Source organism: Oceanobacillus senegalensis (assembly GCF_900176885.1).
Lineage (GTDB): Bacteria > Bacillota > Bacilli > Bacillales > Amphibacillaceae > Oceanobacillus > Oceanobacillus senegalensis.
In genome coordinates, this window is the sequence record NZ_LT839648.1 from 2,824,176 (window position 1) to 2,939,518 (window position 115,343).

General features: G+C 36.9%; 100 protein-coding genes and 4 riboswitches (1 of these 104 only partly in view). Of the genes, 25 read left to right on the forward strand and 75 right to left on the reverse strand.

Annotated elements, in window-relative coordinates; genetic code table 11:
- Together CAO17_RS13680 and CAO17_RS13685 are read right to left on the reverse strand one after the other, a co-directional pair.
- Window positions 1-335, reverse strand: partial view of a maltose acetyltransferase domain-containing protein gene (locus CAO17_RS13680; protein ID WP_085993241.1) — the 5' portion only. It extends 226 nt beyond the left edge of the window; the window shows 335 of its 561 coding nt (coding positions 1-335); the start codon lies at window positions 333-335; its stop codon lies beyond the left edge, outside the window.
- Window positions 336-381: 46 nt separating this feature from the next.
- Complete coding sequence (locus CAO17_RS13685) at window positions 382-1,590, reverse strand: alanyl-tRNA editing protein (protein WP_085993242.1); 1,209 nt, start codon at window positions 1,588-1,590, stop codon at window positions 382-384.
- Between the two features lie 198 nt (window positions 1,591-1,788).
- Between CAO17_RS13685 and CAO17_RS13690 the strand changes: the two genes are divergently transcribed.
- Window positions 1,789-2,109, forward strand: coding sequence for a hypothetical protein (locus tag CAO17_RS13690; RefSeq protein ID WP_085993243.1), 321 nt, complete (start codon window positions 1,789-1,791; stop codon window positions 2,107-2,109).
- A gap of 331 nt (window positions 2,110-2,440) precedes the next feature.
- On the opposite strand, the gene CAO17_RS13695 is transcribed toward CAO17_RS13690, so the two are convergent.
- The 4 genes from CAO17_RS13695 to CAO17_RS13705 form a co-directional block, all read right to left on the reverse strand.
- Window positions 2,441-2,893, reverse strand: coding sequence for a nucleoside deaminase (locus CAO17_RS13695; protein ID WP_085993244.1), 453 nt, complete (start codon window positions 2,891-2,893; stop codon window positions 2,441-2,443).
- Between the two features lie 272 nt (window positions 2,894-3,165).
- Window positions 3,166-3,576: a Zn-ribbon domain-containing OB-fold protein gene (locus CAO17_RS13700; protein WP_085993245.1), complete on the reverse strand. Its 411-nt coding sequence runs from the start codon at window positions 3,574-3,576 to the stop codon at window positions 3,166-3,168.
- 485 nt (window positions 3,577-4,061) lie between these two features.
- A complete protein-coding gene (locus CAO17_RS21425; RefSeq protein WP_218775565.1) occupies window positions 4,062-4,232 on the reverse strand; it encodes a hypothetical protein in 171 nt (56 codons plus the stop codon).
- Window positions 4,233-4,414: 182 nt separating this feature from the next.
- Window positions 4,415-4,606 (reverse strand): hotdog family protein, encoded by a 192-nt coding sequence (locus CAO17_RS13705; RefSeq protein WP_218775566.1) that lies wholly within the window; start codon window positions 4,604-4,606, stop codon window positions 4,415-4,417.
- A 365-nt stretch (window positions 4,607-4,971) separates the two neighbouring features.
- Here CAO17_RS13705 and CAO17_RS13710 point away from each other — a divergent pair, with 365 nt between their 5' ends.
- Complete coding sequence (locus CAO17_RS13710; RefSeq protein ID WP_085993247.1) at window positions 4,972-6,102, forward strand: CAP domain-containing protein; 1,131 nt, start codon at window positions 4,972-4,974, stop codon at window positions 6,100-6,102.
- An 89-nt stretch (window positions 6,103-6,191) separates the two neighbouring features.
- Here the strand turns inward: CAO17_RS13710 and CAO17_RS13715 are convergent, their stop codons facing one another.
- Window positions 6,192-7,601: an MDR family MFS transporter gene (locus tag CAO17_RS13715; RefSeq protein ID WP_085994492.1), complete on the reverse strand. Its 1,410-nt coding sequence runs from the start codon at window positions 7,599-7,601 to the stop codon at window positions 6,192-6,194.
- Window positions 7,598-8,494 (reverse strand): TetR/AcrR family transcriptional regulator, encoded by an 897-nt coding sequence (locus CAO17_RS13720; protein WP_085993248.1) that lies wholly within the window; start codon window positions 8,492-8,494, stop codon window positions 7,598-7,600. The genes CAO17_RS13715 and CAO17_RS13720 overlap by 4 nt, the downstream gene beginning before the upstream one ends.
- A gap of 224 nt (window positions 8,495-8,718) precedes the next feature.
- Here CAO17_RS13720 and trpB point away from each other — a divergent pair, with 224 nt between their 5' ends.
- Window positions 8,719-9,888 carry a tryptophan synthase subunit beta gene (trpB, locus tag CAO17_RS13725; RefSeq protein ID WP_085993249.1) on the forward strand — a complete coding sequence of 390 codons (1,170 nt, stop codon included), beginning with the start codon at window positions 8,719-8,721 and terminating at the stop codon, window positions 9,886-9,888.
- A gap of 77 nt (window positions 9,889-9,965) precedes the next feature.
- On the opposite strand, the gene CAO17_RS13730 is transcribed toward trpB, so the two are convergent.
- Complete coding sequence (locus CAO17_RS13730) at window positions 9,966-11,087, reverse strand: DUF4145 domain-containing protein (protein WP_085993250.1); 1,122 nt, start codon at window positions 11,085-11,087, stop codon at window positions 9,966-9,968.
- A 323-nt stretch (window positions 11,088-11,410) separates the two neighbouring features.
- Here CAO17_RS13730 and CAO17_RS13735 point away from each other — a divergent pair, with 323 nt between their 5' ends.
- Window positions 11,411-11,671 (forward strand): YiaA/YiaB family inner membrane protein, encoded by a 261-nt coding sequence (locus CAO17_RS13735; protein ID WP_085993251.1) that lies wholly within the window; start codon window positions 11,411-11,413, stop codon window positions 11,669-11,671.
- A gap of 46 nt (window positions 11,672-11,717) precedes the next feature.
- On the opposite strand, the gene CAO17_RS13740 is transcribed toward CAO17_RS13735, so the two are convergent.
- Entirely contained in the window at window positions 11,718-12,008 is a 291-nt protein-coding gene (locus CAO17_RS13740; RefSeq protein ID WP_218775567.1) for a hypothetical protein, read from the reverse strand.
- A 516-nt stretch (window positions 12,009-12,524) separates the two neighbouring features.
- Between CAO17_RS13740 and CAO17_RS13745 the strand changes: the two genes are divergently transcribed.
- The 4 genes from CAO17_RS13745 (at window position 12,525) to CAO17_RS13760 (ending at window position 16,996) form a co-directional block, all read left to right on the forward strand.
- Complete coding sequence (locus tag CAO17_RS13745) at window positions 12,525-12,743, forward strand: hypothetical protein (protein WP_085993253.1); 219 nt, start codon at window positions 12,525-12,527, stop codon at window positions 12,741-12,743.
- Complete coding sequence (locus CAO17_RS13750) at window positions 12,743-14,215, forward strand: sodium:solute symporter family protein (protein WP_085993254.1); 1,473 nt, start codon at window positions 12,743-12,745, stop codon at window positions 14,213-14,215. Before CAO17_RS13745 ends, CAO17_RS13750 begins: the two co-directional genes overlap by 1 nt.
- A gap of 100 nt (window positions 14,216-14,315) precedes the next feature.
- Window positions 14,316-15,938 carry an amidohydrolase gene (locus CAO17_RS13755; protein WP_085993255.1) on the forward strand — a complete coding sequence of 541 codons (1,623 nt, stop codon included), beginning with the start codon at window positions 14,316-14,318 and terminating at the stop codon, window positions 15,936-15,938.
- Window positions 15,935-16,996 (forward strand): C45 family autoproteolytic acyltransferase/hydrolase, encoded by a 1,062-nt coding sequence (locus tag CAO17_RS13760; protein ID WP_245831850.1) that lies wholly within the window; start codon window positions 15,935-15,937, stop codon window positions 16,994-16,996. Before CAO17_RS13755 ends, CAO17_RS13760 begins: the two co-directional genes overlap by 4 nt.
- A gap of 46 nt (window positions 16,997-17,042) precedes the next feature.
- On the opposite strand, the gene CAO17_RS13765 is transcribed toward CAO17_RS13760, so the two are convergent.
- The 5 genes from CAO17_RS13765 to CAO17_RS13780 all read right to left on the reverse strand — a co-directional run bounded on the left by CAO17_RS13765 (window position 17,043) and on the right by CAO17_RS13780 (window position 22,439).
- A complete protein-coding gene (locus CAO17_RS13765) occupies window positions 17,043-17,540 on the reverse strand; it encodes a hypothetical protein (RefSeq protein WP_085993256.1) in 498 nt (165 codons plus the stop codon).
- The gene (locus CAO17_RS13770) at window positions 17,537-19,120 is read right to left on the reverse strand and encodes a sodium/proline symporter (protein WP_245831851.1); all 1,584 of its coding nucleotides are present in this window, start codon (window positions 19,118-19,120) and stop codon (window positions 17,537-17,539) included. The genes CAO17_RS13765 and CAO17_RS13770 overlap by 4 nt, the downstream gene beginning before the upstream one ends.
- 15 nt (window positions 19,121-19,135) lie before the next feature.
- Window positions 19,136-19,261 (reverse strand): hypothetical protein, encoded by a 126-nt coding sequence (locus CAO17_RS21930; protein ID WP_281252938.1) that lies wholly within the window; start codon window positions 19,259-19,261, stop codon window positions 19,136-19,138.
- Between the two features lie 165 nt (window positions 19,262-19,426).
- Window positions 19,427-20,938 (reverse strand): CoA-acylating methylmalonate-semialdehyde dehydrogenase, encoded by a 1,512-nt coding sequence (locus CAO17_RS13775; protein ID WP_085993258.1) that lies wholly within the window; start codon window positions 20,936-20,938, stop codon window positions 19,427-19,429.
- A gap of 142 nt (window positions 20,939-21,080) precedes the next feature.
- Window positions 21,081-22,439: an aspartate aminotransferase family protein gene (locus tag CAO17_RS13780; protein ID WP_085993259.1), complete on the reverse strand. Its 1,359-nt coding sequence runs from the start codon at window positions 22,437-22,439 to the stop codon at window positions 21,081-21,083.
- Between the two features lie 188 nt (window positions 22,440-22,627).
- Here CAO17_RS13780 and CAO17_RS13785 point away from each other — a divergent pair, with 188 nt between their 5' ends.
- The gene (locus tag CAO17_RS13785; RefSeq protein WP_085993260.1) at window positions 22,628-24,292 is read left to right on the forward strand and encodes a PucR family transcriptional regulator; all 1,665 of its coding nucleotides are present in this window, start codon (window positions 22,628-22,630) and stop codon (window positions 24,290-24,292) included.
- Between the two features lie 77 nt (window positions 24,293-24,369).
- On the opposite strand, the gene CAO17_RS13790 is transcribed toward CAO17_RS13785, so the two are convergent.
- The 6 genes from CAO17_RS13790 to CAO17_RS13815 form a co-directional block, all read right to left on the reverse strand.
- Window positions 24,370-25,605 carry a Zn-dependent hydrolase gene (locus tag CAO17_RS13790; protein ID WP_085993261.1) on the reverse strand — a complete coding sequence of 412 codons (1,236 nt, stop codon included), beginning with the start codon at window positions 25,603-25,605 and terminating at the stop codon, window positions 24,370-24,372.
- Between the two features lie 14 nt (window positions 25,606-25,619).
- Window positions 25,620-25,856 (reverse strand): hypothetical protein, encoded by a 237-nt coding sequence (locus CAO17_RS13795; protein ID WP_085993262.1) that lies wholly within the window; start codon window positions 25,854-25,856, stop codon window positions 25,620-25,622.
- A 69-nt stretch (window positions 25,857-25,925) separates the two neighbouring features.
- Complete coding sequence (locus tag CAO17_RS13800; RefSeq protein ID WP_085993263.1) at window positions 25,926-27,401, reverse strand: NCS1 family transporter; 1,476 nt, start codon at window positions 27,399-27,401, stop codon at window positions 25,926-25,928.
- 86 nt (window positions 27,402-27,487) lie between these two features.
- The gene (gene hydA / locus CAO17_RS13805) at window positions 27,488-28,912 is read right to left on the reverse strand and encodes a dihydropyrimidinase (RefSeq protein ID WP_085993264.1); all 1,425 of its coding nucleotides are present in this window, start codon (window positions 28,910-28,912) and stop codon (window positions 27,488-27,490) included.
- Window positions 28,913-28,970: 58 nt separating this feature from the next.
- Window positions 28,971-30,245, reverse strand: a complete 1,275-nt coding sequence (gene preA, locus CAO17_RS13810; RefSeq protein WP_085993265.1) for an NAD-dependent dihydropyrimidine dehydrogenase subunit PreA — start codon at window positions 30,243-30,245, stop codon at window positions 28,971-28,973.
- A gap of 37 nt (window positions 30,246-30,282) precedes the next feature.
- Entirely contained in the window at window positions 30,283-31,656 is a 1,374-nt protein-coding gene (locus CAO17_RS13815; protein WP_085993266.1) for an NAD(P)-dependent oxidoreductase, read from the reverse strand.
- A gap of 558 nt (window positions 31,657-32,214) precedes the next feature.
- Here CAO17_RS13815 and CAO17_RS13820 point away from each other — a divergent pair.
- Complete coding sequence (locus CAO17_RS13820) at window positions 32,215-33,015, forward strand: CAP domain-containing protein (protein ID WP_245831852.1); 801 nt, start codon at window positions 32,215-32,217, stop codon at window positions 33,013-33,015.
- A gap of 172 nt (window positions 33,016-33,187) precedes the next feature.
- On the opposite strand, the gene CAO17_RS13825 is transcribed toward CAO17_RS13820, so the two are convergent.
- The 4 genes from CAO17_RS13825 to CAO17_RS13840 form a co-directional block, all read right to left on the reverse strand.
- Complete coding sequence (locus CAO17_RS13825) at window positions 33,188-33,673, reverse strand: flavin reductase family protein (protein ID WP_085993268.1); 486 nt, start codon at window positions 33,671-33,673, stop codon at window positions 33,188-33,190.
- A gap of 722 nt (window positions 33,674-34,395) precedes the next feature.
- Window positions 34,396-35,175: a TatD family hydrolase gene (locus CAO17_RS13830; RefSeq protein ID WP_245831853.1), complete on the reverse strand. Its 780-nt coding sequence runs from the start codon at window positions 35,173-35,175 to the stop codon at window positions 34,396-34,398.
- A 448-nt stretch (window positions 35,176-35,623) separates the two neighbouring features.
- Window positions 35,624-36,724: a M24 family metallopeptidase gene (locus CAO17_RS13835; protein WP_085993270.1), complete on the reverse strand. Its 1,101-nt coding sequence runs from the start codon at window positions 36,722-36,724 to the stop codon at window positions 35,624-35,626.
- A 36-nt stretch (window positions 36,725-36,760) separates the two neighbouring features.
- Window positions 36,761-38,146: a sodium:solute symporter family protein gene (locus CAO17_RS13840; RefSeq protein ID WP_085993271.1), complete on the reverse strand. Its 1,386-nt coding sequence runs from the start codon at window positions 38,144-38,146 to the stop codon at window positions 36,761-36,763.
- 322 nt (window positions 38,147-38,468) lie between these two features.
- Here CAO17_RS13840 and CAO17_RS13845 point away from each other — a divergent pair, with 322 nt between their 5' ends.
- A complete protein-coding gene (locus tag CAO17_RS13845; protein WP_218775568.1) occupies window positions 38,469-38,819 on the forward strand; it encodes a hypothetical protein in 351 nt (116 codons plus the stop codon).
- 225 nt (window positions 38,820-39,044) lie between these two features.
- Here the strand turns inward: CAO17_RS13845 and ric are convergent, their stop codons facing one another.
- The 7 genes from ric to CAO17_RS13880 form a co-directional block, all read right to left on the reverse strand.
- The gene (ric, locus tag CAO17_RS13850; protein WP_085993273.1) at window positions 39,045-39,734 is read right to left on the reverse strand and encodes an iron-sulfur cluster repair di-iron protein; all 690 of its coding nucleotides are present in this window, start codon (window positions 39,732-39,734) and stop codon (window positions 39,045-39,047) included.
- Window positions 39,735-39,832: 98 nt separating this feature from the next.
- Window positions 39,833-40,387 carry a hypothetical protein gene (locus tag CAO17_RS13855; protein ID WP_085993274.1) on the reverse strand — a complete coding sequence of 185 codons (555 nt, stop codon included), beginning with the start codon at window positions 40,385-40,387 and terminating at the stop codon, window positions 39,833-39,835.
- Window positions 40,387-41,022: an SCO family protein gene (locus tag CAO17_RS13860; RefSeq protein ID WP_085993275.1), complete on the reverse strand. Its 636-nt coding sequence runs from the start codon at window positions 41,020-41,022 to the stop codon at window positions 40,387-40,389. The genes CAO17_RS13855 and CAO17_RS13860 overlap by 1 nt, the downstream gene beginning before the upstream one ends.
- Window positions 41,003-42,475 carry a cbb3-type cytochrome c oxidase subunit I gene (locus CAO17_RS13865; RefSeq protein ID WP_085993276.1) on the reverse strand — a complete coding sequence of 491 codons (1,473 nt, stop codon included), beginning with the start codon at window positions 42,473-42,475 and terminating at the stop codon, window positions 41,003-41,005. Before CAO17_RS13865 ends, CAO17_RS13860 begins: the two co-directional genes overlap by 20 nt.
- 17 nt (window positions 42,476-42,492) lie before the next feature.
- The gene (locus tag CAO17_RS13870) at window positions 42,493-43,017 is read right to left on the reverse strand and encodes a cupredoxin domain-containing protein (RefSeq protein WP_085993277.1); all 525 of its coding nucleotides are present in this window, start codon (window positions 43,015-43,017) and stop codon (window positions 42,493-42,495) included.
- Window positions 43,018-43,314: 297 nt separating this feature from the next.
- Window positions 43,315-43,893, reverse strand: a complete 579-nt coding sequence (locus tag CAO17_RS13875; protein ID WP_085993278.1) for a hypothetical protein — start codon at window positions 43,891-43,893, stop codon at window positions 43,315-43,317.
- A gap of 269 nt (window positions 43,894-44,162) precedes the next feature.
- Window positions 44,163-44,714, reverse strand: coding sequence for a DinB family protein (locus tag CAO17_RS13880; RefSeq protein ID WP_085993279.1), 552 nt, complete (start codon window positions 44,712-44,714; stop codon window positions 44,163-44,165).
- A 441-nt stretch (window positions 44,715-45,155) separates the two neighbouring features.
- Here CAO17_RS13880 and CAO17_RS13885 point away from each other — a divergent pair, with 441 nt between their 5' ends.
- Entirely contained in the window at window positions 45,156-46,727 is a 1,572-nt protein-coding gene (locus tag CAO17_RS13885; protein ID WP_085993280.1) for a BCCT family transporter, read from the forward strand.
- Between the two features lie 228 nt (window positions 46,728-46,955).
- Window positions 46,956-47,732: a 2-keto-4-pentenoate hydratase gene (locus CAO17_RS13890; RefSeq protein ID WP_085993281.1), complete on the forward strand. Its 777-nt coding sequence runs from the start codon at window positions 46,956-46,958 to the stop codon at window positions 47,730-47,732.
- A 247-nt stretch (window positions 47,733-47,979) separates the two neighbouring features.
- Here CAO17_RS13890 and CAO17_RS13895 read toward each other — a convergent pair whose 3' ends face one another.
- The 3 genes from CAO17_RS13895 to nadX form a co-directional block, all read right to left on the reverse strand.
- Window positions 47,980-48,735, reverse strand: coding sequence for a uracil-DNA glycosylase family protein (locus tag CAO17_RS13895; RefSeq protein ID WP_245831854.1), 756 nt, complete (start codon window positions 48,733-48,735; stop codon window positions 47,980-47,982).
- Between the two features lie 145 nt (window positions 48,736-48,880).
- Window positions 48,881-49,492, reverse strand: coding sequence for an NAD(P)H:quinone oxidoreductase (wrbA, locus tag CAO17_RS13900; RefSeq protein ID WP_085993282.1), 612 nt, complete (start codon window positions 49,490-49,492; stop codon window positions 48,881-48,883).
- A gap of 502 nt (window positions 49,493-49,994) precedes the next feature.
- Window positions 49,995-50,774, reverse strand: a complete 780-nt coding sequence (gene nadX / locus CAO17_RS13905) for an aspartate dehydrogenase (protein WP_085993283.1) — start codon at window positions 50,772-50,774, stop codon at window positions 49,995-49,997.
- A gap of 592 nt (window positions 50,775-51,366) precedes the next feature.
- Here nadX and CAO17_RS21100 point away from each other — a divergent pair.
- Window positions 51,367-51,660 carry a hypothetical protein gene (locus tag CAO17_RS21100; RefSeq protein WP_179151959.1) on the forward strand — a complete coding sequence of 98 codons (294 nt, stop codon included), beginning with the start codon at window positions 51,367-51,369 and terminating at the stop codon, window positions 51,658-51,660.
- Between the two features lie 423 nt (window positions 51,661-52,083).
- Here the strand turns inward: CAO17_RS21100 and CAO17_RS13915 are convergent, their stop codons facing one another.
- Window positions 52,084-52,719, reverse strand: coding sequence for an NAD(P)-dependent oxidoreductase (locus CAO17_RS13915; RefSeq protein ID WP_085993285.1), 636 nt, complete (start codon window positions 52,717-52,719; stop codon window positions 52,084-52,086).
- Window positions 52,720-52,975: 256 nt separating this feature from the next.
- Between CAO17_RS13915 and CAO17_RS13920 the strand changes: the two genes are divergently transcribed.
- Window positions 52,976-53,284: a winged helix-turn-helix transcriptional regulator gene (locus CAO17_RS13920; RefSeq protein ID WP_085993286.1), complete on the forward strand. Its 309-nt coding sequence runs from the start codon at window positions 52,976-52,978 to the stop codon at window positions 53,282-53,284.
- 398 nt (window positions 53,285-53,682) lie between these two features.
- On the opposite strand, the gene CAO17_RS13925 is transcribed toward CAO17_RS13920, so the two are convergent.
- Complete coding sequence (locus CAO17_RS13925) at window positions 53,683-54,672, reverse strand: tRNA dihydrouridine synthase (protein ID WP_085993287.1); 990 nt, start codon at window positions 54,670-54,672, stop codon at window positions 53,683-53,685.
- A gap of 346 nt (window positions 54,673-55,018) precedes the next feature.
- On the opposite strand from CAO17_RS13925, the gene CAO17_RS22135 reads away from it, so the two are divergent.
- A complete protein-coding gene (locus tag CAO17_RS22135) occupies window positions 55,019-55,822 on the forward strand; it encodes a cytochrome c oxidase assembly protein (protein ID WP_085993288.1) in 804 nt (267 codons plus the stop codon).
- A gap of 112 nt (window positions 55,823-55,934) precedes the next feature.
- A complete protein-coding gene (locus tag CAO17_RS13935) occupies window positions 55,935-56,186 on the forward strand; it encodes a heavy-metal-associated domain-containing protein (RefSeq protein WP_085993289.1) in 252 nt (83 codons plus the stop codon).
- Between the two features lie 215 nt (window positions 56,187-56,401).
- Here the strand turns inward: CAO17_RS13935 and rlmD are convergent, their stop codons facing one another.
- The 22 genes from rlmD to purE all read right to left on the reverse strand — a co-directional run bounded on the left by rlmD (window position 56,402) and on the right by purE (window position 85,067).
- Window positions 56,402-57,787 (reverse strand): 23S rRNA (uracil(1939)-C(5))-methyltransferase RlmD, encoded by a 1,386-nt coding sequence (gene rlmD / locus CAO17_RS13940; RefSeq protein WP_085993290.1) that lies wholly within the window; start codon window positions 57,785-57,787, stop codon window positions 56,402-56,404.
- Window positions 57,788-57,906: 119 nt separating this feature from the next.
- Complete coding sequence (locus CAO17_RS13945) at window positions 57,907-58,827, reverse strand: diacylglycerol kinase (protein WP_085993291.1); 921 nt, start codon at window positions 58,825-58,827, stop codon at window positions 57,907-57,909.
- Window positions 58,828-59,093: 266 nt separating this feature from the next.
- A complete protein-coding gene (gene gatB / locus CAO17_RS13950) occupies window positions 59,094-60,524 on the reverse strand; it encodes an Asp-tRNA(Asn)/Glu-tRNA(Gln) amidotransferase subunit GatB (RefSeq protein ID WP_085993292.1) in 1,431 nt (476 codons plus the stop codon).
- Window positions 60,524-61,993 (reverse strand): Asp-tRNA(Asn)/Glu-tRNA(Gln) amidotransferase subunit GatA, encoded by a 1,470-nt coding sequence (gene gatA / locus CAO17_RS13955; RefSeq protein ID WP_085993293.1) that lies wholly within the window; start codon window positions 61,991-61,993, stop codon window positions 60,524-60,526. Before gatA ends, gatB begins: the two co-directional genes overlap by 1 nt.
- 12 nt (window positions 61,994-62,005) lie before the next feature.
- Entirely contained in the window at window positions 62,006-62,296 is a 291-nt protein-coding gene (gatC, locus tag CAO17_RS13960; protein WP_085993294.1) for an Asp-tRNA(Asn)/Glu-tRNA(Gln) amidotransferase subunit GatC, read from the reverse strand.
- 330 nt (window positions 62,297-62,626) lie between these two features.
- On the reverse strand, window positions 62,627-62,767 hold the full coding sequence (locus tag CAO17_RS21105) for a hypothetical protein (protein WP_179151960.1): 141 nt from the start codon (window positions 62,765-62,767) through the stop codon (window positions 62,627-62,629).
- Between the two features lie 20 nt (window positions 62,768-62,787).
- On the reverse strand, window positions 62,788-64,056 hold the full coding sequence (locus tag CAO17_RS13965; RefSeq protein WP_085993295.1) for a helix-turn-helix domain-containing protein: 1,269 nt from the start codon (window positions 64,054-64,056) through the stop codon (window positions 62,788-62,790).
- Window positions 64,057-64,323: 267 nt separating this feature from the next.
- On the reverse strand, window positions 64,324-65,460 hold the full coding sequence (locus CAO17_RS13970; protein ID WP_085993296.1) for a CamS family sex pheromone protein: 1,137 nt from the start codon (window positions 65,458-65,460) through the stop codon (window positions 64,324-64,326).
- On the reverse strand, window positions 65,457-67,475 hold the full coding sequence (gene ligA / locus CAO17_RS13975) for an NAD-dependent DNA ligase LigA (RefSeq protein ID WP_085993297.1): 2,019 nt from the start codon (window positions 67,473-67,475) through the stop codon (window positions 65,457-65,459). Before ligA ends, CAO17_RS13970 begins: the two co-directional genes overlap by 4 nt.
- A gap of 15 nt (window positions 67,476-67,490) precedes the next feature.
- Window positions 67,491-69,713, reverse strand: a complete 2,223-nt coding sequence (gene pcrA / locus CAO17_RS13980; RefSeq protein ID WP_085993298.1) for a DNA helicase PcrA — start codon at window positions 69,711-69,713, stop codon at window positions 67,491-67,493.
- Between the two features lie 18 nt (window positions 69,714-69,731).
- The gene (pcrB, locus tag CAO17_RS13985; RefSeq protein WP_085993299.1) at window positions 69,732-70,415 is read right to left on the reverse strand and encodes a heptaprenylglyceryl phosphate synthase; all 684 of its coding nucleotides are present in this window, start codon (window positions 70,413-70,415) and stop codon (window positions 69,732-69,734) included.
- A gap of 177 nt (window positions 70,416-70,592) precedes the next feature.
- Complete coding sequence (locus tag CAO17_RS13990; protein ID WP_085993300.1) at window positions 70,593-70,895, reverse strand: YerC/YecD family TrpR-related protein; 303 nt, start codon at window positions 70,893-70,895, stop codon at window positions 70,593-70,595.
- Between the two features lie 100 nt (window positions 70,896-70,995).
- Entirely contained in the window at window positions 70,996-72,066 is a 1,071-nt protein-coding gene (locus tag CAO17_RS13995; RefSeq protein ID WP_085993301.1) for a DUF3048 domain-containing protein, read from the reverse strand.
- Window positions 72,067-72,717: 651 nt separating this feature from the next.
- Complete coding sequence (locus CAO17_RS14000; protein WP_085993302.1) at window positions 72,718-74,460, reverse strand: adenine deaminase C-terminal domain-containing protein; 1,743 nt, start codon at window positions 74,458-74,460, stop codon at window positions 72,718-72,720.
- A gap of 352 nt (window positions 74,461-74,812) precedes the next feature.
- Window positions 74,813-76,081, reverse strand: coding sequence for a phosphoribosylamine--glycine ligase (purD, locus tag CAO17_RS14005; RefSeq protein ID WP_085993303.1), 1,269 nt, complete (start codon window positions 76,079-76,081; stop codon window positions 74,813-74,815).
- Window positions 76,082-76,140: 59 nt separating this feature from the next.
- Entirely contained in the window at window positions 76,141-77,673 is a 1,533-nt protein-coding gene (gene purH / locus CAO17_RS14010; RefSeq protein WP_085993304.1) for a bifunctional phosphoribosylaminoimidazolecarboxamide formyltransferase/IMP cyclohydrolase, read from the reverse strand.
- 371 nt (window positions 77,674-78,044) lie between these two features.
- The gene (purN, locus tag CAO17_RS14015) at window positions 78,045-78,605 is read right to left on the reverse strand and encodes a phosphoribosylglycinamide formyltransferase (RefSeq protein ID WP_085993305.1); all 561 of its coding nucleotides are present in this window, start codon (window positions 78,603-78,605) and stop codon (window positions 78,045-78,047) included.
- On the reverse strand, window positions 78,602-79,621 hold the full coding sequence (gene purM, locus CAO17_RS14020) for a phosphoribosylformylglycinamidine cyclo-ligase (RefSeq protein WP_085993306.1): 1,020 nt from the start codon (window positions 79,619-79,621) through the stop codon (window positions 78,602-78,604). The genes purN and purM overlap by 4 nt, the downstream gene beginning before the upstream one ends.
- Window positions 79,622-79,736: 115 nt before the next feature.
- A complete protein-coding gene (gene purF / locus CAO17_RS14025) occupies window positions 79,737-81,104 on the reverse strand; it encodes an amidophosphoribosyltransferase (protein ID WP_085993307.1) in 1,368 nt (455 codons plus the stop codon).
- Window positions 81,105-81,118: 14 nt separating this feature from the next.
- The gene (gene purL, locus CAO17_RS14030) at window positions 81,119-83,341 is read right to left on the reverse strand and encodes a phosphoribosylformylglycinamidine synthase subunit PurL (RefSeq protein WP_085993308.1); all 2,223 of its coding nucleotides are present in this window, start codon (window positions 83,339-83,341) and stop codon (window positions 81,119-81,121) included.
- 114 nt (window positions 83,342-83,455) lie between these two features.
- Complete coding sequence (gene purK, locus CAO17_RS14035) at window positions 83,456-84,589, reverse strand: 5-(carboxyamino)imidazole ribonucleotide synthase (protein WP_085993309.1); 1,134 nt, start codon at window positions 84,587-84,589, stop codon at window positions 83,456-83,458.
- On the reverse strand, window positions 84,576-85,067 hold the full coding sequence (gene purE / locus CAO17_RS14040; protein WP_085993310.1) for a 5-(carboxyamino)imidazole ribonucleotide mutase: 492 nt from the start codon (window positions 85,065-85,067) through the stop codon (window positions 84,576-84,578). The genes purK and purE overlap by 14 nt, the downstream gene beginning before the upstream one ends.
- A gap of 192 nt (window positions 85,068-85,259) precedes the next feature.
- Window positions 85,260-85,359: riboswitch (purine riboswitch) on the reverse strand.
- A 405-nt stretch (window positions 85,360-85,764) separates the two neighbouring features.
- A riboswitch (cobalamin riboswitch) is annotated at window positions 85,765-85,950 on the forward strand.
- A gap of 205 nt (window positions 85,951-86,155) precedes the next feature.
- On the opposite strand from purE, the gene CAO17_RS14045 reads away from it, so the two are divergent.
- The 4 genes from CAO17_RS14045 to CAO17_RS14060 are packed head-to-tail and all read left to right on the forward strand — an operon-like array spanning window position 86,156 to window position 90,439.
- Window positions 86,156-86,638 (forward strand): acyl-CoA thioesterase, encoded by a 483-nt coding sequence (locus CAO17_RS14045; RefSeq protein WP_085993311.1) that lies wholly within the window; start codon window positions 86,156-86,158, stop codon window positions 86,636-86,638.
- A 3-nt stretch (window positions 86,639-86,641) separates the two neighbouring features.
- Complete coding sequence (locus CAO17_RS14050; protein WP_085993312.1) at window positions 86,642-88,933, forward strand: ribonucleoside-diphosphate reductase subunit alpha; 2,292 nt, start codon at window positions 86,642-86,644, stop codon at window positions 88,931-88,933.
- Window positions 88,934-88,953: 20 nt separating this feature from the next.
- Complete coding sequence (locus CAO17_RS14055; RefSeq protein ID WP_085993313.1) at window positions 88,954-89,985, forward strand: ribonucleotide-diphosphate reductase subunit beta; 1,032 nt, start codon at window positions 88,954-88,956, stop codon at window positions 89,983-89,985.
- A 10-nt stretch (window positions 89,986-89,995) separates the two neighbouring features.
- On the forward strand, window positions 89,996-90,439 hold the full coding sequence (locus CAO17_RS14060) for a flavodoxin domain-containing protein (RefSeq protein WP_085993314.1): 444 nt from the start codon (window positions 89,996-89,998) through the stop codon (window positions 90,437-90,439).
- 84 nt (window positions 90,440-90,523) lie between these two features.
- On the opposite strand, the gene CAO17_RS14065 is transcribed toward CAO17_RS14060, so the two are convergent.
- Complete coding sequence (locus CAO17_RS14065) at window positions 90,524-91,129, reverse strand: DUF2179 domain-containing protein (protein ID WP_085993315.1); 606 nt, start codon at window positions 91,127-91,129, stop codon at window positions 90,524-90,526.
- A gap of 153 nt (window positions 91,130-91,282) precedes the next feature.
- On the opposite strand from CAO17_RS14065, the gene CAO17_RS14070 reads away from it, so the two are divergent.
- Window positions 91,283-91,717 (forward strand): Hsp20/alpha crystallin family protein, encoded by a 435-nt coding sequence (locus tag CAO17_RS14070; RefSeq protein WP_085993316.1) that lies wholly within the window; start codon window positions 91,283-91,285, stop codon window positions 91,715-91,717.
- An 88-nt stretch (window positions 91,718-91,805) separates the two neighbouring features.
- Here CAO17_RS14070 and CAO17_RS14075 read toward each other — a convergent pair whose 3' ends face one another.
- Complete coding sequence (locus CAO17_RS14075; RefSeq protein ID WP_085993317.1) at window positions 91,806-92,348, reverse strand: MOSC domain-containing protein; 543 nt, start codon at window positions 92,346-92,348, stop codon at window positions 91,806-91,808.
- Window positions 92,349-92,597: 249 nt separating this feature from the next.
- Here CAO17_RS14075 and msrA point away from each other — a divergent pair, with 249 nt between their 5' ends.
- On the forward strand, window positions 92,598-93,128 hold the full coding sequence (gene msrA / locus CAO17_RS14080) for a peptide-methionine (S)-S-oxide reductase MsrA (RefSeq protein ID WP_085993318.1): 531 nt from the start codon (window positions 92,598-92,600) through the stop codon (window positions 93,126-93,128).
- A gap of 234 nt (window positions 93,129-93,362) precedes the next feature.
- On the opposite strand, the gene CAO17_RS14085 is transcribed toward msrA, so the two are convergent.
- On the reverse strand, window positions 93,363-94,070 hold the full coding sequence (locus tag CAO17_RS14085; RefSeq protein ID WP_085993319.1) for a gamma-glutamyl-gamma-aminobutyrate hydrolase family protein: 708 nt from the start codon (window positions 94,068-94,070) through the stop codon (window positions 93,363-93,365).
- A gap of 431 nt (window positions 94,071-94,501) precedes the next feature.
- Here CAO17_RS14085 and CAO17_RS14090 point away from each other — a divergent pair, with 431 nt between their 5' ends.
- Entirely contained in the window at window positions 94,502-95,671 is a 1,170-nt protein-coding gene (locus CAO17_RS14090) for an MFS transporter (RefSeq protein ID WP_085993320.1), read from the forward strand.
- 609 nt (window positions 95,672-96,280) lie between these two features.
- Here the strand turns inward: CAO17_RS14090 and CAO17_RS14095 are convergent.
- The 13 genes from CAO17_RS14095 to ablB all read right to left on the reverse strand — a co-directional run bounded on the left by CAO17_RS14095 (window position 96,281) and on the right by ablB (window position 112,781).
- Window positions 96,281-97,186: an IS3 family transposase gene (locus tag CAO17_RS14095; RefSeq protein WP_143833766.1), complete on the reverse strand. Its 906-nt coding sequence runs from the start codon at window positions 97,184-97,186 to the stop codon at window positions 96,281-96,283.
- Window positions 97,183-97,851 (reverse strand): helix-turn-helix domain-containing protein, encoded by a 669-nt coding sequence (locus tag CAO17_RS14100; RefSeq protein WP_085993322.1) that lies wholly within the window; start codon window positions 97,849-97,851, stop codon window positions 97,183-97,185. The genes CAO17_RS14095 and CAO17_RS14100 overlap by 4 nt, the downstream gene beginning before the upstream one ends.
- Before the next feature lie 170 nt (window positions 97,852-98,021).
- Complete coding sequence (locus CAO17_RS21110) at window positions 98,022-98,159, reverse strand: hypothetical protein (RefSeq protein WP_179151961.1); 138 nt, start codon at window positions 98,157-98,159, stop codon at window positions 98,022-98,024.
- 64 nt (window positions 98,160-98,223) lie between these two features.
- Complete coding sequence (locus tag CAO17_RS14105; protein WP_085993323.1) at window positions 98,224-99,195, reverse strand: methyl-accepting chemotaxis protein; 972 nt, start codon at window positions 99,193-99,195, stop codon at window positions 98,224-98,226.
- 419 nt (window positions 99,196-99,614) lie between these two features.
- Complete coding sequence (locus tag CAO17_RS14110) at window positions 99,615-100,919, reverse strand: NCS2 family permease (RefSeq protein ID WP_085993324.1); 1,305 nt, start codon at window positions 100,917-100,919, stop codon at window positions 99,615-99,617.
- A 104-nt stretch (window positions 100,920-101,023) separates the two neighbouring features.
- Window positions 101,024-101,125: riboswitch (purine riboswitch) on the reverse strand.
- A 251-nt stretch (window positions 101,126-101,376) separates the two neighbouring features.
- Window positions 101,377-102,912: a glutamine-hydrolyzing GMP synthase gene (gene guaA, locus CAO17_RS14115; protein ID WP_085993325.1), complete on the reverse strand. Its 1,536-nt coding sequence runs from the start codon at window positions 102,910-102,912 to the stop codon at window positions 101,377-101,379.
- Between the two features lie 127 nt (window positions 102,913-103,039).
- A riboswitch (purine riboswitch) is annotated at window positions 103,040-103,143 on the reverse strand.
- 58 nt (window positions 103,144-103,201) lie between these two features.
- Window positions 103,202-105,406, reverse strand: a complete 2,205-nt coding sequence (locus CAO17_RS14120; RefSeq protein WP_085994497.1) for a transglutaminase TgpA family protein — start codon at window positions 105,404-105,406, stop codon at window positions 103,202-103,204.
- A 2-nt stretch (window positions 105,407-105,408) separates the two neighbouring features.
- A complete protein-coding gene (locus CAO17_RS14125; protein WP_085993326.1) occupies window positions 105,409-106,683 on the reverse strand; it encodes a DUF58 domain-containing protein in 1,275 nt (424 codons plus the stop codon).
- 3 nt (window positions 106,684-106,686) lie between these two features.
- The gene (locus CAO17_RS14130; RefSeq protein ID WP_085993327.1) at window positions 106,687-107,643 is read right to left on the reverse strand and encodes an AAA family ATPase; all 957 of its coding nucleotides are present in this window, start codon (window positions 107,641-107,643) and stop codon (window positions 106,687-106,689) included.
- Window positions 107,644-107,879: 236 nt separating this feature from the next.
- Window positions 107,880-108,266 (reverse strand): ectoine synthase, encoded by a 387-nt coding sequence (locus CAO17_RS14135; RefSeq protein ID WP_085993328.1) that lies wholly within the window; start codon window positions 108,264-108,266, stop codon window positions 107,880-107,882.
- Window positions 108,267-108,317: 51 nt separating this feature from the next.
- Window positions 108,318-110,291, reverse strand: a complete 1,974-nt coding sequence (locus tag CAO17_RS14140) for a hypothetical protein (protein ID WP_085993329.1) — start codon at window positions 110,289-110,291, stop codon at window positions 108,318-108,320.
- An 18-nt stretch (window positions 110,292-110,309) separates the two neighbouring features.
- Complete coding sequence (locus tag CAO17_RS14145; RefSeq protein WP_085993330.1) at window positions 110,310-111,662, reverse strand: ATP-grasp domain-containing protein; 1,353 nt, start codon at window positions 111,660-111,662, stop codon at window positions 110,310-110,312.
- Between the two features lie 270 nt (window positions 111,663-111,932).
- A complete protein-coding gene (gene ablB, locus CAO17_RS14150) occupies window positions 111,933-112,781 on the reverse strand; it encodes a putative beta-lysine N-acetyltransferase (protein ID WP_085993331.1) in 849 nt (282 codons plus the stop codon).
- A gap of 490 nt (window positions 112,782-113,271) precedes the next feature.
- Between ablB and asnB the strand changes: the two genes are divergently transcribed.
- A complete protein-coding gene (asnB, locus tag CAO17_RS14155) occupies window positions 113,272-115,173 on the forward strand; it encodes an asparagine synthase (glutamine-hydrolyzing) (RefSeq protein ID WP_085993332.1) in 1,902 nt (633 codons plus the stop codon).
- The last annotated feature ends 170 nt before the right edge of the window (window positions 115,174-115,343 follow it).

A 115,343-nucleotide genomic window follows, 5' to 3' on the forward strand; every position in this document is an offset into this window, starting at 1 on the left:
GCAGTATAGATATGCACACCAGGTGCGAAAATACAATTATCACCAATTTTTATTTCACAAACGTCCAATAATACGCAATCAAAGTTTGCATAGAAATTTTCACCAACATGAATATTATAACCATAGTCACATCGAAACGTTGGTTCTATATACAACTCATCTCTTGTAGAACCGATTAACTCTTTTAAAAGATTCATTCTTTTCTCATCTTCTGTTTCCAAGGTTTGATTATATAATCTGGTCATTTTCCTAGCATATATTCTTTCTTTCACAAGCTGTGGATCTGATGCATCATATCGTTCTCCACGTAACATTTTCTCTTTTTCCGTTGCCATCGTTGTTCTCCTTACCTGAGTAATTTCGTGACTTTTACTTAACGTTTCATACGTATCCTTCTAGCATCGTCATAACTTTTTCTATAAAGTTCTCTGCAGAAATAACTTTTTCTCCTCCCCCTTGTGCCATGTTTTCCCTGCCACCACCTCTTCCATTGATGATGGTCAAGGATTGTTGAACAAACTGCCCCATATGTAAATTCCATTGCTCTCCACGGGAACCGACAAGCTGTAATTTATCATCCGTTTCATTCACAAATAACACCAAAATATCGCTGTTTTTGTCTACTAAAATCTTAGCTAACTGTTGGATGTCTAGTTTAGAACGATTGGCAAAAACCGACTGAACTATTTTCTTGTTATTAAATATTTGTGCATGTTGAATGAATTCCTTAGCTTCGTATTCTAACAACTTCATGTTCAAATCGCTAACTGTACTCTCCAATTCTTTTATCTTTTCGTGCATTTTATTGGTTGCTTCCATTATTTTTTCCTGTGGTACACTAAAGCGTTTCCTCAGTCCTTGAATAACCTTTTCTTTTTCATGAAGTTGTGCTAGTACTCTATTTCCACAAGCAAAATATACGCGGGTGTTTTTCTTTTTCCTTTCCCAATGCAGTATTTTTATCATACTTACCTGGCCCGTTGTATTAGGATGTGTCCCACCACATCCATTATAGTCAAAATCCGGAATAATGACTAAACGGATATTTTCAGAAACGGATATATCTTTTCGTAGAGGATAGTTGTCAAGTTCTTTTTCTGTAACCCATTTCGTTTCTATTGGACTATTCTGCACAATAATTTGATTGGCTATTTCCTCTACTCGATTGGCCTCCTTCTCTTTTAAATCCGCTGCCTCTATGTCTATCGAACATATCTCTTTTCCTAAATGAAAGCTCAATGTTTTATAGTCGAATTGTTCCTCAAATGCAGCTGTTAAAATGTGTTGACCAGCATGTTGTTGCATATGATCAAACCTTCTATCCCAATTAATTTCTCCAACATACTCCGTTTCCGTCAGATCCGGCTCTACCATATAATGACGAATCTCCCCATCTACTTCTTCCACATCGATTACAGGCTTATTATTTAATGTACCAGTATCATTGGGTTGTCCTCCACCTATTGGATAAAAAGCAGTTTGATCTAGTACAATATAAAAACGTCCTTTATCATCCGTACCCGATTTGTGAAGCCTTGCTTTAAATGAATATATATAAGAATCCTTATAGTATAGCTTCTTTGTTCCCATTCTTAATACTCCCCTTAATCAAATTTCTTTGTTTCACTATACCACAATAACTAATGATAGATTTCACTCGTAACACATCGTTATTTAACCTAACAAAATTTTTTCTAACATTATAATGTTGCAAATGAAATTTATGCTAGTCATTTAAAGTGTTTAATGATAAAATAACTACAAATATTATAGAGAGTAGGGTAACATATGTCCTCAGATAGAATGGTATCCTTTCCAAATGAATTTCTTGAATCCATGAACATTGAAACTACTATCTTTACCCCTCAGGATGAAAAGATAGGTATTGCAGCCCTTTCCGAAACGGAAAACGCTAACATTACTTTAAGACTATACCAACTCCTACGGTCAGACGATAATCATGTCTATAGTCCTGTTATTGAATTAGCAGCCTTTAGCTTCTCCAATCGTCAAGATATGAATGAATTTCTTAAAAAGTTACCAGACATGACTGGAATAGAAATGCTTATGCTGTTAAATCCTATAACAACGACCCCTTTTCATAACTAAATTCCCAATACTTATTAAAACAGCCTCTTTGGAAATAAATCTGTTTTCAAAGAGCTTTTCTTATTATACGGTATATTACCGTGATTCCTTTCCACCACTAGTATTAAATAACAAAATTAGCAATAGGTAAAACAGCTGCCCTTAATGGATCATTAACATTGAAAGATAATTATTCTTATTCATTTTATAATGTATATATTTTGTAAGTGCTGGTAAAAAGATAACATACGTTATAGAAATCTAATCACCAGAACGTATTTCGAATAGCACTAGTGAAGATTAAAAAATTTATGGCACAGAAAAAGAGAATAATTAGATATGACAGTACTATTTACGATTTCTTCTGCCACAGTTCCAGAGGGCTTTCTTTGCCTTCTTGCAATATCATTTGTTTCATTTTCACAGTACGTTCTTCCTTACTTTTTCTTAATTCTTCATAAATAAATTGAGATTTTCCTAGTCCTACTTGAACAGCATCCTCCACCGATTGGCAATAATACACGTGATCAATCCCAGCAAAGTACATCGCTGTTAAACACATTGGACAAGGCTCCCCACTTGCATACATCGTATAACCTGATAAATTAAGGGTTTGTAATTGCTCTTGTGCCCTGCGGATAGCTAGCATTTCAGCATGACCACTTACATCATAATTTTTATGTAATTCATTCACACCTTCCGTAATGATATCATTATCTTTTACCAATACTGCACCAAAAGGCTGTCCGCCACTTTTTACATTATCAATAGCTAACTCTACAGCTCTTTGCATGAAAAAATCCAAATGAATCATCCTCCTATTAATCATTTTTCATAATCACTCATAAGTTCCGACTTGATTAATACCCTATCTTCATGGGAATCCAATCCATTCATTTCTATCAACAACACTTCAATATAACATACAGTTTAAAAGTCTTGATTGATATTTTCAACCAAGACTTTAGATTACAGATAATAGATTGCAGAAATTTTTTATTATTTAACATCCGTTTTCGACTCTCCACTTCATGAATATCCTTATTGCCATTTCGAAACAAACAGTACTTCCTTCATTTAAACTGGACAAAACTTAGGAATAGAAATATCATTAGACCACTCTTCAAAAACAACCTCTACTCTCATTCCAGCCTTTACTTCTTCCGTTGAGCAACCGATGATGTTACTTAACATCGTTACCCCTTCATCCAATTCAATAATAGCAAGAATATATGGTTCTTCATCCTCATACGCCTTCGAAAGTGAACGACGAACAGTTGTATAACTAATCACTGACCCCATACCAGAAGCTTTTTTCCATTCTACATTATCATCCATACAATTCGTGCATATTGGACGTGGATAAAATTGATATTTATCACAAAGAGAACAATATTGAATAAATACTTCATGCTTCTTACATCCATCCCAATATGGCTTAGTATCTGCCGTAGGATGAGGGAAGAACTTTTCGGATTGATCGGACATTCTAGAAAACCTCCCTACCTATAATTAATGTTGTGTGGTTTACATAATGCCACCTTGGACATGAACCAAAGCAACATCTACTTTTGAAACCTGCTTTCACCAGCCTGTTTTCTAAGCTGAATAACTGTTTTGATTCAAAGCAAACATGGATCCTGTGAATGGAATAATAACCCACCATGCGGTAATGAGCTTTCCAGTTCAATTTCACCACTATCAACAGAATCCCCACCCTCTCCCTTCTCACAGAGACCTTAAATCCTCTAATTCAATGAGAACGAATGGTCGGTGTTAAATCCTGCAGCTAAAAAGCAAGCAAGAATTAATTACAGTTGAGGGTGTATTGAATTTACGGCTTATTACTGATCCATTGCATGTATTAGAATGTTCGTTCGATTCTAGGAGGATTTAGTGATTACTGTTATATCTGCTGAATGAGCAAAAGTCTTGGTTAGAGAATGACTTTCTCTTGAGCTTAGCAGCTAGGTTCATAATTTAACGACATCAACAGCTGTCAATGCAGGAAAACAAGCATTTGACATGGCGGAACTTAAACCTAAAGATATTGATTTCGGGCAATAATATACTTGTTTTACTTGGTCACGGGAAGGCCTACTTTGAAGACTATCTCCCATGGTAATAAGAACTGTTTCACACATTCCAGTCACTATAGCTGATGCTGTCTAATGAGGTGCAGTGAATGTCGTACCACTTCCAGCATTGACAGTTAATGTGTGATACGAGAGTTATTGTAAAAACTCTGCCCATTCTAAAGAGTAAGAGATACAGAGTAGCAAAACACACCATACTACTCTGTATTGTTTAACTTCCCCATTATGTTTTAATCAAAACGGACCGTGGCAGTTCCTGGAACAATAACATCATTCGCTTCATTTTTAATATAAACTTCTAACTTCACTTCACGATTTTCTACATCACGCTCAATGACACTTCCCCCAGACCTAAGTTTTTCACCAATGTATGCTGCCTTCCGATTGGAATACTGAAATGTGGAATCCCCCTTAGATTTCACACAGCATTGTAAGCGCATACAATATCTGATTGTTCTTAATATAACATACCTCTTGTAATTTTTGAAGTATTATTCTAAATATTTATATAATTTAATAAGCAATCTCTCATAAGAATTATGCACAACATTTTTGGAACGTTTTTAGAAAACTTGCATTCACAGGAAAGGTGCTATTTTCGCATACTTCAGATGTTACTATTACTTAACTTTGAAGCAAAATCGTGATTAGACTCTAGATACTTTCGCTTTTTGTTGCATCAAATGGTTAATTAAAAAATTCATCTACTAAGTTCCCCAACATTTGTTCATACTGGTATTACTTGCTAAAATAAATTAAATTAGAGATTGAGGCAGGAAGTGGATATATGCCAAAACTTAGAAGTATTTTCATGATGATACTTATTGCGGGTGCACTTTGGTATGTTTATGGAGAAACATATCAGCAATCTGGTACCCAAGGGGCATGGAGGGAAATTTCTAACGACATCAATGATATAAAAGAAAGTCCAAATGTCATTGCCACAACAGAAGTCATTAATCAGGAATTTCAAAAAATAGTTGATTGGGTAACGGACCATCTTTCAAAAGAAGAACAACAAGATCAACCTACTTTAGTGAAGCCTTCACTTGATAAACCAACTAATCAAACCTTTTCCGTTCATAATATTGAAATTGGAGATAATCGTTCAGACGTAGAAAAGCAAGTCGGTGAACCAGAGCGATCCACTTTGAATGAATATGGTGTAGATTGGGTAGCTTACCACCAAAACTATCATAACTTTTTCATGGTGGCATATGATTCTCATGATAAAGTTGCAGGATTATATACAAACCAAGATTTACTCACATCAAACAATAACATTACTTTCGATAGTTCGAGAGAGTCTGTTCTCTCTACACTGGGGGAACCACTAAAAGGTATTCAAAAAGGCTTTATCACTTACCAAACACAGAATAATCAAGAGCATGCAACGTTTTTAATTGATAATAATTATGTCACCATATTTTTTGATAAGCATGAGAACTACACGATGACAGCCATCCAAATCATTAATAAAGAACTGGAAGAACAAAAAGAAAAATACTTTGCCCAACCAAGTAAATTATTAATGGAAGGCTTCGAATACCAATTATTTGATTTAACAAACGCAGCAAGAGTCAATCATGAGCTACCTGTTTTGACTTGGGAGGAATCATTAAGAAAAACAGCACGTGACCATAGTGTGGATATGGCAGACAATAACTATTTCAGTCACACCAACCTAGAAGGCCTATCCCCATTTGACCGAATGAAAGAAGATGACATTGTCTTCCAATTAGCAGGAGAAAATCTTGCTGTAGGTCAAACTAGCAGCATTTTTGCTCACGAAGGTCTGATGAACTCTCAAGGCCATAGAGAGAATATATTAAAAGAGGAATTTGAATCACTCGCAGTCGGCGTTGCCTTTAATAATGACTCCCAGCCGTATTATACCGAAAATTTTATAACAAAGTAAAAAAACCTTCCAAGTAAAACTTTGGAAGGTTTTTTCAACTTGTCTTAATCGCTATGACTAATACAATCATAACTACTTATTCTACTCCATCAATTTGAATCAGCAGCTACCGGCCGCGAGTTATTTATAAACAGAGAAAGCAATAAGCCTGCAATAGCAAAAATTCCAGCAACGATAAAGGATACATTCACACCATGAACTAAACCTTGCAATCCCTCTGCAGGATTACTACTATTTGCCATCACAGTTACCATCAAAGCTGTTCCTACAGCACCAGCTACTTGACGCATCGTATTGTTCATTGCCGTTCCATGCGGGATGATATCCATCGGTAATTCATTTAATCCAGCTGTTGTAACAGGCATCATAACCATTGAAATCCCTAGCATTCTAACCGCATTTAGCACTGCAATGTAGGTAAAACTAGTTTCAGTCGTTAAAATGGAAAACATAAACGTAGTTACGACAAGAATGGTAAGCCCTATGATAGCGAGCCATTTAGCACCAAATTTATCAAACAATCTACCTGTAATAGGATTCATCAATCCCATCGTTACGGCACCCGGCAATAACGCTAATCCCGATTCTAGGGCTGTGAATCCGAGCATATCCTGCATCAATAATGGCAAGATAACCATCGATCCAATCATTGCGATAAATACAATCATCCCTAAGGTAGTAGTCAAGGTAAAAATTTTATATTTAAATACCCTAAATTCCAAAATAGGTTCCTCCAGTTTAAGTTGCCTTAAAATAAACCAAACTAGAGAAATTGTACCAATAATTAGTGACGAAACAACCGGTACACTTGCCCATCCTTGCTCTCCCCCTGCAGCACTAAATCCAAATAATAAACCACCAAATCCTAAGGTGGATAGAACAATCGATAACATATCCAGTTTTGGAAAGGTTTGTTTTGTGACGTTTATAAGAACAAAGTAAGCTAACACTATATCAATGATGACTATAGGTAAAATTATATAAAACAAGCTTCTCCACGGATAGTTCTCTACCATCCATCCGGACAATGTTGGTCCAATGGCAGGTGCAAAGGCAATAATTAGCCCAAACATCCCCATTGCCGTCCCCCGCTTATCACGAGGAAATATTAGGAATAGAATCGTTTGCATCAATGGCATAATAATACCAGCTCCAGAGGCTTGAAGGATTCTTCCCACCATTAATAAGGAAAAACCAGGTGAAATTGCACAAATGATTGTGCCAACCCCAAAAAGACTTAATGCAGTTAAAAATAAATTCCGTGTAGTGAAACGACCAATTAGAAAGGCGGTAATAGGAATCATAATCCCGTTAACAAGCATAAAAATGGACTGAACCCATTGGGCAACATTATATTCTAATTTCAAATCTGCCATAATGTTCGGCAATGCTGTTGCTAATAACGTCTGATTTAAAATTGCGACGAATGCACCAGACAATAATACGAGCATGATTGCCCATTTATTATAATCCTTCTGTTCCTTATTCATTTCACTCATTGCCAAACATCGATCCCCTTCCCATTCATCATTTCAAATCTCTTATACAAACGTTCAAAGTGTTGGATTTCATCAGTAAGTTCCTTTTCTTGTTTTAGGTAGACTAGTAACGCTTCGACTAAAAAAGATTGTTTTTCCTCTTTTTTCAATTCTAGCTTTAGTAGATAAAGTGAATCTAGTAGTTTATTTTTAGTCAAAGTATCTACAGATAGGTTTTTTATTTTTTCTTCAATTAATAGAATGCAATTTTTTATTCTTTTCTTAACATTACTTACATAAGAGGCACTTTGATTTTCAGTAAGCACTGGTTCCATGGAAGGAAGAGATTGAATAATAGAGTCAAAACTTAAAACAATGAATCTAGCTAATCTCTCAATATCTACTTGCTTACCATTTTTCTTAAGCATGACCGAGATAATATATTCCTTTAAAACTCCTTCAAACATAATAACGATATCCGTGATGAATGGTTTAATTTCATCACCATATGTCTCCAAAAAGGTATCTTTATGTAATTCGGACATAGATGACTTTAACCTTTTCATCATTTGTACTACTTGTTCATTTTTATTTGGAGGAAAATCTTTAAATAAAACTGTAAAAAATTCACGATTACTAAGACGCTGTTCCAATTCCATACTTAACTTTTTTATAAAAGCTTCCTTCTTCGTCACCCCATTAAGATGACTCATCGCATTTGCTTGCTTTATCATATTTTCATAGTGTTCTTTTAATATCTCTATTAATAAGCTTTCCTTAGATTCAAAAAAATTATAGAAAGCTCCTTTAGAAATATGAACCGTCTGAGCTATTTCCTGTACGGATGTTTGATGAAAACCCTTTTCTGAAAATAACCGTGTCCCACAGCTAATTAACTCATCTCTTCTACCCACAAATTCACCCCCAAAACCGTTTGGTCATATTTACTGACCTATGAGTCATGACACGAATACTAACTGATATAAAAACTATTGTCAAGCACCCACGCTTCCATTCTAATCTTAGTATTTTCTGGATTTTGTCGAATGTCTTCGAACTAAATAATTCCTTTTTCATACTTTTCCTTTATAATAGTTTCATATTCATTTATAAACAAAAAATAGGAGCTGAGTTTAGTATGAGTAGTATAGATAGCAAAGTTGAGAAAGGTTATTTTGGAGAGTTTGGGGGAAGTTTTGTTCCTGATGAATTAAAAGTGATTTTAGACAACATAGGAAAACAGTTTGAGAAATATAAGGATGACCCAGAGTTCATAGAGGAATTTCGTTATTATCTGAAAGAATATGTTGGTCGTGAAAATCCACTAACCTTTGCTAAAAATCTTACACAAAAAATAGGTGGAGCTAAGATTTACCTAAAGCGTGAAGATCTGAATCATACAGGAGCACATAAAATCAATAATGCCCTTGGACAAATTCTTCTAGCAAAACGCATGGGTGCAAAACGCATTATCGCAGAAACTGGTGCGGGGCAACATGGTGTTGCAACGGCGACTGCTAGTGCCATGATTGGATTACCTTGTACAATCTATATGGGTAAACTGGATACAGAAAGACAGGCTTTAAATGTATTTCGAATGCAGCTACTTGGGGCTGAAGTTGTGGCAGTTGATAAAGGACGTGGAAGATTAAAAGAAGCGGTAGATGAAGCTTTTGAAGACCTTGTTAAAAACCATGAGGATACCTTCTACCTCATTGGCTCTGCAGTTGGTCCTTATCCATATCCTGAAATGGTAAAACATTTCCAATCTATAATCAGTCTAGAATCAAAACAACAAATTTTAGAAAAGGAAGGCAAATTACCAACCGCTATTGTTGCATGTACAGGTGGTGGAAGTAATGCAATTGGTTCTTTTGCTAACTACATCGAAGACGAAGGTGTTCGCCTAATCGGTGTCGAACCATTAGAAGCTCCAACGATTTCTGAAGGGGTACCAGCTGTTTTTCATGGTTATATATCACTAACCTTATTTGACGAAAATGGTGATCCAAAACCAACCAATTCGATTGCTGCAGGTTTAGACTATCAAGGTGTCGGGCCAGAGCATAGCTACTTACACTCCATTGGCAGAGGTGAATATGTAACCGCGTCAGGCCAGGAAGCACTGGAAGCCTTACAGGAATTATCAAAAGTGGAAGGTATCATTCCTGCTTTAGAAAGTTCCCATGCTGTTGCACATTCTATGAAACTTGCAAAAGAGCTAAACAAAGATGATATTATTATCGTTAATATTTCTGGACGGGGTGACAAAGACGTGAATCAGGTTTATGACATGTTAACTAAATAAGAGAGGGCGAGCAGGAAATTAGTTCCTGCTCCTTTATAAATAAAATTCCTTGGACGTTAGAGAAGGTTTCCTAACTACTATCTTTTCCTTTGCATTCTTTTTAATTGCTCAAACAGCTTCTCCACAGTTCCGATTCCAACATTTTCATATTTTGCTAAAATAACAAGTTCCTTTGGTAATTGTCCAACAGTTTTGATTTGATCCTCATGCAATTGACGAACCAAACTTGGAATTCCCGAAAAGTTTTCGGAAATGAGTTGGACTTTAGATAAATCTTCTGTGAGAATAACATAATCAGATTTGTAAAATAAAAAAAGTTCTCCAGGTCGTTCAAGAATTATCTTTCTTCGATGTTTTTCTTCTTCTATAAACTGCTCTAATTCATAAAAAAGATTTTCATCATTCTTATCACCATAACGCTTCACATGTTTATGCATTCCTTCCAGATTCTCTGGTAATTCACTCATAATCCTTGCCTCTTGCTCAGAACCAAGTCTAATGAGAAATGTCTCTGATTTATCAAATCGCTGTGGTAAAAGAAAAGCATCACGAAGAAAATAAGGAACCTCTAATGTCATCCCTTTATATTTCAATTTTCGTATTGTTGTAAATCCAGGAGGTATCTGTGTATACAATTGGGGTTCTGCCTCATTTTCTGCAACAACCTCTTCATTTTTAACAGATTTCTCTCCTCCTTGTAAGGAAGAAACTAACAATCCTTCCAACACTTTTAATCTTTCCTGTACTTCTGTTATATCATAGGACACCGATTCTTGTGGTTTTGGATCTTGATAATCTGGAACCATTAAATCTACTGGACCATAAACTTCCACATACCACTTGACGATTTTATATACGGCTTCCCATGATAATAATGCCTCAGAATACCGGAAAGCCCGGGCATTGTGTGCTGCTTGATTCCCAAGCTTACGAACAAAATGTAGGGAATCATAAATATCTTGATCAACGATTTCTTGTTTTTGCAATAGCTCTATTTGTTCTAACAAATTACTATACCTATCCTTGGATAGCTTTTCCAGTCCAATAATATGCTGGAGAATATTTTCAACAAACACCCGAGCATGTGTTAGCATAGTCCGCGGACTTGTGAATATACTATATTCTAATTCTCTAGCAACATAAGAGAGTTCTTTTGATATTGGTTTTAAAAATTGATAAAAATAAGGTTGTGATTCCATGATGATAATTCCCCCGATATTCATGTACATATGTTATTTTAACATAGGGAACAGCAGTAAATAGACCTAAAAAGAGATTTACACATCATTCCCTGTTAAGCTATACTCTACTCCCTTTATCCCCGTCAATTCTTCCTGTACTTTGAAAACTTTTCCAGTTTTAACATCCTATTCGTATATAAATCGGAACAGATGACCACTCAAGGACATTTCTTTAACTTTTTCCCAACTACTACTTCAAAAAACTCCTAAAGTAGTTTTTTTTTCACACAAAAAAATATATTTATATAATGAAATAAAATGAATGATGGAGGGTTATCCACATGAATCGATATAGACGGAGAAATACTCCTGCATTTACTTTCCTAGCTTATTTTACATTCGCAGCTGGGGTCGCTTTATTTTTAATCGGTCTTTATAACGCTGAAATGGAATTAAATGAAAAAGGATACTATGTGGCTGTAATGCTTTTGGTGGCTGTTGGAGCAATCCTCACCCAGAAGGTAACAAGAGATAATTCAGAGGACGATGAAATAATAGCAGAAATGAAAAGAAAAGAAAAAGGAGGAAATGAGAACGATTAGATTAATATGCCACTTACACGATGGATGATAAAGCCAGTAGTACAGGCTAATCATCCATCTTAGATTTCTTTTGAAAATACCATGCTGAAAAACTTCCATACGCTGGAACGGAGATAACCATACTTATAATAACGTTTACTACATTTAAAAAAATCTGTTTTGGAATGGAAAATAAAACAATTAAAATAGCATCCAAAATGCTGTACAGGGACAATCCAATAATCGTCATTCCTATTGGGATTCCTCGGATTTTTCCAAATGTAACATATTCAAATCCTTTTAAAAATGATTTTTTATGAGTGAGAAGTAAAATAAATAATATAAATGTAATTGTCAATAAACTAATAAAGTATTGAAATATAAAAGTCCTATCGCCAATAATAAGTCCTCGAATAGATAACGTGATCATGGCAACTTCCATAATAAAACAACTTGAGATAAAAGCATAGTAAATAAAGGTCAGAATACGTACGATTTAATCCCCCCTAATAGAGACTTTCACCTTAATTCTATGTTCATTTAGGTGTAGAAATACCTACCACTTTTTAAATATTCATCGAATATTTTGATAGACATAACAGAAAATAGTATAGATCACGCATAAGAAAATTTCACCATTAAAGGTAACCTCTTTACATTATGTAAAAAAGTTAAACAACAAATCCTAACTATTTGTTTAATGTCAGTTAAAAAAAATTGAATTATAATATAAAGCAGTCTATATTTTCAGTCTATTATTGAGGAGGGTTTAATTTCAAAATCTATTACAAATAAGGACTTAACGGAGTTCCCATAGTAACACCATTTGCACTATTAGTCTTCAATAAATTACTGCAATTCAAGGAGGATCTACATGAAAGCAAAATTCAAACTTCCCAAAACAGGAAAAGGCTGGTTTAGTGTTGGACTGATTGCCTTCGTTATTATTTTAGGTAGCTGGCCAGTTGTTCACTTATTTAATCAAGAAATTATTCTATTTGGAATGCCGCTTCTTATGGTTTGGTCAATCTTTCTTATCATCATAACAACGTTTGCAATGGTACTCATTAATAGGATCGGAGGGGTTGACTGATGTATGAATATATACCATTTTTGATAACCGTTTCATATATCTTCATTGCTATCATTTTAGGTTTCTCTGCTGGTAAAGGTAAAAATATGGACAATGTGGAAGAATGGGGTGTCGGTAGCAGAAGTATGGGACCAATTATGATGTATTTATTAATTGGGGCCGGGGGTGTAAGCGCATACACATTTATGGGGTCACCTGGATGGGCCTATTCCAAAGGAGTACCCGCATTATATGTTGTTGTCTACTTAACCTATATGGCAATCCTTGCATGGTATTTCGGTCCAAAGGTTTGGGAATTGGGAAAAAAGTATAATCATGTTACCCAATCTGCTGCCATAACTGACCGATATGAAAGTAAAGCACTTGGTGGCTTAGCATCTATCGTTACCTCAATTGGAATCTTGGCTTATGCCGTGATTCAAACAACTGGTGCTGCTTATATCCTAAATGTCATGAGTTACGGATTAATCCCAACATGGGTTGGTGTATTTTTATCATTGGGTGCTATTTCCATCTATTTATATAAGAGTGGCCTGAAAGCAATTGGTGTAACAAATGCCTTTCAAGGAGCGCTAATGATGTTTGTTTCGTTCTTTGTTGGATTATGGGCAACCAAACAATTTACTGGAGGATTTTCCTTCACACCAATCTTTGAACGTGTAAGACAAGATATCCCTGAATTTTTTACCTTGCCTGGTGGATTAGGCGATATGAACGCTACTTTCTGGACAACTTCTATATTAATTTCCTTTTTTTCTATTTGGCAGACACACTGGATCCAATGGATGGGAGCGGAATCAAAAAAATCAATTAGGAGATCCGCTACCGTCCTACCTACATTTTATCTCGTTTTGATACCAATGATTGTTGTAGGGTTTATTGGAATATTTATGTACCCCAATATCAATAATCCTGATCAAGTTGCTATCCAATTAGCCGTTGATACAATGCCAGTTGTTGTTGCTGGTTTACTCGGAGCGGGAACACTAGCAGCTGCCATGTCTTCTAGTGAACCATGTGTTCATGCTACTGCATTAAGCTATAGTAAAGATGTGTTGCAGCCACTCTTTAAGTGGAATGATGAAACAGCAGGAAAATGGACAAGACGGCTTATCTTCCCAATCATGGCATTTATTATTGCTCCGATTTCCATTTTAGAACCTGCGAGCCTTGTATACATTCTATTAATTGGATATGGATTTATTGCACAAGCATTTCCAGCCATTATTGGTATTTTCTTATGGCCTCGAGCTACAAAGCATGGTGCCTTCTGGGGTCTATTCGGTGGTTTTATTGTAACGGTTATCTTTTCCTTCGTAATCCCACATCCATTTGATATACATGCTGGGATCTGGGGGTTAATTGCAAACACAATAATCTTTACTCTCGTATCACTAATGACGAAACCAGCATCAAAAGAAACGATTGAACGTTTCTTCCCAGATATGATGGACGAGCTTTATGAAAGATGAATCATCTCCCATCATTCGTATCGATGCAAAGTAAAGTTCCATTCAGCCAGGGAATATTCTCACAAAATTAATATGAATCACCTTATAGGAGGAATTTTTAATGGACAAACAATATCTTTTGATAAATGGAGAAGTAATTACGGTAAATGAGAATAATCAAATAGTGGAGGCGGTAGCCGTAAAAGGGAACAAAATTATTGCAGCTGGATCTAATGAAACCATATTAACTCTTAAAGATGCTGACAGTGAAGTCATAGATTTAAACGGTAAAACTCTTATTCCTGGTTTTATAGATTCACACATACACATTTCGATGTATGGAACAAACTGTTTATCTATTTCTTGCAAAAGTGAAAGCATCCAAACTATCGATGACTTACTAAAAAAAATCAAGGAACGGGCGAAAGAAACCCCCAAAGGTCAATGGATTAGAGCATGGGGATACAATGAAAACACCATTAAAGACAAACGTTTTCCAACGAAGGAAGAATTAGATGCGGTTACGAGTCAACATCCAATCATTATTTCGAGAACATGTGGGCATATTTCTGTTGTAAATAGTTATGCATTACGACTAGCAAACATTGATAATGATACTCCAAACCCTGAAGGCGGTAAAATTGATCGTAGTGCTAAAGGGGAAGCTACTGGATTACTTCTTGAAAATGCACACATGCAAATGTTCGCCAAAGCTGGTTTTTCAGAAGCAGAATTATCTGAAGCGCATAAAATTGCTTCTAATCACTTTGCTGGAAAAGGAATTACATCTATACACGATGCAACTGGTTACGGGCTAGATAACCTAAGATCACTACAAGCTGATACACAAAAAGGTTTAATAAAACAAAGAGTTTATGCAATGGTTGGAGCTTTGAATAATGCACAAGAAATTGTCAAACACATGGTACAAGCTGGAATTTTCACAGGATTAGGCGATACCAAGTTCAAAATTGGCCCTGTTAAACTTTTCCTTGATGGGAGCAGTAGTGGGCCGACAGTTTGGACACGAGATCCATACACTAGTGATTCGACTAATTACGGAATCCATTATTTCTCCCAGGAAGAAGTGGACGAATTATTTCTTCCTGCACATGAGAATGGATGGCAAATTACAGCCCATGCGCAAGGGGATGCTGCCGTTGATATGTTATTAAATACCATAGAAAAAGCCAATCAATTCTATCCAAGAGAGAACACAAGACACCGAATTGAACATGCTGGAATCGCTGCGCCCGATCTAATAGAACGAATGAAACAGCAAAACGTTGTACCAATTCCTAATCCGGCATTTTTATATGAATATGGGGACGGTTACGTAAAGAATTACGGCGAAAGAGCCACATATATGTATCCTATGAACGATTACAAAAAGGCTGATATCCCAGCTGCCATCGCCTCAGATTGCCCGATAACAGATTTCACTCCAATGCGTGGTATACATGCTGCTGTATCACGCCAATCAAGTACTGGTCAAGTTATTGGTGAAGATAAAACCGTATCCATTCTTGATGCCATCCGCATGTATACATGGAACGGTGCATATGCTTCTTTTGAAGAAAATATTAAAGGTAGTATTGAGCCAGGTAAATTAGCTGACTTAGTTCTACTTGATTGTTCGATTATGGATGCAGAAATTGAAAAACTGCCAGAGGTTCAAGTGGAATGGACCATGATTGATGGAGAAATCGTTTATAATCAAACAAAGGAAGGAGGGAGGGCATGACTGGATTCTTATCCAAACAGGGTACCGTTTTGAAACTTTCTGGTTCCTCCTATGAAATTGGTTTTAAACATGGAAGTATGGTAAAAGATAAAATCCTTAACAGTTTAAATACCTATAAAAAGTTATTCCGTGAAACATCAGGCATTTCCTGGCAAGAGGCATGTAATAAAGCATTATTACATGTCCCTGCCATCAAAGAGTATAATGATAATTATTTAAAGGAGATGGAAGGTCTAGCTGATGGTGCAGCTGTTCCATTTGAAGATATCCTTACTCTTAATACAAGAAGTGAGATTGCACTAGCCAATACACCTGATGGGTGTACATCCTTTGCATTAACCAATCCCAAAACCTCTAAAACTTGGTTGGCACAGAATTGGGATTGGAAAGGTGCTCAAGTGAATTCTTTAATTCACCTTGAAATTGAACAGGAAAATTTACCAACCATACAAATGATTACAGAAGCAGGTATTATTGGGAAAATTGGGTTGAATAGTGCAGGTGTTGGGGTTTGCTTGAACGCATTAGTAACCAATACATGGCAACCAAAAGTACCTATTCATTTAGGACTTAGAGCCATACTAGAGTCCCAATCATATGAAGAAGCTGTTTCTAAAGTAGAAAATAATCAAATGGCCTCTCCTGCTCACTTTTTAATTGCAGCAAGGTCAGGGGATCTAGCAAGCATGGAGGTCTCTCCTGTTCGTACTGCCGAAATTAAAGGAGCAAACGGAGTACTTACCCATACCAATCATTTATGTTCCGTAGAAATGAAGAAATCTATTAAAGAAGATATTGCACCAAACTCCTACCATCGCCTTCATACAATAAATGAAAGTATTCAGTCTTTAAATAAGGATAATGTAGATGAAAAAAATCTATTCGAAATACTTTCCAATCATGATAATTATCCAACTTCTATTTGTCGTCATGCTGGGGATGATGAAGAGGATTCGATGCTTACAGAAATGGAGACCGTGTTTAGTATCGTTATGAATTTAACCAATAATGAATTGTTCTGGATAAAAGGTAAACCATGTGAACATAAAGATTCGTAACATAGAAAGAGCCATAGTCAGAACGAACTGACTATGGCTCTATTTGTCATTCCACATTCAATGGATGATATTTACCAGATATAGAGTCAACGATTAATGTAAAGGTATCCTTATTCCCCTTATTTCCACTCACCACCCAGCATGGACGGTAAAATAGTTCATGATGTTTTAGAGCAATATTAGGTGCTGACATAACCTTGATCTTCCTAGAAATTGTACGATATAAAAATTCCTGCGCTAAATGTTTAGCTTCTTCCCCTTCTAGTTGGACAGGAAGCGGTTTTTCATCTGTTAATTGCTGCATAATGAATGCAGGCCTTTTGTCAACAAGGGCTGGAGTACCACTTATAGCATCAATTGTACAACCCACATTTCCTTTTAATGGAGAAATAGGGTTACTATTCTTAAAGTCAAATTCGTAAAACATATATGGATAATAAACTAAGTTTTTCACTGAGAAATCTACTTCTGCTTTCATTTTCCCTAACGAACGAATAATTCTTTCTTCTGTAAAAGAAACTTCCTGCGTGTTGATCTCCATCATTTACTTAACCCCATATCTGCTTGAATAAATTTAGAAATATTTTTAGCTTCTGGGCTTAGATCAAATGAAATATTTTTATTAATATTTTTCGGAATTTGTCTTGGCCCTTTTGCTTTCTCTACCATTCCTTGCATTTCTTCTGAAGGAGGTGTGCCAAACATATTACCAACTAACATCGCAACAATAGACATGATAACACCGGCTAGGAACGGGTGAATACCTGTTACTGCATCTAGTGTAGCTGTAGTCCAAATAATGTTAGTCAAAGCACCTACAATCATGCAGCTCATAACTCCAACTTTGTTTGCTTTTTTTGAGTAAACAGATGCAATATATGGCACCATGAAGCTGTTCCCCAACACACCTGAAGCAAATACAACTAGAGCAAAGATACTAGGTGGTTGATAGATTGCAACAATAATACCAACAACCCCTACCGATAAAATACATAGGCGTGATACAAGGACTACTTTTTCTTGACTGGCTTTCTTGTTAATTAATCGTTGATAAATATCCCTAGATAGTATGGTCCCTGTTTGCATCAAAATGGAGTCAGAAGTTGACATAATAGCCGCCATCAAGGCTGAAAGCAATATAGCAGCAAATATTCCAGGAAAAAATGTATAAGCTAGCATAGGGATTACCATTTCAGGATCGGATATATTCGGAAGCATAATAATTGCTGCGAAACCAAGTATATATGGTGTGAAAACAAATATTTGGTTCCACACAGCTGAAACTATTATAGCTCCCTTAACGGTCTTCGTACTCTGCATGGACATGTGACGGACCACTACATGTGGTAGACCCATGTAAGTAATAGCATAAATTAGGATAGCACCAAGCACCATCCCCCATTGTCCATAGTAAGCTAAATCTTTACCCCAAATACTTAAATATGTGGGATCAATTGCTGCTAACCCTTCATTGATACCAGATAATCCACCAATATGAAAGAGTGCCATTACGGCAATACCTGCAATACCAAGTACCATGATGATACCTTGTACAAAATCCGTCCACACAACAGCCAGATAACCACCTGTTACCGTGTAAATGATAATGACACCTACACCTAGGATTAGTGCTAGCTGATAATTAAAACCAGTTAAACTTTCCAATGCCTTCCCAGCAGCAATAAATTGTGCAAAAACATATGCTGAAAGAAAAACAATAGAAATAATGGAAGCAACGATTTTCACTGCTACGCTCTCATATCTTTTTTCCAAATACTCAATCGGAGACAAAGCGCCTAATAGCTCCGACATCCTTCTCATTCGTTTACCAAGTACAGAAAGGTTAATAATCGAACCACCGGCATCACCAATGGCATACCAAATGGCATACCAACCTTGTTGGAAAGCAAGTGCTGGTCCCCCCATAAACATGTAACCACTCATAGATGTACTCTGCATTGTTAAGGCCGTAACAGCGGGTCCTAAACTTCTACCACCAAGAATATAGTCATCAACGGAGTTATTTACTTTACGTGAAAAAGATAAACCAATGCCAAGTAAAAATAACATATAAATTATAAAAACAATCATATCCAGATTCATTTTCTCCCACCCTTTCCTCATCTATTGAATCAATCATTATTCGTTTTCCTCTTCATAGAGATCTTCTTTTCTTAGTTTAAAATACATAACAATCCCAAGTCCTAACCAAAAAAATGGCCATGGTACTAGTAACCAAAATGTTTCTGCCGGAAGGTTAAACATCAAAACCACCTCCTCCATTCTAATTTTTATAAAAAATCTTTATATCCAGCATTGTTCTTACTTATTGTTATGAAGCTTCCTTCAAGCGCATGAAAAGGCTTACATTATATGGTTATAAGGCTATTAGGATCACTTAAAAGTAGGGTCATTACCTGACCCTACTTCCTAACTACTAGGAAAATCGAAGTTTGTTTCGTTTTCTGTCTCCTCTTGATCAAACCATCTTTCAGATACTGTTTTTGTTTTCGTGAAAAATCGAGCGGTGTCTGGACCGAACATTTGCCCTTCTCCATATCTTGAACCTTTCCAGCCACCAAAGTTATGATACCCAACCGGGATAGGAATTGGAACATTCACACCAACCATACCAACTTCAATTTCTTGTGTGAATTTCCTTGCGTGACGACCACTATTTGTAAATACGGTGACACCATTACCATATTTATGATCATTAATGAGGTCGATTGCTTCATCAATAGTATCTACATTAACAATAATCCGTGCAGGTCCAAATACTTCTTCTTTATACATATTCATGTCTGAGGTAACCTGATCAAGTAGTGTTGCACCAAGATAGAATCCTTTGTTGTTTTCTACTTCAGCTTTTCTACCATCTACAACGATATTTGCTCCTTCCTCCACTGCTTGATCTATAGCTAGAAGAATACTTTGCTTTGCTTCCTCGCTGATTACGGCACCAAAGTCCACATCTTCATCATCAAACGAACCTACTTTTAATTTCTCCACTTTAACTTTTAACTTTTCTGTAAAGACTTTAGCAGTTTTTTCTCCTACCGGCATCGCAACAGATATTGCCATACAACGCTGTGAAGCTGCGCCATATGCTGCACCTATAAAAGAATCAACGGCTTTATCTATATCTGCATCCGGCATAATGACCATATGGTTTTTCCCACCACCAAATGCATTTACTCGTTTATGATACTTGGTTCCTGTCTCATAAATAATCTCCGCCACCTTTGTTGAACCGACAAAACTTATAGCATGGATGTCTTCGTGAGTAATAATGGCATCGACCGTATCTTTATCCCCATTTATCACATTCCACACACCCGAAGGCAATCCCGCTTTTTCCCAAAGCTCTGAAATATAAATTGCAGAGCATGGTACCTTCTCAGACGGTTTTAAAATCATCGCATTTCCCACGGCAACCGCCATAACACTCATTGCAAGTGGAACCATAACAGGGAAATTAAATGGAGAGATACAGGTTACAACACCCAAAGGCTGTTTCATGGAGTAGGAATTAATGTCACCACCAACATTAACAGAATGTTCTCCCTTTAAAATATGTGGTGCACCAATAGCTAAATCTACTGATTCAATGCCACGACTTATTTCCCCTTTAGCATCTGAAATGGTTTTGCCATTTTCTTTTCCAATTAATCGTGCTAATTCATCTGTATTTTCAACAAGTAGCTGTCTAAATTTATGAAGAACCTGTACTCTTTTTCCCACTGAGGTATTTTCCCATTTTTTATAAGCTTCTTTTGCTAGCTTCACCGTTTCATTTACCTCTTCTTTTGAAGCAAATGGTACAGTAGCAATTTTCTCTCCTGTTGAAGGACTATAGACAAATCCAAAACGGCTATTTGTCCCTTCCACTTTTTCACCATTGATATAATGTGGAATAGATTTGACTGATACAGTCTCCATTTAAGAGCCCCCTTTTTTCATTTAATCATTCCAACAACTATTGCCTACCTCTTAATTACACCACTTCGTTGTATATACTTATTTACGAGATTCTTCCTTATAATCAATAGACCGCATGTTTACTCCAATCGTATTTGATGTCTCATGCCATATTTTCTTTAAATACTTTACGTAAAACAGCAATCATAAAATCAATATCATCATCTGTACTAGAAAGCGGCGGACTAAGTGTAATAATATTCGTATATCCAGCCACGGTATCTCCATTTTTCCCAACTATTAATCCATTGTCTTTACAATCTGCAATTATTTTCCCTACACGTTCTTTTGATGCAGGTACTTTCGTTTCTTTATCCTCCACCATTTCAATACCCACAATTAATCCAAGTCCACGTAAATCACCTACATAATCATAGCTACGTATCTCATCCAACCCTTGTAGCAACTTATTTCCTAATTCCTCGGAACGGTCGTATAAATTTTCCTTTTCCATAATTTCAATATTTTTTAGTGCTAATGCACAAGCTGCTGGATTTCCACCAAAAGTATTGACATGTCTAAAATGACTATTTTCTTCTCCACTCTTAAATGTTTCATAGATATCTTTTCTAACAGCTGTTACTGATAATGGTAGATAAGCACTTGTTAACCCTTTAGCCATTGTGATAATATCAGGCTTCACATTAGAATGCTGATGTCCGAACGCCTGACCAGTACGACCAAAACCACAGATAACTTCATCAATAATTAATAACACACCATGTTTATGACAGATTTCTTGAACTTTCTCGACGTAAATTGGGTCTGGTATAAGAATTCCTCCACCAGTAATAACCGGTTCCATAATGACAGCAGCGATTGTTTCCTTTTGTTCCCAAATAATTGTGTCTTCAATCTCTCTTGCTTTTTGTATATTGTACTCACGAACAGACATTCCTTCTGGTTTTCGGTAATTATCTGGTGGAGCAACATGTAAAAAACCTGATGAAAGTGGTTCATATTTATATTTTCTTAAAGCCTGACCAGTAGCAGATAATGCCCCCATCGAACTACCGTGATATGCACGGTAACGGGAAATAACTTTATAACGGTTAGCATCACCATTTTGTTGATGATATTGGCGTGCCATTTTGAATGCAACCTCATTTGCATCGGAGCCACTATTCGAATAGAATATCATGTAGTCACCACCGAGCATTTCATTGAGCTTTTCTGCTAACTCAATGGCAGGCAAATGACTTTGTGTCATCGGCACATAAGCCATTTTTTTAATTTGATCATATGCGGCCTGTGCTAATTCCTCACGACCATATCCAACGTTCACACACCATAGACCCGACATACCATCTAAATAACGATTTCCATCACTATCCGTAATCCAAGAGCCTTTACCTTCTTCCATAATCATTGGTGGATTTTTTTCACTATAAGGTGAAATATGATGCCATATATTTTGACGATCCCTTTCTGTAAGTGACTGCATTTTTTTAACCGTTTCCATTAAAATCTTCCCCCTTTTAACTTAATGTCCAAATGGCGGCTACTACCTATTTAATTAATACTATTTAGATTTGACAAAATTTTAAGTATATTACATAATCTATTGTATAATGGATATATCAAGTAGTCATTTAACAAACTGTTAAATTTTTCGGGTTTACCTTTTACGATTTGAAGGGTGGGAATTAAATGGAGAAGTGGGCAATTACAATTGAAGATGTTTTATCACGTGACGTGTTTCGGAATGCCAAACTTGTTGCAGGTTTAATTGGAGTACAGCGAGAAATTAAATGGACACACATTCTGGAAGCAGGAGATATTGAGTCATTTATTAATGGTGGTGAGCTCATCCTTACAACTGGTTCTGGAATCCAATTTGACTCTCCAGAGGGGATTCCGTATATTGAAAAATTAAAAAATAAGAATGTAGCAGGCATTTGCATCGAACTTGGAACAAACATCAAAAAAATCCATCCAGATATCATTCAATATGGAAATGACCACAATTTTCCGTTAATTGTATTTAATGAAATCGTTAAATTTGTCGATATCACACAAGACCTTCACACATTAATCATTAACAATCATCATCACATGTTAAGTCAGCTTAATATATTTTCCAAAACAGTTAATGAACTTTCCTTACTCCCCAATGGCATCTTAAAAATTTTAAAAGAACTATATCTTCATATGAATATAGATATCCTTTTTATGACAGATGATACGAAAAACTACTACTATCCACCCAAAGCAAAAGATGATTGTGATTTCTTTCAAACTTTAATCGAAAAGACGAGCAGCACAAAGCAATATGGGAAATTTTTACAAGATAGTCATTATTATCTGATATTCCCTATAAAAGGACTTGGACATACCTGGGGATATTTATGCCTTAAACACAAATCAAGTGAATTAGACGAATTTTCATTCTCCCTAATTGATCGGGCTAATTTGGCTATCGCTCAAATCATGCTGCGTAACAGGACAATAGAAGAAAGGAAACAGAATCAGGAAGAAGATATTATTCGTAGACTTATCCAAGGTAAAAACTGTGATGGAACAGAAATACAAAAAGTCCTTCCTGCTCCCGCAAAGAACTTAAATTACCGCTTATTTCTAATCCAAAACCATAACTTTGAGACTAATACTAATAGAGAAGATTGGGAAGAAATCAAATTGCAACAATCCATAATTATTCGTTCCTTATTTCGAAAAGGTGGATGTATTCCTGCCATATCTATCAGTAAAGATAAGATAGTGGTTATTGCTTCCTTTTATAAGAATGATAAAGCAGAAAAGGATACGGATCGATTTCAAAAGATTTCAGAGGAAATAAAACGCATTGAAGAAAAAAATATCTTTTATGGGAATCAATGTACGATTGGAATTAGTAACCTTAAGCAGGACTACAACACTCTTGATTCAAGCTACCGAGAAGCTAAAAATGTCATTCTTATCCAATCATTTAACTTAATACAAACTTATTTTTATGAGAATATTGGAGTCTATCGCGTCCTATTAGAAATGTTGGAACATGATAGTTTACATACCTTTGTTCAGGAATACTTAGGACCAATACTCAACTATGATAAACAGACAAAAGGCGAGCTTTTACTGACACTTTCAACGTACTTACAATGCTTAGGTTCCAAAAAATTAACAGCAGAACGCCTATATATTGTACGACAGACATTATACCATCGGTTAGAAAAGATTAGTAATCTCTTAGGAGAAGATTTTATGAATCCAGTGAATAGACAAGCCATTGAATTGGCAGTAACTGCCTATCACCTTTTGGAATACAAAGAACTTCAAAAAGAAGGCACAAGCCATAGAACACTGGTTTTTAGCTGATAGAAAAGGGCATAGATAAATCATCTACGCCCTTTAAAAACTTAAAACATCGTAAAGCTTACAACTATATTCTTCAATTATTTTGCAACCAATTCCAATACCGTCTGCAATACAACATTTACTCCTTTTTCACAATCCTCCCAAGATGTTAACTCATCCTCAGAATGACTTTTTCCATTCACACTTGGTACAAAAATCATAGCAGCCGGAATATACGTTGCAATAAACTGTGCGTCATGACCAGCACCACTAGGCATTCGTTTATATGTGTAATCTAAAGAACTACAAGAATTCTCCATAGTACTAACAAGTTGATCATTAAACCAAACCGTATCACGATCCCATAGTTTGTTAGCAGTCACCGCACATTTTTCTCTACCTTCTGATTCAGTCAAACCTTGAATAATATCCTCCACCTGACGGATGGTATCCGCTTCTTTATGACGTGCTTCAATTGTGAACACAACTTTATTTGGAATAACGGTATGAATATTAGGACTAACATCCACTCTACCAATCGTGTAAACCAAATCACTATCTAATTTACTCATTTTATCTCGGATCTCGTTTATTAAATTATTTGCAGCGAACAATGCATCTTTACGCATAGACATTGGCGTTGTACCAGCATGATCGGAATCTCCAGTCACTTCAATTTCATAGCAGCACATGCCAACGACACACTCAACAACTCCAATATCAATTGATTCATTTTCTAACACTGGACCTTGTTCAATATGCAACTCAATAAATGCAGACGCATCTTGAAGTCGATTTTCTTTTTCACCTTCATAACCACTTGCCTTTAAAGCTTCTTCAAATGTTACACCTTTCGTGTCTGTGGACTTTAGCATCTGTCCTTTATCAAAGCGACCAGACATAACTCCAGAAGCCATCATAGAAGGTTCAAATCTTGCTCCTTCTTCATTTGTAATATTAGCAACAACAATAGGCACTTGTGGCTTAATATTATTATCAACCAATGTTCGAACCACTTCAAGACCTGTTATAACACCAAGAGCACCATCAAATCGTCCCCCTTTTTTAACAGAGTCCAAGTGAGATCCAATGACAACAGGAGGCTTACTATTATCTAGACCTGGCAACGTAGCATACATGCTTCCCATGTCATCCCATTTCACTGTCATTCCAAGTTCCTCACATGAAGATTTAAAGTGATTTCTTACTTGAATGTCGATATTAGATAACGCTAAGCGTGTTACTCCATTATTTTCTGTTCGTCCGAAGTCAGCAAATTCTTCTATCGTCTGTTTTAAGCGTTCCCCATTTACTACTACTTTTTGTTTTTCCATATATACTACCTCCATTAAATAAATAACTTTTTGTGCTTTTGTAATTTTCCTTTCATGACTAGTGTTGTAATATATTTCCTGCTATCTGGGTTGGTTAGTCGAATGGTACGATGGGAAGCTGACCCATCTATTTTTTCAAACTCCACTAAATCGCCTTCCAACGTCCCTTTAATATTTTTTATCCAATAATTATCCTGCATCAACTCATCAATGAGGCGCTTTTCATCGATAAATTCATCATAACTAGACATTTTCAAGCATCCCTCCTCTAAGATAAATCGTAAGGTAAATATAGGAGAACATTCCACCTCCCCCCACTACTATTTCACTGCTTCACTTGCTTCATCATCTGTTAGTTCATCAGCAATGGTCCAATCACGTCCTACCGTAATTCCCAGATACTTTTCATCATCCGGATCACTAATTTCGGCTTGTGGGTATTTATGAAAATACCAATACTTTGTTAGTACATAATAGATGGCACCTGCAATAACGAAGCCTACAATGAAGGAATAGGTCATAAAAAGGATAGCAATTATCCCACCTATCGCCCATGAGATAAAACCAGCAGTGTTGACTCCCCCATCATAACGATACTGTCCTTTTAATCTATACAAATCAGGAACATTTACCCGTCTTTTCCGTAATAAATAGTAATCAGCAAAAAGAATACCACTTATAGATGATAACACCGCACCTATAATTAATAGAACCTGTGTGAGTATCTCAAACACACTCCACGGTTGAATGACAGTACCAACAATCCCAACAACAAAAACAGAAACAGCATGTGTAAATTTTGGCCCCAATACATTGGAGAAAACAGCAGCAGCTGGTAGGACATTTGCTGCAGTGTTTGTCGACCACTGTGTTAAAACAATCATTAAAAGAAGCATGGCCAGCATCCACCCTGATGCCGTTTCTTGCAAGGCAGTGACTGGATTAGAAGTACCCGCAACAACGAATGCTGCAGCACCAATCATAATCATAAATGCTTCTGTTAACGGCATCGCTATTAAGCTTCCAACAAGTGTTGTTTTATTTCGTTTGAACCAATTTCTTTCATATTTTGGTGCCTTAAAATGACGGGATATAGTTGGAATATCGCAACCCAACGTTGCCCAAAATCCCATGTTTGCAAAAATAACAACCATAAAAGCGGTTATCGCTGCGCCACCTGTTACTGGGCTATTCACCCATGCCCATACATTATTCCCCTGTGCTGCAATTTCGGTTGTTAGTGTCTGGTAGATAATAAGAGAAAAGATAACGATAATCGGAGCTGCTAAATCGGCAAATCGTTCAATCCATTTGATTCCAGAGGCTGTATTGATTAATTGGAATAATGCAAACACGATATAACAAAGTAGCCAATTATCAAATCCTACATACATCGTGTTTAAAATTGCATTGATAGCTGTTGCACCAAAGTAGGTATTGATTCCAAACCAGAATGATGCAGCAATTGCCCTAGTTAAAGAAGGTATATGGGTACCAACTGTTCCAAAAGGTGCCCTCATATAGACTGGGAAGGCTAAGCCATGCTCTACACCTATATCACCAATAAGTGAAATGAAGAATCCAACAGCAATACAACCAACTAAAGTCGCAAGTACTACCCAAGGGAGTGAAATATTTTGTATCCCTGAAGCACCTATATCAAATGTAGCCAAAAGAATAGCCATTCCAATCCACATTGCAAAAAATCCCATTATCCCAATGGACTTATTTTCATGGTGAATCGGTAGTAAGTCTGGAGATCTTAAATAGGAACTTTTTTTCTTATTCTCCTGCAAGACTATCGACCTTCTCTCTTTTATTTTTGCTCCCCGAAAAGCTGCCCTATATAGTTTATATCAAGCAGCTACGGGGAGTTAGTAGTTTATTTACTCGATACCGTTCCTTCCTTCTTTTGTTTTATCGTATCTGAGGTGAATCTTCCTCGTTTCACAAATTTACCGGCACCAGGATTACCAACAAATTCCATATCCTTCACGACGTATTCTCCACGTGAAAGGACGGTCACTGGTTGCCCAGTTACTTTCATGCCTTCAAGCGCACTGTAGTCAACTGCACTATGATGGGTATTCACAGAAATAGTACGTTCTACATTAGGATCAAATAAAACAATATCAGCATCTGCCCCAGGAGCAATTGTCCCTTTATGCGGGAATAGACCGAATAACTTGGCAGCTTGTGTTGAAACCATATCGACAAATTGATTTAAGGAAATGCGTCCTTTTTTAACCCCTTCAGAAAATAGAACACTAAAACGATCTTCTACAAACGGACCACCATTAGGTATTTTGGTGAAGTCATCCTTTCCTAAATCCTTCTGACCATCAAAATCAAAAGAGCAATGATCCGATCCAATGGTTTGTAGTTGACCACTCTTAAGGGCATTCCAAAGAACTTCTTGATTGGATTTATCCCTTAATGGTGGAGACCATACATATTTTGCACCCTCAAAATTAGGTTGGTCCAAATAACTTTGATCAAGCACTAAATACTGTGGGCAAGTTTCACCAAACACATTAAATCCCTTGCTACGTGCATCAGCAATTTGTTCCACTGCTTCTTTACACGTCACATGTACAACATATAACTGTGAATCGGCAAGCGCTGTTAATTTTGCAGCGCGCCCCGTTGCTTCACCCTCTAGTTCAGGTGGACGAGTTAATGCATGATATATCGGTTCTGTATTCCCTTCCTTTAATGCCTCTTTCGTTAGATGTTCGATAACGTCCCCATTTTCTGCGTGAACCATAACCAATCCACCATGCTTTCTCGCAGTAGTTAAAGTCTGAAACAATGTTTCATCATCAGCCTGCAATACATTCTTATAGGCCATAAATACTTTAAAAGATGTTACTCCTTCCTCCTCGATCACCGTAGGTATTTCTTCTAAAACGCTTTCATTTGCTTCTACAATTTGTAAATGGAATCCGTAGTCAATAACTGCTCTACCTTTGGATTTCTGATGCCATTTCTCTAGAGAACTTTTCAGTGTCTTACCTTTTTCCGTTAAACAAAAATCGATAATAGTGGTTGTTCCTCCATGAGCAGCTGCAGTGGTACCGGTTTCAAAGTCATCCTTTGTCACGGTTCCACCGAAAGGCATCTCCATATGTGTATGTGGGTCAATTCCTCCTGGAAAAACAAATAGACCTGATGCATCAATTACTTCTGCATATACATCACTTAAATCCTGCCCAATTGCTTTTATTTTCCCCTCTTCAATTAAAACGTCTGCCTGATACGTATCTGTTGCTGTTACAATGGTTCCATTTTTAATAATCTTTTTCATCTATAATTCCTCCTTTGATTAAAGTAAGACTATTTCAAATAGATTCCACGCATGGAATTTATGAATTTGCCCTTTCTAACATTTGGATTGCGGATTGGCGATCATTCCAAGACATTGGTGGTTCCGTAGGTGTAAGATTAACCATGTCAATCGCTCCATCTACTGGACATACAATAGAACAAAGGTTGCAACCAACACAATCATCTTCTCTAACCTTCAAATATTCGTTGCCATTCTCATCGGTCAACATATCAATACATTGGTGAGAAGTATCTTCACAGGCAATATGGCATTTATTACAATTAATACAAACATCATTGTTAATACGAGCAACAACCTTATGATTTAAGTCTAAATCGCTCCAGTCTCCATACTTCTCAACAGATTTACCAATAATCTCACTTAGAGAGTTAATACCTTTTTCATCCAAATAATTAGATAGACCCTCTGTTAAATCATCAATAATTCGGAAACCATGATGCATGGCTGCTGTACAGATTTGCACACCACCTGCACCCATTAGCATAAATTCAACAGTATCCTGCCATGTTGAAATCCCACCAATTGCTGAAATTGGGATATTAATCTCGGGATTTCTAGCACATTCCCCAACCATGTTCAATGCAATTGGTTTAACTGCTGGACCACAATAACCACCATGAGCACCTTTTCCATTAACATTTGGTTCTGGATTCCAGGTATCTAAATCAACACCAACTAAACTATTAATCGTGTTAATCATACTAACCGCATCTGCTCCACCACGCTGTGCTGCTTTAGCTGTTTCTCGAATGTCTGTTATGTTCGGTGTTAGCTTGGTAATAACCGGCACTTCTGCGGCCTCTTTCGCATACATGGTTACCTTTTCTACTAAATCTGGATGTTGACCAACTGCAGAGCCCATCCCTCTTTCAGACATACCATGAGGACATCCAAGGTTTAATTCAAAGCCATCCACTCCAACATCCTGAACTTTTTTAACAATTTCATGCCAGTTTTCACGTTTCGGTTCAACCATTATTGAGGCAATAATAACCCGATCCGGATATAATTTTTTAGTTTCATAGATTTCTTTTAAATTGACCTCAAGGGGCCTGTCGGAAATTAATTCGATATTATTAAAACCCGCAACGCGTTGTCCGTTGAAATGATGAGCACCAAAGCGAGAAGTTACATTTAAAATTGGCTCTCCAAGTGTTTTCCACACTGCCCCTCCCCAACCTGCTTCAAACGCTCGCTGTACTTGATAGCCGGTATTTGTAGGTGGCGCGGATGCTAGCCAGTATGGGTTTGGGGATTGGATACCAGCAAAATTGATACTTATATCAGCCATTTTCATCCTCCTGTCCGTTTTCTAAATTTCTTTACAATTAAACATTATTAATAGTAGTTTCTTTTAACCGTTGATGAATGGACAATGCCGTATCTTTTCCTTGTTGAGCTGCGGAGACAACCATTGCTTCCCCAATTCCTTTACCAAAGATAACGTCACCAGCAGCATAGACTTTCGGATTAGACGTCATAAATGTCTCTTGGTCTATTTTTACAACTCCTTCATTATGTTCCAAACCAAATCCTTCAATAAGGTTCATATGCCGAGTTTGTCCAATTGCCTTTACGATAATATCAACATCCATCAAAAATTCGGATCCTTTAATTTCAACTGGTCGAGGACGTCCATCAGCACCTACTTCCTTCAGTTCCATCCTTACACATTCCATTTGTTTTACATGTCCATATTCATCACTAATAAGACGTTTCGGACTTGTTAACCATCTAAATTCGACACCATCTTGTTTAGCAAATTCGTATTCAAAATCATAAGCTGTCATTTCCGCTTCTGTTCGACGATAAATGATTTTCACATTTTGCGCACCAAGTCTTACAGATGTTGTTGCACCATCAATAGCTGTGTTTCCAGCACCAATAACTGCTACACGTTTACCGATAAATTCCTCCTCATAAAAGCCATTTTTCGTCCGCTCTACAAGGTCAATTGCATCATAAATTCCCTCGAATTCTTCCCCTTCAATACCAATCATCGGAACTTTTGACATCCCTATTGCAAGTACAACTGCATCATAATTTTCAACAAGGTCTTCTGGATAAATATCCTTTCCAACTTCCATATTTGTTTTAATTTCTACACCAAGTTGTTTTATCTGTTCAACTTCCCATAGTGAGATATCTTTCGGAAGACGGAATGGTACAATTCCGAATGTGTCGAGGCCACCTGGTTCACTTTTTGCCTCATAAATAGTAACCTCATAGCCTAATCTGGCTAGTTCTCTCGCAGATGATAAGCCCGCTGGTCCACTGCCAACTATAGCAATATGCTTCCCATTCTTTTCTCCGGATTGAAACAATACCTCTTCATTTTTAATCGCCCAATCTGTTGCATATCGTTGCAAATCTCCAATTGGGATTGGTTTGGTGGAGTTATTAAGCACACATGCTCCTTCACATAGCTCTTCTGTTGGGCAGACCCGACTACAACTAGCCCCTACAGGATTAGCTTCCATAATTGTTGTTGCGGAACCCTTCATGTTTCCAGATGCAATTTTTTTAATAAAGCCTGGAATATCAATACCTGTTGGGCATGCTGTAATACACGGTGCATCGTAACAGAAAAGGCATCGATTTGCTTCATCGAGGGCTTCTTGAACATTGAAGCTGGCTTTAGATTCATCAAAGTTACTTGCAAGTGCATCACCTGATATCAGGTTTTTTAATAAGTCACTCAATGATAAACCTCCTTATAAGTATTGTTTTTATACTTTTTCTTATAAAAGTGAGAAAAGAATTAAAACTCCAATCAAATACCTCCTACCCATATGTAAACCTAGTGTACTCTAACCACCTACTAAGTGATTGTTTACTGTTCGTTTGTCAATTCAAATAAGAAAAAGTGTTTCGACTGGTATTTAAAAATTTTACATAAAAGGAAAATCATGTATCGGGGATGAATTACTGCTTTTGAGGTGGATATAATGTGAAAGTGCCATGAAGAAATCAGGTCTACATTTAATTAATATTATAAAATTTTAAAAATTCATATTCATTGGACAAATTGTAAAATAATTCGCAATTTATGTAATCATTTTGTTAAAAGTTTACATTTGAACCAGTTTTTCGTTCTATTTTTAAAACATGTTATATCATACTATCCCCCCACACAAATCGACTTTTTCCCCCATATTTTATATTTCCCAATATATTCTCCTAAAAACTTCCCTTTAATTGGGAGCATATTTTTTCATATACGTTTTAAAATAATGTCAAATAAGAAAGGAGGTAACAGAGTGAATTCAGCAAAAAAATTCCTTTTTGGATTCTCTATGCTCATCTTGATTTTAGCGGGTTGTAATACGGACCAAGGTGCACAAAATAATGATAATCCAAATAACAACGACTTCCAAAATGTAAGTTTTGGACCTAATCACAATAACCAAAACGAAGGAACAGAAAATCTTCCAGATATCCCATTATTTGATGGAAATCCTAATGAAGGAAATATACATCAATATCAATTTCGAAAAGAATTTAGATATCAAGATGGAAATTGGGAAGAAATTCATCCTGACAATAGAAACCAAAACCGGTATCAAGTACCATCAGATACTGAACCTAATGCTGGCAATACTCCAGAAGAAGGTAACAACAATGTAGCTGAGGGTGATAACCAAACACCAGAAAATGGACAGGCAACCGTAAATGCTAGCGAGGTAGTAAAAGAGGTTGTCCGATTAACCAATGAAGAAAGAAAGAAAAATGGGTTATCCGCATTAAAGATGGATCCTGAATTGAATAATGCAGCACAGAAGAAGTCTGCTGATATGGCTAGTAATGGATACTTTAGCCATAATTCACCCACCTATGGATCACCTTTTGACATGTTAAAACAATTTGGCATTGAGTATTCTGTGGCAGCAGAAAATATCGCAGCTGGACAAGATACTGCTCAGGCAGTTGTTGACGGCTGGATGAACAGTGAAGGACATCGAAAGAACATCCTGAATAAATCTGTCACACATATTGGTGTTGGCATGGCAGAAGGCGGAGCTCAAGGACCTTACTGGACTCAGCTTTTTATTGCGAAATAAGTAGATAGTGAAAGAAATTAAATAGGAGAGCACATGGAATAGCGCTCTCCTTAAAACCCTACTTTACAATTTCGAAGTCATTCACCAGCGATTACAAACTCTGCACTGGTCGAATTATAGCTAGCGTCATCTGATATCCAAAAAAAGAAAAAACGAATCGTATGTAACAGAATTACCTCGATTCAGAATTTACATTTTCTCCTTCTAAATTACGATAACGGCCACTAGAGAAAATTAATGGTTCCCCATCTTGAACACGAATATCTGTAACCCTGCCCACAAATAAAGTATGGTCACCTTCTACGTATTCTGATTTCACTTCACAACTTACTTGAGCAAGAGCTTCCGGAATAACAGGCTTTCCATCTAGATATTGAAAGGTTAGATTGCTCGTATCCTTATCTTTTGAAGCAAACACTTTTGATACCTCTACTTGATGTTCAGCTAAGATATTTACAGTAAAACTTTCTGTTGTTTGAATTTTTTCTAATGTTTTTGAGTCCTCTTTTACAGAAATTAACACTAATTTAGGATCCAACGATACAGACATAAATGCATTCGCTGTCATTCCATGAACATAACCATTAATCTCTGTTGCAATTACTGTTACCCCTGTTGCAAATTTCCCCATTGCATCTCGAAATAGACGATCATCCATTTGATACATCCTCTCTTTGGTATTTGTTGATTATATATTATTTGTAAAGTAATCTTGAAGTCAGTTATTAAAGCTATCCTTTTTTTAAAATCAACCAGGATATTCTATTAATAAATCCAATGCTATCGAACATCCTAATGAATTACCAGCATGATTGCTTCTTAAAAGTCTGTTTTCAATGTATAACTCTTTAAACTAATTGTAAGTTTTTAATACTAACAATTCTAGATTAAAAATTAATTTTTCCAATTTTTAAGTGAATTATTATTGATTTTTATCGAAATATCCAATTTTAGACTATCTTTTACAAATTTAACTCATCTAAGGCAATATGTGAGTCGAGTATAAGTAAGATCTGAAAGTTTTGTCATGGGTTATAAAGGTCTTTTTGTATCAGTTTTTCAATTTTATCGCAGGTTAAGGGGCAGTAATACCCCCACCTCAAAAATGGGGATGAAAAACCCCCCACTGATTGAAGATTCACCTTATTTTTCCTATACGCCAATCCACTCATGGGTAGGGATAGATTATCCATGGTTTGATGAATGTATAAAAAAGCTATGCGTCCGTGACACATAGCCTTCTCATTTTCTTGTACTGTGTTAGCCAATTCACTTCATAATAGTTTTCAGAAAATATTTTCAAGGATACAGGACTAGCTTACTTTTCCGCTAAACCACCTTGAATTTATTAGTCATATCGCCTTTTATTGAGCCACCTATTTACAGCCCATAAAAATTTATAGTATTTTGATATAGTTGCTCGTATACATTTTCGACAGTGATACCTTTAATACTAGATATTTCTGAAATTGATTGGTGAATTAATTTGGGATGTGTCTTTGTATGTTGAAATGACTCTTTATACTGCCACGGACCATCTGTTTCCACCATCATCCTAGTTAAAGGATATTCCTTTACTAGCTTTTTTGTCTCCGCATCGTATAAAACATCTGGTGTAATCGATATAAAATAATTATTCTCCAGCAAGTACTCTATTTCCTTTTCATTTCCTTTAAACCAATGAAAGTGTGCTTTTTCTATCGAGTGCTTTTCCAATAATGAGCACACGATTGGTGTGTGCTCACGGATGACATGAAGAACAATTGGTTTATTATATCTTTTAGCAATGATAATAAACTCTTCTAACATTTCAATATACGGATCTAAATCCATATTTTTATTTTCTTGCATCCGAAAATACGGTAAACCAATTTCACCAACTGCAACCATTTCATCATGGAATCGTTCAATAAATAGAAAAAGTGCTTCTAATTCTTGCCCCTTTGGAAGTGGTTGTTCTGGATGAAAACCAAAAGCCGCCTTTACTCTGCTATTTTTTCGAGTTAATGATAGATTAATGATGGCAGACGCAAGATTACTAGAAACGCTAATCATATGATCGACATCAAACTTCTCCATCTCATCTATAATAATTTGTCTCTCCGCTTTCTTATAGGCATCTAAATGTACATGAGCATCGATAACATTCTTATTCAACAAATCTCCCATCTCCTTAAATTTATCTATATAGAAACAATCAATTTAAATCTTTCTAAACCATACCTCTAGCTAGTCTTAATTTCTTAATACATCTCACTATTTTTTCCTATTTTAGCATTATTCGTGTCATATGTCACTGTTTTCCGAATTTTGTCATAACCAGTATTACAGGAATTAAGAATACGGTAAACAACCTATTCATGAAATATTTGAAAGGCAGATTGCGGATGGTATACCACTACCAAAGATTTTTAACGAATGTTCCCTATCTTTAACTGGGAAAACGGTTGTAGACCGAATTATTACCGGGCTATTAAACTTATCTTAGAGTGGACCTGGTGACTTAAGTCTCTGGACCAAGATTCCTGTTTCTGTGGTTCCCTTGAAATAAGAAAAGGCTCAGTAAAAATACTGAACCTTTTCTTATTTCATTTGAAGACTACTGCAACTATTCGATGATCTGTAATTCTTTCGGGAACTTGGTTAGTGTTTCGAATCCATCTTTTGTGATGAGCACATCATCTTCTATTCGAACTCCACCAATACCTGGTAGGTAAATTCCTGGTTCAATAGTATAAATCATACCTTCTTTTAAAATGCCATCATTTAAGTGACTCATCGAAGGGAACTCGTGTACATTAATACCTAGTCCATGTCCAATTCGATGTGGGAAATAATCGCCATATCCTGCTTCTATAATGATATCTCTTGCCACCGTGTCAAGATCGCCAATACGAGCACCTGGCTTACTAGCTTCTAAAGCTGCGAGTTCCGCTTTTAGTACCGTGTTATAGATTCCTTTTTGTTTTTCTGTTACGGATTTATAGGCTACTGTTCTTGTAATGTCTGAGCAATAGCCATCAAGCACAACACCGAGATCAAATAACACCATGTCACCAGCTTTTAATTTCCGATTTCCTGGGTTGCCGTGTGGATCACCGGATTTTTCACCAAATAAAACCATGGTAGAGAACGACATTTCACGAATTCCTTTTTTCTTCAGTTCATACTCAATTTTAGCTAATACTTCCATTTCGGTAATCCCTTCTTTTAGGGCGTTAATTCCTACTTGAACACCATAGTCAGCCATTTCTGTTGCTCGTTTGATAACAGCAATTTCACTTTCATCCTTTACAACGCGCATTTCATTTAATTTATCCTCAACAGAAACGACGTTTGCTTCTGGGAACAGACGAAGGATTGCTTCGGATCGTCCAAAGGTAAGAACTTCTTTTTCAAACGAAACGGCATTTGCTTTTGCTAGCTTTCTTGATTCAATAGATGTTTGAATCAGGTCCCATGGGTTTTCATGGTCGGAATATCCGATAATTTCGTATTGCCAACCAGCATCTTTTAGTTGATTTACTTCCATCGCTGGTAGAACAAATAATGGCTGGGATTGTTTGAATACGAAGATTCCCATTAAACGCTCATGTGGATCCGTATGGAAGTTGGATAGATAGTATACATTTTCCGTTGAATTTAAAAATGCAACTTCTATATCTTTCTCGTTTAACCAAGCTGTTAACGTTTCTAAACGTTTATTCATGACTGAACACTCCAATCACACATATTATTACTGATTTTACTTTTCCTTTTGCGTTGCTAGTGATACTGCGATTAATACGATAATAGCTGCTGGAACGGAAATAACAGAACTGTTTAATTCAAATGGTGTGTTAAGCACCAGTTCCCATACTAAGGTTACGACAACCCCTGCAACCATGGAAGAAATACCACCAATTGCTGTCACGCGTTTCCAGAAGAATACCGCTAAAATTGCTGGTGTAATACCCGCACCATAAACGGTGTAAGAATACATTTGTACTTCTAATACCGTTGGGAAGTAGCTAATTAATAGATATGATATCGCACCAAGTACAACGATGAATACTTTGGTCATCACTAATTGTTTCTTATCAGATGGATTTTTATTAATATACTTTCCATATATATCATACGTCATATTTGTAGCTGCGGAAAGTAAATAGGAATTCCCTGTTGTGATAATAAAGGCCGCCGCTGCAGCTAGTAGAATACCACCTACACCAAGTGGCAAAGCAGTTGTTGTTGCCATCAATGCCATTCCAGGGTCAATATCTGGAAAGAGCGAACGAGATGCAAATGCAATAATCGAAATAGCAGGTGATATGACTAGCATCACCAATAACCAACTGAGAGCTGCGCGTTTTGAAGATTTATCCCCTTTGGATGCAGCCAGACGTTGATACATGTTTTGGTCACTTAATAATAGGAATAAAGAGGGTAAAAGGTAACCCATTAATTGAATGGTTGTTAATCCACCTGTTGCTGTCATATGAGATTCTGGGACATTGGCCACAATAGAATCCCATCCTCCTGCAACGGAAATAACGATTGGTACGGTGATAATTAAACCACCAACCATTAAAAACCCACTGATTGCATCGGTTTGCGAAACAGATCGAAGTCCACCAATCATCGCCAGGAATATAATTAATACCGCCGCAATGATTGTACCGAGTTCCACACTCATCCCCGTCGTGATATTTAATATAAAGCCAAGACCAGTCATTTGATAGGAAACGATCCCGACGTAAGCTAAGATAACAATAACACTTGCTAAATTACGAGCAGGGGTACCATATTTTTCCTCAAGGATACCTGAAATGGTGTATTTTCCAAATGCCCGGATTTTAGGGGCAATGATATAAAGAATAAAAATACCAATAATGGTTGGAATCATTAACATGAATGAAGGAAAAATACCAAAACTATAGGAGACAGATGTTTCACCACCGGAAATACTCCCACTTCCTGTCCATGTTGCTAGTAAGGTACCCATTAAAACGAGTGGACCCAAGCTTTTACCAGCTAGGACAAAATCTTGACTGTTTGATACTTTCTTTGACATGTAAATACCGATACCAATCATTAGTACGGCATAAATCCCAATAAACCAAAGTAATTGGGGATTTGATTGTAGTTCCATTTCTAATTCACTCCTGAATATTTTATTTCTACTTTTATCTCATCCCAAACATCTTGTCGCAAGAAAAAATCACGATTATTTGTGAATCAAAATATTAACTTTTAACAATGGGTTGTGAAATATTTCGTAGTTAAGCAGTCCTACAATTTTTCAGCTTTTAAAGCGTAACATGCATAAAAAATCGAATCAAACAGCCTATAGATGCGTTTTCACGTCAATGACATGATATTTTTACTTGAATAGGAACCTAATCATTCATTCGACAAAATACTACAAAATACTGAGGGATAGGTATGTTTACAATCGTCCTTCGCTTTCTCGTTTGCTGTTTAGTAAGGTGAATGGTGCGAATGTTCACCGAAGTGATTCAAGTTATATATACGGATTTCTAAGTTCTATTTCTCATATTACGGTAGAAAAGACAATGGGGAACGGTCAATTGTGTGGAACAAGATTGAAGAGGAAACACCAGCTTTTGGCAGAAAATATGTCATCGATAATGGCCGATTTGTTGAATCAAGTGGAATTGAGCGGTTCAATAGGCATGTTTCACTATTATAGCTTCAATAGAGAAAGAGAAGTGGCGTTTTATTATCCACAGTTGGAATATGATTTTTCACCAAAAGAATTAGATATTGCGACCGAATTAGATAAGAACACACTCCGAAGGTAAAACAAAGTGATCTACTTCTCGAATTTGACTTGGAAGAAATTAAAGCAGCAGGTTAAGACATAACAGCACCGATTGTTATTACAAACAAAGAAGAATATCTTGATGTTAAACCTACCAATCTTCCGAAGGTTAATTTACAGATGATTTATTAAGTTTATCGAACGTAAGAAAAGTGACCGGTTATTCATATGCCGGTCACTTTTCTCCCTTAATCTGTATAAAATTTTATAGTCGCGCAAACAACACATTATTTTCTAAGTGGATATGCTGGAATGTATCCTCTTCTAATTCCGCCAAACGTGCATAGGTGATTTGGTATGAACCACATGCATTTGCAGGAGGAACGAATCCTTCTGTGATTTCACGCATTTTCTTTAATAAATCCCCTACCTCATTATGATCTTCTTCAAGCCCACCATTTGCAACACGAATTTTTTCAAGTAGCTCTTCACTTGGTTCTTGTTCATATTGTTTAATTAATGGAAATACTTCATTATCTTCTTTGATTGTATGGTCTTCCATTTCCGTTTTAAATTTGTTATATAAGTGGTATAGCTCTTTTAGATGGGGATGGTTAACTCCATGCTTACTATAAATCTTCGTCACGAATTGTCCAAGTGCTGGAAGCTCCTCCATCAAATAAGCATGATGATGATGTCTAATATGATCAATTACTTCAGTTAATGGTTTTGCATCCCAATCCACTACCTCATGCTCTTCTTTGTTCCATTCATCATAAATAGAATTAAGCTCATTTAATATGAAGGCATCATCCAAATTCTTCTCTGCGAATGTTTCTTTTAATGGTCGTTTTCCTCCACAACAGAAATCAATTTGATGTTCTTTAAACAGATCACTTGCTTTTGGAAAAATCTTCACTATATTTGCAGGTGCATGTTCAGCTGTAAATTTCATTATTTTCCCTCCAATATTTATTCTTGAATTCATTTTAATTTATATTTAAATTACTTTCTGTGATTGAAATCACTCTTTTGGAAAAATTATTATTTGTTCTAGCTAGAATTTGAATGATCGGTAAACACAAATTGAAGCATATACAAGATCATGATCAATACAATAAAAAGTAACCCCCACCCCAGTACCTGTTGTTGAGATAGTAAATAGTTATTGCAAATTTGTATAGGGGTATCGATATAAAGCCAAGATAGTAATCCAAACATTGATAAATAATCGAGAAAAATAAAGGTTTTTCCGAATCCACGTAGCTTATACCAGCTATCTTTTAATAGAACTCCTACGATTGGTAAACTAATAAATTTTAAAAACTCTACATGAGTAAAAGTTAAAGCTTCATCTAGTGATCTTGGTAGCATCCAATAAATGGAAAGAGAAAGAACAAGAATAATCCCTGGTACACCGTTGGCATTCACCTTCTCAAAAAAGCTACGTAATCTTTTAACCTGCCTTTTACTGACCAACCATCCTACTAGAATTAGTAGTGGAAGCTGAACAAGCATGTGAACAATCATCAACGATTCCATGGCATTTCTTATAGGAAGGGTGACAAGTATAATGTACAATAAAATCCCCATCCCCACTTGTTTCATCATGACTCCTCCGATTCTTTTTCAAGTATGGATACTAGTTTTTTTGCTGCTTCATCTGTTTGAGTATAATCCAGCACATCTTGTAGCACCCCGTTTTTATCCACTAAATAAAAAGCAGAGTTATGTGTAAAATTACCATTACCATCTGGAATAACAATCACACCAAATTCTTCTAGTAAATTATCTAATTCTATTTGATTTGGAATTCTAGCCATCCTCCACGTTTCTCCATCGCTATCGAAATACGATTTATACTTGTTTAATGTAGCTGGATCATCTCGTTCTGGATCAAAACTGATGCTAAGAAATATTATCTCTTTCCCAATCCATTCATTTGGAATTTGATTGTATACCTCCGCTAAATTCATTTCCAATTCCGGACATACATCCGTACAAGAAGTATAAATGAATGTAAGCATTACATACTTCCCAGCGAACTCTGAAAAAGAATAGGTTCTGTCCTCGCTATCTTCTAAGGTGACTTTGGGAAAGATAGGCTTTTCCTGTATTAATCGATAGGTACGGGCACTTTCAGCGGTAAAAGCTCGAAATCCATCTGTACCAACATATAGAATAAATAAACCAAGTATTACACTTATGACAGTAGCAAATACATTACGCCGATTTTTTCTCATAAAAATCATCGCTTCCCGTTTTATTCTTTACACGCATATAACGAATAAAATGGATAACAAAAATAATCGAGGCAACTAGGGCTAGCCCTCCAGATGCTGCACCAAAATTAGCTGGTGCCATCCATTCAGGAAAATGAGTCGCCCATCTTCTTGGTGTACTTATAGCACCAGAAGCTAAGAATGAACCACTTATTCCTAAAAAGGCAACGGTATAAAAGATTACGCCTACTTGATCAATCCAGTTTCCCTTCTTATTGCTATCCAGGTAATACATAAAACCAAACAACATCGCGACAGCTCCTAATCCCATATACATATGGAAATGTCCAGGAACCCATTTTGTGTTATGCATGACGTGATTGACAACAATAGTGGCGTCAACTATTGCAGGGACAACCCCCAATGTCCAACCTGCCATGGATAAAAATAGTAAACTTGAAGCAACATCCCATTTGATTCCTGATTTATAGATGAGCATTAGTGCACCATAAGCTGTAATTATAAGAACAGGGAGCCCATTGGAATAAGATAATACTTGCGCCATAATTAATGTCCATTTAGGCATGACAGAGTCCATCAATAAATGATGGGTATAAATTAACAATGTGAAAATCGTAGACATATTCCAGGCAATTAAGAATCCTTTGGTTACTGTCCATTTACGTTTTGCATAACGTGGTAGAATTTCATAAACAGCGATAACAGCCATATAAATAATGGCATTAGCAAATATATGACCAAAGGCATATGTTAAGTTTTTAGCTAATAAAGGATCAAAGGTAAAGGCAGGATTTACTACATTAATCATGTTCATAATAAGTACAATTGATCCTGCTATAATAGCTGTTGTATTTACAATAACAACCATGGTACTAGCAACGACAGCTTTAGGTGGAGCTTTTTCCAACGATTTTTTACCTAAAATAACATCCCAACCTAAACCCTTCCCTAAACTTCCGTATTTCTTAATAACCGCACGTCCTGCATCAATGTAAAATAATAAAAATCCGGTACCAAGAACCAGCATTCCTCCAAGATATAAAATCGCTCCTGTTGCCCCCCAGGCATTAGCCGACAATGTTGGCAGTGGATACAAGAATGTCCACGCGCTAGCATATTCAAATGAAAATACCCCTACAATGACCATCACAACTCCGATTAAAAACAATACTAAGGTCGTGGTTGCAATTTCTCTAGATAATTCCACATGTTTCCTTAAGAAATACCACATAATTGCTGCTGCAGATATTGCAGCGGCCCCCACCATCCCTGTTCCGTGAATAGTTAAGAACTGATAGAAAGTAGCTGGTTTTACATGGATTACTCCTCCTTGCTGCATAAGCATAAGGATTCCAAAAATCATCATAGCGCCAATCACAATTCCACCAATAACTAGATAGTTAGAAACCAGTTTATTAGATTTCACTTCTTCTAACTCCATCCTACGATTCATGAATTACACCTCCACCTTTATTCCGTAACTTCAATCGTTTCAATCATTACATGATGCCCTAAGCCGCAGTACTCTAAGCAAAGAATTTCGTAAGTGCCAGGCTTTGTAAATGTAATAAATACTTTGTTGGTGTATTCTGGCATTGCTTGTGTTTGTGCAACCAATGTCATATCTTCATCATAAATACCAAATCCATGTGTAACATCTGCACTCGTCACACGAAATTCAATAGGTTCACCAACTTTAAATTTCGTATCACTTATATTCCATCCAAATTGCAATGCTTCTACATCAACAATTGTTGGATCAACACTCTCCCCATAAACAGGCTGATCGTATGGCAGTTCCCGTAAAGTATAAATCGTTACAACCAACATTAAGATAACAAGTGAAATGGCATAAAACTTTCTCACTTTGTACCACTTTTTCTTAATAGGCTCATAATCACTCCTTTCTTTTGATTGGATTACAACGAAAATAAAAACCCCAGCAATCAAAAGCATAAAAATTAAACTAACAATCCATGCCACTGTTTGAACCATTACAATTCCTCCCTAAAACTATTCTTTTTTAAAAAGTCATATCAAATCTTGTATTTACAATCATCATACAAAATTACTCCAAGAAACGGCGTGACAAAAGTCACTAAATACTAAATATTTAGATTATTTTACTTATTATAGTGAATAACATACATATAGTGAAATCTGTAAGCTACTGGCATTTCCCGGTTTTCATCTATTTTTTCCCTATTCGTGCGAAAAAAATGCTGGCCCTTTTCAAAGATTTTACTTGAAAAGGAAACCAGCATTATTATGAATTTACTCATCATTGGATGTTTAGGAGCTATGATTTTCTCGCTTCTCCAATACCCCATACTCAGTTAAGATAGTTTGCAATCTTTCTTTCATATCGTCTCTTGTCACTATACATGTTACTGGAAAGAGTCTTGTCTTCATTACTAATTCATACTGATTATTCACTTCTTTGGAATATCCATAGAATTTATGATTGACATCAATTCGAACAAATTCAAAGGATTTTATTTTTTCCCATGGAACGAAACGACTCCCACTTAAAATTCCACCTTCAACCACCGCAAACAAGTTAAGAAGGGTTTGCAAGTTAAAAAGAGGAATGAATAATAATAATTGGAAAAACCGACCAAAGTCCATTACAAATGCCCCTAACAGGAGAACAATAATAACTATTAGAAGAGAAATAGAATAAATAATCATCCCCCATTTTTGTTGTGAAAAAGACGGGAAATCGATTGTTTTCTCAGGACGGATTCGAATACTTTCTAATTCTTTCTTTGTAGGTAATATGCTTCCTTCCATCTTAATCAAAAGCAAAATAAACTGATGACAATAATAATAGACTACCGTAAACAGGAATATATCCAATAATACTTCCACATTACTCCCCCCTTCTTTTCTTATATATATATATGGATTCAGAAAAATCTCTTTTCATCTTACAATATAATCATTCAAGACAGTACAATAGACAAAGATGGCTAATAGAACGTTACCACTGGAAGCATAAATATCTCTATCGATAAAGCAATCCAAACAGTAAATATGACTGTTCCTCTCCATTAATTCTTTTAAAATTCGACAAACAAGATTAAATATGCCGTCGATATTCCCCAGGAAATGACAATTTTTAAACACTATATTTATTCTTACCTTTTATTTCCATTATATTTTTTCATTAAATCAAAATGGTGTTGTTCGTGGATGGCCAACAACTGTATGCTTTGAATAACATTTGGATAGTAGGCAATAGGATCTGGATAGCGAATTTGACCAGTAACACGCTCATCGATATTAATAACTTTCTCCTTCAACTTAGTCGTTTCAATAGTAAGTAATTCTTGTACATCTGTGAATTGATATTTCTGACTTAGATTTTTTGGTGGCATCAATAAAAATGGAGCTTTCATTGGTCTTCTCTTCATCTGATTATATTCTTCATAAATATTATGTATCTTAGTTTTATAAGGACGTGAGCTGCGAAAGTGTGCATAAGGGAGCATAATGGGAAAATAAAAAATAGAAATCCTTCTCACTAATCTTACCATTAGCATAAGATGGTAGAGGCTTTCACCAATCGACCATTTTTCAGGCAAAGGACGTTTCCACGGGGCTTCTCCCAGTTCGTCTATATATCCATAAAATACCTTCCTTTGGCTTTCTACTAATTGAAAATATGACTCTATATACTTACTTTTCATGATCAACACTCCATTAGACAAATCTTTTATAACATTATTTCTAGATTGGAGGTGTCAGAACCTCCATTTATCAAAAAAGAAATTACCGCCACCTACTAGAAATACGATTATTCTTTCCTTACTTCATCCCAATAATTAGGAAATAAAACCCTGAAAACAATCCTTAAATCTGGATTACTGAACCTTCCTTGTCAACACCTAGAACTCCTTGACAAGTTAGGGATTTTTTACAGGAACTATTTTCCCATTTTTTAACCTTTGTAGAAACTAGTTTCACCTCTTTTCTCCTTCTCTGACTAATTTTCGTACCTTCTATTTCGAATCTATTTACTAAGTATATACAGTAAGATGAAAAATGATATGGTACCAGTATTCATTTCCCGAAATTTGTCGAATTATATGGGAATTTGTTATAATTAAAATGTTATTGGAGGGTTAAATATGAATAAGGAAAGGAAAGGGAAAAACAGAGGATTAATAGACAATAAAATATTCATTCCGTCACTTCTTGTTATTATCGCTATCAGTATCCCATTTTCAATCTATGAGGCTAAATCTTTAAGTCTACTTAATGAGATATTTGATAAAATTGTAGAGACGTTTAGATGGGGTTACATATGGTATGCCATCCTATTAGTAGTCGCTGGTTTATATCTATCATTCTCTAAGTACGGGAATGTGGTATTAGGTGATCCGACGGAAAAGCCAAGATTTTCACTATTTGAATACTCTTCTATTTTAATTGCAATGGGGCTTGGATCAACCATTATGCGAACAGGTATGATTGAATGGGCAAATGTAGCTTCGGACCCCCCATTTGGAGTAGAGCCTGGAACAGCAGAGGCATTATTATGGGGAAATTCGTACAGTATGTTTATGTGGAGTTTTCAAGTGTTTGCGATTTTTGTGATGGCGGCCCCTGCTATGGGTTATATCTTACACGTACGAAAACGTCCATTTATGCGTATTTCTGAGGCCTGTCGAACTATATTCGGTGATGCGTTTACAGATGGTGTCGGTGGGAAAATTTTAGACATTATCTTTATGGTTAGCATTCTATCCGGTGCAGCTGTTACGTTAGGACTTGGAACACCAATTGTAACCTATAGTCTCTCAGAGTTATTTAATATTGAAATTACATTTGGATTAACGCTAATCGTCATTATTGTTTGGGTTGTACTTTTCACCATTAGTGCCTATTTAGGAATTGAAAGAGGGATTAAGAAATTAAGTACACTAAACATATACATAGCTGGTGGATTTGCGTTATTTATTATGTTATTCGGACCTGGAATTTTTATTTTAAACTACTTCACTGATACGGTTGGATTTCTATTTTCACATTATATTGATTTATCCTTTTATACCAATTCTCTCAGTATGGAAGGTATGTCCTATATAGAGAGTAACACGGTATTTTGGTTTGCATATAGTGCCACTTGGGCGATGCTACATAGTATCTTTGCAGCAAAGATTTCACGTGGACGAACGATTAGAGAAATGATTTTGACTTATTTGTTGGCTCCAACATTTTTATCATGGATTGCAACAGGTGTCCTTGGAGGTCTTGGCGTTCACAGATATATTACAGGTGAAGTTCCTGTGTTGGAAATTGTACAGGATGATGCAATGGCTGCTATTCCAGCCATATTAAATTCGTTACCATTATCAACGATTGCTCTCATTTTCTTTATCACCATCGCCATGATTTTCTTAGTGACAACACTTGATTCAACAACATATACCATTGCATCCTATACAGGGACGGAAAACATGAGCAAAGCCGAACCATCAAAGAACTTGAGAATTATTGTAGCTTTAGTTATCACTACCCTTGCTCTAATATTGATGAGAATAGGAGGCTTGGCACCACTAGAAGTTCTTTCTGGACTAATGGGCATACCCATTATTGTTATCCAATTCCTAACCATCTATGCCGCGAAGAAAATGATGGATGAAGATAAAGCGTGGATCTATAATGTGAGAGGAAACAAAGAGAAGCAAAATAATTAAAATAAAATCCGTTAAAAACTATTTCATTTTTTTAACCCACCAGATTAGATAAGACGGTAAACCGTGGTACCAGCCAAGGGGTTGGTACCTTTTTTAACTCGATGCCTGGCACTCCATCTGTTCACTCCTGTAAGTTGAAATTTTTAAATAATTTGGTACAATTAAAATATATGCATAAATTTAAAATCTATTTTAGCAGTTTTGTAAACGCTTAAAGGAGGAGAATGGATGAACATAAACGAAGCAATTACTTCACTTATTGATGCAGAAAAGCAACGAAAACAAATCCAACCTTTCACTGAGGTACATAAGGATATTACGGTAGATGAAGCTTACCGTATACAATTAGGTGTAATAGAACATAAGAAAAATAATGGGGATAAAGTTGTCGGTAAGAAAATTGGACTAACAAGTAAAGCTATGCAGGAAATGCTAGGTGTTGACCAACCAGATTACGGTCATCTACTAAAAAGCATGATATATGAGGAAGATTCGGTAGTTTCACTCGAACAGTTTATTCAACCAAGAGTTGAATTCGAAATTGGGTTCGTGTTAAAAGAACAATTAAAAGGGCCGGGAGTAACGGTCGAAGATGTTGTAAAAGCAACAGACTATGTTGTACCAGCAATTGAAATTATCGATAGCCGTATACGTAATTGGGAAATTGCATTTGAAGATACAGTTGCAGACAATGGTTCTTCGGTTGGAGCAATCATTGGAAAAGATTCAAAACCAATTAGTGACATTGATCTCCCTAAAGTAGAGATGTCATTATACAAGAATGATCAGTTCTTTGATTCTGCTTTTGGATCCGCTGTTATGGGAAATCCAGTTGAAGCAGTAGCATGGTTAGCAAACGCCGTTGGTGCTTACGATATCTCTCTTGACCCTGGAGAAATTATTCTGGCTGGTGCATTATCTAAAGCTGTACCAATTGAAGATGGAGATAGCTTTAAAGCTGAATTTTCAAATCTTGGAACTGTTTCAGCTACATTTAAAAAGTAAAAATTAATTTTCGAGGGTGGTTCGTCTACTTAGAATAAAGTAGATGAACCACCTTTTTAGCTTTTATAAAGTGTATCTTCAATCAATTGGGTTCTTTCATCCCCCCTGAATCAAAGAAACAAAAGCTAAGGTCGCAACGTCCATTGCAACGCCTCCTGAGACCTACGTCCTGTAGGCCCGTACGAATCGTGCTTCGTTTAGCCCCCACCTAAAATGATGTTTTTCCTCCATTTTTGATGTGGAGGTTTTACTGCCCCTTAACCTGCGATAAATTCAAATGCTGCGCCCATTCTCTAATAGTAGATGTAAGTAATTCCTTTCGCTGATGAAACTGTTTTTTTCGATGACCGTTTGCTCCAGATGGATGTGGAAACCCAAATAAATAATAGTGTTTTGAAAGTTTATCTTCTTTAAGTAACTTCTTAAAAACATCCTCTACTGTTTTTCCTAATGGGATAATAAGTGCGGATTGTTTTATTTGATTAAGCTCTTTAGGAAATACGTGAAAAGCATATTTGGATAGTAATGCGGACTGCTGGATACTGGGTCGGTGTCCATTATAATTTTTGCCTTGATAGAAAACAGGATATTTAATAATTGAGGTTGTATGAACTAATTTTCTATACTTCTCAAATAATGCGGAAGAACTATTAACATGAACTACCTCATGAACACCACATTCATCTAGCATTTGAATTAAATTCGAACGCATAGAACCAGAAAAACTGGCAGCCTTTTTCACTTCTTCTAATATCTGATCTGTGATATGTAGACAATCTAAACTCCGTAATAATTGGGCAAAAGCCATTTTCATTTGATTCCAACCAGGAGTAATTCCCACTATGACAATGATTGCCGTTTTGTTTACATACTCATTATGAGGTGCGTAATACATATGTAGTTCCTCTTCTTTGCCCATTAAAAATTCATCAACCAATAGGTCATTTCTTGTCAGGGGTTGGGAAGGGTTGAGCTTTTGTATAGCTGGTAAAAACTCTTGCAAATCTGGATACAAATTCTACACATCCTATCCACTCCAATTGTTTGAGCAGTTGTAATTGATTGTTTTTTCCATTTTGTCCACACTCCTTATGTTAAGAAAGAACTGCAGAATAGATTCTACAGTTCTCATTAATAAAGAAGAATATTTACTGATTTCCCTGCTTAACCCACTCTGCAACGGTAACGGTTCGTTTAGCTTGATGTTTCACAGCGCCTTGAACATCCTCAACCATATTCCCGTCTTGATCTACAGAGACACTTGTTCCATATGGATTTCCACCTGCTCCAAATAATACAGGATCAGTATATCCAGGTGGAGCAATAATTGCACCCCAATGCATCATGGAAGTATACAGGGCAAGCAATGTTGCTTCTTGACCACCATGTGGGTTTTGTGCGGAGGTCATAGCGCTTACTACTTTGTTAACGGTTTTTCCTGAAGCCCATAATCCTCCTTGTATATCTAAAAATTGCTTCATTTGTGATGCAATATTACCGAAACGCGTAGGTGTGCTAAATATAATAGCATCTGCCCATTCTAAATCATCGGATGTTGCTACCGGTATGTCTTTCGTTGCTTCGACAGTTGCTTTCCATGCTTCATTCCCTTGGATAATTGAATCTGGAGCTAATTCCTGCACTTTCAATACTTTAACCTCTGCACCTGCTTCTTTTGCTCCTTCTTCCGCCCATTTTGCTAATTGATAGTTTGTTCCACCCATACTGTAAAAAACAACCGCTAAATTAACATTTGACATATTTTCCAACTCCTTTGTTTTTCAAATAGTTTATCCAATAATCCGATATCTAGCATCTTCTATTAATTGTATTTTTAACCAGAACCACCGCCCATGAAATTATGTAATTTCCAATCACAGTTCTAGTTATTCCCAGGTTGGTGTGTGATTATAATATAGATTCCAAACTTTAAACCCGAGTAATTCATTCAGCTAAATATCTATTATAACTCAACCAAAAATTTTCTTATCCTTTTGAAAAACTCACCATAACTTTAAATTGATTATAATTGATGAAATGAAAAAAACTGGATATCGAAGTTTCACGAATTTGGGATTACTAATTGGATTTACGTTTTCCAAACAGTAGAAAGAATTGGATAAAAGCTCCTCGGCCAACTAAAATTTTATATACGACCACCTGAAATTAAATCTAATGTAGCAACCTCTTCATGAAATTAGATTCGTCAAATGTCCACGCTAGAACACCCATTCCATGTAATAATTCCTTGGTGAAACAGAATTACCCACCAATTATCAGTCTCCCTCTCATTCTTACTAATGTCCCCAAAATACTCATAGCAGCTAAATAGCTTGTCTTTGGATTTTCCGGTAGTGGATTATTGGTGATAGAGATGGTTGCTTCTCCAAAATCTCCTAATATGTCCACTTGATGCGCATTCTTATTTATATGTGGATCAGCCACGAGACAAACGGTTGTCTTCTCTATACCTAATCCAACTAGCGATAAGATGATAGAGACATTCATGTTTTTTGGGAACTCCTTGATTGCATCAACTGCTTTCCCCTCAAATACAACCTTCTCTTCATCAAGTTCTTCTTCTATTAGTGAACTGGCAGGTTTCCGCGTTGTTAATGTCACGCTTTTAACCGCGCCAAGTGTGTTCGCATTTTGTAATAAGTCCAAACCACCTATTGCACCAGACGGTAAATGAACGACATGCTTATAATCCGTAACAAGGTTCGTTATTTCTTTCAATAGTGCTTCGTCAGCAAGTGCACCAACACTAATTAATACTGCATCCTTTTTCTTAATGACTGATGGCAACAAAGTTTTCACTGCATTTATGTTTGCAGCCTCCACAACAATATCAATTTCTGAATCAAGAAAAGTTTCCAGGTCAGCATACAATTTCACATCAAATTTTGATTCTAACAATTGATATTTTTCCTTATCCCTTACCAAAACACTTTTTATCCGTAAACCTTCCAGTTGATTATGATTAATTTCTTCTAGTAAAAAATTAGCAATCGCCCCTGCACCAATTAAACCAATATTCATAGTTGGCCTCCTTTATAATAGTAGTAAGAACTTGTTAAGATCCATACATTATTACTCTACCTAAATAGATTAAGAGTCTTATTTTTCATAAGTGTGTTCTTGTAACCTAATCCCCAATCTTTCATGGTATAAGCCGATATTAACATAATCCATTACCATCTGATAATAGAATGGAGAATTAATCATAACTATGACCTAGTATGAAGCTTTAGCTAGCTGCTTATTTGGAATATGGGAATTGTTAACCATTATTGGATAGTTTAAAAGATATCCATAGAAAATTAGGAATGCACCTGCTTTTCTGTGGGTACGATCATTAGGTGAACCTTAACTATTTCTAACAGCTCCAAACCTGTTTGACGGTCAGTAATATATCCCCATTAATCATCTAAAGATTAACTTCCCCTAACCTACGATAAACTCCATTAACTTTAATTTTTACCTAGGATAATTTAATATGCACCCTTGACTTAGGTCAAAGGAACTTTTTAGTAGTATGATAGCCAACATCTCCTCCGCTTCTTATATCTGCCGTTTCCTCTATTGCTTCGTACAAATAAGATGTGGTAATTGGAAAGGAGGATGAGAAAAAATGACTTGCTGTTGTAAAGAACCTGAACACAAATGTCATCATCATGACCATGACGACAAGAAGAAAAAAGTGGATAAAAAGAAATGTAAAAAGGTTGTAGGTGACAAATTCTTTTTGTACTGCATAGAAGAGGACAAGAAGGAAAAAGAAAAGAAAAAGCATAAAAAGAAGAAAGATAAAAAGAAAGACAAGAAGAAAGATAAGAAAAAAGATAAGAAGAAAGATAAGAAGAAAGATAAGAAGAAAGAAAAAGTCCACCTAATCTGCAAAGTCTGCAAAGAAATCAAAAAGTAGCACAAAAAGGGTATGTCGGGTTTGTCAAGTAAAGTGTGTAAGTTTTTTACTTCAACCATCTAAACGGTATTTATTCAAACAATCTAACAATGCAAATTAAAGCACCATATAAGGTTGATGCTCAATCAGCGGGGATTTTTCATCCCCACTGATTGTTAGATGAACGAATAAGAGCTTTACTGACAGTTGACCCCAAATTAAAAAATTCCTTAAGAAAACATTACGTTTCTGTAATTAGGAAGAGTAAAATTCCCGGACACTCCTCTCTTATTCAACTTTTCTTACAATTGAGACAAAAAAAATCCCGGGTTCTTATTGAAAAAACCCAGGATATGATTGGAGTCGATTACTGCAATCAAATATGTTTCGTTTAACGAAGCATAGTAGAAACAGACACGTAGACTAACATAATTTATAATTTATCTATTTTTCACCTACAACAGTAAATCTTTCGTTTACATGTTGCGCATTCTCCACTTCATCCACCACTGCAATGGCATAGTCAGCGTAGCTAATATAACTTTCCCCTTTTGAATTTACAAGAAGATGATCTTTTCCTGACTGATATGAACCTGTTCTTTTTCCTTCTGCATCAAAAATAGCTGATGGGCTAATAAATGTCCATGTTAAGTCTTTAGTTTGGAGTAATTCTTCTAAGTTGCGTCCTTGACCTTTTCCAGTTGGTTTCACGAAATCCGGAAATTCAGGTGTATCTATTAATCTAATCGTTTTGCTTTCATCCACATAAAGGCTACCTGCTCCTCCTACTACAATTAATCTTGTATCCGTTCCTCTAAGGGCCTCAATTAACGTATGTCCAGCATCCACATGTGCTTGTTCTTCACCAAGGGGAGCTCCAAACGCATTAATAACTACATCAAATGACTTAAGATCTTCTTTTTTCAAATCAAAAATATTTTGTTCAATAACAGGAACATTCTGACCTTCTAGTTTCGAAGCACTCCTCACAATTGCAGTCACTTGATGACCTCGATTCACCGCTTCATTCATAATGAAATTTCCTGCTTTACCACTTGCTCCAATTACTGCAATATTCATTATTCCATCCCTCCACCTTTAGATTTCATTCTAATACTTTATTTTTATGGATGTACTACCTAACTCACAACTTTATCTCAGACAAACCCTCTTCTTTTGATATGGATACCAATTTCTTACATGATTACTTCTTCATTAATCAGTTACTTTATGTAACTTACTGTAACATAGTTATCTTATAATGTCGAGTACTTAAATTATTATTTATAAATTAGTAATATATTGTGGTATACTTTAAAGTAAGAGAGGTGAAGTAATGACACAACCTACTATTTGCCCAAAGTTTGAGAAAGCCGTTTCATTACTAAGTCAAAAATGGACCGCATTAGTTATATATCAATTGTTATTAGGTACACAACGTTTTAGTGAAATTCAGACTGCGATTGGTATAAGTGGGAAGGTTTTATCTGATCGTTTGAAGGATCTAGAGAGTCAAGAAATTATAAAACGCGAGGTTATCCCTAAGACGCCAGTAGTCATAAAATACTCTTTAACAGATAAAGGAAAATCCATGAAACCTATTATTAGAGATATCGAGAAATGGTCACAGCTATGGGTTAAATAAGAAACTCACCTATCCTTAAATGAATAGATAGAAAATATACAAATCAAAAAGACATAACAACAGAGACATTTCTTAGTGAAATGACCTTTGTTCATGTCTTTTTTCATTATATGGAGTAGATTTTTTGTTACCTAAAGTGAATCTTCCATCAGTAGGGATTTTCTTTCATCACACACACACTGAAATTAAGGAAAAAAGACGTCGCAACGCCTCCTGAGAACTACGTCCATGTCCTGTAGGCCCGAACGAATCGGGCTTTTTGTGGCAGTTTATACCACAAGGCTATGACACAAGGCCCTTCCTCACCTTAAATGATTCGTTTTTCCTCCATTTCCCGAGGTGGGGGTATTACTGGCCCCTTGACCTGCGATGAATAATTCGTTTCATTTAGAATATCGTTAACATTCCTGTCTACCAGTCCTAGCAACATCTCTCCATTCAAAGTTGTCGAGCAATTCACGTACTTGATCTGTAGACTCTGTACTCATCAATTCATTCCTTAATTCACTTGCTCCTCGAAAGTCACGGACATATATCTTAAAAAATCGACGGAGAGGTTTAAATGAACGCGGCTCTATTTTTGAATATTTATCAAAAAGATCAAGGTGCAATCTTAGGAGGTCAAGCATTTCCTCACTACTATGGTCTTTTGACTCTTTTTCAAAAGCAAATGGGTTTTTAAAAATCCCACGTCCTATCATGACCCCATCAACACCGTATTTATGAACGAGTTCCAAACCAGTTTGACGGTTAGGAATATCCCCATTAATTGTCAAAAGTGTATCTGGTGCTATATCATCGCGAAGTTTCTTAATCTCTGGAATCAGTTCCCAATGAGCATCCACATTACTCATTTCCTTTTTTGTTCGCAGATGAATAGAAAGATTAACAATGTCCTGTTTCAATAAATGCGCAAGCCAGTCGTGCCATTCATCTACATAAGTGTAACCAAGCCTTGTTTTCACACTTACTGGCAATCCCCCTGCTTTTGCTGCTTGTATTAGTTCTGCTGCAACTTCTGGACGACGGATTAGACCGCATCCCTTCCCTTTTGGTGCCACATTTGGTGCAGGACAGCCCATATTGATATCCACACCGCGAAATCCTTCTTTCGCCATACCTATACTCATTTGTCGAAAATATTCGGGTTTATCCCCCCATATATGTGCCACCATTGGTTGTTCATCTTCCGTAAAAGTTAATCGCCCACGCACACTATGTCTCCCCTCTGGATGACAATAACTTTCCGAGTTTGTAAACTCTGTAAAAAACACATCAGGTCTAGCTGCTTCACTCACTACATGACGAAAAATAACATTCGTCACCTCTTCCATTGGTGCTAATATAAAAAACGGTCGTGGTAAATCACGCCAAAAATTATCAGTCATATTGAATTTCCAATCCTCTCATTAATGGGATACAGGTCAAACCTTGTCCCAAAATTAAAAAGCAAAATATCTTTGCTTCTTTAATACTTATATCATGCCTAAGCATTTTTTATCAAACTATAGTAAATTTTGATTATTATACACTTTAATACTAAAAAAATTTATCAGTAGTTCGGGGGATTATAGCATTATTCTCAACTTATAGCCTACTTATTAAATGTTTAAAAAGGCATATATGTAATGGATTTTGATTATAAATAACAATTTTAAACATATAATGTACAATTCAGAGAAATTAGGGATAGATTGCAACTATGGCCTTATTAAACACTAAAAGGTGATTTCTATGTGGTATGAAGCATTTCTTTTGGGTGAACTGGTTTGGAATTTTCCATTATCCGTTTTTCTTATAGGCATTGCTTTCTTTTATTTCTACATACTTAAACATTATACAACGATAAAACTATATAGTAAGCCACCCCTTCTCTTTTTATTGGCCTTATGTATACTTTATCTTATTCTAGGCACTCCTTTATCAGCTTTCAGTCATCTTTCATTCAGTCTACATATGCTACAGATGAGTATACTTTATTTTATTATTCCCCCATTAATTCTGGCTGGAATACCTGAGCATATGTTTAAAATGATAGTAAAGATACCATTGACTAAAATAATAGGTAAACTGTTTTTAACCCCAAAGTTAGCCTTATTTTTATTTTCTTTATTATTTATGTTATACCATTTGCCTGTTACATTGAGGATTTCTTCTCAAATTCCGTTTATACAAAATGGAATTTTGTCACTATTGTTCATCCTTAGTTTTAGTTTATGGTGGCCTATTGTTTCTCCTGATACCAAGCAAAGACTCTACAAAAAACAAAAAAGACGTTATTTATTTCTAAGTGGAATTTTATTAATGCCCGCATGTTTTATATTTATATGGAATGCATGGATTGCCGAGGTACAAAACCCCTTCCTTAACCAAATTACAGCACAACTTTGCGTCCCCATTGAATCTAATTCCATGAACTTATTTCCTTCCCTATTCCGTACAAAATATGACCAAATAATGGCCGGAACTTTAATGTTGGCAATGCACAAATTGGGCATGATTCTCTCATCTTATCTAGGGAATACCGAGGAGAGATAAAATTATATATTTTGTACCTTAAAAGCCTTTTCATAAATACTACTTATTCCAAATAAAATTACTTAGATACAAGTAAAAATATAAATTGCAAATAAAGGTGGTGAATAACAATATGAATGAAACAGTTTATCTAAATGTTGTAGGAATGCACTGCCCAGATTGTCCAAAGAAAGTTGAAAGATCCATTTTAAAATTGGATGGGGTAAGTAAAGTAGAAATTGACTATGAAACCGAACATGGATTTGTAACGTTCAACAAAAAATTAACTAGCTTTACAGAAATCATTAATAGAATTAGAAAGATGGGATTTGAAGCTAAAAACATTCAACATAAAAGCCTCGAATTGAATAATATGAATAAATAACCAATCCCGATCCCAACTGCCCTCACCCATTGTGGTAGTTGGGTTTTTCCATCATCTTATTTCCATTGTTACCAAAGCTTCATTTCACTTTATCCCAACCATTACAAAAGAATCTTATTGAATTTGTACTGAGAATACACCATGTGTAATCACTAAGCCACAAACACAATAGAAAAAAGGGATAAACAAGACAAATGCGTAATCTTATTTATGTTTTAACTAGACATTTTCTTTTCCAACCAACAAACTGCCTCGATATGATTCGTCTGAGGAAACATGTCAACTGGCTGTACTTCTTTCGTTTCAAAACCACCATCTTCTAAAATTCTTAAATCCCTTGCAAGTGTTGAAGGATTACAAGATACATATACAATCCGCTTCGGCTCCATATCAATCATCGCCTGCAGGAATTCTGGATCACAACCTTTTCGTGGTGGGTCAACAACAATAACATCTGGATCAAGACCCTGTTCTTTCCATTTCGGCATGACCTTTTCCGCTACACCAACAGAAAATTCAACATTATCCATCCCATTTAAACGAGCATTATTTTTCGCATCATTGATGGCTTCCGGAACAACTTCAACACCATAAACCTTCTTAGCCTTCTGTGCTAAAAATAAAGAAATCGTTCCAATTCCGCAATAGGCATCCACAACTACATCATTTTTACCAACCTTTGCGTACTCCAGTGCCTTTTCATACAATACCTTTGTTTGATATGGATTAATCTGATAAAAAGACTGTGCAGATATGGCAAATTTGATGTCACCAATCGTATCATGAATATATTCTTCTCCCCATATCACTTTTGATTTTCGGCCTAAAATGACATTGGTTCTTTTGCCGTTGATATTATGTACAATGGATTTTACATGAGGGAAAGTTTCTGTTAACTCACGGATTAATTCTTCTTGATGTGGCAACTTTTTCGTTCTAGTCACAAGGACAATCATCGTCTCATCTGTTTCTCTACCAGTTCGAACCATGATATGACGAAGTACCCCGCGATCTGACTTCTCATCATAAGCTTCAATTCCTAACCGATTAGCAATTCTACGCACAGCATGTACGGATCGGTCATTCATTTCATCCTGAACCACGCAAGTTTCCATATCATCGATAATGTCATGGCTTCGTTTACGATAAAAGCCTGTAATTAATTCCCCATCCCGTTCTCCAACTGGAATCTGTACTTTATTACGATATCTCCATGGGTCATTCATACCAATCGTTTCATGAACAGGAACATGTTCTAAGTGAGCAATCTTCTTCATTACATTCCTTACTTGGTTTCGCTTCATCTTAAGTTGTAAATCATAACTCATATGTTGCAATTGGCAACCACCACACTGATAAAACACATTACAAGGTGGTTCCACACGGTCTTCACTTTTTACTTTAACATGAAGTAATCTTCCAAAACCAAAATTCTTATTTACCTTCACTACTTTTACTGTTGCTTCTTCTCCCGGGAGACCATAAGGAACAAATAATGGATATCCATCCACTTTCCCAACACCATTTCCTTCATGGGTGAGGTCCTCAAATTTCAATGTAACCGTTTCATTCTTTTTTACTGGTGCTGTATGCTTTGCCATTCCTTTATCTTCCTTTTCCGTACTGTATTTAGTGTTTACATCTTACCATATCTTTAACAGGAAACGCATGCCTCATACTTTTTAATACCGGCATCTTTATAGAAACAAAAAAAGACTGATTATTCCTCAGTCTCCTCTTCTTCATCTTTCCTAAATGATTCCGGTACCATGAACTCAATATGCTGCCTAAGATTAATAAATTCTCCTGGCAACAATCCACCATACTCCCCATCAATATTCAATTGCATTTTTTCTTCCGGGGTGACTGTTATACGTTTCGCTTGTTTATAAATAATATTATCATCACTTAAATGAGCACCTCTTACAGCCAAAGAAGCAACCCGGACAAATTCAGCTAGGTTCACTTTCTTCAAAATAAATAAATCAAAGTAACCATCATCCAGCTTTGCCTCAGGTGCCAATTTCTCAAAGCCCCCTACCGAATTTGAATTCGAAACAAGAAAAATCATAATATCCTCATCAATGACATTGCCATCGTATTCAATCTTAACTCGAGCAGGTTTAAGGGAGGGAAGCATTTCAATCCCTTTTACATAATAAGCCATCTGTCCGAGAACGGTTTTTAATTTGGCTGGTACGTCATATGTTAATTCCGTAAGTTTTCCTCCACCAGCGATGTTAATAAAATAATGTTCATTCACTCTACCAATGTCCAAAAAAGCAGAATGTCCTTCCACTATAATATCCGTTGCTTTTCTAATATCGCGTGGAATATGTAGGGCACGTGCAAAATCATTTGTTGTACCTGTTGGAATAATACCTAACTTTGGTCGATGATTCTGTTCTGCCAGGCCATGTATGACCTCATTTATTGTACCATCCCCACCAGCTGCCACCACTAACTCAAAGCTTCTAGAAATAGCATATCTAGCTGCAGTAGCTGCATCACCTTCTCCTGTAGTTGCATGTGCAGATGTCTCGTATCCAGCTTCCTCTAACTTTTGCAGGACATTCGGTAATTCCTTTTTAAAGGCTTCACGTCCAGATGTTGGGTTATATATAATTCGGGCTCTCTTCATTTTGATGTCCTCCCCCATTGATCCTTGATATAGGGTGTTTGTGGTTCGTTCAAAGTGTTCCTTCAAAATTAACAAGCGGTTCGAACTATAGATACTTACTTTCTATAGTGCCTATGCGATTTTTATAGCATACTTTTTTATTTATAATCTTTTCCACCTAATGTAATACTTATCCATTTCATCCTAAATCCTAATTTTACTTTAGCAAATTCTAGACTACTATCGCATATGCAATAGTAGCCTAGTTAACTTTTTATTTCAACTTATTATCTCTTATCAATTTCCTCTTTCAAAATCTTATTAACCATTGGTGGGTTTGCTTGCCCTTTCGTCGCCTTCATAATTTGACCTACTAAATAGCCAAGTGCTTTTCCTTTACCGGCCTTATAGTCTGTAATCGATTGTTCATTTTCATCTAGTACCTTGTTAACAATCTCTTTTAATTGATCTGGATCAGAAATTTGAACAAGCCCTTTTTCTTTAACAATCTTCTCTGGGTCTCCACCTTTATCCACTAGTTCAGCAAATACCTTCTTCGCAATCTTAGAGGAAATGGTTCCATCTTCTATTAGTTTAATCATTTTAGCTAAAGCTTCTGGTGTTATGGCTAAATCATGAAGTTCTTTATAATGCTTATTCATATAAGCAGATACCTCACCCATTAACCAGTTTGACGCCTGTTTCACGTCTGCTCCATGATTAACAGCTTCCTCAAAAAAGTCAGCCATCTCTTTAGAGCTAGTTATAACATTTGCATCATATTCTGATAGCCCTAATTCTTTAATGTAACGAGCTCTACGTGCATCTGGAAGTTCAGGAATTTCTGCACGAATGCGTTCTTTCCATTCTTCATCAATATAAAGTGGAATTAAGTCAGGTTCAGGGAAGTAACGATAATCATCAGAACCTTCTTTAACACGCATTAAGATTGTTTCTTTTGTTTTTTCATCATAACGGCGAGTTTCTTGCAAGATTTCCCCACCAGTTAAAAGAACTTTTTCTTGACGTTTTTCTTCAAACTCTAAACCTTTTTGTACATAATTAAAGGAATTTAAGTTCTTCAACTCTGTTTTCGTACCAAATTCTTCTTGACCAATTGGACGGAGGGAAATGTTCGCATCACAACGTAAAGAACCTTCTTGCATTTTCACGTCAGACACACCAGTATATTGAATGATATTTTTTAGTTTCTCTAAATAAGCATATGCTTCTTCTGGTGAGCGCATGTCCGGTTCTGATACAATTTCGATTAATGGTGTTCCTTGGCGGTTAAAGTCCACGTAAGAATATCCATCCTCACCATGCGTTAATTTACCAGCATCCTCCTCCATATGGAGACGAGTGATACCAATTTTTTTCTTCTTCCCGTTTACTTCAATCTCTATCCAGCCATTTTCGCCAATGGGTTGGTCAAATTGTGAAATTTGGTATGCTTTCGGGTTATCCGGATAGAAGTAGTTTTTACGGTCAAATTTCGTATCGGTAGCAATGTCACAATTTAATGCCATTGCAGCTTTCATGGCAAAATTTACTGCTTCTTCATTTAACACAGGAAGTGTACCTGGATACCCTAAGTCAATTGGGTTCACATTTGTATTTGGTTCAGAGCCAAATGCATTCACACTTGGACTGAAGATTTTCGATTGTGTCTTTAATTCTACGTGTACTTCCAGACCAATAATTGTTTCAAAGTTCATTATTTGGCACCTCCTCTAATTTGAGGTCGTTTCGTATGATAATCGGTTGCTTGTTCGAAAGCATGTGCCGTACGATATACAGTGCTTTCGTCAAAGTGTTTTCCAATAATTTGTAAACCAATTGGAAGACCTTCCTCATTGAATCCGCAAGGAACGGAAATTCCCGGTACACCAGCTAAGTTTACTGGGATGGTTAAAATATCGTTCGCATACATCGTTAATGGATCATCTATATTTTCTCCAACCTTAAATGCCGGTGTTGGTGTCGTTGGCCCAATAACCACATCATAGTCTTCAAAAATTTTATCGAAATCATTTTTGATTAGTGTACGTACTTTTTGTGCTTTTTTATAGTAAGCATCATAATAACCTGAGCTTAAAGCAAACGTACCAAGCATAATACGACGCTTCACTTCTTCACCGAAACCTTCACTACGAGATTTCTTGAACATGTCAATCATGTTGTCGGCGTTTTCAGAACGAACACCGTACCTTACCCCATCAAATCGTGCTAGGTTTGCTGAAGCTTCTGATGAGGATATTAAGTAATAAGTTGCTACCGCATATTTAGAATGGGGTAGAGATACTTCTTCCCATGTTGCGCCTAGTGACTCATAAACTTTAAGTGCATTCATAACTGCTTCTTTTACTTCTGGGTTTACCCCTTCAGCAAGATATTCCTTCGGTACCGCAATCTTTAAGCCTTCTACCTTATTCGTTAAGGCCTCTGTGTATTTTGGTACTTCTACATCCGCACTTGTTGCATCCATATCGTCACGGCCTGCGATTACTTCAAGTATACGTGCATTATCTTCTACATTTCGAGTAATTGGTCCAATTTGATCTAAGGAAGATGCAAAGGCAACTAAGCCAAAACGTGACACGCGGCCGTAGGTAGGCTTCATTCCGACAACACCACAAAATGCCGCGGGTTGACGAATAGAACCCCCAGTATCAGAACCTAATGAAAATAAAACTTCGCCAGCAGCAACTGCAGCAGCAGAACCACCACTAGACCCTCCAGGAACATAGTCTGTATTCCATGGGTTTCTTGTTGGTGTATAGCTTGAATTTTCATTGGAAGAACCCATTGCAAATTCATCCATGTTTAATTTACCGATTGTAACAGGTTTTTCCTTTGCTAGTTTTTCAATAACCGTAGCATCGTATAAAGGATCTTCAAAGTTATCTAAGAACTGACTTGCACAGGTTGTACGAAGTCCCTTTGTCATGATGTTATCCTTAATCCCAGCAGGCATTCCAAAAAGACTTGCGACCGTATCATGACTCTTATCTAATTCTTTCGCTTGCGCTCTTGCACTTTCTTCATTTAATGTCAAAAAGGCATGAACTTCACCGTCAACCTCTTTAATACGGTTATAAGATTCATCTACTAAATCCTGTACGGTTATTTCTTTATTATGTAATTTCTCTTCTAATTCTTTAATCGTATGGTCAAATAAAGACATGTAGTTCCCTCCTTATTCTAGGATTGATGGCACACGGAATTGCCCATCTTTTTCATCTGGAGCATTCTTCAATGCTTCCTCTTGTGTAATCCATTCTTTTGGCTCGTCCTTACGCATAACATTCTTGATGTCTAACACATGTGTAGTCGGTTTTACATTATCTGTATCAAGCTCATTTAATTGCTCTGCATAACGAATAATTGCACCTAAATCCTCTGTTAACTGCTCTACTTCTTCATCCGTGACAGCAAGTCTAGCAAGATGTGCAACATGTTTTACCTGATCTTTTGAAATATCCGCCATCCGTCACCCTCCAAACTAATAATTGTATAATATGATGTATCTCATACATTTAAATATAACCATAATTAATTATTATAACAATATGATAATAGCAGAGAAAGTCGCAAATAGGCAAATTTTGTAATAATGTATGTCATTGAAAAAAATTCCATTTCCTCAGCGATATTATTCTACTATCATCATTTTTAGATTTGCTACGCATTTTCTTTATACTGCAACAAATACTTCAACAAAATAAAAAAAGAGCTGGAATAGTTTTCCAATCTATTCCAGCAAAAATTCATCATATAGTAATAGGGTAAAAATTAAATGAAAAAAATTCATTACATATTAATAAAAAGAAACTGGTTCTTCAATAGAAAAGATACTTGGATGTAAATCCGTTGCTAGATCTGATGATTCATCAGCAGTGAAGAATAACCCAGCTACTAAAGCAGTTCCCAATGCTACTTTTAAAATCACTTTTTTCATGGTAAATCTCCTCCTTATAATTATAAATTAATTAATTTCTCATATGTTTTATTTGCAAGTTTATAGTATTTAACAGACTCTTTATACTTACCTTGACTAGCAAAGTGATTTGCTAGCATATTGGAATAGGTGACTAGATTGCCATAATCCCCATTCTTTTTTAGGTAAGGTATAAATTTGTCCTTTACTAACGATTTAAAGTTTTCATTTTCCTTATTTATGAGATATGTGTAGGTATATATTATATAATAAAATTGTTTATAGTAGACACTATTTTTAACGGAGTCTACTATGTCTAAGGCTATCTGAATCATTTCTTTCGTCTCATCCAATTTGCCAACATTATAGTATTCCTTAATCAGAGACGTTATAGCAGTCAGCTTCTCTTGTGGATAAATCGCATCGTCTTCTACGACCTCACGATAATATTGAATAGCTTTCTCATGATTGCCAATGGTAGAATACAAGTTTCCTAAATTATAAGTTGTCTGTTGATTGACTTGCTTATTATTATTTAATTCAGCCAAATGTTTAGCTAAATTATAGTTCTTGATAGCTTTTTCATACATTTTTATCCTGCGATAGGAAATACCCAAAACAATATGACATTGTGCGCAGCGATGAAAATTATATTGCTTCATAAATATGGATAAAGCTTCCTTCGCATAATCAATTGCTTCTAACGTATTTCTTAATTCGCTATAGGTTACAGCAATTGTATACTTCAAATCAGCATCCTCATCTTCGCCAATATCCACTCTTACCATCTTTTCTTCTGATTTTTTGTAAAAATAGATTGCTTGGTTGTAATCCCTATTTACTGAATAATAATTTCCTTTAAACTTATACCAGTAAAATTGTTGTGTAGGATTAAAATTATTAGCTATCTCATTCAGTTCATTGATTTTTTTCAGTGCCTTATCAATTTCACCTATCATTGTAAAATATCTAATCTTATGAATCTCAAACATAAGTAGGCTATCAGATAGATTTTTATCCATCATTTCCTGTATCTCTTGGTAGGTATCCATAATTTCTTGTTGATCATTTACTTCAAAAAGCATACCGTACCATTTTTCACATTTTTCTTTAATAACATCCTCATTACTACTATCTAACTTTATTCCTAATCTGTTACATAATAATCGAATAATCTCAGGACTTGCGTGGGTTTTTAGATTTTCTATTTTTGATAAGTACGATACAGATACAATACCATCCGCTAATTCTCCAAGTGTCATCCCTTGTTTTGTACGTTGCAGCTTAATAAATGATCCAATCTCTATCAAAATACCCACCCTATCATTCCTAAGTTTTACCATTCAATTTAGTTATATTATATCATATATTTTAAATGTTCAGTTTGGGAAAAACATAGTGTTTCACGCGGATTAAAACGCTTATTTTTTTCCTGTTTTCCTGTAAAAAGAAAAATCACCTCTTTTTGGCGATCAAAAAGAGGTGCAACTGTATTCTGTGTTATGGAATTACGTTCATAACTAATAAGAGTTCCATAGGTCACAAATATTTTCGTAATTTTTTACAATAAATTTTGCCTAATCAAATATATGCACGCTTGGTTTTTCTTCACCTACTTCACGAGTTATGAGGCTCTCCAAGCCAGCACTCGAAGTCACCTGAATTTCCAAGTTAAACCGGTTCGGGAACATATCTAGGACTAAACCATATACGTACTGAGTAAAACCGATTATTTCTGCTTTACCATAAAATTCAATAGGGATTTCTAGCGTTAGCTTTTGCATTTCTTCATTAATGTAAAACCCTCTCCCTACTACACCTACATAGTTAGGGAAAAACTCTGAAATCTCATTTCCAAAGCTAGATATTACCTCATGATCCTCAGGATATTTGGATTGTCCTTCACTAGAGGGAAATAGAATATTCTCTTCGTTTATACTATCCCAATCATTAATTGTTTGCTTGCCTGGCGAGACGACTGTTTTCGCAATAAATTCACCAGGAACAGGAGAATTTTGTTCTTCCTCTCTGAACAAGGCAATCATAATTGGTACATCAGGAATATCCTCCATTGAACGCATTTGTTCTACAATAGTTTGTGCAACTTCTCGTCCCTTCCCTAGCATTTCATCCATGGAAATCTCTTCATAATAAGATGGACCTCCTATTTCGGTATCGAAACGATAAACAGACTTTAGAGCAATTCCAATAGATATCCCAGCTAATTCAACCGTACTATCCTCATTGCGCTTTAAATAGTTTTGTTCCAATATGTGGGAAAGTATACGTGGATTTTCTTTATAAACATTAACCTTTTCTTTCGTATCCAATTCCTCTAATTCGTCTTCATTGATTTTAGGATTTAATCCATCAATCCATTCGAATAGCAAATCTTTTGTTAGATATTGTCCTTCTTGAAAATATAATTTACTTGGATCAAAGATCCCCTTGGAATGGCGCATTAACCCTTGTTCCAATTCATCGATATCAACACGATTGGCAACCTGATTCGTAGTTACCCCTCTTGCCTCACTCGTCTGATATGGGAGAATGACACGATAGGTTTCATCATTCAATTGGTAGCTAGGAACAATCGATGTTTCCTGCTCCATATCTTCATTTTCCTGTACAACTTCCGGTTCTTCATTATTTATTGGGGAACAGCTAGCAAGAAGCATACCAGATAAAAGGATGGTAACACCTAACTTTCTCATTCAGACACACTCTCCAATGCTTCTTTCAACTGTTCTTCATCCCAAATGGTTATTCCTAATTTCTGAGCCTTATCAAATTTGGAGCCTGCATCCTCTCCAGCGATGAGGATATCCGTCTTTTTACTAACACTTCCAGTAACTGAACCACCCAGTGATTCAATCAATGATTTTGCTTCATTACGAGTGTAGTTCTCCATTTTCCCTGTTAGAACTACTGTTTTTGCTGCAAAAACACTATTCTCCTGCTCGTGTTGTTCTTTTTTCTTCGGTCCTTTATACTCCATATTTAAACCTAACGCCTGAAGGTCATCAATCAGATCCTTCACTTTTTCCTCTTCGAAATATTGAACAATTGCATCAGCCATCTTTTCACCAATCTCATCAATGGCTATCAGTTCATCATGGGTTGCTTCCTTCAGTTTTTCCATGTTTTCAAATTCCATGGCTAATGTTTTTGCAGCCTTAGCACCAATAAAGCGAATTCCTAAACCGAAGAGAAGCCTTTCCAGAGAATTTTCTTTAGAAGCCTCAATTGCCTTTAACAAATTGTCTACGGATTTTTCACCCATCCGCTCCAGCTTCAACAATTCTTCACGTTCTAAGCGATATAAATCGGCCATCGTTTGAATTAGGTCCTCTTGGAAAAGCTGCATGATGACCTTCTCACCTAATCCATCAATATTCATCGCATTACGGGAAACAAAATGAATGAGTCCTTCCATTAACTGCGCTGGACAGTTTGGGTTCATGCATCGTAACGCAACCTCTCCATCCAATCGCACCAGTTCACTACCACATGTCGGACAATCATGCGGCATATGGAACTCCGCTTCCTCACCCGTACGATTTTCTTCTACTACACGTACGACCTTTGGAATGATATCTCCAGCTTTTTTGATTACTACCGTATCCCCTATACGAATATCCTGTTCACGAATAAGGTCTTCGTTATGTAATGATGCTCGTTGAACCGTGGTACCAGCAATTCGAACTGGGTCTAAAATTGCAGTTGGTGTCACTACTCCTGTTCTTCCGACACTTAATTCAATATCTTTCAATTTGGTCATTGCTTCTTCAGCAGGGAACTTAAAAGCAATTGCCCAACGTGGACTTTTGGCAGTAAAACCAAGTTCATCCTGTTGGTTTAAATCATCTACTTTAATAACAATACCATCAATCTCATAGTTTAAATTCGGACGTTCCTTTGTCCAATATTCCACATATTCCATTACTTCTTCAATAGTAGAACATTTTTTCCATTCTGGATTAGTTTTAAAGCCGAGTTCTTTTAGCTTTTCTAAACGTCCGCTATGGGTTGTCACATCACTGTTTTCCCATTCTCCAACTGCATACAAGAATGTATCAAGATTCCGCTTTGCAGCAATTTTCGGATCTAACTGTCTTAATGATCCAGCCGCAGCATTTCTTGGGTTAGCGAAAGGCTCTTCTTCATTTGCCTCTCGTTCCTCATTTAATTTTAGAAAGGATTGATGAGGCATAAATGCTTCTCCACGAACCTCTAATGTTTCCGGTTCCTTTAAATTTAATGGGATACTATGAATCGTTTTTAAATTTTGGGTTATGTCCTCACCAATGGTTCCATCCCCACGCGTGGCCCCACGAACGAACTTACCATTTTCATAGGAAAGGGATATAGCAAGTCCATCAATTTTTAATTCACATACAAATGAAATCGGTCCATCCACACCTTCTTCTGCACGTCTAGCAAAATCCCTAAGATCCTGTTCATTAAAGGCATTGCCAAGACTAAGCATCGGAACACGATGCTCTACTTTTTCAAAAGCATCCAAAGGCTCCCCACCAACTCGTTGGGTGGGGGAATCCTCTGTGACTAGTTCAGGAAATTGGTCTTCAAGCTTCAATAATTCCTGCAATTTTTCATCATATTCTACATCAGGTACAGTTGGTTTATCTAAAACATAATATTCATGGCTATATTGATTTAATAATTCTCTGAGTTCGTTGATTTTTTCCTGTGCTTGCTTTTTATTCATAAAGAAGCACACCTCCTATTGTTTCGTGATTGGAGCGAATTTTGCTAACAATCGCTTTATTCCTGTTGGTGCTGGAAAAGCAACATCTAGTTCCATTTTCTCACCTTCTCCTTGCACTTTCACCACTGTACCAACTCCCCATTTCTTATGTGCTGCTTTGTCTCCAGGTGCCCATTCTTGGGTTTCTGCACCAGTGGTTTTCTGTACACGCTCTGCTTTTCGTTTAACAGGAGAAGGTCTGTCTTTTGATTTTCCAAAAGAAGACGTTCCTAACATGGATGTGCGTGCTTCTTCAATTCCTTCGATTAAGTCTTGGGGAATTTCATTTATAAAACGGCTAATCGGATTCATATTGGTTTTACCATATAGTGTGCGCATTTTCGCATGGGTTAGGAAAAGGATCTGCTCAGCACGAGTTATTCCAACATAAGCAAGTCTTCGCTCTTCCTCCATTTCCTCTGAGTCCATAAGGGAACGACTATGTGGAAAAACATTTTCTTCCATACCAATTAGAAATACAACCGGGAATTCAAGACCTTTTGCAGCATGTAATGTCATTAGCGTAACTTTTTCCTCGTTGTCTGTATCCTCTTCACCAACCTTATCAATATCTGCAATTAATGCTAAATCTGTTAGAAAAGCAACAAGTGTTTTGTCTTCTGCATTTGCTTCAAAGTCCTTCGTAACCGTCATAAACTCTTCCAAGTTTTCCAAACGAGATTGAGCTTCCAAAGAGTTTTCGTTTTTCAGCATTTGTTCATAACCTGTTCGATTTAAAACAGCTTCAACCATATCTGTAGCTGTCAAGAACTCTTGCTGCTGGGTCAACGTTTTAATTAGATTTCCGAATTCACTAAGTGCTTTTGCTGCCTTTTTGGATACTCCCGTAAAATCAACTTCCATGGTTGTTTGGAAGAAGGAAATATCATGTTGTGCCGCATACGCACGCAATTTTTCAATCGATGTTTTACCGATTCCTCGTTTTGGTACATTGACGATACGTTCGAAGCTAATATCATCATTCGGATTGGTAATTAATCGTAGGTATGCAAGCATGTCCTTAATTTCCTTACGATCATAGAACTTTGTGCCACCTACCATTTGATACGAAATCCCTGATTTAACAAATGTATCCTCAACCGCACGTGACTGTGCGTTAGTACGATATAAGATTGCGATATCATTGAGGGAATATCCTTCTTGTCTCGTTAGTTCCTGAATCTTATTCGTAACATACAAGCCTTCATCCTGCTCCGTTGAGGCTTGATAATAATTGATTTTCTTACCATCGGGATTATCTGTCCAAAGATTTTTTGGCTTTCGACCTGGGTTATTAGCAATCACCTTGTTTGCCGCTTCAAGAATCGATTTTGTTGATCGATAGTTTTGCTCCAAAAACACCGTTTTCGCTGCTGGGTAGTCCTTTTCAAAAGAAAGAATATTAGAAATATCTGCACCACGCCAACGATAAATAGACTGATCCGAATCACCTACGACACATAGATTTTGAAATCGATTGGCTAGTTGTTTAACCAAGAAATATTGTGCGTGGTTCGTATCCTGATACTCATCCACGTGAATATATTGGAAACGACGTTGGTAATATTCAAGTACTTCTGGTACACGCTTGAATAAATGAATAGTTTGCATAATCAAATCATCAAAATCTAGACACTGATTCTTTTGTAGCATTTTTTGATAGCCTTCATAAATCTTCGCAATTTGTTGATTGTAAAAACCACCGGCATTTTTACTGTACTCTTCATGAGTGATGAGTTCATTTTTAGCAGAACTTATTTGTCCAATCATAGCACGTGGATCAAATTGCTTCGGATCTATATTTAAGTCTTTTAATACTTGCTTTACAACGGACAATTGATCACTGCTGTCTAAGATGGTGAAGTTGCTACTATAACCAATTCGGTCGATATCTCTTCTTAGAATACGGACACACATGGAGTGGAATGTGGAAACCCACATATAGTCACTCTCCGAACCGACTAATTTCCGGACACGTTCCTTCATTTCCCTTGCAGCTTTATTTGTAAAAGTAATTGCCAAAATATTTCTTGGCGCCACCCCTTTTTCCTCAATTAAATAAGCAATTCGATGGGTCAACACCCTCGTCTTACCAGATCCTGCACCTGCCATAATTAATAGCGGTCCTTCAGTCGTTTTCACTGCTTCTCGCTGATTTTTATTTAGTCCTTTTATTAAGTCATCCATTGTCTGACTCATTAGAACACCTCCCATTTATTAGCCACTAACTGCTTGAACGGTTTCCAACGCTTTATCAAAATCTGTATATATGCTATTTCCGACAATAATAACATCGGCATATTGTTTCATTTCTTTGGCTTGGAGACTATTTTGAATGCCTCCACCATAAAAAAGTAAAGTTTGGTTAAGCTTCCTTTTAACATCCCTTACAAGATTAGGTTCGCCATATTTTCCACTATATTCTAAGTAGAAGATTGGTAAATGAAAAACATGCTCAGCCATATATGCATAAACAAGTGTATCCTCTACATCTGGTAGGACACTATTTGTATATTGAAAAGCCTTTGCTTCTTCGTTCAAAATACAATAGCCCTCAAAAGTTAAATCGACATGGTCAAGAAACTCCAAATATTTTTTCATTCCTTGATGTTGCATATCCATAAACCATTTTTTCTCCGTAGAATTAAACACCATTGGAATAAAATAATCATCAAATCCTGGCACAACGGCATCCATTGTAGAAACTTCCAATATACGATGAACAGGATATTTACTAATCCGATAAAGTAAATCATCAACTGCTTCCCAGGTCACATTGTCAGTTCCACCAACCATTATTGCATCCGTTCCTGATTCACATAGTATCTTTAGCTGTTCATTAGAAATTTCCTTTGCCGGATCCAGTTTAAAAATATGATTCCATTCGTTCATTTTCGTCATCAAATGGGTAATCCTCCATCTCTCAAATTCCATTAATACATTATACCAAAAATCACTGTCGGAATTTAGGAATATGTGGTGGAAATTTTTGAATGTGGGTGAATAGTGGAATCTTAAGGTTTCGGGGAAAAATTAACCTGTGATAAAAACAAAAGCCCCACCCATCGCGGGTGTGGCTTATTCCTGTTCCTTGTTATTTACTCGGTCTAGCACCATCTTATACCCATCACTACCATAGTTAATACAACGGCGTACGCGAGAGATAGTGGCAGTCGATGCTTTCGTATCTTTTTCAATGTTACTGTACGTACTTCCATCCATAAGCATTTTTGCAACTTGTAGTCGTTGGGAAAGTGCATGAACTTCTGACATCGTTGCAATATCATCAAAGAACCGATAACATTCCTCCCTATCCTTAAGGGAAAGAATAGCATCGAATAATTGATCCAGTTGCTCTCCTCTTAACTTATCTATTTGCACAGCAAATCCTCCTGCTCTATTCTTTTTTACATAGTATGTACAGCGACTATTTTCTATTTACTAGTGTATCAGATTCTTAACGAAGATACCTTAACTTTGATTAGTCAGAAATAATCACAGATTGTTCTAACCCTGGTAAAGTGGGGATAACATTCACCCAGGTTTTCCCGGGCACAAACCCAATAAACTCCCCATTTTTTACAGGAATAATCCTACCATTCCGATTCTCCCATGTAACCTTCTGGACAATCCCTTTTCTTATTAAATATGCATCTCCACCAGATGTAAGGTCAATTTCCCTTCGACCAACATCATCTATCACCTTATGATCCGTCTCTATAATAAAAACATTTTCTACTTGAATTGGAATTTCTGTTTCTAATTCCACTGACTTTTCTCCATTACTATATCTCATATATTTCTGTTCTTTTTCATTATATATAAATTCAACGTTTGCAAATGAATACTTTTCCGAGTAAATGACCTCAATATGCTGTGCAGGTTCTCCCGATAATTTTACTGAATCAGCATTCGCTAGGAATGGTAATGGTTCATATTCGACAGTAGATTCATATCCTTTTCTTTCCGCTACATCATACGCCGATTCTAATAATACATACGAATTATGTGGGGCATTACGGAATGTTTCCCTTTTAAATAAATGTCCATCATTATCAAAAATGGAACCATTTAAGGAATCTATCCCTCGATTAATAATCATTTCATCTACAAAGTCAGCCGCTCCATGATACACATATAAAGCATTATAATCATCTGCTAATTCAAAATAATATTCACGTGCACTTCTTACTGGGCCAACCACATTAGGTATTTTACTCTGATATAATGCTAAAAACCTTGTAATCATTCCTTCTGCCAAAATCTCAAAAACGATATCTGCCTGTGATAAACCAGTTTGCGGTCTTGCTTTTGGATGATTATTTACCATTACACCAATAATACGATTATTTACGGAATCATTTGTCCCAATACCTGTTAATGGATAAATATTGTCAAAACTTTCTTGTTCTGTCTTTTCTTCCTTTTCTTGCGTTTTCTCTTCTTGTGTTTCCTTGTCTGGTTCTTCTTGTTCCTGCACTTGTTCATTACTATTCGAACAACCCGAAAGTAGAGCAAGGAAAACTAGAAATAAAAATAGGAATTTCTTCATTTTCCCAACACCTTTTGAATAATTTCTACTGCATCTATTCTTCTATAGGCTCTTTTCATCATTCTATTATCTTTTGTCTCGCATTTGAAAGAAATACGCAGTAAAGATTAAGATAGTATGATAATACCGCTACGGAAATACACTGCGCGCACCAAAGGCGGCTGATGAGCCTCCTTCGTGCTGACGCACTACGGTGTCTCACCTAGGCCTGTGTTCCCACAGGACAAGGAACGCTACGGCAGCAACGCATTGCACGAAGAAAATTGAACTTTATTTTCGAGGAGTCTCCGTGTATTCCCTTCGCTAGTGTTGAGTTTTCCAACAACTAAATCAATATTAGCTAATTAAAAATATTCCTCTATTAAACTGGTTAATTGGAGCGAAGGGCAGTCGACTCCTTGAAAAAGAATATCGCTTTTTCTCACGAAGATGTATCCCTCTCGAATCCTTCCTTGTCCTGTAGGAGTAGCACGTGTCTGAAAACTCCGAAGCAGTGACCTTCTGCTGAGGAGGCTGAAGCCGTGCCCACAGAAAGAGACTGCCCGCAGTGGAAATCAACGTACTCAACATTACTGCGCATTCTATCTATTTTATGCCAAAACAAAAGTCTTTTTTAGAAAACAGCCTTCCCATATATTACAACTTTATATATTAACACATCGTTGCTGGGAATATAATCTTTCTTTTTTTAATATCTATAATTCCTTGCTGTGTGATGCGAATATAAGGCAGGTGTGTGGCGGACAAAAATAAAATACTATAAATGGGGTCATCATACCGATAACCATAATCTTTGATTAATGTCTTTACCACTTTTTCCTTGGCTATTAATTCATCCATACTTTCTTTCGACATGAATCCACCGAGTTTTAATGGTATATCTGCTAAAATTTCTCCTTCATGAACGAGTACAATGCCGCCGCCTATTTTCTTTAGATGCTTCCAGGCTAGTAAAATATCTTTCTTATTTTTCCCGATAAAAACAAAATCCCCAGATTGAGAGAAAGTACTAGCAACAGCACCTAATTTATTCGTAAATCCTTTTATCGTTGTATTCACACGCCACTTCCCATTTTTATCAATGAGTACAAGAAAAGCATCATCTTTATCCTTTGGTAACTCTTCAGGTGTTATATCAATATTAATCGTATAAGGCCTGATAATCACATCATTCTTCATCTCAAGTCCCATTGGCATAGAAAATTGCAAATCCTCTTCTTCTAATTCCCAATCTAAAGGTAAGGGCGATATGTCATACTTATCCCAATCAATCTTTTGTGGAAGGGGTTGATTTACTTTATCTTTCCGTATCCATTCTCCTTTTGCCAGAACACTGACTGGATGTGGGTTTTCTTTAGAATCTAGAATATTTATATGTGCTATTCGACCAGGAGCAATGCTTCCAATTGTCTCATCTAGGTTAAAATGTCTTGCCGCATTATAACTCCCCATGTTATAAGCTTCCTCGATTGGGATTCCTTTTTTAATAGCAATATCTATACAGACATTGATTAGTCCTTGTTCATAAAATGATGGTGTTGCTCCATCCGTTGTAAAGGTTAAATTATCGAAATAACTCAAATTCAACTCCAATATCTCCTCAATGAGCTGAGGTAAATCTGGTCGAATGGAAGAATATCTTAGGGAAACATGGTATCCTAGGCGTAATCTTCTTACTACCTCTTCACCAGTGATTGGCTCATGATCAGCTGATACACCAAACAGCTTCATTTTCGTTAGTGTCATTTCTGATGCACCTGGAAGATGCCCTTCGATAGGTTTTCTTTGGCGCTTCGTTTCTTGCATCCAATATAGTAACCTATCATCTCCATTCAATAGACTTGGCCAAGAGGTTAACTCTCCTCCTTGAACAATAGATGGATGAGAAATCCATGATAAGATATCCTCGGTATTAAACGTTTCTTCCTCATCCTGCAAGGCAGTTTGTGAATCGAACCTTGCCCACCAATACATGGACATAGGCAGATAATCAAATTCCTCAATTAAAGAAAACGCTTTCTTTTTATCTAATAAAAAATGCCACATAAGGTTATCATTTATTAATGTTGTCGTACCATATCTAGCCACATAATTTGCTAATGCTTCAGGATTATAAAGTTGAAAAGGATGAGCATGTGGTTCAATATATCCTGGAACAAGATATTTTCCCTCACAGTCTACTATCTCCGTTCCTTTCATGTTTTTAGGAAGATTCTCCCCTACATAAACAATACGATCTTTATAAATCCATATGTGGGATTTTACCCACTGCTTGAGAAAAACATTCAGGTATATGCTATTTTTCAATAGAAGCGTTGGTGCTTCCAAGCCATCAATTACTTTTATATGCTGTCTAAGCTCACGGTTCCTCCAATTATTCTCATTTGTAAACATAAGGCCAGCTCTCCAATATATAGAATTTATCACGCAATTACTGACAGTATGATCCATCCCCTTTAGGGAATGACAAGGGATCAACCGCCAATATCGTCCTGATTCGTTCATCGAACAACCAGTGGACAACAACATTCCCACTGATTGAAGTTTCGCTTTTCCTTATCTTAACATAGTTTCACACGTTAATGTTGTAAAGTTTTTGTTGAATTTCGCAAAAAATTCAAAGATATTTTTATGGTTCTTTTCACACAAAAAGTGGAAGTGTTTCCCTTTTCCTTTGCACGAGTTGATATTCTATCCGAACAGGTTGATTTCCCACAACAGTTAACACAACAAAAAAGCCACCCTATCAAAGAGTGACTTTCAAGCTAACATCTAATCCAATATCTGTACGATAGAAATAATCTTTGTTAGCACTTGTTGAATTTAATACCTTATAAACGTTATTTCTTGCATCATCCAATGTTTCTTCTTTAGCTCCTACTAAAAGTACACGTCCACCATCCGATACCAGGTTATCTCCCTCATACTTTGTTCCAGCATGGACGATATAGCTATTTTCTGATTCCTTGAAATGGGGGATTGCTATCCCTTTTTCATAAGAAACCGGGTAGCCACTTGAAGCTAAAACAACACCAAGGCACGCGGCATCTTCCCAAACTAGCTCAGGATTTTTTCCATCCAATACATCCAAGAATACTTGCACTAAATCATTTTGCAATAATGGTAAGACAACTTGAGTTTCTGGATCACCAAATCTCGTATTAAATTCAATTACCTTGGGACCAGATTCGGTCATTATTAACCCACCATAAAGGATTCCGGTGAATGGTCGCCCTTCTTTCATTAATCCATCTGCAGTCTTTTGTAAAATATGTTCTACAGAAAAAGCAATATGCTCGTCTGTAACATCAGGAACAGGAGAGAAAGCACCCATCCCCCCCGTATTCGGCCCCGCATCCTGATTAAAGGCACGTTTATGATCACGGGCAGGAACCATTGGATAAACCTGATTTTCATGGACAAATGCCATTAAGGAGAATTCTTTTCCCTCAAGAAATTCTTCAATAACAATGGTTGACCCTGCTTCAGAGAATGTTTTAGAAACAAGCATTTCATCAACAGCTTTCCATGCATCTTCCTTAGTTTCTGCAACGATAACTCCTTTTCCAGCAGCAAGTCCATCAGCTTTAATCACAATCGGCGCACCTTTTTCTTCAATATACGCCCTCGCTTTTTCTACATTTGTAAAGGTTTCATATTCTGCTGTTGGAATATCATATTTTTTCATGAATGATTTCGCGAAGCTTTTACTTCCTTCGAGTAAAGCTGCTTCCTTCGTTGGAGCAAATACTTTAAGTCCTTCTGCTTGAAAACGATTTGCAATACCCTCATTTAGTGGATCTTCCGGACCGACAATAGTTAGATCTATTTTCTCTTCTTTAGCAAAAGCAATAAGACCATCTATATCCATTTCATCAATAGGAACGCAGATAGCTTGCTCCTTCATTCCACCATTACCTGGTGCCGCGTACAAATTAGTTACTTTCTCACTTTTAGCAAGTTCTAATACAATACTATGCTCGCGTCCACCTTTACCAACAACTAGTACGTTCATCTAATAACCTCCACTTTTAGGGTGAGATTAAAGGGATTGCAACTGCTCCCCCTAATCTATTAATGTTTAAAATGACGCATTCCTGTATAAACCATGGCAATCCCATGCTTATCACATACATCAATTGAATCTTGGTCACGCTTCGAACCACCAGGCTGAATAATTGCTGTTACCCCTGCCTTAACTGCTTCCTCAACTGTATCCGGCATTGGGAAGAAAGCATCCGAAGACATAACAGATCCTTTTGTTTTCTCTCCGGCTTGCTCAATGGCAATTTTCGCTGAACCTACACGATTCATTTGACCAGCACCAACACCAATTGTTTGACCGTCCTTCGCTAATACAATCGCATTGGATTTCACATGTTTTACGGCTTTCCATGCAAATAGTAAATCTGCTACTTCTTGTTCAGATGGCGTACGTTTTGTTACCACTTGTAAGTCATCTTTCGTCACTGTACCATTATCTTGACTTTGAATTAATACACCGCCATTTACAGATGTAAGCTTGTGATTCACAGCCTCTCTATTCGTCATATCTAATTCAAGTAAGCGAATATTTTTCTTTCTTGTTAAGATTTCCAAGGCCTTTTCTGAAAAGCTTGGAGCAATGATAATTTCTAGGAAAATACTACTTAGTTTCTCTGCTGTCTGAGAATCTACTTCTTTATTTAATGCAACAATTCCACCAAAAATAGAGATTGGATCCGCATCAAAAGCACGGTTAAACGCATCAAATAATGTCTCAGATACTCCGATTCCACATGGATTCATATGTTTTACTGCAACCGCTGCTGGTTGTTCATTATAATCTGCTAAAATTTCTAGTGCCGCGTTCGCATCTTGAATATTGTTGTAGGATAATTCTTTGCCGTGCAGTTGTTTTGCTGCAGCTAGACTCATTGATTTAACAATTGGCTGCTTATAGAACGCAGCATTTTGATGAGGATTTTCCCCATAGCGAAGAGATTGTACTTTTTCATATGTGACCGTGTATGTCTCAGGAAATTCTTCCTTTGTTTCCCCTAAGAAATATTCCGCAATCATCGCATCATAATTGGCAGTATGACGGAAGACCTTTGCAGCGAGTTGTATTCTTTTTTCATCATCTAGTCCATCCGTTTGTAATGCTTCTAAAATAGAATCATAATCAGCTGGGTCTACTACGACTGTCACATCTTCAAAGTTTTTCGCAGCAGAACGAAGCATGGTGGGACCACCGATATCAATATTTTCAATAATTTCCTCTTTGGAAACTCCAGTTTTTTCAAGTGTTTGTTTAAATGGATATAGGTTCACAACAACCATATCGATTGGATGGATCTCATTTTCTTCCATCTGATTCATATGATCTGGATTGGAACGTTTTGCAAGTAATCCACCATGTACTTTCGGATGTAGGGTTTTTACACGTCCATCCATAATTTCGGGAAATCCAGTAATATCATCAATTGCTCGTGCAGCAATTCCTGCTTCTTGTATTTTTTTTAGCGTTCCACCTGTGGAGATAATCTCATAGTCTAGTTCTACAAGACCTTTAGCAAATTCTACGACATTCTGTTTATCAGAAACACTGATGAGTGCTCTTTTCATGTTTACCCCTCACTTTGACTAATTGTTTACACTAGGCTCTTTTCGTATATTTTGTTGTTTTTTACTTCGCATTTGAAGGATGATGCGCAATAACTTATTAAGATAGTTGATAGTGCGTTTATACCGCTGCAAAAATACACTACGCGCACCTTAGGGCGCTGATGAAGCCTTCCTTATCCTGCGAGAATAGCACGTGTCTAGACCCGAGCAAGAAGTAGTTTTCTTCCGAGGAGGCTGAAGCCGTTCCCTAGGGTGTGCGACTGTCCGCAACGGAAATCAACATACACACAAATAAAGTTAGTTCGCATTTTATAGATTTTACGCAACAAAAAACAACAACCTTTTAGAAGACAGCCTTGTACTAAAGATATCTATTTCACAATTTGCTGAATGACTTTTGGATATAGCTGATGTTCTACTTGTTGGATTCTTTTTTTAAGCGTTTCTTCCGTATCATTCTCTAAAACTTCTACGGACTCCTGTGCAATAATCGGTCCTGTATCAATTCCTGCGTCAATATAGTGAACCGTAACACCCGTTTTCTTAACTCCAGCTTTATAGGCTTGCCCTATGGCATCCTTTCCTGGAAAATCAGGTAATAGAGATGGATGAATATTGACAATCTTACCTTCGAAGGCATTTAATAAAGTTGGGCCAACAATTCTCATATATCCGGCAAGGAAAATCCAGGAAACATTTAAATCCTGAAGTTTCGATACTAATGTCCCTTCGAACTCTTGCTTCGACCCATATTCTTTTGGATTAAAAACGTATGTTGGAACACCTAATTTATCTGCTTTCTCAATAACGCTAGCTCCAGGGCGATCGCATACAAGCAATGAAATTTCGCATGGGAGATTGCTAGATTCCATAATAGATTGAAAGTTGCTACCTGCCCCTGATGCAAAGACTGCTGCTTTTACTTTACTCATGATAGAAAATGTACTCCTTCACGATTAACCACTTTTCCAATAATGGATGCCTTCTCTCCAGTCTCCCCTAAAATGGTAAGCGTGCTTAGGGCCTCTTCTTCACGAACAACTAGCGCCATACCGACTCCCATATTAAACACACCGTACATATCATTATCTGGAATGGACCCTAGTTTTTGAAGAAATGGAAAGATTTCTGGGACTTCCCAGCTATTCGGTGAAATCTCTACCCCTAATCCTTCTGGCATCATCCTTGGGAAATTTTCATAGAATCCACCACCAGTAATATGAGAAATCCCTCTAATTTCATGTTTTTCTAAAACACTAGCAATAGCTTTTGCATAAATCTTAGTCGGAGTTAATAGAGCTTCTCCTAATGGTCTGCTAAGCCCATCTGGTGTCTCATTTAAATCCAATCCGTCTACCAGCTTTCGAACTAAAGAATATCCATTGGAATGAATACCACTTGATTCAAGACCAATGACAACATCCCCAGCTTCAATTGCTTCACCAGTAATTAGTTTGGATTTATCAGCAATCCCGACAACGAAACCAGCGAGGTCATATTCATCATCACTATACATTCCCGGCATTTCTGCTGTCTCACCACCAATTAAAGCAGCTCCAGCATCCACACATCCAGATGATATACCAGAAACAATTTGTTCAATTCGTTCCGGTTCATTTTTTCCGCATGCAATGTAGTCTAGGAAAAATAGCGGCTGTGCTCCTTGGGCAACAATATCATTGGCACACATAGCAACTAAGTCAATACCCACTGTATTATGCCTATCTACCTGAAAGGCAAGTTTTAGTTTGGTACCAACACCATCTGTTCCTGATACCAACACTGGTTCTTTATAGTTAAATTTCGATAAATCAAACAGTCCCGCAAATGAACCAATTCCACCTAAAACCTCAGGACGTGTTGTTTTTTTAATATGCTTTTTCATCCGTTCTACTGCCTCGTAACCTTTTTCTACATCAACACCAGCTTGCTTATATACATCTGACATAGTCACATGACACATCCTCATTGCTTTAATAGTTAATTCCATTTTATTCTTTTTGGTCTTCACATTTTATAGATAGGTTCATTCTCGTAAAATCAGCCTTATTTTATTCGCTGTTTCAACTTGTATACGTTACTTCTTTTTCTTCCTCTTCTTGAACAGGATACTTCCCTGTCATGCATGCCATACAAATACCTTGATTGATTGAGTTATCTTTTAATATCGCCCTTTGCAATCCTTCTTCCGATAGAAATGAAATGCTGTCCGCTCCAATAATCTTAGCAATTTCATCAATCGAATGATTTGCGGCAATTAATTCATCTTTTGTGGACATATCTACTCCATAAAAACAAGGATCCGTAATCGCAGGAGAAGCAATTCGAACATGGACTTCCTTCGCTCCTGCTTCTTTTAATAACTTTACAATCCGCTTACTTGTCGTCCCACGAACAATGGAGTCATCAATCATAATGACACGCTTTCCTTCAATTATTCCACGGACTGGGGAAAGCTTCATTTTCACCCCAAGTTCCCGAAGGTCCTGAGATGGCTGAATAAAAGTTCTACCAACATAGCGATTCTTAATAATACCCATTTCATACGGTAGTCCACTCTCTTCTGCAAATCCAATTGCAGCAGAAATACTTGAATCTGGAACACCAACTACAATATCTGCATCTGCTGGAGCTTCTTTAGCTAATTCTTTTCCCATTTTTTTACGGGATGCATGAACATTCACATAATTTTCATTGCTATCTGGTCTAGAAAAGTAGACATATTCCATCGCACATAAACTACGCTTTCTTTGCTCAGCAAATCGAATGGACTTCAATCCGTTATCATCGATAGTTATTAGTTCGCCTGGTAATACTTCGCGTAGGAATGTTGCACCAATTTGATCAAATGCACAGGTTTCTGAAGCAACCACATAAGCATCCCCAAGTAACCCAATAGATAATGGACGAATTCCTGATGGGTCAAGGGCTGCATACATCTTTTCTTCTGTCAATATTAAATACGCGTAAGCACCAACCATTTGATTCAAAGCATCGCTTATTGAGTTTTCATTTATTCCTTCACCATTACGTTTAATTAAATGCGCTAGCACTTCTGTATCAGAGGAGGTTTGCAGGATACTTCCCTGTTTCTCTAACTCCCCACGCAATTTATAGGCATTCATGATGTTTCCATTATGCGCAAGTGCCAAACTTCCCGTTTGTGCATGAAATAGTAATGGCTGTACATTACTTGCAGCCTTTTCACCTTGCGTACTATATCGGACATGACCAATTGCAACACGTCCTTGCAATTGGTCAAATTTAGCATGTTTAAATACATCATTTACTAGACCCAAATCTTTATGAACGTTTAATTCCGTTCCATCATTCACAACAATCCCAGCACCTTCTTGACCACGATGCTGCATAGAGTGAAGACCATAGTAAGTTAATTCAGCAGCTTTGTCATGACCCCAAATTCCAAACATTGGACATTCCTCACTTATTCTTTGGATTTCAGCAAGCTCGGGATTGCACCTCTCCAAAGTTCTTCAAGTTCTTTTACATCCCCATCAATCACAATGTCATTGTTAATAGAGACTTGAAGTGTGCTATCTGTCGTTACCTTGCCGATTTGTTTTGCATCGTCCACCATACGTTCAAATTTCTCTTGTTCTTCCGCTTTTACTGTTACGATAAATCGAGATTGAGTTTCACTAAATAAAACAGTAGTAGCGTCACCTTGTAGTTCCACTTTCGCTCCCAAGCCTTCCGTATCGAATGTAGACTCTGCTAGTGCAACCGCTAATCCACCTTCCGAAATATCATGTGCTGATTCAACAACACCCTCTTGAATTGCTTCAAGAATTTGCTTTTGACGACGGCGTTCTATCTCAAGATCAATACTAGGTGCTTTACCGGAGTACTTACCGTCAACCATGTTTTGTAGCTCACTACCACCAAATTCCGCTTTTGTTTCTCCAATAAGATAAATAACATCATCAGCTGATTGGAAGTGATTTGCCGTTACATGTTCTGTTGTTTTAAGTAGACCAACCATCCCGATAATCGGTGTAGGCATAATCGCCTGTCCCTTTGACTCGTTATAAAGCGAAACATTCCCACTAATGACTGGAGTTTCTAATTGAAGACAAGCCTCACGAATCCCTTCGATACTTTGTTCCATTTGCCAGAATGTTTCTGGGTTTGTTGGATTTCCATAGTTAAGCCCATCCGTGATAGCTAAAGGGGTAGCACCTGAGCAAATAATATTTCTACTTGCTTCGGCAACTGCTATTCTACCACCGACTTTTGGATCCAAGTATATATAGCGAGAATTACAATCCGTTGTCATTGCTATTGCTTTATCTGTTCCTTCGATTTGAACGATGGCTGCGTCTGATCCTGGTCCGACCAACGTATTGCCTTGTGCCTTTCTATCATATTGTGTATAAGCCCATTCCTTCGATGCAATTGTTGGTTGTTGCAACAAAGTACGAAGCATATTTTGATGGTTATCTACTGCTGGCACGTTTTCTTCCTGAGCTTGAAATTCTGCATAATAGGCTGCTTCCTTCTTGGTGAGTTCATAGACAGGTGCTTCATCTGTTAATGCTACAACTGGAATTTCAGCTTGGATTTCACCATGCTGCTTAATTCGGAAAATTTGCTCCTCGATAACTTCACCAATAGCAACAGCATCGACATCGTGCTTTTTAAAAATATCAAGGATTTCCTGTTCTTTCCCTTTCTTAACGACTAAGAGCATTCTTTCTTGTGACTCCGATAGCATGATTTCATACGCATCCATATTTTCCTCACGTTGTGGAACAAGATCAAGATTCATTTCTATTCCAGTACCCGCTTTTGCTGCCATCTCACTTGCAGAAGATGTAAGTCCAGCAGCCCCCATATCTTGAATACCTACAAGTGCATCAGAATGAATGACCTCTAAGCAAGCCGCAATTAATTTTTTCCCTATTTGAGGGTCACCAATTGCTACGGAAGAGCTATTATCTTTTTCACTTTCCACTACGTCAGAAGAGAATGTGGCACCATGGATTCCGTCTTTTCCTGTGTCTCCACCTGCATAAATTACTGTATTACCTACGCCCTCTGCTAGCCCTTTTTGTACGTCATCATGATTAACTAAACCGACAACCATAGCATTCACTAATGGATTTTCTTCATAGCTTTCATCAAACTGTACTTCCCCACCAACAGTTGGGACATCAACTACATTTCCGTAACTTGCGATTCCTCTTACAGCCTCACTGAACAACCATTTGGTATGATTTTTATCTAAATTTCCAAAACGGAGAGAATTTAATGATGCAATTGGTTTAGCACCCATGGAGAACACATCACGTAGAATTCCACCTACACCAGTAGCCGAACCTTCAAACGGTTCAACAGCCGATGGACTATTATGACTTTCAATTTTAAACACAACTGCTTGATTATCACCGATGTCAACGACACCAGCGCCTTCACCTGGACCTTGTAGAACATGTTCACCTTCTGTAGGGAACTTTCTCAGTAGGGGCTTTGATGTTTTATAGCTACAATGCTCCGACCACATAACAGAGAAAATACTTGTTTCTGTATAATTTGGCAAGCGGTTCATTTTATCCTTTACAAGCTTAAATTCAGCATCTGATAAACCCATTTCCTGATAGATTTTTTCTACTTCAATTTGTTCAGGTTTGATTGTATTGTTACTCATTTGCTTTTCCCTCCATAATCCCTATTAGAAAAACGCTATATTCTCTCGTTTCTCTTATATTTGGTGTTTAATGTTCACTTTTGGTCCAAATTCCATATCTTATCTTGTGAACCGTTAGTTATTAATTGTTTCCTTGCATTTTTCCATCTGAGCCGATACCTCGTCAAACGTATCTCCTATATACGTAATATGTCCCATTTTTCGTTTTTCTTTTGCTTCCTTTTTGCCATATAAATGAACAAAACCTTCATTCTTCTGTTGCATTGCTTCGATAACTGTTTCCATATCTTTCCCCAGGATATTTAACATAATCGCCGGCTTAAATTGTCTAATTTTCGCTAATGGCAGTCCGCATATCGCTCGAACATGCTGGCCAAATTGCGATATATTACAAGCTTCAATCGTATAATGACCAGAATTATGTGGTCTAGGTGCCATTTCATTTAGATAAATATCTTCACCCTTAACAAACATTTCAATCGCAAAGGTGCCAACAATATTCATTTTTTCAGCAAGTAACCGAGCAGCTTCATATGCCTTAATTTGCACCTCTACACTAATCCTAGCAGGTGCCATCGTCTTATAAAGAATATGGTCACGATGCTCATTCTCCGATATTGGGAAGTTGGCTATTTCACCTGATTGAGATCTAGAGAATACAACAGATATTTCTTTATCAAATTGAATCCATTCCTCGATAATGCAATGCTGATGTTTCTCAGCAAATTCCTTCGCTTCTTCTACATCTGCTTGTGAATTTAGTTTCAACTGTCCTTTTCCGTCATATCCACCACGGCAAGTCTTAATGACGACAGGAAAGTCAAATTTCTTTAATGATTCTTCACACTCTTTTGCATTTGTTACAATTTCAAAAACTGGAGTTGATAATTTTAGGTCCTTGATTGTTCGCTTTTCTTTTTCTCGATTTTGCGTTACCTCTAAAGCATAAGAGCCTTGTGGAAGTTTGCCACAACTCTCGATGTAACTTGCTGCTTGTAAATCGACATTTTCAAATTCATACGTAACCACATCACTAATATCTGTTAACCGTTTAATTGCATCCATATCATCATAGGCTGCAGTGATTTGTGTATCAGCGACTTGTGCAGTCGGACAATTAGGTGTAGGGTCAAGAACAGCAATACGATACCCCATATACCTTGCTGCTATAGCCATCATCCTACCAAGCTGGCCACCACCTATAATCCCTATGGTTTGATTTGGAACAATTGTTTTATTTGTTTGCAAGTTCTTCCCTCATTTCTGCTACTTTTTCTTTCATTTCTTTTCGATAGTTTGCTAGATTATCTGCAACTTTTGTATCAAAAGCCCCAATGATTTGAGCAGCGAGAATCCCTGCGTTTTTCGCCCCAGCTTTCCCTATAGCAACCGTAGCTGTTGGGACACCACCAGGCATTTGCACAATTGATAATAAAGAATCAAGACCATTTAATGCCTTCGATTGAACGGGAACACCAATGACCGGTAACGTTGTTTGAGATGCAACCATACCCGGCAAATGTGCTGCACCACCTGCTCCAGCGATAATCACCTTCAGACCACCTTCTCTGGCAGACTTCGCATAGGTAAACATATCATCTGGGGTACGGTGTGCTGAGATAACTTCCTTTTCATAAGGAATTTCTAACTCCTGAAGCACGTTACAAGTATGTTCCATTGTCTCCCAATCTGAAATACTCCCCATAATGACACCAACTTGAGCCATGAAATCCCTCTTTCTATGTTTAATAAGATCAAATATTTGTTTTAATTTCGATTTATTATAATAAAAAAGTCTATTCTCCTCCCTCATATAAGAGGAAAGATGAATAGACTTTATTCTGCATCTCATGTTAATTCTTCCACAAAAGATACGTGGAATGGATTCAAAGATGCTGAATTAAATCTTATATGATGACAACGATTCACCTTCCCTCATAGTCCAGCATTTACGGTGCTGGGTAGAAACTTCTAAGCCCTATCCCTAGAAATATATGAGGTGTTTTTCGTATCCTTTTCTTGTGTTAAGGATATCAATTTGTTGAGCTATTGTCAACAAAATATCGAACAATTATTTTTTTATTTAAATTAACGTTCGGATTTTAGCCTCATTTATCCATTTCCATCATATATTATCGTCTTTTCGTGTTGGATTTGAGCCTTACTTTGCTACTCTATCACGATATATCATATAATGGAATTCCACATCTCATTCACAATAGGACGTATTCACAATCAATCCTAGCAATTGGCTACCTAAATTAAGTCAAGCAATCATAACTAACCCCATCCTGTTTCTTATAAACCATTTTAAAATCTCCTATTAAAATAACTGGATAACCTATATTAATAGATTATTTATAAATGTTCGCTATTGACATCACTACAAATTGTATTCTAATATGACTAGTATAACTACATATAGTTATACCAATGAATATGGTGTCAAATATATCAATGACTTAATAGGGAATCTGGTGAAAGTCCAGAACTGTTCCCGCAACTGTAAGTGCAGACGAATGAAGGATAACCCACTGTCTTTTAAGATGGGAAGGGCTTCATGAGAGAGAAGCACAAGTCAGGAGACCTGCCATGTTTATAACGTGTTATCTTCTTCGGGAGTTGGGGGGATAGAACGATGGTATTTTTATAGACAGGTACTACTAGAATCTTTACAAGATTTTTTTGTCTATTTATACATATCAACGTTTTATTAAAAACCCATCCTCTGTATAGAGTGATGGGTTTTTCTTTCTATGATCTGGACTATTTCTCTAATTCCCGACTTTAAAATGAAAAAAGGAGGGAATGATAATGAGTTACCCATTATCTTCTGATGTCTCTCGAACCATTCAAACGAAACTAGTTTTACCGCCTGACACCAACCATCTCGGAACCATTTTTGGAGGAACCGTTCTATCATTTATTGATGAAATTGCGGCCATTACAGCCATGAAACATAGTAAAAAAGCAGTTGTTACAGCATCTATAGATACGGTCAATTTTCTTTCTTCGGCTAAGGTTGGTGATGTCCTAATGCTTGAAGCAGTTGTGGTTTCTACTGGAAATACCTCCATGGAAGTTTATGTCAAAGTTGAATGTGAAGATTTAGAATCTGGAGAGCGAAAAATGACTACGAAATCATTACTGACGATGGTAGCTACAAATAAAGAAGGCAAACCCACAAGTGTTCCAGGTGTCATTCCACAAACAGAAGAAGAAAAAAGATTATTTGAAGAAGCACACCTTAGAAAGTATAGACGTTTAAAAATAAAAAGTTTTGTTGGAGGGAATTAACTTATGAATAGACAGATCCAAATTAATTCAGAAATAGAAGATGTCCTTAAAATTATCGATGATACTTCTAAAAAGTACAGAGTGGAAACCACGAAACTAAAAGAAAAAATCTTAGAACGAAACGATTCAACTAGTTCGCCTAATAAACAGGCATTACTTTATTCATTAAATCAAATTTCTATGGACGAGCCGGATTGGACCTTTTTATCAGCACGCTTGTTTCTCCATACATTGTATGAAACGGCAGCAAGGAATAGAGGATATAGCCCTAAGAAAAAATACGGAGACTTTTATTTTCTCATTGAATCATTAACCAATTTGGGGATATATTCTACTACCCTACTAGAAGAGTATTCAGAAGAGGAAATCCATCTCCTAGCCCAAGAAATGGAACCTGAACGGGATAAGCTTTTTAATTACATCGGCTTATTCCTACTTGCAGATCGCTATCTTTCAAAGGACTATGACGGAAACATTTATGAGCTCCCTCAAGAACGTTTCATGATTATCGCCATGACACTCATGCAAAAGGAAAAATGCAATCGTCTAGAGCATGTTAAAGAAGTTTATTGGGCGTTAAGTAATTTGTATATGACCGTGGCAACACCCACTTTAGCCAATGCAGGAAAAAGTTTTGGTCAGCTTTCGTCTTGTTTTATCGATACGGTAGATGATTCCCTAGACTCTATTTATTTAAATAACTGGGATATTGCTCGCGTCAGTAAGGATGGGGGTGGAATAGGAGTCTATTATGGAAAAGTAAGAGCACTAGGATCTGATATTAAAAGATTTAAAGGCAACTCATCTGGAATTGTCCCTTGGATTCGTCTCCTTAATGATACGGCAGTAAGTGTGGATCAACTTGGGCAGCGCCAAGGAGCAATAGCAGTCTATTTAGACGTTTTTCATCGGGACATGATGAATGGTTTCTTGGATTTAAAAACAAACAACGGGGATGAAAGACGTAAAGCCCATGATATTTTTACAGGCGTTTCCATACCGGATTTATTCATGGAAAAACTGAAAGAAGTGGATGAGAATGGACGAAGTATTGGTGAATGGCATACATTCTGCCCCCATCAAGTGAAACAATACATGGGTTGGACAGATGAAAATGGTCAACCCCTTGGCCTGGAGGATTTTTACGATGAAAAGGATGAGAAGTATTTTACAGAAAAATATGAGGAAGCAGTCAAACATCCATTACTTCCACGTAAAACCTATCGGGCGATGGACATTATGGCACGTATTATGGTTTCACAGCTTGAAACTGGAACACCATATATGTTTTATCGCGATGAAGTAAATCGACAAAATCCAAATAAACATGTTTTAGGAAAAGGGCGAACATCTATCTATTGCAGTAATCTCTGTACAGAAATAGCCCAAAACATGTCCACAACTAAGGTAGAAAAGGAATATGTAAACGAGGATGGCAATGTAATCATTGTGCGAAAACCTGGTGATTTTGTCGTTTGTAATTTATCCTCCATTCACTTACCAAATACCGTACGTGACCAAGTTCTTGATCGGTTAATTCCGATTCAAATGAGAATGCTGGACAACGTGATTGATTCAAATACCATTTCTGTTAGCCAAGCAACCCTGACAAACCAAAAATATCGTGCGGTTGGATTGGGGACGTTCGGCTGGCACCATTTGCTAGCATTACAAGAGATTTACTGGGATTCCGAAGAGGCAGTCCAATATGCAGATAGCTTATATGAAGAAATAGCCTATCACACCATTCAAGCATCCATGACGCTCGCAAAAGAAAAAGGAGCCTATCCAAAATTTAAAGGATCGGAATGGGAAACAGGTGCTTATTTTAAAAGAAAAGGATATACATCGGAAAGATGGAGAAAGCTCCAGGAAGAAATTTCACGGTATGGAATTCGGAATGGCTGGATGATGGCCATTGCACCCAATTCGTCTACAGCTAAGATAGGCGGTTCAACAGATGGGATTGACCCTATCTATTCCGTTGAGTATGCAGAGGAGAAGAAAAACTTTAAATTTAAAGTAACACCACCTGATTTAAATCATCGTACGTATGCTTATTATCGACGTGTGAGACATGAACTCGATCAGCATTGGAGCATTAAGCAAAATGCAGCTCGTCAACGCCATATTGATCAAGCAATTAGTTTTAATCTCTATGTACGCCATGATATCAAGGCTAAGGAATTACTTCATCTTCATCTTCATGCGTGGGAAGAAGGGTTGAAAACCACTTACTACGTAAGAAGCACATCCCAAACAGAAATCGATGCCTGTGAGGCTTGTCATAGTTAAAGAGGAGGAGAAACATAAAAATGTTAAAAAAAATAAATTTGCTCAATCCAACTTTTCCAAACAAATCTACCGGAATCATTAACGGAAAATCGTCAGGAATTCTAAATTGGAATGACCTAGCCTATCCACAAATGTATCAGCTATACCAAACCTTATTATCCAACTTTTGGAAGGCACAAGAAATTAACATGCAGGATGACATAAAACAGTGGGACGAGCTTTCCAATCATGAAAAAGATGTATTTCTAAGGATTAATACTCAACTAGCATCACTAGATAGTTTACAAACACCAACCATGACTCAGGTAATGGATTATGTGACAGATCCTAGCTTTAAAGCCATTTTAGCAGTAATCTCTCAACAGGAAGCCGTTCATAATGAATCTTACTCCTATATTCTAAGTTCATTAATTCCAATTGGCGAACAAAAAGAACGTTTTGACGAGGCGAAAGATGACCCACTTATAAGGAAACGAAATCAATTTATTATCGATACGTATGAAGAATTTAGAGCAAATTCCACACCCCAACTCTTGTTTAAATTAGCGATACAATCCATTAATTTAGAAGGAATTTTCTTCTATGCTGGATTTGCTTTCTTTTATAACTTAGCACGACAACAAAAAATGCTAAAAACGAGTACCATGATAAGTTATATCCAAAGAGATGAGATGCAGCACTGTTACTTTATGACACAATTTGTCCGCATCCTATTAACAGAAAATCCTAGTTTAAATACAGACCAGAATATTCAATATGTATACGATACGATTGATGAAGCCGTACGTTTAGAATGGGAATGGGCTAATATCATTTTAAACAATATTGACGGGATTGACCTCATAGAATTTAAAGATTATTTGGAGTACCTTGCGAACAAGCGTTTACGTCAACTAGGATTAGTAAATTTATATGTCGAACGGGAAAATCCAATTCCTTGGATTCATGTATTCAGTGATGAAATGATGAATGAAACCAAATCAGATTTCTTTGAACAGAAGTCACGAACCTATACAAAAGTATCACAGGAAAATGGCTTTGATGAATTGTAGGAGATTTAAAATGAAGGTTGCTATCGTTTATACATCCGTTACTGGGAATACGGAACACTTAGCTAGAATCCTGACTGAGCAATTTAAAATTCGTCAATGTGACGTTTCAACCTATAGAATAGAAGATTTTCCAATCCAGTATATTGATAAATTCGATATTTTTATTATAGGAACATACACCTGGGGAAAAGGCAACATTCCTGAAAATATGACATTCCTTTTTGCATCGTTTGAGGGTTCTGAGCCATCCCATCTCGTAACCGGCGTTTTCGGTACAGGTGATCGCTTTTTCCCACACTTTTGTGGTGCTGTCGATAGGTTTAGAGATTTACTTAAACAAAAAACTAGACTTGCTGTTACCTTAAAAGTAGAGCTATTTCCACAAAAACAAGATGAGCATAAATGTGTGAAGTTTGTAGAGCGATGTGTCCAAGCTCATTCCAGTATGGTATAGAAAAAGTCAGTCCCACTATGCATATAAAGTAGTGGAGACTGACTTTTCCCTTAAAGTGATTTGGAAACCACTTTTACCTATAGACTATTCTTCCTTCGTTGGTTTAGCTTGCATGTTGGACACAGCATCGTTGCTCTTTGCTTTTGTCCTTTTAAGTAGTCTTCCTTTTCGCACCTGTTTCACCCAAAAGCCACCATAGATCCGTTTGGGCTCATAGGATATAATAAATGCTTTTGGATCAATTTCCTGTATGGTTTCATAAAGACGTAATTCATATTTTCTTGGTGTCAAAATTTGCATGGATAAGCGGTCTCCATCCATTCCATAAGCAGGCCAACTCGTTACACCATATCCTTTACTTCTGATTTTTCTCGTAAATTCTAAATCAGGATTAGATGAAACAACATTTACTGTAATATATCCAAGTGCAAGCTTTTCTTCAATCTTTGCACCTACAATTAACCCGGTTCCATAACCGATAGCATATGCAATTACATTTTGTATTTCATTTAAGTTATCAAGTACTAAACCTAATCCTACAATATAAACAACAATTTCAAACATACTTACAAAAGAAGCGATGTATGTTCTTCCCTTTAACGTTAAAATCATTCGAATGGTCATTAATGATACGTATACAACATTTACGATAAAAATAATAGCTACCATGATCAAGGCATTCTCAAGCAATATTAACCCCTCCTACCTATTTTTTATTTTTATCTAGTTATCGGTCCTCCTCAACATAATAAGACTCCTCATCTTTTTCACACCATATATAGGCACCCTTCCTATACACTGGGCATATGGTATAGAAGATTCTCCGTTAAAAGAGGTGTTAATATGGATCCATTTCAACAAATGAGTGACTGGAAAAAAAATATGGATCATTTTTTTGGCGAAACCTTTTGGAATGATTTTGAAGATATCATAAAACCTAATATTCCCCAAATCAATATGTACCAAACGGACAACGAAATCCTTTGCATTGTAAATATGCCTGGTTTACAGGATATAAACCAAATTGATATCTATGTGAACTATGCAAGCCTTGAATTAAAAGGTAACATCGATATCGAGCATGCACATGGGATCGTCGTGAAAGAGGAAATTCTTCAAGGTATATTTGATCGAGAAATAAGCCTCCCATTTCCTGTACGCGCTGATAAAATAGATGCCACATATAAAAACGGACTGGTATATATTCAGCTTCATCGATTAATTTCTAAAAAAAGCCAAAGAAATAAAGTGGATGTACGTCTATTGGAAGACGAATAATCTATGTCTTGGCGATTGCTCCTGTGTAAAAGTGCCCTTATGAATGATAGTTGAAAGGTCACTTGAACATCAGATGTCAATCGCCCCTTCAAAAACCTCTTGCACGCTTTCGCAATGCTACCCGCCAATTTGTAGCCAATTCCCGGCAACTTGAAAGTTCATCTGCTAATCGTAAATCATGTTTATTTAAATACATAATTTCATTACAGGCTGCTATCGACCATTGTGGATACGGTCTATCTAATAAATTTAAATCTGTTCCTTCTTCCACATACCCCTCCTGTACTACACGAAAGTACCATCCTGTCCGCATACTTTCTCTTAATTCCTTTGTCTTGGCGACACCTGGCCGTGATACTTGAATAATGGCATCCCCCATTTGAAAGGTGTCTCCAATAAACACTGTAAATTCATCCATCTCCAAGACAGAGAAATTTTCCCCCATCTCACCGTATGTCAACATCTCAGATTTTTCTTCTTGCCAGAAAGTATAGTGTTTAATTGGATAGGTAAAAATAGCCTTATCCCCTTCCTCTCCTGTAGAAATCCCCATTTCATATAACCATACCTTCTTCTCTCCTGATGGTTTACCATCAGGAAAAAAAATTTTATATACATAAGGTTCATCCATTATGTCACCTACTTTCAATATGTGATATAGTATTTTTATCGTCGGTTCACTGGCTAGAGAATTCTAGAATAATTGATGGGAATTAACAACCAGTCAAAGCCCAATTCGTTCAAGGGCTTTGATGTTATACCCTTGTGGTGCTCAATCAGTAGGGAATAAACCCTCCCCCCACTAATTGAAGCTTCACTCTATTCTACTATTTTTATAGATTCCTTTGTACCTAAGTTATATTAATAGGAGTGAAAAAGTTTGTCTACATTGAATAAAGCAACATTTGCTGGTGGTTGCTTTTGGTGTATGGTAAAACCATTTGACCAATGGGAAGGGGTGGAACAAGTAATTTCGGGCTATACTGGAGGACATGTTAAAAATCCAACCTATGAACAGGTAAAAAGTGGCCAGACCGGACATTATGAAGCCGTGGAAATCAGCTTTGACCCGTCCATTATTAGCTACAAAACGATTATTGATTTATATTGGAAGCAAGTCGACCCAACGGATGATGGTGGACAATTCCATGACCGTGGAGACCAATATCGAACAGCTATTTTTTTCCATAATGAAGAGCAAAGAAAAGTTGCTGAATCTACAAAATATGCTTTGGAAAAAAGCGGAAAGTTTTCAAAACCAATCGTTACAGAGATTATTCCTGCAACGACTTTCTACCCTGCAGAGGATTACCACCAGGATTTTTATAAAAAAAGTGAAAAAGAATATAAGGAAGATCGAGTCAAATCAGGTCGCGATGAATTTATTAAGGCTGTATGGTCTTATGAATAACACTTGTAAGGAGCCAATCGTTTCTTGGCTCCTTATTCTTATATATGGTCTTCCACGTAATACCGTTGATATTTATTACCCCGGTATTTCACGCTTTGTTTGAAAGGGTTGTTTTCGTATCCCTTATATTGTTTCGTAATAGAACAATTACCATATTAAGCTATATCGCATAATAGATATGTTGTACACCAGAAAAAATCCCATAAAAAATATCCTTTTAAATGGATGACAAGCTTATACATCTTGTTTACATGCTTCAATAAACCCCAGATAAATTTTATCGGATGCCTCATCATTCATTGCTTCTGGATGCCATTGAACCCCAAGTACAAATGTATTTTCCTTACTTTCTATCGCTTCGACTACTCCATCACTTGCCAATGCACTAATTTGGTAATTTTCGGAGACATCACGATTTGCCTGATGGTGATAGCTATTAACACGAATTTTTTTCTGCCCAACTAACTGGTAAAGTAAAGAGTTACCCAAAATATCAACATAATGAGAGCCATGTTCTCTTGGTGCTCTTTGAGAATGCTGTAATAATTCAGATTCCATTTGTGCATATATATCTTGGTACATATCACCACCAGCAGCAATATTTAAAGTTTGGCTCCCTCTACAAACGCCAAGGATTGGTTTATCCATATCTAGCATTTTCTTCATTAGCTCGATTTCAAACTGGTCTCGTTTCGGGATAATAGGTCCAAGTTTCGGATGCGGCTCTTCCCCAAATAAAGTTGGATCGATATCATCTCCACCAGTTGCATACAATCCGTCTATCTGCTGAGCAATCTGAGCTAAATCCATATCATCCAATACATAAGGAAGCATCATCGGTAGACCGCCAGCACGAATGATTGCCCTAACATTACGTTGATTAGTTGTATATTGCGTTTGATCAATTTCCATCGATGTGGTAATCCCAATTATAGGTTTCAACCATATCCCCTCCCCACTATTCTAAAAATTAATTCTATTCTAATCCCTTTTCATCTACCTGTCTATCGATATTGTCACACGATATCTCTTGTCATTACATTCTTTTGTCCTTTAAATGCGAGTAATTTTAGTAAGTGCCAATTTCCGCTTCTGGCAGCCGCCCCCCCTTAGGTTACGGCTTTTGAACAAGCTTTTCCCACAGGACAAGAAAGGTTTCGCCAGCGTTACATGTTCGTTAGCAAATTGATTTCTATTTTCAAAAGAGTCGATAGTCCTCCTTTCCAACCAACAATCTTAATCAAATAATTGCTTATGATGACATAATAAAACAGATTAAATTTCCAATAATTAATACTTCCTTCCCTTGGAATAATAGTGATATAGTTTAATAACATGTAAATATTAGGACACATTAGTTAGGAGAGAGTATTTTGTCAACGAATGAATCATTATCACCGTTGAAAACATTATTATTTAGTTTCCACGCCTCCAACACCGTTATTCTTAGCTTTTTACCATTGTATTTACAATATAAAGAATTGAATGAGACGGAAATTGGCTGGGTACTTGCAATCGGACCACTTGCCTCCATGTTTGCACAACCGTTTTGGGGTTATATGAGTGATAAATTTAAAACAATCAAATGGATATTGTTTATTTGCGTCATAGGTCTTCTTATTGGAAGTACACTCTTTTTCCAAATGAATACATTATTGACGATTATTCTAATGGGAGCTGTATTTTACTTTTTCACTACGCCCATTGGTGCACTTGGAGACAGTTTAGCTCAACGCCGTGCCGATGTTCTACAAATCCCTTTTGGAAGTATACGCACGTGGGGGTCTATCGGATTTGCTCTTTCCTCGTTAATTGTTGGAGAAATACTATCCAAGGTCGGTATTCAATATATGATATGGCCTTACCTATTTTTTGGAACAATGGCCATGCTAGCAACCATCCGCTTAAAAGACGCAAAAGTTGAGTCAGATCCTGTTCGTTTATCCGACTTAAAACAGCTTATTGGGAACAAACCTTTTCTTCTATTTTTAATAATGGTCGTCTTTATTACGATTGCTCACCGGACAAATGACAGTTATATCGGATTATATATAACAGAACTTGGTGGTAGTGAAGGTTTAGTGGGCCTAGGTTGGTTTGTCGGTGTAGTTACGGAAGCAGCTGTTTTCGCATTTGCTGGATTTTGGTTTAAAAAGTACCATACTATGATTTTTATTATCGTGGCATCCATTTTATATACGGTTCGGTGGTTCTTGTATGCAACCGTTGATGATCCGATGCTCGTAATCGGAATGCAGTTTTTACACGGGCTGACATTTGGTGTATTTTATACAGCCGCATTTGAATATGTGACTCGACTCATTCCAAAACTTCTCCAAGCTACAGGACATCTTGTATTCTTTGCGGTATTCTTTGGCTTATCTGGAATTGTCGGTTCACTTACCGGTGGATTAATCATGGACCACTTCGGTGGAAACACCCTATATTTCGGGATGGGATGCCTCGCAGCATTAGGAACCATCCTACTCACCACATACCATGTCCTGCCATACGGTAAAGAAAATAAAGTACGTAATAAATAACGGATGTGACTGGTACTTCCCATTTAAAAAAACAGGAGCACTATTGTACTCCTGTTTTTTAACGATTATAATTTAGCTCTTTTCTTATATATTTAACTATTTACTATGTCGTAATAGAAAGGTGATGTGACGTAACTGATGAAATTTATTGGTACATGTCGATGTAACTTTACTTATTAGCTTAATACTTATAGAACCATAGAACAATTATGTTTGTTGATGCACGTTAATTTCCACTGCGAGCAGTCGCTTTCCGTGAGCACGGCTTCAGCCTCCGTAAAGGGAGGCTTCGTCAGTGTTACATCTTCGTGAGAAAAAGTGTTTTTCTTTTTCAAGGAGTCAACCGCCCTTCGTTCCAATCAACATTATTATAGCTAAAACAATAATAGAAGCTTATGCTCAAAAATAGCGGAGGAAATACACGAAGACTCCTCGAAAATAAAGTTCCATTTGTCTGATTGCGATGCGTTGCTGCCGTAGCGTTCCTTGTCCTATGGGATGAAAAGCCTAGGTGAGACTACGGAGAGCGTTAGCTCGGAGGAGGCTCAGCAGCGCCCATGGAAAGTGAACTGCCCCCTGTCAAGTAGACACGATAAATAAAAAATGAACTTAGGCGGTGGCTTTCAAAAATTCTAAGGGAGCTAAACCGCCTAAATTAAATTGCAGTCTTTTGTTATTATAGAAATAAATATAGTCATCTATGGATTGAACTAGCTGATTAAAAGTCTTATATTCATGGGCATGTAAGTAATACTTTTCACACTTAATCATTCCCCAAAAACCTTCAATTGGCCCATTATCGATGCATTTCCCAGGTCTTGACATACTATGTTGTAATCCAGCTTCATTCATGATTCGCTTAAAGCCATACGACGTATATTGCACGCCTCGGTCTGTGTGTAGTAAGGGGTTCTCTCCCGTTAGTGTGGCAATGGCATGATTGACTGTATCAAATACTAATTCATTATTGTTAGCTCGGCTGATACGATAACCAACAATACGCCTATCATATAAGTCTAATATGGCACTGAGATAGGCTTTATACCCTGGTCCATATTTGAATTCTGTTACGTCGGTGACCCATTTTTCATTTGGCTTAGAAGCATGAAATTCACGATTCAAAATATTAGTTGATGTGTATTCTGGTTTTGATGGTCGATAGTTTTTCTTCAGACGACGAATCACTGCTTTTATCCCTTTTTTATGCATTAGACGGTATACCCTTTTCTCATTGATAGGTCTCTCATACTTTCGATTAAGGTACATAGTCATCCGGCGATAACCAAAGATCCCCTCAGCTTTTTGATGCAAGGATTGAATTTCTCCTAATAACTCCTTGTTCCACTGGTCTTCTTCCGTATCTTCACGCTTTAGCCAATTATAATAAGCGCCACGATTAACACCGGCGACTTCACATAACAATTGGATAGAATAAGGATGTTCCTCATGTAACTCCTGGATAACTTGATATAAATCTTCATGGCGAACACGCGTAATTGTAGTATCCGGCCTTATTCCATCCTCTTTAACTTTTTTAAAAAGGCCACCTCTGCTTGTAAACGTACATTTTCCTTTTCTTTTTCAGCCAATTCACGTTTTAATTTTTCTTCTTTGGTTAAAGCAGCCTCGGGTTTAGGTTTCCCACGACGATCCTGGAGAGCATCCCAACCCCCATCTTCATACTTACGAACCCATTGATAAACTTGTTGGTAGGATACATCATAAAGAGACGCCGTGAGTTGATAGTCTTTATCATAATACAATGCAGCTTTGACAATTTGTATTCGTTCCTCTAACGTGGTTTTTCTTCTCTTACCCATAGAGATACCCCTTTCGTCCGCACGTGCTTTTATGTCTCTATGGCGATTATAATCCTTTATCCACTTTCTTAAAACCGAAGCACTTGAAATGTCATGTTTCCGAGTAACTTCTCGTAAAGAGTAATTCCCCGAATGGTAATCAGCAATCGCTGCTTGTTTGACTTTTTTAGGATAATGTTGAATCTCACTTTGTTTCTCTAATCCTTTTTTACCTTCCTTCCTTACAATTTCATCCCATGCCTTTACGCTCGTATGATGCACTCCATATTTTTGGGTCATTTTGGATAATACACGACCCTCTTTTTTATATTCCTGAACTACCTTCCATTTAAATTCAGGAGAATAATACGGACGTCCCAATGTTATCGCTCCTTTTGAGTAATATTTTTTATTATTTGCATTGTCTACTCAAAAGGTAGCGTATCAAAGCGTAGTGTATTTACGTAGCGGTATTTACGCACCTTTTTCTGTATTAAGTTACTGCGCATCATATCAATTTTGTGCATAAACAATAATTATTACAAAGCAGCCTATATCTTAAATTTATTTACAATTGCATTTAACTGGTTAGAGATATCTGCAAGTTTTCTTGAACGGTCGGCTACATCTTCAATAGATGCTGTTGATTCCTCCGTCGCAGCAGAAACCCCTTGTGCATTGGAGGCCATGTTTTCAATCGCATTCTTTAACTGTTGTACGTGACGAACAATTTGTTCAGACGTTCCTGTTTCATCATGCGTTATTTAACTTCTCGATTGTTGCCTTCGTATCCAATGATGACGACTTAATAGCATGCATTTGATCAACAATTTCATTTACCTTCTGTATCCCTTTTTCTGCTGTTTCCATAGTAAATTCAGCACTCTTAACACTTGTATCTGCTTTCTTGCTAGATAATTGAATCATGTTAGAAAGATTCACTAAAGCACTAGAAGCTTCTTCCGTCATCACAGCACCATCTTGAGTACTTGATGCCACCTCTTCCATGTTACTAGAAACATGGCCAAGTGCCATTCTCATTTCATTCATCGATGTTGAAGTTTCATTTGCATTCTCGACTAAATCATCAGAGGATTCTTTAATCGTCCGAATAACCTGCCTCAAATTGGTGGACATCTCTTCCACGTGACGAGCTAAATCACCCACTTCATCCTTACTCATAACCTGGATATCCTGTTTTGTAATATCTCCATCTGCTATCATTCTAGTTCGTTCGATTAACATTGAAATTGGTTTTGTTTTCTTCCTAATTAAGTACAATGTTATCGTTGCAGCAAATAACAAAGGGATCAATCCAATTAATATTCCATCCATTACAACATTCCATGTACGTTCCGTAACAATTTGTGCATCAAAATCAATGACACTTACTGCAACAATCTCTTTCGATGCATCATGGTCTTCAAATATAGGTGCATAACCAGAGATGCGTTTCATTCCGCCAAATTCATAAATTCCTGAATAGGTAGAATGCTTCATTTCCTTTAGTGTTTGAATTGCTTTCTCATCTATATAAAACTGATCTCCAACCTCAAATCCTTGTTCCTTTAAATTATCATCCAAAGCAAGAATCTCACCTTCAAGGTTGATGATAAAATGATCTTCAAAAATTTCCTTATGGTCGATGGTCCAACTCAACTTTTGACCTATGTCCTCTGTATCTAGTAACCCAGTTGTAATATTGGCACAACCATATGCCTTCACCCCTGCCGCCTGGTACAGGCTATCGTATGCTGTTTTGTATGTAGTAATTGAATTAATAATAATGGTTGCAAAAATAACACCAACAATAATTAAACCTAATCTCCACGTTAAAGATTTTTTTCATACAGATTATCCCCCTATTCAACCTAATACAAATGTACCATAAAAGGAAGGATAATTGTCATACATATATAAATTTCGACAACTGATACTAGTACTATTGGTTCAAACCTATCGAAAAAAAGACTAAAATTCTCTATTGCCCTTTTGTGTAGTGAACTATGTTCAATATTTGAGGTTTCGTTTGATTTCGTAAAACATTTGAACTTCATTACCCCATGTACGTGTAAAATTCCAGACTTCTAAAAAAAGCTGAAATCTATTCGAATTTAAAATAGATTCCAGCATTTCTTTCCTATTTAATTTAAGAATATAAAGTATAAAATAAAGATAATGGCTAGTCCATACATAATCGGATGAATTTCTTTACCACGACCTTTTACAATCATCGTAATAGGGTAGAAGATAAATCCAACAGCAATACCAGTGGCGATACTATAGGTTAATGGCATCATTAACACTGTAAAGAATGCTGGTACAGCAATTTCGAATTTGTCCCACTCAACATGTTTCAATTGATTTGCCATCATGACTCCAACAATAATTAATGCTGGGGCAGTAACTTGAGATGTTACAATTCCCAATAGCGGAGAGAAGAACAATGACAATAGGAAAAATCCTGCTGCAACAACGGCGGTAAAACCTGTGCGACCGCCTACTCCTACACCTGCTGTTGATTCAACATAAGTCGTAGTTGTAGAAGTACCAACAGTGGCACCTACAACTGTTGCAACTGAATCAGAAAATAAAGCTTTACCAGCACGTGGCAACTTATTGTCTTTAACCAAACCAGCTTGTGTAGCAACTGCAACCAATGTTCCTGCTGTATCAAAAAAATCAACAAAAAGGAATGTTAAAATAACGACAAGCATTTCGATTGTAAAGATATCACCGAAATGTAAGAACGCTTGCCCGAATGTTGGAGCTAGGCTTGGTACAGAGCCAACAATATCATTTATACCGGATGGGACCGGAACTAGCCCAACGAACATACCAACAATGGCAGTAACAATCATTCCATAAAAAATTCCAGCCTTGATGCCCTTTGTAAGCAAAATAACAGAAATTACAAGACCAAATATAGTAAGCAATACAGTAGGAGAAGTAACATCCCCTATTCCCACGAAAGTAGCCTCATTACTTACCACAATACCTGAACTAGTTAATCCGATAAAAGCAATAAATAGTCCGATACCAGCCCCAACTGCCATTTTAAGGTTTTGTGGAATGGCATTGATAATTATTTCACGAAGACCGGTTAATGTTAAAACAATAAAAATAATTCCTGATGCTAATACACCTGCTAATGCCGTTTCCCACGGAATTCCATATCCTATAACAACCGTATAAGCAAAGAATGCGTTAAGTCCCATTCCTGGTGCTAACACAACAGGATATTTAGCTACAAGCCCCATAATCAAGGTACCAACCGCAGCTGCAATTGCTGTTGCTGCGAATACAGCCCCCTTATCCATTCCGGCGTCGCCTAATGTTGCCGGGTTTACAAACAAAATATATGCCATTGCTAGAAAAGTAGTTAATCCAGCAGTAAACTCAGTCCGATAATTTGTCCCCAATTCTTCAAATTGGAAATACTTCTTCATTATGTTTCCTCCTTTTTTGACAAACAAAAAACACCCTTGGATTATCCTAGAGTGCTACACACAGAAAAGTAATCGTTCATTGAATGCCAAACAGGTACATTCAAATTACATTACTAAATCTGCGTAGTCAGACCATTTACGGCGGTCTGGTAGATACTCTTGGGCCATATCCCCAACAATATACGCATTTCTATTAAATTACATTACTATACTACTATTATCATATCGTATTGTCAATAGAAGCCGAACGTTTTTTTACCTTATTTTTATAATGTTTGTATTTACACAGAAAAAGAATCAGTAAGGGAATGCCCCCTACTGATTCTTTTTGATATACATATTTTTCTATCACGTCTCAACCACTAGTAAAGCCCTAATTCGTTCAAGACCCTAAGGTCATACTCTTTTGGCACTAACATTCCATGGTGGTGGGGAAAAACCTCACTGAATGAAGTTATTATTCCCACTCAATGGTTGCAGGTGGCTTGCTTGTTACATCATAAACAACGCGATTGATATGATCTACTTCATTTACAATGCGGGTGGAGATTTTCTCTAATACATCCCATGGTATACGAGCCCAATCCGATGTCATTCCATCGATAGATGTTACAGCACGAATTCCAATTGTATAATCATAAGTACGTGCATCCCCCATAACACCGACACTTTTAATGTTAGGAAGGACAGTGAAGTATTGCCAAATATCTCGGTCTAATCCAGCTGTAGCAATTTCTTCACGTAAAATCGCATCAGATTCACGAACGATTTCTAATTTCTCATCTGTTACTTCACCTAGAACACGAATGGCAAGTCCAGGTCCTGGGAAAGGCTGGCGCCAAACAATATAATCCGGAATTCCCAGTTGCGTACCTAATTCCCTCACTTCATCTTTGAACAAAGTATTTAATGGCTCGATTAATTCAAACTGCATATCTTCCGGAAGTCCACCAACATTATGGTGAGATTTAATCGTTTGCGCTGTATCTGTACCACTTTCAATTACATCCGTATAAAGTGTACCCTGTGCTAGATAATCCATATCTTTTAGTTTATCTGCTTCATCATCAAAAACATAGATAAATTCATTACCGATGATTTTACGTTTCTTCTCTGGATCATCCACACCTTTTAGCTTCGAGAGGAAACGGTCTTTTGCATCCACTTTAATGATATTCATTTGGAAATCATCTGCAAATACTTTCATGACGTCATCTGCTTCATTTTTTCGTAGAAGGCCATGATCTACAAAGATACATGTTAACTGATCACCAATTGCTTTATGGATAAGAGCAGCAACAACAGATGAATCTACGCCACCACTTAGTGCACATAACACTTTTTTGTCGCCAACTTTTGCTCGAATATTAGAAACTTCCTGTTCGATAAAGTTTTCAATACTCCAGTCACCAGTACTTTCACAAACATCATACACGAAATGTCTTAGAACATCATTCCCATACTCAGAATGACGAACCTCTGGATGAAATTGCACACCATATAATTTTTCATCAGGATTGCTCATTGCAGCAACTGGTGTAGATTGACTTGTTGCATCAACCTGAAAGCTAGAAGGAGCTACCGTTACTTTATCACCATGACTCATCCATACTGTTTGCTTGTCAGGAGTATCTTTAAAAAGAACAGGTTGATTATTAAGTTCAATCAATGCCTTTCCATATTCACGATTTTTTGCTTTCTCTACTTTTCCTTCATAGTGAAGCGCCATTAATTGCATTCCATAGCAAATCCCTAATACCGGAATATCTAAGTCAAAGATTTTTTCATCACAACGAAAACTATTCTCGTCATATACACTATGCGGTCCACCTGATAGAATAATTCCTTTTGGATTCATTTGCTTAATTTCTTCCGCTGTCAGCTTGTGCGAATGTAATTCACTGTAAACCCCAAATTCACGAATCCGGCGGGTAATAAGCTGATTATATTGACTACCAAAGTCTAATACCAAAATCATTTCTTCATTTCCCATGAATTGTACGCTCCTATCTATTTTTAACTAATATTACAGGTAGCTATAACTATAAAAAACTTGAACCCCTTACTTCTTATAGCTAAAAAGCTATAAAAAGGCAGAAATCCAAGTTTTTTACGGAAACCATAAGATTAACTGCCTTCATAGTCGGAGCATTTACGGTGCCCCGGTAGAAACTTTCAGGACCATATTTCCTGAGGATATACGAAAGGCATATGAGGTGAGTTGTTTCATAAAAAACAGACTCTACATTATTTTCTTATTCTACTAACCATGCTGAATAAGGTCAACCCATTATACGATTGATTAAATCTTTCCATAATTTTGTTAGTTCATCCATGTTCCCGTTCGATTGCTCATTCTTATAAAGCATGCGTTCATAATAACTGGTTAAGCGACCCATTTCATCCGACTCAAACGTGGTATCGATGACATCCGCATACTCTCTTAATGTTTGATCTGGTGCTTTTACATACCCTTTTTGTTTTAGCACCTTCAACAAATAATGATATGCATCCTGGAAAGTATCTGGATCTCTAGTATGTTCTAGTTTGGAAGAAACCATCCTTGACTGCCAGCGAAATCTGGTTTTATAGATGAATAAGGCAATAGAAGTTAAAACAATAACGGATACAACAAGATACAACCAACCATTCATTCCAGTAGAACCATCATTATCTGTTGTTTGACTAAATGCTGTTTCCACCTCTTCCTCTTTCTCTTGTTGCTTCTCTTCCTCTTCTTCGGTTATTAAATCCTCCGTTGTATCCTCCGATTCCTCTTGTGTCCATTGACCACTTTGTTCTTGCCCAGCATAAAATTCAGTGGGGTTTGAGAATCCCTGTGTTGGTTCAAATGGTACCCAACCTACCTCTGGAAAATAAACCTCCACCCATGAATGGGCATTCGCATTGGTTACTCGATAAACATCTGGTTCACCACTTGGATTATTTTCTATTAAATCGCCACTAGTAAAGCCTTTTACCCATCTTGTTGGTATGTCTAATGTACGCAACATCACCACCATGGAAGTTGAAAAGTTATCACAGTATCCTACTTGGGATTCAAATAGGAACTGATCAACATAATCATCGTCCCCTTCAGGAACCGGAACATCCGTAGTCTGATATTCAAACCCATTACGACTGAAATAACCCTCAACTGCTTTTACTTTATCATAACGATTATCATAGTCAGCTGTAACTTCCTCGGCTAATTCTCCTACTCGTTCTGGTAATGAAGATGGTACCTGCGTATATCTTTCCTTAATCGAGCGCGGATCCTCTTCTGTACTATTTTTTAATTGATTTATCGCAAAAGATGGATAATGGTATTGCATCTCATATGCCAGAACCCCGGGTGCTCCGGGAAACTCCGTTTGAATAGCCTCGGAAACAGAATCAAATGCATAAGTCACTTCCACACCGCTTATTTCCTCGGCATGTTCAATCCCATATGGATAGGTTAGTTTTCCAATCGATGGATTGTCTACCTCTATATTGGCGGATAACTCTTCTGTTTGAACATTCTCTGAAAAGGTCTCTAACTCCATATTTCCTTGAGGCTGCTCGACATATTGGGGATTAGCTGAAAGTTCCCAGCCCTTTCCTGTATAAACATCTTTCGTTTCAATCCGCCAATAATGTGCTTCATGCACTTCCGCTGTAAAAACAGGTGAATGATCTTGAACAAAAGAACCACCTAAACGTGAATCATCCTCACCATAACCAACCTTTTTCATACCACCTTTAGCACTTCCACTCCCTGCACTCTCAGCAGCACTATAAATAAATGGAACAGGATCTGGCCACTGTGGACTTGGCTTAGGTACGAAGGAGCCTACCATTGTAGTAAGGATAATAACCCCAATCAAAGGAATCATCCATGCTGAAGCCTTCTTCATCCAAGTTAATCGTAGGGACTCATGATTGAATTCCTTCATTAAATTAGCAAGAGCCAAAGCAGCCAATGAGATAATAAACGCTCGTATAACGGATATACTTCCGTCAAATACCGTAAAGGTGTCTAATACGGTTAAATAGATAAAGGTCAGTAAAACAAAGAAAAACATCCGCTGCATCTGAACGACCCAATAATGTAATAAATAACTCATCAGCCATATTAGAACCAGAAATAAGAAACTGCGAAATGTCGGTGTCAAATAGTACCACTGCTGTAAAATAGCAGACTCCAAATTAAAACCAAGTTCCATTATTAACTGCTTTATCCATAAAAAGTCGAAAATGGATTGGCTAAAATAGAGGTTATTAATGACAAAAAGAAGTCCAATTCCTTTTAAGGAAAAGGATATCCACCATTTCATTTGAAATAAAGAAAGGAAAAAACAAAAGGCTGCATAAAAAATAAATACCGTTACATTTCTTGTATCCGTGATTTTCTCTAACGGATATAACCACTCCATAAAAAGAAAAAAACTAAAAATATAGAGAATGGAGGTGTAAAACATTGCCATTTTGTTATTTGTGTTCATTCTCACCATACATTCACCTCAACCGGTTTCTTCACTAGCTCCTCTTCAGTGATAATTTGTACACCCACCCCTTCCGTCTGTAATTGTTGCTTCATTTCTCGTACATCTTCTGGTATGAAAGGGAATGATTCGATGTAAAGTATTCTTATCTTCTTCATCCGTTTGTTCATCTGTTGTATCGTTTGCTTAAACATCTCATCCATATTTGTCGTCACGACCATTACCATGTCCCCACTTCCCATTCTCATTAATTGTTCTTTTAATCGAGTGGGAAATGGACGGTTTCCTGACGGACTAAGTTGAGCTAAATGATGGATAATCCTTTTTTGGGATACAGCATCACGTTGCATAGGAAAATAGGAATTCTCATTGCCACCACTTATGGAAAGCATACCTACATTTATATTATTTCTCCTTATGGATTCCATTAATGACCATGTTAGCTCGATGGATGCTTCATATGCTAAGGTATTTAGTCTTTCATAAAAACAATTGTCTAGCACAAGTAAGATGCGTGTGCTTTTCTCCTGTTCAAATTCCTTCGTCATCATTTTATTTTTCCTCGCCGTTTGCTTCCAGTCAATCCAGGAAAAGCGATCCCCTGGTTCATACTCACGTACACCCGTAACGACGTTTGTATTTGTAAATGTATTAATGGAAGCAGATGTAGCGCCCTGTTCGAAACTACTAATTTTCCCGTTCATTTCTACTTGTAATAGACTGGGATGGACAAGCAATTCATCCTCTAGAGGAAAAATCATGACCTTTTTTACAAAACCAAAAATATCAGCCGTTTTCACACGAACCGCCCTTAGTCTATGCTGTCCTCTCGGTACCTGGCCCATGGTATATTGAAGGGTCATTTGACGTTTAAAGCCTGGAAAAACAGCTTTCTTAACATCTCTCGGAATGTTTAAGAGATTGGGTTGGTCCATATAGGCATATTTATCCTGACCACTATCTACTCTATGAAGGCTTTCAGAAAACACCTCTTCCAAAATGACGTAATATAATGGAAAAGGAACCTTTCTTTTAATATCGATTGTTACCGAAATAGATTCACCAGCACGAATAACGGGGGTAGATAATTTCCGTGTTATCACCCAATTCTGCATCGGATATAGTAAAAACAAAAACTGATATAGCAGAATTGGAAAAAAACCAGTAAATAAAAACCAACTAACAAATCCTCCCTGGAACATTGCATAGGAAAACAATATCGCCATAAGAGAGAAAATAAAAAATAGACTACCAAATAGTTTCAGTGACCTTCTCATTTATTAAAAGTCCTTTCGAATCGGAATATACGTCGTTTTCACGATGTTTTCGATTACTTCGTCATTGGATAGCCCCTCATATTTCGCTTCCGCTGTAAGAATAATCCGATGGCCCATAATATACGGAGCCAAAAATTTCACATCATCTGGCAATACATAGTCTCTTCCATAAATATAAGCATATGCTTTAGCTGCTTTCATTAAAGCAATAGCTCCCCTAGGGCTAACACCTAAATAAATAGCGTAATCCTCTCTTGTTTTTGTTACGAGGTTAATAATGTATTGCTGAATACTTTTATCTATATAAACCCCTTTGACATCCGCTTGAACCGATACAAGCTCATCCCTTGTCATTACTGCTTCTATCTCTTCAATAGGTTGATTTCTTGATGTCCGTTCCAAAATCTCTAATTCTTCTAGAAATGTTGGGTATCCCATTTTTAGCTTTAACATAAATCGATCTAGTTGGGCTTCTGGTAATGGGTATGTCCCTTCATATTCAATAGGATTTTGGGTTGCCATAACAAAGAAGGGCCTTTGAAGAGGTATGGATTTTCCATCAACGGTAATATTTTTCTCCTCCATTGCCTCAAGGAGTGATGACTGGGTCTTAGGTGAAGTACGATTGATTTCATCCGCAAGAACGACATTGCCTAAAATAGGTCCGGGACGAAACTCAAATTCTAATTTCTTCGGATTATAGATAGAAATGCCTGTCACGTCTGAAGGTAACAAATCTGGTGTAAACTGAATTCGTTTAAAATCACAGTCCAGTGACTTTGCCAATGCTCGTACCATCATTGTTTTCCCAACACCCGGAACATCCTCCAAAAGCACATGTCCTTCAGCAAGCAAGGCCACTAAGCTAAGTGTTGCAACATCCTCTTTTCCAATCATGACTCTATTAATATTCGCTAATACTTTTTCAACTTTCTCATTATATATCGTTGTATCTTGCATTTATAATTCGCCCCTCTCGACTTCTTGCAAGGCTTCTTATATAAAGAAACACATTATAACTATACAAGAAATAACATGCAAGTAAAAGTAGTATTATATGTAAAACTAGTATGTACAATCTAATAATCTTTTAAACTTGTTTCTACTATTAAAAAGGAGCTATACGCTTTCAAACCGTAAAAAATCCCGTCCCACTATTTAAGTGGGGACGAGATATTATGTCAGTAAATTATATTTCAATCTAAATCAGCTGGATAAACACCATTTTCATCATGGATTTCTTTTCCACTTAATGGTGGATTGAACACACAAACCATTCTAGCGTCTTCAATACCACGTAGTAGATGCTCATCATGTTCATCTAATGCATAAAGTGTATTTGCTTTAATGGTATAAACTTTATTATCCTTCAATGTCTCTACTTCCGCATGACCTTCAATGCAGTAAACAGCTTCAAGGTGATTTTTATAATGAATGTGTGTTTCCGTACCTGCACGTATAATCGTTTCCGTTACGGAAAAGCCCATTCCATCGGCTTTTGTTAGTAAACGAGTACTTGCCCAATTTCCACCATCTACATGATGTTCTGTTTTTTTAACTTCGTCTAATTTGACAACTTTCATCCTATTATCTCCTTCCTCTTTATCATATAGAAAATATAGAGAATAGACGTTTTATATTTGAACCCACGTATATTTCTCCCCCCAGCTTTCTCTTGCAATGGTTTCAATTTCTTTTACGATATCATCATCAATGGCAAATGCATCACCCTGTTCATATGGATTATAATGAAAGGCGTATAGTCTTGAAACAAACTGATGGAAAGGTAGGGATGATTCTCCGGGTACCTCGCCATTTCCCGATACCGTTGGTGTAATCTCTTGTCCCCAGTTTTGTGCACCGTCATTGTTCGGGTTATAAAAGTACACACGGTATTTACCTTTTGGATCCTTGGCAATACGTTGAATAGATACGGCATGAAGTCCTAATAAGCTTCCGGAGGAATTCGTAATAAATATCCCTACCGGATTTGGATAAATCAATTCGTATCCCTCGTTATACTCAGGGTGATGGGTTGAGTAAAACAACCGGACAAATCCAGAATAGTCTGCAATTGAACCTGTCATCGGATCAAGTGTACTGGAAAATCCTTTAGATACCCAATTCCCGTAGAAGGCTGGATTTACCCATTTATGGACATCATCTCCTCTAAATTTCGTACGACGAACAAGTTCACCATAAATCCGGTCGAGATGCGGTACCAATATCAATGAAACGGGATCTAATTCCTCATGAAGGTCATCCACAAGACCTTCCCGCAAATCCTTGGAATGAATCGATCTCCCCTCAAACATGACGTCAATATCTCCATCACGTGCTGCCCGAGGAATTAATTCCAGCAAATATCCTGGTGCATGTAAAGACCATAAACTAATACCCCTTGCTGTTTGACAGGTCGGATTCATCCCTTGTCCTACTCCTAACGGCTGACCCAGTACACTTATGACACCAGCAACCAAAATATTATTTGCCGTAATCCCTTCGTTCCCATTTATGGAATTTAAAAGAACTTTGCGTACTTCTGGCAATAAATCTAACTCAATTAATCGCCTTAATCCTGGGATAACTGGAGTTGATGAAAGCACACCACGTTCCAGCATACAAGTTAAACCGTAAAGGGACTGTCTTAATGGCGGATGAATAGCAACCTTAATCAAATCAGTGACAGTCGAAAAATGCTCTTCTAAATTTGCTTGGCCTTTTTTACTTAAATCCAGAGCCTCCGCAATCAATTCTGGCTTTTGGCGATTTAAAAAACGGACTAAAATGGTATGATGCTTGGACACTAACCCCGTTTTTCGCATATATTTCGCAAACGTGCGAGCCTCTTGCTTTAATTCCTTATCATCCATTTTCTTTAATTCGTTTCTGTATGCCTTTAAATCCTTCTTTTCACTTCGTTTGGTCGTCCCGTCAACCGCTTTAACATAAAATTCTATTGCATCCTTTTCCTTTTTATCAATATCCGCGTCCAATAATTGCTCCGCATTGTTGATCATTTTTAGAATTCGATTGACCATAATCGGTCGCTGTGCCACCAGTTCATCTAATTCATGAATCAGTGCACCAGAAATGGCGCCTAATGAAAGTTCCTTGCTTAGAAATTTAAACAACCTTACAATTCTTTCCTTTTCTTTAGTCTTTCCTTCAATTCGAGCTGCTTCTGTTTCTTCTGGGATTAAGGTATCAATATTTAACGCCATTACTTCATTTAAAAAATCCTGTGCTTGCTTTTTAGTAACCTGTGGATGTGTATGTTTTCCTTTTGCCAATGAAAGCATTCTTAGTTCGCTAAGAATATCGACAATCGGTGTCATCCCGCCAGCCTGTAGGGACCCCTTAACTAAGTTAGGCTGTAAATGAGCGGGATCTGCCCATGGACCACCCTCAAAAATACCAGCTTCTTCAAAACGATCGGCAAACTGATATAAAAAACGCATTCCATTCTCTTCATCCATTACACGTGCCGCTGCTTGAAGTGCATCAGATTGATACATATTTTTCGCATATGGAAAAGCGGATTCCAATGTCTCTAAAGCCTGTTTAAACTGTTCCGTTTTACTAGTGTCTATTTTTATGGATGTCATTCGTTAATTTCCCTCCATTTAAATATAAAAATTATGATCTACATAATCAGTCAGCAACTGTTTAACCTGTTCACCGTCATTACCATAAAAGAAAATGGTACCTAGATGATTTCCATATCCCTCTTGATTGCTTTGGATTTTAGGAACAGCAGGTTTGTATAATGTATGTTTATCAAAGTATTCATGGTCTTCCAGCTCCCCTGGTATATTTACTTTACTAATATAATTAGTTTTTGGATAAACAAGGAAACTTCCTGCATGTCCATTATTTTTTGTTTCATCAGGGAAGATATCCTTCAATTCCTCTTCCGTCGTATTAGGGTCACAGCATAAAATATGTGCCTCATATGGATTAAAACCATATGATTTCCTCATTAAATCAAAAATATGGCCACCTGGAATCCGATATGCTACCTCACCGAAATACACAGCCCCTTCATCGGTAATAAAAAATTCTGGGTGAATCAAGCCATATTCGATGTCAAAGATATCCACAATCTTTTGAACTTCCTCGCGAATCTGGGGACGATATTTCTCAACTTCTTTTGTAGGAGGGACCATCATGGAATATCCAAATACCACGTACTCGGTAATATTTAAAAAACGAACCTTTCCTTTGTGAATAAAAGCTTCACAAGAAACCTCCAAACCATCCAAATGACTTTCCATTAAGCTAGGGAAATTTTCGTCATGCAACTTCGAATCAATATCTTCATGAGATATAACCATACGATGGCCAGAGGCACCAGCTTTATTTAATGCTTTTACATGGATTGGTTCCAGTTCGTCCCCTTGCTTTCGTAACATTGCGCTATTTACACGATCAAAAAAATTACGGACATCCTCTTTATTTCTTGCTTCTTCAAAAATCCCTACACGTAATCCGCCAACATGTGCTCGTCTTTTCATCATTGCTTTATCCCTAAATAAAATGGAATGATCAAATAACCTTGCGTCCTTCCTAAATCGGGAATTTAATGCCCCAGCCCACTCCACTGTTTCTTCAAAAATTGGGACCGCATGATCGACATCCAATTTTTTTAAAAGAGCATGCAATTCCTCTGATCTCTTGTAAACCTCTTCATACGGCAAATCCTTACCAAAGTCCCATGAAACAAATGGAATCTGATGTTCTTCGGCATAACCTTCAAACTCCGGCAGACTTACTACAACAAATGGACGCTTTAATCGGTGCATCGCTTCAATGGATGGGATGCCCCAACCAATAAGTGCAACTTTTTTATCCTTCGCCCTTTTCTGATGGTTAAGCCGTATTGGTCCAGTTTTCCGATTACGAAGCCTTTGCCGATCCCTTTGGTCATTTTCTTTAAAATGATATTCCTCCGCATAACTTCTTCTTTCCAATGGCATTGTTCCTCACCTTTCATCCATGAAATTATCAACCTTTACTAAGGATTACCATTACCTAAAAAAATATAAGTATATTTTCCTACAAAAAAACCCCCGATATCTGTCGGGGGTTTTCTAAATACAACTTTTTATAAAGAAATGTTAATTTCACTTATATTGTACTGAATTTTAAAGTTAAGACGTAAAATTAAATAAAATGCCATCTTCCATTATTTCTAAATTCACCTTTCAAATCCCATGGAATGTCAAGTTTATAAATTTACAATAGAACTATAAGTTTTTATACCATATGTTCATATTTTCTAATCGACCGGCAATATTACTATTTCGAATCATTTTTCCACCATAAGTAAAACCAAGCTTTGCATTCACGATATTCATCCCCATTGATATGGACCTTGAATAAGAAAAAAAGGTTTTAATTTTCATTTCACCCATTAACCTTATCAACCTTAATGCCTGATTGTATAACAACCCTTTTCCACGATGAGCTGGAATGGTTGCACAATCCGAAAGCTCTGCAGCATTAAAAGCCGGCATAACATCAGCTGAACAGGCACTTACAATTTCTCCATTTTTTTCTGCTACCGAAAAATACACATCACTATTCATCATTTCCAAAATAAAATCTGGGTCATTCATTGGGGTTGGGTAAGACTCAAAAACTGTATCGTATAATGTTGCCATATTATAGCGGTCACCTGGTTTGGCCCAACGAATGGTATATTCCCTACTAATAGAATATTTCTCACCTTGATTGAAGAAATCCTTGGCTTTATTCAGAATAATTGTTTCCTTTTCTTCCTCTTTGTTACCATTTTCTTCTTTATTTAAAAATAAAGCGTAAATAAACGAATCATTTCCATTAAAAAAACCTTTAATTTTACCTTCATAATTAAAATCCTGTTGTTTCATCAAAGCTACTTCATTTTCCCTCACGTAAAAAATAATCTTATCGCAATTTTGATCATTTCCCATCTCTATTAAGTAATGGATAAAAATATCCAAGTAGGTCTGTGCAGGAATTTGGTAGACCTTTATTCTTTGATTGATTTTTTCTACGTTAATCTGCTCCATACATAACGAAAGGTCTGGCGATAAGTTACGTATTAACTGCATTAGACTTTCACGCTCCCCATTTTGTTTGCTGTTATATATTTTATTAAGGGAACGTAATGGATATGACCTTTTCCGGCAAGCATACTAAGTCTTACTCCACACTTACGAAAGAAATGGGACTGGGACAAAACACCAGTAATTAAAAAATTGGTACTCGCCAAAAAGTTGGGGCATACCTATTTTTATGCACACAAAAAGCGACTAAACTATTTCCAACGTAACAGCTATCAACCTAGAAATCCAAATCTTACGTAAGAAAAGATTTTTTATATTTTAAAAAACTTTTCACTCAATTATAAGGTATATAGAATGAATACATTTTTAAGAGGAATTCTAGGGGGAGTGTGTCTAATTGAATCAAACCTGATGAAATATCATTTACATCCATGACGAAAGGTACAAAAGCGATAATGGAGAAGCAAACGACAGTTGCCCGCAAATGCTTAATGACGGTACGCTTCGGGTAATTACATAAGGAGGATAAAGAAAAATGTGTGGATTTGTTAGTGTCATGAGACATCCGAAAGTCTCTAAAGTAAAACAACATAGCCATAGTGATATAACATGGCGGAGTGCCATGATTAGACACCGCGGCCCAGATGATGAAGATATTTATCATGATAACCTGATGTCATTAGCTTTTCGCCGGTTACGTATTATTGATTTAAAACGTGGCCGCCAACCATTGCCATTTGCAGATTCCCGATACTGGCTTGTTTTTAATGGTGAAATATATAACTATAAAGAATGGAGGGAGAAGCTAGCTTCAAAGGGATATACGTTTGAGACAGACTCGGATACGGAAGTGATTGGTAAACTGTTTCTTGAGGAGGGTGTTCAAGCTTTTTCAAAGCTCCGAGGCATGTTTGCCATCTTAATTTGGGACCGAAAAGAAAAGACTGTATATGGAGCACGTGATCCGTTTGGTATAAAGCCGTTTTATTATCAAGAAAAAGAGACTGAAACATTATTTGCTTCCGAAGAAAAAAGCCTAGTTTATAATACCAATCCTGTTCAACTTGATAATGAGGCACTTCAGCATTATTTTAGTTTTCAATATGTACCAGAACCCAGGACTTTATTTGAAGATATTAAAAAAGTTGAACCCGGGTCATATTTTATTAAAAAGGCAGGAGAACCTATACAATTCACTCGTTATTTCCATGCTACATTTCAACCAGTAGATACCTCTAAGAATGAAGTTATTCACACGTTAAGAAAAACGCTTGATGATTCCGTACAAGCTCATATGCAAAGTGATGTACCAGTTGGTGCATTTCTTTCTGGGGGTATTGATTCTAGTTTCATCGTAGCATTAGCAAAACAATATCATCCTAACATCGAAACATTTTCGGTAGGCTTTGATTGTAAAGGATTTTCCGAGTTAGATGTCGCTAAAGAAACAGCGGATAAGTTAGGAGTAAGAAACCATTCTTATCACATTAGTGCGAAGGAATTCATAGATGCATTGCCGGATATCGTATGGCACTTAGATGACCCGCTTGCAGATCCAGCTTGCGTCCCACTCTACTTTGTGGCTCGTTATGCAAAAAAACATGTAAAGGTCGTATTGTCTGGTGAAGGAGCGGATGAGTTATTTGGCGGGTATAATATATACCATGAACCGCACTCTTTACAAATATTCGATAAATTGCCTACTTCTTTTACAAAAGCAATCCATCGCCTTGCTGATATTTTCCCGGAAGGTATGAAGGGTAAAAGTTTTCTAAAACGGGGAACGACGCCTCTTAGTGATCGGTATATCGGGAACGCTAAAATCTTTGAAGAAAAACAAAAAGAAACGTTTTATAAAGCATTTGATTACCGGTGTACCTATCATAAAATTACTGCACCACTCTATCATTTGGTAAAAAACCAAGACAAAATACACCAAATGCAGTACATAGACATTCATACATGGCTCCCGGGTGATATCCTTTTAAAAGCGGATAGAATGACAATGGCACACTCCCTCGAGTTGCGTGTCCCTTTTTTGGACAAGGAAGTATACAATATTGCCCGGCGTATTCCTACAAACCAAACCGTTACTGATGGCACTACAAAATGGGTGGTACGAAAGGCAGCACAGGGAATAGTCCCGGATCACGTTCTAAATCAAAGAAAGCTTGGATTCCCCGTTCCGATTCGTCACTGGCTTAAAGATGAATTATACGATTGGGCAAAAGAGCTCATTCAACAAAGTGAGACCAATCATTTAATAGATAAATCTGTTGCCCTTCAGTTACTTGATTACCATGCAAGCGGGAAAAGAGATTACTCTCGACATATTTGGACCATTATCATATTTATGATGTGGCATCAAATATTTATAGAACAAAGGCATCCATATTTTATCAAGACCATGGATAGTAAAAGGGAGTATAGCATGTAAGATGGATTGAGGAATGCTATGTTATCATTATGTTTTATAAATAAGTTCTCGGTTAAACAGCCACCTGCCCAAGCAGGTGGTTATTTTGTATAGCTTGTTCATAGTGACACACGATGTCACGAATCGCCCCTACCCCATTGTCTTTATACAAAAAAAGCCCTACAGAGATT

What these genes read in the sequence shown, in the direction of transcription:
- gatC (WP_085993294.1), bottom strand. Translation starts at nt 62,296, where the DNA reads ATGGCGGATATTTCAAAAGATCAGGTAAAACATGTTGCACATCTTGCT.
- CAO17_RS13765 (WP_085993256.1), bottom strand. Translation starts at nt 17,540, where the DNA reads ATGATGGAGATCAACACGCAGGAAGTTTCTTTTACAGAAGAAAGAATT.
- CAO17_RS13700 (WP_085993245.1), bottom strand. Translation starts at nt 3,576, where the DNA reads ATGTCCGATCAATCCGAAAAGTTCTTCCCTCATCCTACGGCAGATACT.
- ric (WP_085993273.1), bottom strand. Translation starts at nt 39,734, where the DNA reads ATGAAATTTACAGCTGAACATGCACCTGCAAATATAGTGAAGATTTTT.
- CAO17_RS13750 (WP_085993254.1), top strand. Translation starts at nt 12,743, where the DNA reads ATGTATGAATATATACCATTTTTGATAACCGTTTCATATATCTTCATT.
- CAO17_RS14070 (WP_085993316.1), top strand. Translation starts at nt 91,283, where the DNA reads ATGGATCCATTTCAACAAATGAGTGACTGGAAAAAAAATATGGATCAT.
- CAO17_RS13870 (WP_085993277.1), bottom strand. Translation starts at nt 43,017, where the DNA reads ATGGTTCAAACAGTGGCATGGATTGTTAGTTTAATTTTTATGCTTTTG.
- CAO17_RS13925 (WP_085993287.1), bottom strand. Translation starts at nt 54,672, where the DNA reads ATGACTGATAATTTTTGGCGTGATTTACCACGACCGTTTTTTATATTA.
- pcrA (WP_085993298.1), bottom strand. Translation starts at nt 69,713, where the DNA reads ATGAGTCAGACAATGGATGACTTAATAAAAGGACTAAATAAAAATCAG.
- CAO17_RS13780 (WP_085993259.1), bottom strand. Translation starts at nt 22,439, where the DNA reads ATGGAAACGGTTAAAAAAATGCAGTCACTTACAGAAAGGGATCGTCAA.
- purE (WP_085993310.1), bottom strand. Translation starts at nt 85,067, where the DNA reads ATGGCTCAAGTTGGTGTCATTATGGGGAGTATTTCAGATTGGGAGACA.
- CAO17_RS13755 (WP_085993255.1), top strand. Translation starts at nt 14,316, where the DNA reads ATGGACAAACAATATCTTTTGATAAATGGAGAAGTAATTACGGTAAAT.
- rlmD (WP_085993290.1), bottom strand. Translation starts at nt 57,787, where the DNA reads ATGGCAAAGCATACAGCACCAGTAAAAAAGAATGAAACGGTTACATTG.
- CAO17_RS13885 (WP_085993280.1), top strand. Translation starts at nt 45,156, where the DNA reads ATGAATAAGGAAAGGAAAGGGAAAAACAGAGGATTAATAGACAATAAA.
- CAO17_RS14145 (WP_085993330.1), bottom strand. Translation starts at nt 111,662, where the DNA reads ATGCCATTGGAAAGAAGAAGTTATGCGGAGGAATATCATTTTAAAGAA.
- gatA (WP_085993293.1), bottom strand. Translation starts at nt 61,993, where the DNA reads ATGTCTTTATTTGACCATACGATTAAAGAATTAGAAGAGAAATTACAT.
- CAO17_RS14060 (WP_085993314.1), top strand. Translation starts at nt 89,996, where the DNA reads ATGAAGGTTGCTATCGTTTATACATCCGTTACTGGGAATACGGAACAC.
- CAO17_RS14045 (WP_085993311.1), top strand. Translation starts at nt 86,156, where the DNA reads ATGAGTTACCCATTATCTTCTGATGTCTCTCGAACCATTCAAACGAAA.
- nadX (WP_085993283.1), bottom strand. Translation starts at nt 50,774, where the DNA reads ATGAATATTGGTTTAATTGGTGCAGGGGCGATTGCTAATTTTTTACTA.
- purL (WP_085993308.1), bottom strand. Translation starts at nt 83,341, where the DNA reads ATGAGTAACAATACAATCAAACCTGAACAAATTGAAGTAGAAAAAATC.
- CAO17_RS13745 (WP_085993253.1), top strand. Translation starts at nt 12,525, where the DNA reads ATGAAAGCAAAATTCAAACTTCCCAAAACAGGAAAAGGCTGGTTTAGT.
- CAO17_RS13920 (WP_085993286.1), top strand. Translation starts at nt 52,976, where the DNA reads ATGACACAACCTACTATTTGCCCAAAGTTTGAGAAAGCCGTTTCATTA.
- CAO17_RS13730 (WP_085993250.1), bottom strand. Translation starts at nt 11,087, where the DNA reads ATGGAATCACAACCTTATTTTTATCAATTTTTAAAACCAATATCAAAA.
- asnB (WP_085993332.1), top strand. Translation starts at nt 113,272, where the DNA reads ATGTGTGGATTTGTTAGTGTCATGAGACATCCGAAAGTCTCTAAAGTA.
- CAO17_RS13775 (WP_085993258.1), bottom strand. Translation starts at nt 20,938, where the DNA reads ATGGAGACTGTATCAGTCAAATCTATTCCACATTATATCAATGGTGAA.
- CAO17_RS13865 (WP_085993276.1), bottom strand. Translation starts at nt 42,475, where the DNA reads ATGAATCGTAGGATGGAGTTAGAAGAAGTGAAATCTAATAAACTGGTT.
- CAO17_RS22135 (WP_085993288.1), top strand. Translation starts at nt 55,019, where the DNA reads ATGTGGTATGAAGCATTTCTTTTGGGTGAACTGGTTTGGAATTTTCCA.
- hydA (WP_085993264.1), bottom strand. Translation starts at nt 28,912, where the DNA reads ATGAAAAAGATTATTAAAAATGGAACCATTGTAACAGCAACAGATACG.
- CAO17_RS13790 (WP_085993261.1), bottom strand. Translation starts at nt 25,605, where the DNA reads ATGGAAAAACAAAAAGTAGTAGTAAATGGGGAACGCTTAAAACAGACG.
- CAO17_RS13890 (WP_085993281.1), top strand. Translation starts at nt 46,956, where the DNA reads ATGAACATAAACGAAGCAATTACTTCACTTATTGATGCAGAAAAGCAA.
- CAO17_RS21105 (WP_179151960.1), bottom strand. Translation starts at nt 62,767, where the DNA reads ATGAAAAAAGTGATTTTAAAAGTAGCATTGGGAACTGCTTTAGTAGCT.
- purH (WP_085993304.1), bottom strand. Translation starts at nt 77,673, where the DNA reads ATGAAAAGAGCACTCATCAGTGTTTCTGATAAACAGAATGTCGTAGAA.
- CAO17_RS13915 (WP_085993285.1), bottom strand. Translation starts at nt 52,719, where the DNA reads ATGAATATTGCAGTAATTGGAGCAAGTGGTAAAGCAGGAAATTTCATT.
- CAO17_RS21930 (WP_281252938.1), bottom strand. Translation starts at nt 19,261, where the DNA reads ATGTTTAACCTTCCGGCAGAAACATTTTGGTTACTAGTACCATGGCCA.
- pcrB (WP_085993299.1), bottom strand. Translation starts at nt 70,415, where the DNA reads ATGACGAAAATGAACGAATGGAATCATATTTTTAAACTGGATCCGGCA.
- CAO17_RS13710 (WP_085993247.1), top strand. Translation starts at nt 4,972, where the DNA reads ATGCCAAAACTTAGAAGTATTTTCATGATGATACTTATTGCGGGTGCA.
- CAO17_RS13690 (WP_085993243.1), top strand. Translation starts at nt 1,789, where the DNA reads ATGTCCTCAGATAGAATGGTATCCTTTCCAAATGAATTTCTTGAATCC.
- CAO17_RS13840 (WP_085993271.1), bottom strand. Translation starts at nt 38,146, where the DNA reads ATGGAACTACAATCAAATCCCCAATTACTTTGGTTTATTGGGATTTAT.
- CAO17_RS13785 (WP_085993260.1), top strand. Translation starts at nt 22,628, where the DNA reads ATGGAGAAGTGGGCAATTACAATTGAAGATGTTTTATCACGTGACGTG.
- CAO17_RS13995 (WP_085993301.1), bottom strand. Translation starts at nt 72,066, where the DNA reads ATGAAGAAATTCCTATTTTTATTTCTAGTTTTCCTTGCTCTACTTTCG.
- CAO17_RS21110 (WP_179151961.1), bottom strand. Translation starts at nt 98,159, where the DNA reads ATGGCCTCCAATGCACAAGGGGTTTCTGCTGCGACGGAGGAATCAACA.
- CAO17_RS14140 (WP_085993329.1), bottom strand. Translation starts at nt 110,291, where the DNA reads ATGACATCCATAAAAATAGACACTAGTAAAACGGAACAGTTTAAACAG.
- CAO17_RS13855 (WP_085993274.1), bottom strand. Translation starts at nt 40,387, where the DNA reads ATGAAACAAGTGGGGATGGGGATTTTATTGTACATTATACTTGTCACC.
- guaA (WP_085993325.1), bottom strand. Translation starts at nt 102,912, where the DNA reads ATGGGAAATGAAGAAATGATTTTGGTATTAGACTTTGGTAGTCAATAT.
- CAO17_RS14125 (WP_085993326.1), bottom strand. Translation starts at nt 106,683, where the DNA reads ATGAGAAGGTCACTGAAACTATTTGGTAGTCTATTTTTTATTTTCTCT.
- ligA (WP_085993297.1), bottom strand. Translation starts at nt 67,475, where the DNA reads ATGAATAAAAAGCAAGCACAGGAAAAAATCAACGAACTCAGAGAATTA.
- purM (WP_085993306.1), bottom strand. Translation starts at nt 79,621, where the DNA reads ATGTCAGATGTATATAAGCAAGCTGGTGTTGATGTAGAAAAAGGTTAC.
- CAO17_RS13735 (WP_085993251.1), top strand. Translation starts at nt 11,411, where the DNA reads ATGAATCGATATAGACGGAGAAATACTCCTGCATTTACTTTCCTAGCT.
- CAO17_RS13860 (WP_085993275.1), bottom strand. Translation starts at nt 41,022, where the DNA reads ATGAGAAAAAATCGGCGTAATGTATTTGCTACTGTCATAAGTGTAATA.
- CAO17_RS14110 (WP_085993324.1), bottom strand. Translation starts at nt 100,919, where the DNA reads ATGAAGAAGTATTTCCAATTTGAAGAATTGGGGACAAATTATCGGACT.
- purN (WP_085993305.1), bottom strand. Translation starts at nt 78,605, where the DNA reads ATGAGTAAAGTAAAAGCAGCAGTCTTTGCATCAGGGGCAGGTAGCAAC.
- CAO17_RS14075 (WP_085993317.1), bottom strand. Translation starts at nt 92,348, where the DNA reads ATGGATGAACCTTATGTATATAAAATTTTTTTTCCTGATGGTAAACCA.
- CAO17_RS14130 (WP_085993327.1), bottom strand. Translation starts at nt 107,643, where the DNA reads ATGCAAGATACAACGATATATAATGAGAAAGTTGAAAAAGTATTAGCG.
- CAO17_RS21425 (WP_218775565.1), bottom strand. Translation starts at nt 4,232, where the DNA reads ATGTGTGAAACAGTTCTTATTACCATGGGAGATAGTCTTCAAAGTAGG.
- ablB (WP_085993331.1), bottom strand. Translation starts at nt 112,781, where the DNA reads ATGCAGTTAATACGTAACTTATCGCCAGACCTTTCGTTATGTATGGAG.
- CAO17_RS13880 (WP_085993279.1), bottom strand. Translation starts at nt 44,714, where the DNA reads ATGAAAAGTAAGTATATAGAGTCATATTTTCAATTAGTAGAAAGCCAA.
- purF (WP_085993307.1), bottom strand. Translation starts at nt 81,104, where the DNA reads ATGTTTGGAATTTGGGGTCATGACAAAGCTGCTGAATTAACTTACTAT.
- CAO17_RS14135 (WP_085993328.1), bottom strand. Translation starts at nt 108,266, where the DNA reads ATGAAAGTTGTCAAATTAGACGAAGTTAAAAAAACAGAACATCATGTA.
- CAO17_RS13715 (WP_085994492.1), bottom strand. Translation starts at nt 7,601, where the DNA reads ATGAGTGAAATGAATAAGGAACAGAAGGATTATAATAAATGGGCAATC.
- CAO17_RS21100 (WP_179151959.1), top strand. Translation starts at nt 51,367, where the DNA reads ATGACTTGCTGTTGTAAAGAACCTGAACACAAATGTCATCATCATGAC.
- CAO17_RS13970 (WP_085993296.1), bottom strand. Translation starts at nt 65,460, where the DNA reads ATGAGAAAGTTAGGTGTTACCATCCTTTTATCTGGTATGCTTCTTGCT.
- CAO17_RS13685 (WP_085993242.1), bottom strand. Translation starts at nt 1,590, where the DNA reads ATGGGAACAAAGAAGCTATACTATAAGGATTCTTATATATATTCATTT.
- CAO17_RS14120 (WP_085994497.1), bottom strand. Translation starts at nt 105,406, where the DNA reads ATGAACACAAATAACAAAATGGCAATGTTTTACACCTCCATTCTCTAT.
- CAO17_RS13795 (WP_085993262.1), bottom strand. Translation starts at nt 25,856, where the DNA reads ATGTCTAGTTATGATGAATTTATCGATGAAAAGCGCCTCATTGATGAG.
- trpB (WP_085993249.1), top strand. Translation starts at nt 8,719, where the DNA reads ATGAGTAGTATAGATAGCAAAGTTGAGAAAGGTTATTTTGGAGAGTTT.
- CAO17_RS13835 (WP_085993270.1), bottom strand. Translation starts at nt 36,724, where the DNA reads ATGAATAAACGTTTAGAAACGTTAACAGCTTGGTTAAACGAGAAAGAT.
- CAO17_RS13825 (WP_085993268.1), bottom strand. Translation starts at nt 33,673, where the DNA reads ATGGATGATCGTCTATTTCGAGATGCAATGGGGAAATTTGCAACAGGG.
- CAO17_RS14000 (WP_085993302.1), bottom strand. Translation starts at nt 74,460, where the DNA reads ATGTTTACAAATGAGAATAATTGGAGGAACCGTGAGCTTAGACAGCAT.
- CAO17_RS13945 (WP_085993291.1), bottom strand. Translation starts at nt 58,827, where the DNA reads ATGAAGAGAGCCCGAATTATATATAACCCAACATCTGGACGTGAAGCC.
- purD (WP_085993303.1), bottom strand. Translation starts at nt 76,081, where the DNA reads ATGAACGTACTAGTTGTTGGTAAAGGTGGACGCGAGCATAGTATTGTA.
- CAO17_RS13935 (WP_085993289.1), top strand. Translation starts at nt 55,935, where the DNA reads ATGAATGAAACAGTTTATCTAAATGTTGTAGGAATGCACTGCCCAGAT.
- wrbA (WP_085993282.1), bottom strand. Translation starts at nt 49,492, where the DNA reads ATGTCAAATGTTAATTTAGCGGTTGTTTTTTACAGTATGGGTGGAACA.
- preA (WP_085993265.1), bottom strand. Translation starts at nt 30,245, where the DNA reads ATGGCTGATATAAGTATCAATTTTGCTGGTATCCAATCCCCAAACCCA.
- CAO17_RS13770 (WP_245831851.1), bottom strand. Translation starts at nt 19,120, where the DNA reads ATGAGGAAAGGGTGGGAGAAAATGAATCTGGATATGATTGTTTTTATA.
- gatB (WP_085993292.1), bottom strand. Translation starts at nt 60,524, where the DNA reads ATGAACTTTGAAACAATTATTGGTCTGGAAGTACACGTAGAATTAAAG.
- CAO17_RS14050 (WP_085993312.1), top strand. Translation starts at nt 86,642, where the DNA reads ATGAATAGACAGATCCAAATTAATTCAGAAATAGAAGATGTCCTTAAA.
- CAO17_RS14055 (WP_085993313.1), top strand. Translation starts at nt 88,954, where the DNA reads ATGTTAAAAAAAATAAATTTGCTCAATCCAACTTTTCCAAACAAATCT.
- CAO17_RS13760 (WP_245831850.1), top strand. Translation starts at nt 15,935, where the DNA reads ATGACTGGATTCTTATCCAAACAGGGTACCGTTTTGAAACTTTCTGGT.